100 protein-coding genes and 1 riboswitch (1 of these 101 only partly in view) are annotated in these 115,343 nt (G+C 47.8%); of the genes, 72 read left to right on the top strand and 28 right to left on the bottom strand.

Translation table 11 applies throughout. The features are described 5' to 3' along the window. On the bottom strand, nucleotides 1–951 hold the start of the coding sequence (gene thrS, locus ABCW47_RS05370) for a threonine--tRNA ligase (RefSeq protein ID WP_343208825.1). The gene continues 951 nt to the left of window position 1, outside the view; the window shows 951 of its 1,902 coding nt (coding positions 1–951); it begins with the start codon at nucleotides 949–951; the stop codon falls past the left edge of the window. Nucleotides 952–1,640: 689 nt separating this feature from the next. Here thrS and ABCW47_RS05375 point away from each other — a divergent pair. The 7 genes from ABCW47_RS05375 (at nucleotide 1,641) to ABCW47_RS05405 (ending at nucleotide 5,777) form a co-directional block, all read left to right on the top strand. Then, a complete protein-coding gene (locus ABCW47_RS05375) occupies nucleotides 1,641–1,814 on the top strand; it encodes a hypothetical protein (RefSeq protein ID WP_343208826.1) in 174 nt (57 codons plus the stop codon). After that, complete coding sequence (locus ABCW47_RS05380) at nucleotides 1,811–2,398, top strand: P-loop nucleotide/nucleoside kinase family protein (RefSeq protein WP_343208827.1); 588 nt, start codon at nucleotides 1,811–1,813, stop codon at nucleotides 2,396–2,398. The genes ABCW47_RS05375 and ABCW47_RS05380 overlap by 4 nt, the downstream gene beginning before the upstream one ends. 55 nt (nucleotides 2,399–2,453) lie before the next feature. After that, complete coding sequence (locus tag ABCW47_RS05385; protein WP_343208828.1) at nucleotides 2,454–2,831, top strand: hypothetical protein; 378 nt, start codon at nucleotides 2,454–2,456, stop codon at nucleotides 2,829–2,831. 444 nt (nucleotides 2,832–3,275) lie between these two features. Next, complete coding sequence (locus tag ABCW47_RS05390; RefSeq protein ID WP_343208829.1) at nucleotides 3,276–3,539, top strand: helix-turn-helix transcriptional regulator; 264 nt, start codon at nucleotides 3,276–3,278, stop codon at nucleotides 3,537–3,539. After that, nucleotides 3,514–3,969, top strand: coding sequence for a peptide deformylase (gene def, locus ABCW47_RS05395; RefSeq protein WP_343208830.1), 456 nt, complete (start codon nucleotides 3,514–3,516; stop codon nucleotides 3,967–3,969). The genes ABCW47_RS05390 and def overlap by 26 nt, the downstream gene beginning before the upstream one ends. A gap of 141 nt (nucleotides 3,970–4,110) precedes the next feature. Then, complete coding sequence (locus ABCW47_RS05400; RefSeq protein WP_343208831.1) at nucleotides 4,111–4,857, top strand: ATP-binding cassette domain-containing protein; 747 nt, start codon at nucleotides 4,111–4,113, stop codon at nucleotides 4,855–4,857. Then, complete coding sequence (locus ABCW47_RS05405) at nucleotides 4,854–5,777, top strand: SufB/SufD family protein (RefSeq protein WP_343208832.1); 924 nt, start codon at nucleotides 4,854–4,856, stop codon at nucleotides 5,775–5,777. The genes ABCW47_RS05400 and ABCW47_RS05405 overlap by 4 nt, the downstream gene beginning before the upstream one ends. Before the next feature lie 116 nt (nucleotides 5,778–5,893). Here the strand turns inward: ABCW47_RS05405 and ABCW47_RS05410 are convergent, their stop codons facing one another. Beyond that, the gene (locus tag ABCW47_RS05410; protein WP_343208833.1) at nucleotides 5,894–6,586 is read right to left on the bottom strand and encodes a coenzyme F420-0:L-glutamate ligase; all 693 of its coding nucleotides are present in this window, start codon (nucleotides 6,584–6,586) and stop codon (nucleotides 5,894–5,896) included. A gap of 207 nt (nucleotides 6,587–6,793) precedes the next feature. On the opposite strand from ABCW47_RS05410, the gene ABCW47_RS05415 reads away from it, so the two are divergent. After that, entirely contained in the window at nucleotides 6,794–7,444 is a 651-nt protein-coding gene (locus ABCW47_RS05415) for a class I SAM-dependent methyltransferase (protein WP_343208834.1), read from the top strand. A gap of 53 nt (nucleotides 7,445–7,497) precedes the next feature. On the opposite strand, the gene ABCW47_RS05420 is transcribed toward ABCW47_RS05415, so the two are convergent. The 6 genes from ABCW47_RS05420 to ABCW47_RS05445 all read right to left on the bottom strand — a co-directional run bounded on the left by ABCW47_RS05420 (nucleotide 7,498) and on the right by ABCW47_RS05445 (nucleotide 15,662). Next, nucleotides 7,498–10,260 carry an ATP-binding protein gene (locus ABCW47_RS05420; RefSeq protein ID WP_343208835.1) on the bottom strand — a complete coding sequence of 921 codons (2,763 nt, stop codon included), beginning with the start codon at nucleotides 10,258–10,260 and terminating at the stop codon, nucleotides 7,498–7,500. Between the two features lie 385 nt (nucleotides 10,261–10,645). Beyond that, entirely contained in the window at nucleotides 10,646–11,068 is a 423-nt protein-coding gene (locus ABCW47_RS05425) for a DUF2000 domain-containing protein (protein WP_425516066.1), read from the bottom strand. An 8-nt stretch (nucleotides 11,069–11,076) separates the two neighbouring features. Beyond that, nucleotides 11,077–12,012, bottom strand: coding sequence for a DMT family transporter (locus ABCW47_RS05430; RefSeq protein ID WP_343208837.1), 936 nt, complete (start codon nucleotides 12,010–12,012; stop codon nucleotides 11,077–11,079). Nucleotides 12,013–12,054: 42 nt separating this feature from the next. Next, a complete protein-coding gene (locus ABCW47_RS05435) occupies nucleotides 12,055–12,882 on the bottom strand; it encodes a helix-turn-helix domain-containing protein (protein WP_343208838.1) in 828 nt (275 codons plus the stop codon). A gap of 351 nt (nucleotides 12,883–13,233) precedes the next feature. Further along, nucleotides 13,234–15,399: a ferrous iron transport protein B gene (feoB, locus tag ABCW47_RS05440; RefSeq protein ID WP_425516058.1), complete on the bottom strand. Its 2,166-nt coding sequence runs from the start codon at nucleotides 15,397–15,399 to the stop codon at nucleotides 13,234–13,236. After that, nucleotides 15,396–15,662 (bottom strand): FeoA family protein, encoded by a 267-nt coding sequence (locus tag ABCW47_RS05445; protein WP_343208839.1) that lies wholly within the window; start codon nucleotides 15,660–15,662, stop codon nucleotides 15,396–15,398. Before ABCW47_RS05445 ends, feoB begins: the two co-directional genes overlap by 4 nt. Before the next feature lie 98 nt (nucleotides 15,663–15,760). Here ABCW47_RS05445 and ABCW47_RS05450 point away from each other — a divergent pair, with 98 nt between their 5' ends. Continuing rightward, nucleotides 15,761–16,204: a metal-dependent transcriptional regulator gene (locus tag ABCW47_RS05450; protein WP_343208840.1), complete on the top strand. Its 444-nt coding sequence runs from the start codon at nucleotides 15,761–15,763 to the stop codon at nucleotides 16,202–16,204. 65 nt (nucleotides 16,205–16,269) lie between these two features. On the opposite strand, the gene ABCW47_RS05455 is transcribed toward ABCW47_RS05450, so the two are convergent. Both ABCW47_RS05455 and ABCW47_RS05460 read right to left on the bottom strand, forming a co-directional pair. Beyond that, complete coding sequence (locus ABCW47_RS05455) at nucleotides 16,270–16,638, bottom strand: metal-dependent transcriptional regulator (RefSeq protein ID WP_343208841.1); 369 nt, start codon at nucleotides 16,636–16,638, stop codon at nucleotides 16,270–16,272. Between the two features lie 164 nt (nucleotides 16,639–16,802). Then, nucleotides 16,803–17,474, bottom strand: a complete 672-nt coding sequence (locus ABCW47_RS05460) for a methyltransferase family protein (protein WP_343208842.1) — start codon at nucleotides 17,472–17,474, stop codon at nucleotides 16,803–16,805. Between the two features lie 256 nt (nucleotides 17,475–17,730). Between ABCW47_RS05460 and ABCW47_RS05465 the strand changes: the two genes are divergently transcribed. Further along, on the top strand, nucleotides 17,731–17,922 hold the full coding sequence (locus ABCW47_RS05465) for a FeoB-associated Cys-rich membrane protein (RefSeq protein ID WP_343208843.1): 192 nt from the start codon (nucleotides 17,731–17,733) through the stop codon (nucleotides 17,920–17,922). A 59-nt stretch (nucleotides 17,923–17,981) separates the two neighbouring features. On the opposite strand, the gene ABCW47_RS05470 is transcribed toward ABCW47_RS05465, so the two are convergent. After that, entirely contained in the window at nucleotides 17,982–18,260 is a 279-nt protein-coding gene (locus tag ABCW47_RS05470) for a hypothetical protein (protein WP_343208844.1), read from the bottom strand. Nucleotides 18,261–18,450: 190 nt separating this feature from the next. Then, nucleotides 18,451–19,578 (bottom strand): tyrosine-type recombinase/integrase, encoded by a 1,128-nt coding sequence (locus ABCW47_RS05475; RefSeq protein ID WP_343208845.1) that lies wholly within the window; start codon nucleotides 19,576–19,578, stop codon nucleotides 18,451–18,453. Between the two features lie 448 nt (nucleotides 19,579–20,026). Between ABCW47_RS05475 and yaaA the strand changes: the two genes are divergently transcribed. The 3 genes from yaaA (at nucleotide 20,027) to ABCW47_RS05490 (ending at nucleotide 25,478) form a co-directional block, all read left to right on the top strand. After that, entirely contained in the window at nucleotides 20,027–20,794 is a 768-nt protein-coding gene (gene yaaA, locus ABCW47_RS05480) for a peroxide stress protein YaaA (protein WP_343208847.1), read from the top strand. A 272-nt stretch (nucleotides 20,795–21,066) separates the two neighbouring features. Further along, on the top strand, nucleotides 21,067–22,500 hold the full coding sequence (locus tag ABCW47_RS05485) for an extracellular solute-binding protein (RefSeq protein WP_343208848.1): 1,434 nt from the start codon (nucleotides 21,067–21,069) through the stop codon (nucleotides 22,498–22,500). 29 nt (nucleotides 22,501–22,529) lie between these two features. Then, nucleotides 22,530–25,478 carry an EAL domain-containing protein gene (locus tag ABCW47_RS05490; protein ID WP_343208849.1) on the top strand — a complete coding sequence of 983 codons (2,949 nt, stop codon included), beginning with the start codon at nucleotides 22,530–22,532 and terminating at the stop codon, nucleotides 25,476–25,478. An 87-nt stretch (nucleotides 25,479–25,565) separates the two neighbouring features. Here ABCW47_RS05490 and nagZ read toward each other — a convergent pair whose 3' ends face one another. Both nagZ and ABCW47_RS05500 read right to left on the bottom strand, forming a co-directional pair. Continuing rightward, nucleotides 25,566–26,873 carry a beta-N-acetylhexosaminidase gene (gene nagZ / locus ABCW47_RS05495; protein ID WP_343208850.1) on the bottom strand — a complete coding sequence of 436 codons (1,308 nt, stop codon included), beginning with the start codon at nucleotides 26,871–26,873 and terminating at the stop codon, nucleotides 25,566–25,568. Then, a complete protein-coding gene (locus tag ABCW47_RS05500) occupies nucleotides 26,870–27,247 on the bottom strand; it encodes a MerR family transcriptional regulator (RefSeq protein ID WP_343208851.1) in 378 nt (125 codons plus the stop codon). Before ABCW47_RS05500 ends, nagZ begins: the two co-directional genes overlap by 4 nt. A gap of 339 nt (nucleotides 27,248–27,586) precedes the next feature. Between ABCW47_RS05500 and ABCW47_RS05505 the strand changes: the two genes are divergently transcribed. Both ABCW47_RS05505 and ABCW47_RS05510 read left to right on the top strand, forming a co-directional pair. After that, a complete protein-coding gene (locus ABCW47_RS05505) occupies nucleotides 27,587–27,997 on the top strand; it encodes a zinc ribbon domain-containing protein (protein WP_343208852.1) in 411 nt (136 codons plus the stop codon). 285 nt (nucleotides 27,998–28,282) lie between these two features. Beyond that, on the top strand, nucleotides 28,283–29,785 hold the full coding sequence (locus tag ABCW47_RS05510) for a catalase (RefSeq protein ID WP_343208853.1): 1,503 nt from the start codon (nucleotides 28,283–28,285) through the stop codon (nucleotides 29,783–29,785). A 62-nt stretch (nucleotides 29,786–29,847) separates the two neighbouring features. On the opposite strand, the gene ABCW47_RS05515 is transcribed toward ABCW47_RS05510, so the two are convergent. Together ABCW47_RS05515 and ABCW47_RS05520 are read right to left on the bottom strand one after the other, a co-directional pair. Continuing rightward, nucleotides 29,848–30,372, bottom strand: a complete 525-nt coding sequence (locus ABCW47_RS05515; RefSeq protein ID WP_343208854.1) for a DsbA family oxidoreductase — start codon at nucleotides 30,370–30,372, stop codon at nucleotides 29,848–29,850. 143 nt (nucleotides 30,373–30,515) lie between these two features. Continuing rightward, nucleotides 30,516–31,274, bottom strand: a complete 759-nt coding sequence (locus ABCW47_RS05520; protein WP_343208855.1) for a MerR family transcriptional regulator — start codon at nucleotides 31,272–31,274, stop codon at nucleotides 30,516–30,518. Between the two features lie 171 nt (nucleotides 31,275–31,445). Between ABCW47_RS05520 and ABCW47_RS05525 the strand changes: the two genes are divergently transcribed. The 8 genes from ABCW47_RS05525 (at nucleotide 31,446) to ABCW47_RS05560 (ending at nucleotide 39,229) form a co-directional block, all read left to right on the top strand. Further along, nucleotides 31,446–31,862, top strand: a complete 417-nt coding sequence (locus ABCW47_RS05525; protein WP_343208856.1) for an EamA family transporter — start codon at nucleotides 31,446–31,448, stop codon at nucleotides 31,860–31,862. An 18-nt stretch (nucleotides 31,863–31,880) separates the two neighbouring features. After that, nucleotides 31,881–32,483: an MBL fold metallo-hydrolase gene (locus ABCW47_RS05530; RefSeq protein ID WP_343208857.1), complete on the top strand. Its 603-nt coding sequence runs from the start codon at nucleotides 31,881–31,883 to the stop codon at nucleotides 32,481–32,483. Between the two features lie 54 nt (nucleotides 32,484–32,537). Then, nucleotides 32,538–32,645, top strand: a riboswitch (TPP riboswitch). Between the two features lie 118 nt (nucleotides 32,646–32,763). Continuing rightward, nucleotides 32,764–33,276 carry an energy coupling factor transporter S component ThiW gene (gene thiW / locus ABCW47_RS05535; RefSeq protein ID WP_343208858.1) on the top strand — a complete coding sequence of 171 codons (513 nt, stop codon included), beginning with the start codon at nucleotides 32,764–32,766 and terminating at the stop codon, nucleotides 33,274–33,276. A 255-nt stretch (nucleotides 33,277–33,531) separates the two neighbouring features. Beyond that, entirely contained in the window at nucleotides 33,532–34,785 is a 1,254-nt protein-coding gene (locus ABCW47_RS05540) for an aminopeptidase (protein ID WP_343208859.1), read from the top strand. Further along, nucleotides 34,785–35,285: a hypothetical protein gene (locus ABCW47_RS05545; protein WP_343208860.1), complete on the top strand. Its 501-nt coding sequence runs from the start codon at nucleotides 34,785–34,787 to the stop codon at nucleotides 35,283–35,285. Before ABCW47_RS05540 ends, ABCW47_RS05545 begins: the two co-directional genes overlap by 1 nt. A gap of 189 nt (nucleotides 35,286–35,474) precedes the next feature. Then, nucleotides 35,475–36,515 (top strand): polysaccharide deacetylase family protein, encoded by a 1,041-nt coding sequence (locus tag ABCW47_RS05550; RefSeq protein ID WP_343208861.1) that lies wholly within the window; start codon nucleotides 35,475–35,477, stop codon nucleotides 36,513–36,515. Nucleotides 36,516–36,744: 229 nt separating this feature from the next. Continuing rightward, on the top strand, nucleotides 36,745–37,695 hold the full coding sequence (locus ABCW47_RS05555) for a calcium/sodium antiporter (protein WP_343208862.1): 951 nt from the start codon (nucleotides 36,745–36,747) through the stop codon (nucleotides 37,693–37,695). Between the two features lie 244 nt (nucleotides 37,696–37,939). Next, nucleotides 37,940–39,229 (top strand): FAD-dependent oxidoreductase, encoded by a 1,290-nt coding sequence (locus ABCW47_RS05560; protein WP_343208863.1) that lies wholly within the window; start codon nucleotides 37,940–37,942, stop codon nucleotides 39,227–39,229. Between the two features lie 84 nt (nucleotides 39,230–39,313). On the opposite strand, the gene ABCW47_RS05565 is transcribed toward ABCW47_RS05560, so the two are convergent. After that, entirely contained in the window at nucleotides 39,314–42,943 is a 3,630-nt protein-coding gene (locus ABCW47_RS05565) for a DUF7402 domain-containing protein (RefSeq protein WP_343208864.1), read from the bottom strand. Nucleotides 42,944–43,267: 324 nt separating this feature from the next. Between ABCW47_RS05565 and rbr the strand changes: the two genes are divergently transcribed. The 11 genes from rbr to ABCW47_RS05620 all read left to right on the top strand — a co-directional run bounded on the left by rbr (nucleotide 43,268) and on the right by ABCW47_RS05620 (nucleotide 55,527). Further along, nucleotides 43,268–43,864 carry a rubrerythrin gene (gene rbr / locus ABCW47_RS05570; RefSeq protein ID WP_343208865.1) on the top strand — a complete coding sequence of 199 codons (597 nt, stop codon included), beginning with the start codon at nucleotides 43,268–43,270 and terminating at the stop codon, nucleotides 43,862–43,864. A 12-nt stretch (nucleotides 43,865–43,876) separates the two neighbouring features. Then, entirely contained in the window at nucleotides 43,877–44,566 is a 690-nt protein-coding gene (locus ABCW47_RS05575; RefSeq protein WP_343208866.1) for a ClpP family protease, read from the top strand. Nucleotides 44,567–44,729: 163 nt separating this feature from the next. Then, nucleotides 44,730–45,605 carry an undecaprenyl-diphosphate phosphatase gene (locus ABCW47_RS05580; RefSeq protein WP_343208867.1) on the top strand — a complete coding sequence of 292 codons (876 nt, stop codon included), beginning with the start codon at nucleotides 44,730–44,732 and terminating at the stop codon, nucleotides 45,603–45,605. An 11-nt stretch (nucleotides 45,606–45,616) separates the two neighbouring features. Continuing rightward, on the top strand, nucleotides 45,617–48,217 hold the full coding sequence (locus tag ABCW47_RS05585; RefSeq protein WP_343208868.1) for an FtsK/SpoIIIE family DNA translocase: 2,601 nt from the start codon (nucleotides 45,617–45,619) through the stop codon (nucleotides 48,215–48,217). Next, nucleotides 48,210–49,103, top strand: a complete 894-nt coding sequence (locus ABCW47_RS05590) for an ATP-grasp domain-containing protein (RefSeq protein WP_343208869.1) — start codon at nucleotides 48,210–48,212, stop codon at nucleotides 49,101–49,103. The genes ABCW47_RS05585 and ABCW47_RS05590 overlap by 8 nt, the downstream gene beginning before the upstream one ends. Next, the gene (locus ABCW47_RS05595) at nucleotides 49,100–49,963 is read left to right on the top strand and encodes an ATP-grasp domain-containing protein (protein ID WP_343208870.1); all 864 of its coding nucleotides are present in this window, start codon (nucleotides 49,100–49,102) and stop codon (nucleotides 49,961–49,963) included. The genes ABCW47_RS05590 and ABCW47_RS05595 overlap by 4 nt, the downstream gene beginning before the upstream one ends. Nucleotides 49,964–50,104: 141 nt before the next feature. Beyond that, on the top strand, nucleotides 50,105–51,772 hold the full coding sequence (locus tag ABCW47_RS05600) for a formate--tetrahydrofolate ligase (protein ID WP_343208871.1): 1,668 nt from the start codon (nucleotides 50,105–50,107) through the stop codon (nucleotides 51,770–51,772). A 284-nt stretch (nucleotides 51,773–52,056) separates the two neighbouring features. Continuing rightward, on the top strand, nucleotides 52,057–52,845 hold the full coding sequence (locus ABCW47_RS05605) for an SDR family NAD(P)-dependent oxidoreductase (RefSeq protein ID WP_343208872.1): 789 nt from the start codon (nucleotides 52,057–52,059) through the stop codon (nucleotides 52,843–52,845). A 129-nt stretch (nucleotides 52,846–52,974) separates the two neighbouring features. After that, entirely contained in the window at nucleotides 52,975–54,162 is a 1,188-nt protein-coding gene (locus ABCW47_RS05610; RefSeq protein ID WP_343208873.1) for an ABC transporter substrate-binding protein, read from the top strand. Nucleotides 54,163–54,348: 186 nt separating this feature from the next. Continuing rightward, on the top strand, nucleotides 54,349–54,612 hold the full coding sequence (locus ABCW47_RS05615; protein ID WP_343208874.1) for a CD3324 family protein: 264 nt from the start codon (nucleotides 54,349–54,351) through the stop codon (nucleotides 54,610–54,612). A gap of 162 nt (nucleotides 54,613–54,774) precedes the next feature. Continuing rightward, nucleotides 54,775–55,527: an alpha/beta fold hydrolase gene (locus ABCW47_RS05620; RefSeq protein WP_343208875.1), complete on the top strand. Its 753-nt coding sequence runs from the start codon at nucleotides 54,775–54,777 to the stop codon at nucleotides 55,525–55,527. A 13-nt stretch (nucleotides 55,528–55,540) separates the two neighbouring features. Here ABCW47_RS05620 and ABCW47_RS05625 read toward each other — a convergent pair whose 3' ends face one another. The 3 genes from ABCW47_RS05625 to ABCW47_RS05635 all read right to left on the bottom strand — a co-directional run bounded on the left by ABCW47_RS05625 (nucleotide 55,541) and on the right by ABCW47_RS05635 (nucleotide 57,474). Further along, nucleotides 55,541–55,768, bottom strand: coding sequence for a hypothetical protein (locus ABCW47_RS05625; RefSeq protein WP_343208876.1), 228 nt, complete (start codon nucleotides 55,766–55,768; stop codon nucleotides 55,541–55,543). Nucleotides 55,769–55,858: 90 nt separating this feature from the next. Beyond that, a complete protein-coding gene (locus ABCW47_RS05630; protein WP_343208877.1) occupies nucleotides 55,859–56,518 on the bottom strand; it encodes a hypothetical protein in 660 nt (219 codons plus the stop codon). A 23-nt stretch (nucleotides 56,519–56,541) separates the two neighbouring features. Next, the gene (locus tag ABCW47_RS05635; protein WP_343208878.1) at nucleotides 56,542–57,474 is read right to left on the bottom strand and encodes a helix-turn-helix transcriptional regulator; all 933 of its coding nucleotides are present in this window, start codon (nucleotides 57,472–57,474) and stop codon (nucleotides 56,542–56,544) included. A 142-nt stretch (nucleotides 57,475–57,616) separates the two neighbouring features. On the opposite strand from ABCW47_RS05635, the gene ABCW47_RS05640 reads away from it, so the two are divergent. The 8 genes from ABCW47_RS05640 (at nucleotide 57,617) to ABCW47_RS05675 (ending at nucleotide 64,493) form a co-directional block, all read left to right on the top strand. Beyond that, nucleotides 57,617–58,264, top strand: coding sequence for a type 1 glutamine amidotransferase family protein (locus ABCW47_RS05640; RefSeq protein ID WP_343208879.1), 648 nt, complete (start codon nucleotides 57,617–57,619; stop codon nucleotides 58,262–58,264). Nucleotides 58,265–58,536: 272 nt separating this feature from the next. Beyond that, nucleotides 58,537–59,196: a response regulator transcription factor gene (locus tag ABCW47_RS05645; RefSeq protein ID WP_343208880.1), complete on the top strand. Its 660-nt coding sequence runs from the start codon at nucleotides 58,537–58,539 to the stop codon at nucleotides 59,194–59,196. After that, nucleotides 59,193–60,614 (top strand): sensor histidine kinase, encoded by a 1,422-nt coding sequence (locus ABCW47_RS05650; RefSeq protein ID WP_343208881.1) that lies wholly within the window; start codon nucleotides 59,193–59,195, stop codon nucleotides 60,612–60,614. The genes ABCW47_RS05645 and ABCW47_RS05650 overlap by 4 nt, the downstream gene beginning before the upstream one ends. Beyond that, on the top strand, nucleotides 60,608–61,453 hold the full coding sequence (locus tag ABCW47_RS05655; RefSeq protein ID WP_343208882.1) for a hypothetical protein: 846 nt from the start codon (nucleotides 60,608–60,610) through the stop codon (nucleotides 61,451–61,453). The genes ABCW47_RS05650 and ABCW47_RS05655 overlap by 7 nt, the downstream gene beginning before the upstream one ends. A gap of 112 nt (nucleotides 61,454–61,565) precedes the next feature. Continuing rightward, complete coding sequence (locus tag ABCW47_RS05660; RefSeq protein WP_343208883.1) at nucleotides 61,566–62,297, top strand: class I SAM-dependent methyltransferase; 732 nt, start codon at nucleotides 61,566–61,568, stop codon at nucleotides 62,295–62,297. Nucleotides 62,298–62,394: 97 nt separating this feature from the next. After that, nucleotides 62,395–63,117 (top strand): peptidoglycan recognition protein family protein, encoded by a 723-nt coding sequence (locus ABCW47_RS05665; protein WP_343208884.1) that lies wholly within the window; start codon nucleotides 62,395–62,397, stop codon nucleotides 63,115–63,117. A gap of 79 nt (nucleotides 63,118–63,196) precedes the next feature. Then, nucleotides 63,197–63,655: a hypothetical protein gene (locus ABCW47_RS05670; RefSeq protein ID WP_343208885.1), complete on the top strand. Its 459-nt coding sequence runs from the start codon at nucleotides 63,197–63,199 to the stop codon at nucleotides 63,653–63,655. Then, complete coding sequence (locus tag ABCW47_RS05675) at nucleotides 63,648–64,493, top strand: class I SAM-dependent methyltransferase (protein ID WP_343208886.1); 846 nt, start codon at nucleotides 63,648–63,650, stop codon at nucleotides 64,491–64,493. The genes ABCW47_RS05670 and ABCW47_RS05675 overlap by 8 nt, the downstream gene beginning before the upstream one ends. 106 nt (nucleotides 64,494–64,599) lie before the next feature. On the opposite strand, the gene ABCW47_RS05680 is transcribed toward ABCW47_RS05675, so the two are convergent. After that, complete coding sequence (locus ABCW47_RS05680) at nucleotides 64,600–65,031, bottom strand: aspartate carbamoyltransferase regulatory subunit (protein ID WP_343208887.1); 432 nt, start codon at nucleotides 65,029–65,031, stop codon at nucleotides 64,600–64,602. Nucleotides 65,032–65,161: 130 nt separating this feature from the next. Further along, nucleotides 65,162–66,091 (bottom strand): aspartate carbamoyltransferase, encoded by a 930-nt coding sequence (pyrB, locus tag ABCW47_RS05685; protein WP_343208888.1) that lies wholly within the window; start codon nucleotides 66,089–66,091, stop codon nucleotides 65,162–65,164. 482 nt (nucleotides 66,092–66,573) lie between these two features. Here pyrB and ABCW47_RS05690 point away from each other — a divergent pair, with 482 nt between their 5' ends. The 4 genes from ABCW47_RS05690 (at nucleotide 66,574) to folD (ending at nucleotide 72,177) form a co-directional block, all read left to right on the top strand. After that, entirely contained in the window at nucleotides 66,574–68,865 is a 2,292-nt protein-coding gene (locus ABCW47_RS05690) for a hydratase (protein ID WP_343208889.1), read from the top strand. 238 nt (nucleotides 68,866–69,103) lie between these two features. Beyond that, nucleotides 69,104–70,366 carry a sn-glycerol-1-phosphate dehydrogenase gene (locus tag ABCW47_RS05695; protein WP_343208890.1) on the top strand — a complete coding sequence of 421 codons (1,263 nt, stop codon included), beginning with the start codon at nucleotides 69,104–69,106 and terminating at the stop codon, nucleotides 70,364–70,366. Between the two features lie 85 nt (nucleotides 70,367–70,451). Then, entirely contained in the window at nucleotides 70,452–71,210 is a 759-nt protein-coding gene (locus tag ABCW47_RS05700; protein ID WP_343208891.1) for an N-acetylmuramoyl-L-alanine amidase, read from the top strand. Between the two features lie 118 nt (nucleotides 71,211–71,328). After that, nucleotides 71,329–72,177, top strand: a complete 849-nt coding sequence (folD, locus tag ABCW47_RS05705; RefSeq protein WP_343208892.1) for a bifunctional methylenetetrahydrofolate dehydrogenase/methenyltetrahydrofolate cyclohydrolase FolD — start codon at nucleotides 71,329–71,331, stop codon at nucleotides 72,175–72,177. A gap of 45 nt (nucleotides 72,178–72,222) precedes the next feature. Here the strand turns inward: folD and ABCW47_RS05710 are convergent, their stop codons facing one another. After that, on the bottom strand, nucleotides 72,223–73,872 hold the full coding sequence (locus ABCW47_RS05710) for a CvpA family protein (RefSeq protein WP_343208894.1): 1,650 nt from the start codon (nucleotides 73,870–73,872) through the stop codon (nucleotides 72,223–72,225). Between the two features lie 273 nt (nucleotides 73,873–74,145). On the opposite strand from ABCW47_RS05710, the gene rimO reads away from it, so the two are divergent. The 13 genes from rimO to ilvA all read left to right on the top strand — a co-directional run bounded on the left by rimO (nucleotide 74,146) and on the right by ilvA (nucleotide 91,167). Then, the gene (gene rimO, locus ABCW47_RS05715) at nucleotides 74,146–75,468 is read left to right on the top strand and encodes a 30S ribosomal protein S12 methylthiotransferase RimO (RefSeq protein ID WP_343208895.1); all 1,323 of its coding nucleotides are present in this window, start codon (nucleotides 74,146–74,148) and stop codon (nucleotides 75,466–75,468) included. 45 nt (nucleotides 75,469–75,513) lie between these two features. Continuing rightward, entirely contained in the window at nucleotides 75,514–76,056 is a 543-nt protein-coding gene (pgsA, locus tag ABCW47_RS05720; RefSeq protein WP_343208896.1) for a CDP-diacylglycerol--glycerol-3-phosphate 3-phosphatidyltransferase, read from the top strand. A gap of 3 nt (nucleotides 76,057–76,059) precedes the next feature. Beyond that, nucleotides 76,060–77,322, top strand: a complete 1,263-nt coding sequence (locus ABCW47_RS05725) for a competence/damage-inducible protein A (protein WP_343208897.1) — start codon at nucleotides 76,060–76,062, stop codon at nucleotides 77,320–77,322. Between the two features lie 215 nt (nucleotides 77,323–77,537). Beyond that, nucleotides 77,538–78,194, top strand: coding sequence for a hypothetical protein (locus ABCW47_RS05730; RefSeq protein WP_484771509.1), 657 nt, complete (start codon nucleotides 77,538–77,540; stop codon nucleotides 78,192–78,194). 151 nt (nucleotides 78,195–78,345) lie between these two features. Then, nucleotides 78,346–79,581 carry a BaiN/RdsA family NAD(P)/FAD-dependent oxidoreductase gene (locus ABCW47_RS05735; protein WP_343208898.1) on the top strand — a complete coding sequence of 412 codons (1,236 nt, stop codon included), beginning with the start codon at nucleotides 78,346–78,348 and terminating at the stop codon, nucleotides 79,579–79,581. A gap of 93 nt (nucleotides 79,582–79,674) precedes the next feature. After that, entirely contained in the window at nucleotides 79,675–80,346 is a 672-nt protein-coding gene (gene cmk / locus ABCW47_RS05740; protein ID WP_343209601.1) for a (d)CMP kinase, read from the top strand. Then, a complete protein-coding gene (locus tag ABCW47_RS05745) occupies nucleotides 80,343–82,280 on the top strand; it encodes a bifunctional 4-hydroxy-3-methylbut-2-enyl diphosphate reductase/30S ribosomal protein S1 (protein WP_343208899.1) in 1,938 nt (645 codons plus the stop codon). The genes cmk and ABCW47_RS05745 overlap by 4 nt, the downstream gene beginning before the upstream one ends. Before the next feature lie 519 nt (nucleotides 82,281–82,799). Next, the gene (gene plsX, locus ABCW47_RS05750; protein WP_343208900.1) at nucleotides 82,800–83,825 is read left to right on the top strand and encodes a phosphate acyltransferase PlsX; all 1,026 of its coding nucleotides are present in this window, start codon (nucleotides 82,800–82,802) and stop codon (nucleotides 83,823–83,825) included. A gap of 18 nt (nucleotides 83,826–83,843) precedes the next feature. Continuing rightward, on the top strand, nucleotides 83,844–84,077 hold the full coding sequence (gene acpP / locus ABCW47_RS05755; RefSeq protein ID WP_343208901.1) for an acyl carrier protein: 234 nt from the start codon (nucleotides 83,844–83,846) through the stop codon (nucleotides 84,075–84,077). Nucleotides 84,078–84,318: 241 nt separating this feature from the next. Continuing rightward, nucleotides 84,319–85,020, top strand: coding sequence for a ribonuclease III (rnc, locus tag ABCW47_RS05760; protein WP_343208902.1), 702 nt, complete (start codon nucleotides 84,319–84,321; stop codon nucleotides 85,018–85,020). Next, complete coding sequence (gene smc, locus ABCW47_RS05765) at nucleotides 85,011–88,571, top strand: chromosome segregation protein SMC (protein ID WP_343208903.1); 3,561 nt, start codon at nucleotides 85,011–85,013, stop codon at nucleotides 88,569–88,571. Before rnc ends, smc begins: the two co-directional genes overlap by 10 nt. 338 nt (nucleotides 88,572–88,909) lie before the next feature. Next, a complete protein-coding gene (gene ftsY / locus ABCW47_RS05770) occupies nucleotides 88,910–89,848 on the top strand; it encodes a signal recognition particle-docking protein FtsY (protein WP_343208904.1) in 939 nt (312 codons plus the stop codon). Between the two features lie 101 nt (nucleotides 89,849–89,949). Further along, nucleotides 89,950–91,167 (top strand): threonine ammonia-lyase, encoded by a 1,218-nt coding sequence (gene ilvA / locus ABCW47_RS05775; RefSeq protein WP_343208905.1) that lies wholly within the window; start codon nucleotides 89,950–89,952, stop codon nucleotides 91,165–91,167. Between the two features lie 201 nt (nucleotides 91,168–91,368). On the opposite strand, the gene ABCW47_RS05780 is transcribed toward ilvA, so the two are convergent. Beyond that, complete coding sequence (locus ABCW47_RS05780) at nucleotides 91,369–91,656, bottom strand: helix-turn-helix domain-containing protein (protein WP_343208906.1); 288 nt, start codon at nucleotides 91,654–91,656, stop codon at nucleotides 91,369–91,371. Between the two features lie 289 nt (nucleotides 91,657–91,945). Here ABCW47_RS05780 and ABCW47_RS05785 point away from each other — a divergent pair, with 289 nt between their 5' ends. Then, the gene (locus ABCW47_RS05785) at nucleotides 91,946–94,867 is read left to right on the top strand and encodes an Ig-like domain-containing protein (RefSeq protein ID WP_343208907.1); all 2,922 of its coding nucleotides are present in this window, start codon (nucleotides 91,946–91,948) and stop codon (nucleotides 94,865–94,867) included. 116 nt (nucleotides 94,868–94,983) lie between these two features. Here ABCW47_RS05785 and ABCW47_RS05790 read toward each other — a convergent pair whose 3' ends face one another. Further along, a complete protein-coding gene (locus ABCW47_RS05790) occupies nucleotides 94,984–95,919 on the bottom strand; it encodes a zinc dependent phospholipase C family protein (RefSeq protein WP_343208908.1) in 936 nt (311 codons plus the stop codon). A gap of 362 nt (nucleotides 95,920–96,281) precedes the next feature. On the opposite strand from ABCW47_RS05790, the gene ABCW47_RS05795 reads away from it, so the two are divergent. Beyond that, nucleotides 96,282–98,858, top strand: coding sequence for an Ig-like domain-containing protein (locus tag ABCW47_RS05795; protein ID WP_343208909.1), 2,577 nt, complete (start codon nucleotides 96,282–96,284; stop codon nucleotides 98,856–98,858). A gap of 45 nt (nucleotides 98,859–98,903) precedes the next feature. Here the strand turns inward: ABCW47_RS05795 and ABCW47_RS05800 are convergent, their stop codons facing one another. Then, a complete protein-coding gene (locus ABCW47_RS05800; protein WP_343208910.1) occupies nucleotides 98,904–100,121 on the bottom strand; it encodes an argininosuccinate synthase in 1,218 nt (405 codons plus the stop codon). 288 nt (nucleotides 100,122–100,409) lie between these two features. Between ABCW47_RS05800 and argC the strand changes: the two genes are divergently transcribed. Genes argC through ABCW47_RS05820 form a run of 4 tightly spaced genes read left to right on the top strand, consistent with a single transcriptional unit; the run spans nucleotide 100,410 to nucleotide 104,800 of the window. Further along, on the top strand, nucleotides 100,410–101,453 hold the full coding sequence (gene argC / locus ABCW47_RS05805) for an N-acetyl-gamma-glutamyl-phosphate reductase (protein ID WP_343208911.1): 1,044 nt from the start codon (nucleotides 100,410–100,412) through the stop codon (nucleotides 101,451–101,453). Nucleotides 101,454–101,483: 30 nt separating this feature from the next. Then, nucleotides 101,484–102,707: a bifunctional glutamate N-acetyltransferase/amino-acid acetyltransferase ArgJ gene (argJ, locus tag ABCW47_RS05810; RefSeq protein WP_343209602.1), complete on the top strand. Its 1,224-nt coding sequence runs from the start codon at nucleotides 101,484–101,486 to the stop codon at nucleotides 102,705–102,707. A gap of 20 nt (nucleotides 102,708–102,727) precedes the next feature. Next, a complete protein-coding gene (argB, locus tag ABCW47_RS05815) occupies nucleotides 102,728–103,597 on the top strand; it encodes an acetylglutamate kinase (protein WP_343208912.1) in 870 nt (289 codons plus the stop codon). Nucleotides 103,598–103,612: 15 nt separating this feature from the next. Then, nucleotides 103,613–104,800, top strand: coding sequence for an aspartate aminotransferase family protein (locus ABCW47_RS05820; protein WP_343208913.1), 1,188 nt, complete (start codon nucleotides 103,613–103,615; stop codon nucleotides 104,798–104,800). 96 nt (nucleotides 104,801–104,896) lie between these two features. Here ABCW47_RS05820 and ABCW47_RS05825 read toward each other — a convergent pair whose 3' ends face one another. Both ABCW47_RS05825 and ABCW47_RS05830 read right to left on the bottom strand, forming a co-directional pair. Further along, on the bottom strand, nucleotides 104,897–106,609 hold the full coding sequence (locus tag ABCW47_RS05825; protein ID WP_343208914.1) for a M56 family metallopeptidase: 1,713 nt from the start codon (nucleotides 106,607–106,609) through the stop codon (nucleotides 104,897–104,899). Further along, nucleotides 106,602–106,985 (bottom strand): BlaI/MecI/CopY family transcriptional regulator, encoded by a 384-nt coding sequence (locus ABCW47_RS05830; RefSeq protein WP_343208915.1) that lies wholly within the window; start codon nucleotides 106,983–106,985, stop codon nucleotides 106,602–106,604. The genes ABCW47_RS05825 and ABCW47_RS05830 overlap by 8 nt, the downstream gene beginning before the upstream one ends. A gap of 176 nt (nucleotides 106,986–107,161) precedes the next feature. Here ABCW47_RS05830 and ABCW47_RS05835 point away from each other — a divergent pair, with 176 nt between their 5' ends. The 7 genes from ABCW47_RS05835 to udp all read left to right on the top strand — a co-directional run bounded on the left by ABCW47_RS05835 (nucleotide 107,162) and on the right by udp (nucleotide 114,907). Then, entirely contained in the window at nucleotides 107,162–107,596 is a 435-nt protein-coding gene (locus ABCW47_RS05835; protein ID WP_343208916.1) for a DMT family transporter, read from the top strand. 136 nt (nucleotides 107,597–107,732) lie between these two features. Further along, nucleotides 107,733–108,359 (top strand): helix-hairpin-helix domain-containing protein, encoded by a 627-nt coding sequence (locus ABCW47_RS05840; protein WP_343208917.1) that lies wholly within the window; start codon nucleotides 107,733–107,735, stop codon nucleotides 108,357–108,359. A gap of 11 nt (nucleotides 108,360–108,370) precedes the next feature. Then, nucleotides 108,371–109,060, top strand: coding sequence for a response regulator transcription factor (locus ABCW47_RS05845; RefSeq protein ID WP_343208918.1), 690 nt, complete (start codon nucleotides 108,371–108,373; stop codon nucleotides 109,058–109,060). 22 nt (nucleotides 109,061–109,082) lie between these two features. After that, nucleotides 109,083–110,486: a sensor histidine kinase gene (locus tag ABCW47_RS05850; RefSeq protein ID WP_343208919.1), complete on the top strand. Its 1,404-nt coding sequence runs from the start codon at nucleotides 109,083–109,085 to the stop codon at nucleotides 110,484–110,486. Between the two features lie 12 nt (nucleotides 110,487–110,498). Further along, nucleotides 110,499–111,470: a GerMN domain-containing protein gene (locus tag ABCW47_RS05855; protein WP_343208920.1), complete on the top strand. Its 972-nt coding sequence runs from the start codon at nucleotides 110,499–110,501 to the stop codon at nucleotides 111,468–111,470. 3 nt (nucleotides 111,471–111,473) lie between these two features. Then, nucleotides 111,474–113,903 carry a DNA internalization-related competence protein ComEC/Rec2 gene (locus ABCW47_RS05860; RefSeq protein WP_343208921.1) on the top strand — a complete coding sequence of 810 codons (2,430 nt, stop codon included), beginning with the start codon at nucleotides 111,474–111,476 and terminating at the stop codon, nucleotides 113,901–113,903. A 236-nt stretch (nucleotides 113,904–114,139) separates the two neighbouring features. Continuing rightward, the gene (gene udp / locus ABCW47_RS05865) at nucleotides 114,140–114,907 is read left to right on the top strand and encodes a uridine phosphorylase (RefSeq protein ID WP_343208922.1); all 768 of its coding nucleotides are present in this window, start codon (nucleotides 114,140–114,142) and stop codon (nucleotides 114,905–114,907) included. The last annotated feature ends 436 nt before the right edge of the window (nucleotides 114,908–115,343 follow it).

The following is a 115,343-nucleotide window of genomic DNA, read 5'->3' on the forward strand; positions in this document are numbered from 1 at the left end:
GGTGTACATATTTTCTTTATAGTGATCCCAGTGGCCGGACGTTTCCCAGAGGGAGCGGTTTAACATCATGGGGGTGGATATCTCCACATAGCCCTCTCTGGTATGAATCTGCCGCCAGTAATCAATCAGTGTATTTTTCAGCACCATCCCTTTTGGGAGAAAGAAGGGAAATCCGGGGCCTTCCTCCATCAGAGCGAAGAGCCCCAGCTCTTTGCCCAGTTTCCGGTGATCCCGTTTTTTGGCCTCCTCCATTCTGGCAAGATATTCTTCCAGCTCGGATGCCTTGGGGAATGCAGTTCCATAAATCCGGGTCAGCATTTTATTCTTTTCATCCCCGCGCCAGTACGCGCCGGCAATCGAGGTGAGCTTAAAGGCCTTTACCGGCTTGGTGCTCATGAGATGGGGACCGGCGCACAGGTCGGTGAATTCCCCCTGGCGGTAAAAGCTGATGACCGCATCCTCCGGCAGATCCTCAATGAGTTCTACCTTATAGGGCTCCCCCTGTTCCTTCATCAACTGTATGGCTTCGGTCCGGGGAAGCGTAAAGCGTTCCAGCGCCAGATTTTCTTTCACAATGCGGTTCATCTCGGCTTCCAGGGCAGAGAGATCTTCCGGTATGAAGGGCTGCGGCCGGTCAAAATCATAATAGAAACCTTCGGCAATGGATGGGCCGATGGCCAGCTTGGTATCCGGGTACAGCCGTTTTACAGCCTGGGCCAGTATATGGGAGGCGGTATGCCGCAGGGCAGCCAGACCCTCTTCATCCTCCCAGGTTAACAGTGCGAGATCCACATCTTTGTCAATGGTTGTGCGCAGATCCATCACCTCACCGTCCACTCTGGCGGCACAGGTTTTCTCAGCCAGAGAACGGCCGAGGCCCTGTGCTATTTCCAGTACGGTAAGAGGCTGATCGAAATGTTTTACCTCGCCATTTTTCAATGTTACATTCATGTTATCATTTCCTTTCTTTTGGGCAGAACGGCTGGCCGTGCAGGGAACGGCGGCTTTTTATTACAATAAGGCGGTTCGCGAAGCGTGCCACCGTTTGTTACTCAGGTAAGTTTAGAAAACTTTTTAAAATAGAATAAAAAAGCACCCTCAGAGTAACGATTTTACGTTCTCCAAGGGTGCATATCCATGCACGGTTCCACCTTGATTTTTCACTTCGGGCTCCAGCAAACCCTATTCCTTAACGCGGACAACGGCGGTATTTCAATACCGCAGCTTGAGAGTGGTGTTCACCAAAGCGGAAAGGAAAGAAACTTCCAGCACATTCTGTTTCTTCTCTCTGGTCTTCCCGGTCTGAGGTTACTGTCTCTGTCACAGCTTTTTTATTTGATGATACATACCATACACTTATTTTCATTGATTGTCAAATGTCTGATGGGATGAAGATTTTGGAAATAGAGAGTGTAACGGCTGTATCTTTCCTGCTGCCCGGTTACAGCAGGAACGTAGCAAAGATTTATCTGCTGTGTTATGATAAATAAAAGTGACTGGGAACGGATGGCGGGTGACAGAGTATGATAAGAGAGACAGCATTGCTCAATTTCAGAGATCGTAATAAATATTTAAAACGGGTTATATTAATAGGGCAGGAAAAATTGCGGCTCGCAGCAAGTACGCCGAGGCATACTTGAATGAAGTGGGGAAAAGATGCCGGATACTGGGAGCGGATGTGTGCGGAGAGTATGCGGCAGGATATCAAAATAGACGGGGAGGCATATCCCATATCCCATATTAAAAAACAGCCGGATGAATCGTATACTTCCGGAGCTGTTGCGCGGTTAACTGCGGGAAAGGAATACTTATGAAAGAATTGATACTGGTAACTTCGCCGCCGGCATCCGGCAAGACCTACATTTCCAAACAGATTTCCAGAAATTTAAATCATGTTGTTTATCTGGATAAGGACAGCCTGATTGTGCTCTCCAAGCAAATATTTGCCGTGGCGGGGGAGCCATATGACAGAAGTTCCGATTTCTTTGAAAAAAATATCCGGAACTATGAGTATGACGCGATTCTGGAAATCGGTATGGAGGCACTGGAGTATGATGATATTGTGCTGATTAATGCGCCGTTCAGCCGGGAAATACGAAATAAAGCCTATATTGACGGGCTGCGGCAGAAGCTGGCCGAAAGAAACGCCAAGCTGGTGATTATCTGGATTATAACCAGTGTTGAAGTTTGCCGCCAGCGGATGATTGCAAGGAATTCCGACCGGGATAAATGGAAGCTGGAAAACTGGGACGAATATATTAAGGGTGTTAATTTCAGTATTCCTGAAGAGCTGGATGATCCGGAATGTCGGGATGACCTGCTGCTTTTTTATAACTCTACGGAGGAAGAATATCAGGAATCCATGAAACGTGTGCTGAGTATCTTGGAGTCCGAGTGACAAAAACGTATAAATTCTTTGTATCTGAATAGCTTTCTTTTTTGGGCGGCCGCCTTTGGGCCGCCCATTGTTATACATCGCTGATATTCAAGGACAGTCCCCGATGAAAAGCATCGGGCTGCAGTATATCCGATTTGGAGCAAAAGAAAAGCAGCTATTTCGGTTTCTGTTTCAAACGAATGAATTTTCGGGAAAAAGTGTTTCAGACTTGACAAGTGCCGAAGAAGCCGAATCCATTTTTACTGTCATAGCAAAGACAAGAAATATTCCCCTGGATCAAGCGCGGATTATGTTCAAATCCTTATTTTTGTTTGCTCATGGATATGCCAGTATGTTCGCAAATAACGATATGGAATACGATGAAGAAACCATTTTATCGGATTTGGATTTGATATTTGAAGGTACGCTATATGCGCTAAAAGGAGGAATGTAGAGTGTATCGTTTATATAAGAAAAATGTTTTGAACTTTTCTCTGGTGTGGATGATTGCCTATGTTGTTTTGCTTAGTTTTGCTGAAAACCTTTCAGCTTCGCTTGGCTTAAAAAAGATAATCACCGCCCCGGTGTGTATCGTCTTTGTTTTGCTTATTTTCACTATCTGTCTTTGCTGTTCAAAGCACCCAAAGGACCAGTATCATCATCTCCATTCTGTTATGTGTTATTTCTCTCGGATATGCATTATGGATATGGAAAAAGGCTGAAAAATCTGAATAGAAGAATACTCCAAAAGCTGTGCTTAAGGGTTAAACCAGGTAACATCCTTGTTGTTTGCTGCAATAAGTCTTTCAGGGCGTTAGTTGACAGGCAGGATCAGTTGGATTATTATAAAGTAAGGTTAACATTACATGCCGATAAAGTAGTTTTGAGAGGACTGGAGATGAAAAACAGAATTCGGGAATTAAGGGAAGCGGTGGGTATGACCCAGTCCCGGCTCGGCGAGCTGGTCGGTGCTTCGAGGCAGGCAATCTGTGCCATTGAAACCGAAAAGTTTGAGCCGTCCATCTGGCTTGCCTATGATATAGCGCGGGCATTTGGATGCAGCATTGAGGAAGTGTTTCAATTTGAAGAGAGCCGGAGAAAATCACGGGCAGAATGCAGCAGGGGGGATGCAGGCGATGGCGGTACGAAAAATAAGATGTAATGATGATGAGATTTTGAGGAAGCCGTGTAAAGAAGTACGGGAGGTAAACGACCATATATGCATGCTTTTGGCTGATATGGAAGATACCCTTCACGCCACGGAAAACGGAGCCGCAATTGCGGCCTGCCAGGTGGGGATTTTGAAAAGACTGGTTGTAATTGACATGGGGGAAGGCGTTATACGGCTGATAAATCCCAGGATCGTCGGTACAGAAGGCACCCAGGAATGTGTGGAGGGATGTCTCAGCTTTCCGGGGAAGTTCGGCAGAACGGTCCGTCCGGAGCGGGTGACGGTACAGGCGCTGAATGAACAGGGAGAGGAAATACTGATGACTGGAGAAGGGGCTATGGCCAAATGCTTCTGTCATGAGATTGATCACCTGGACGGGATCGTATTTACCGATAAAGTCATTGAATGGCTGGAGCTGTAACCCATTTCTATGCGTTTCTTTCTCAGAAACAACAGTTGAAACCAGGGAAGGTTTCAAGTATACTCCAGTTGTAGGCAGCCAATGGTTTTGCGGGCTGTGTCCTGCTGTACAAAAGAATTTGCGGAAAGAAGAGGATAGATAATGCTTCAGGTTGAACATCTGTTTTATGAGGTTATAGAGGAAGGACGGAAACGGACAATCGTAAATGATGTCAGTTTTCAGGTACAGGACGGGGAAATGCTGGTGGTTACCGGACCAAACGGCGGCGGAAAAACCACGATCGGCAGGCTGCTGATCGGCATTGAAAAGGCGTCTTCCGGCCGAATCCATATGGACGGCGCCGACCTGACCGATTTGGATATCGAGGATAGAGCCAAAGCCGGAATAGGCTTTGCTTTCCAGCAGCCTCCCCGTTTTAAGGGGATGACGGTGGAGCGCCTGCTTGCACTGGCGGCCGGAAGAGAGCTGCCGGAGGAGGAATGCTGTCATCTGCTCAGCGGCGTGGGACTGTGCGCCCGGGAGTATTTAAAGAGAGAAGTGGACGCCACACTTTCCGGCGGGGAGATGAAACGGATCGAGATTGCGACAGTGCTGGCAAAGCCGCATAAGATCTGTATCTTCGATGAGCCGGAGGCTGGGATTGATCTGTGGAGCTTTTCTATGCTGATAAAGCAGTTTGAACAGATTCACCGGGAGAAGCAGGAAAGCCTGATCCTGATTTCCCATCAGGAAAGGATTATCCGTATGGCGGACCGTATCATGGTAGTGCAGGACGGACGGATCAGGGAGCTGGGGACGCAGCAGGAGATTGCTCCGGTCCTGTTCGGCGCCGAGGGAGAATATCAGGAGGAATTTGCCTGCATGAGCGGGAATGGAGGTTTCATATGATCTTAGATAAAGTTACGGATCAGATTTTGAAAATAATCGACTCACTGGGCTTTAAGCAGGAGGGCGCTTATAATCTCCGGTACAACGGGGAAGGAGTCTGCCATGGTGACAGCGAGAATATTCAGATTAAGAAGAAGGAAGACAATCCGGGTATTGACGTATTTATCAGCGGTCAGACAAAAAACGAGCAGGTACATATTCCTGTTGTGCTGTCCGAATCGGGAATGAGAGATATTGTCTATAATGACTTTTATATAGAAGCAGGAGCGGACGTTACGATTGTGGCGGGCTGCGGTATACACAATGACGGCCATGAGGAAAGCCGCCACGACGGGATTCATACCTTTCATGTAGGTCCCGGCGCAGTGGTACGCTATGAAGAAAACCACTACGGAGAGGGTGCCGGAGCCGGCGGCAGGGTCTTAAATCCGGTTACCAGGATAGAGATGGAGGAGGGTTCCTCTTTTACCCTTGAAACCTCCCAGATTAAGGGCGTGGATTCCACGGTGCGGGAAACAGACATTGTTATGGGGCCGGATACCAGGCTGTCGGTAATTGAAAAGCTCATGACGCACGGCAGGCAGACCGCGGTTTCCAATATGGAGATCCAGATGAACGGGGACGGCAGCTCTGCTCAGATCATTTCCCGGTCTGTGGCCAAGGAGGATTCCATCCAGACCTTCCACCCAAAGGCTGTGGGCAACGCTCTCTGTCACGCTCATGTCCAGTGTGATTCCATCATCATGGACCATGCGCAGGTTGCTTCTATACCGGAGATCAATGCGAAACATGTAGATGCACAGATTGTGCACGAAGCGGCAATCGGAAGGATCAACAGTGAGCAGCTGACGAAGCTGCGGACATTTGGCATGACGCAGGAGGAGGCAGAAGGGGTTATTATCGAGGCCTTTTTAAAGTAGGTTTATTATCATAGACCAAATGAACTGCCATAGAGAAAACAGAGCGAATGATAAAATGACATGAATTAAGAGATGCCGGTGACCGTAAAGGAAGAGGCTGCCGGCATCTCTTAAGTTTATTTAACAGGCCGCAGAATACCCATGGGGGTCTGCTGGTTTTCCTGACCCAGAGGATTCTGACGCAGCAGCTGTTCATATTTTTTATTGCTGTGCCTGGGTTCAGAACTGCCCAGAATCGCTCCGCCCAGGTCGTTAATATCGACGATGAGCACGGCCGTCTGATTTAAGCTGCGGGCAAGGTCAGCAGCCACCTTCCCCGGTTTGTCCGGGGCGGGAACAACATAGTGATTATAGGGCGGAAGCGTATAAGAACAGGGCCCGTCCATTCCGGCGGCCTTGTAACCGGCAACCCGATAAAACCACCCCTTTTGCCCGAAAAATTTTCCAATCAGGCTAACCGCGGAGGAAAACAGAATCCGCATCGTACCGCACTCATTCAGAGCGCACTGCATCGTCTCCGGCATGGAGAGCCCGATTCCATGAGAAGATCTTGTTACATGGCGGCTGAGAAAACAGGCCAGACGGGACGGACGGATATCGGACATAGGGATTGCTTTGCCCTGTGTACAGGCAGCCATCTTTTCGCTGATGAACAGGATATCGCCCGGCTGGAGATAGGGCAGCGCATACTCCTGCACAATATCTTCCAGACGGTCCTGATTTGTCACAACCTTCGTGCGAAGGGCGTAACAGGCGTATTTTTCATTTTTATATTCTACAAATTCAGACTTTCCCTGATTGACTATCATAGAAACAACTTCCTTTCTCTTTTCCTGCTGCCTCTGTCAATGGCAGTACATAAGTTTCTGTATACCATTAAAAGACTCAATTGCATCAGGTTGTCCAAATAGTTGTAACAAAGTAGAATATAATAGGGAATTATAAGTTTATATCGCAGAATCGGTATATTATGATAGAATAAAAGGTAATAATTACCAAAAAGGAGTTATAGGTGTATGAATGAAAGGCAGCCGGCAGCAGTACGGCAGAATCCCTGGGAAATCGTGCCGCTCAGTGATTACGAGGAACACATGAAAGACAGCATGGTAGGGCAGCTGACTGTATTAAATTATATTATGAAAATGCAGATGAATGTTCATTGTATTCGCAGTATGGCAATTCTGGGTGTTGCGGGAGGAAACGGCCTGGAACATATACCGGACAGTGTGGAGACCGTATACGGAATTGACGTGAATGTGAATTATCTGACTATGTGCAGGGAGCGTTACAGAAGGCTGGGGGAAAAATTAGTGACACTGCGGATGGATCTGACAAATGAAGATACGGTGCTCCCTCATGTTGATCTGGTCATTGCAAACCTGCTGATCGAATATGTAGGTGTACATAGATTTGCAGAACAGATCAGGGCGGCCGGGCCCGGATATTTGTCTTGTGTGATTCAGAGGGAGGAAGGAAGCTCTTTTGTCTCAGACTCACCATATCGCCGCTCTCTGATGGTCCTGGACCCGCTTCATCGCAGCGTAGATAGAACAGAATTGGTGAAGTGTATGGAGAATGCAGGGTACAGGCTGGAATTAGAGGAGGAGTACGGGCTTCCCGGCAGTAAAATGTTTATTCGTCTTGACTTTCAGGCGGCAGTAGAATAGGGATGCAAAAAGGAGATGCTGCAATAACAGCATCTCCTTTTTATTTCTAAGAGTTACTCGCTCTGATGGTCTTTCAATAATTGATCCAGCAGCCGGTACAGATACTTCACATCCAGAGGCTTACTGGCAAATCCGTTCATTCCGGCTTCCATTGCGGCATCGGCATCTTCCTTAAATGCATTTGCTGTCATAGCCACGATAGGGATGGCGGCGGCATCGGGCCTCTCCATTGCCCGGATGGCCCGGGCCGCATCCAGCCCGTTTAGTTCCGGCATCTGGATATCCATGATGATCAGCTGATAGTCACCCGGCCTGCTCTGTGCGAAAGCTTCCACCGCTAATCTGCCGTTTTCACACCGTGTTACATCAGCTCCCTGACACTCCAGAAGCTGAACGGCTATTTCCGCATTCAGATCGTTGTCTTCCGCGAGCAGAATCCGTACCTGATTCAGAAATCCGTCCTCTGTGAGGATGTCCTGTCCGTCTGATACCGGCTCTCCGTATGGCAGAGTAAGCGTGAAATAAAATTCACTGCCCCGGCCCGGTTCGCTCCTTACACTCAGCCTGCCGCCCATCAGCTGAACAATATTACTGCTGATGGGCAGGCCAAGGCCGGTCCCCTGGCTTTTGGAATAATTAGTTCCCACCTGCTCAAAACTGTCGAAAATCCGTTCCTGATCCGACGGCCGAATCCCAGCTCCGGTATCAATGACCTGAAACAGATAAGTTGCATTATCTTTACTGTTTTCGGTCTCTTTGATCCGGAGAAGCACCGTGCCTCCCGGGGGAGTGAATTTAAACGCATTGGAGAGCAGGTTTGTCAGCACCTGCCGCAGGCGGATCGCATCTCCCGTCACTCCGCTGTGGGTAATATCCTGCTCCACCTTATAGGTAAGAGCCCTCCGTCCGGCATCCACCTCCATCATACTCTGCAGTTCGATTATCATCTGCTCCAGGGAAAATGGTTCACTGGCGATGGTAAGCATACCGCCGTCTATCCGGCTCATATCCAGAATGTCATTGATCAGATCCAACAGATAATGAGATGACTCCCGCAGCTTGTCAAGATTTTCTCTGACACTATCCGGCAACCCCTCGGCCATTACGGTCAGATCAGCAAGACCGATTACCGCATTCATGGGAGTGCGCAGCTCATGGCTCATGCGGGAGAGAAATTCTCCCTTCGCCCGGCTTTCGGCCTCAGCCTTCTCCAGATTGTTGTGCATAACCGCGGCCTTTACCCTGGTGCGGTTAATCCAGAGCACCGCTGTCACCAGAACCAGAAGAAAGAGGGAGAGGATAACAATAAAAAGCACCGGGTTGGCATAAATAAATTCCTTTATTGAAAACTGATTTGTCCCAAGAGAAACCATATTCTGATCCAGCAGCTCCGCCTTTCTCTCACTGGACATGCGGTTGACAGCTTTATTTATAATACTCAAAAGGCTGGAATCAGCGGGCCTTGACAGTGCAAAACTGATTTCATTCCGGTCTGTGACAAGAGTCACAGGCACCACATTGGTGAAGTGGTTCCGCTGTATTTCATGCTCCAGATAGGAGGCTTCTCCGTAGACAAAATCGGCATCACCCCGATTTACCGCCGCAAGTGCATCACTGGTATGGGAATAGCTCTTTAATTCTTCTGCATGGATGTCAGAGGGGAGCTTCCTTCCCTCCAGTACGGCGGCAGCAAGCCCGCTGTCGGGATAGCTGACTGCCTTATTCCTAACGACAATGCTGTTGATGGTTGTAAACGGAGCAGTAAGAGCCAGTCCCAGCTCAATGGAATCTTCTTCACTGCCCAGATAAAAGCCCAGCAGATCCGCATTGCCCTGCTGTACCTGCCGCAAAGCTTCAACATAGGAATCTGTGTAGACATAGCTGAATTCCAGTCCGGTAAATTCGGAAACTTCCTGCAGAATATCAAAAGTGATACCGTTATGCATGTCATCTGAATTCAGACAGGAGAAAGGATGGTAGGTTTTCGGCACGGCGACGGATACTGTTTTTTTATGCTGAATATAACTTAGTTCTTCCTCATTCAGGTAGATGTCGATGATAAGTTCATCTGTAAAATTGGCAGTATAGCGTTCGGAAGCAAAGTTTGGATTCGAATCCAGAATCTTTTCCATGGCCATATTCAGACCGTCCAGTATCTCCTGGTTTCCTACATTTGTGACAATATAATAGGGCTGGGAGTCAAAAGAAAATACAGCCTGAAAGGGACCGTCCCGGTCGGACATATTGCCCAGCAGCAGATCCACCTCACCGTTTTCCAGATGGGGATAAAGATTGCCGTCATCAGACAGTTCTTCATACTTGTAGTAGCGCAGCGTACAGTCCAGATTGTTCATGGACAGAAATTCTTTCAGCCGCCGGACATTTTCCACGGCACGGTCATAGACACCAATAGTCTTTCCATTCAGCGATCGTATGTCATAGCTGCGGATACGGGTATCCCCGGGCCGGGCAAGGAGAACCGATTTGTTGCTCCCGATGTTGTAGTCAGGATAAGCATAATACTTTTCCAAGCCCGGTATGTAATAATTTCCGCCCATGAGATCATAGTCTCCGGCCGCAAATTCGTCCAAAACCGTTTCTCCCGTGGTATCTATGTACTGATAGTGCCAACCGGTATATTTTGAAATTTCGTTGAGATAATCAACAATCAGGCCGTGGCGGGTGCCGTCAGCATCTTTTTCCATCAACCCATCCAGTTCGGTAAAGGCAACCCGAAGTGTTTTGGGCTGCTGCTCTGCCGCCAGCAGGGTACTGCGGCCCGGCAAAAACAACAAAATAAGAAAGATACCAGCCATTAAAAATAGAACGGCCCCAAGCCCGGACCGCTTTGGGAAAAATGATTGTCTCCTGTCCCTCATAGTTATAAATACCAACTTTCTGCTGTCATGATGAAATGATTGATCGTTTTGTCTCTTTTGTAACAAAGCGGGCAAGCCCGCATAAATTCACCTAACCCCTCAATCTTTGAGGGGCTTGTACGCTTTGCGCGCCAAGCGTAGTTAAGCTTCGCTGGCTTTCTCCTTTTACGTGGGTGCGCATATGAGAGTGTACATAGGATGCAATAAATAAAATCAGGATGTCAGGCCAGCGGAAAACACTGTTTTGACATCCTAATCAGTATAACAAATTTCTGTTGAAATAACAATGCAGGGGATGATTTAATATACCCGCCCCGCACGGTTAGCGCAGCAGGGGCATATTTCCAGTCAGCCGGCTGACTTTTTTGCGGTTGCCGCAGATTGCGATGCCCAGATAGCGCATTTCATGCTCCGCGGTCCCGGCTGTTTTTCTGGTGTACTCTGAATAATCCCTGCAGCTTCTGGCCACGTCGGTAAAATCAACGACTGTAAGATCAGAATACGCTTCTTCATACAAACGGGAGCGGATATGCTTTAAGGTATCCCGGTCGCATTTCAGAACGGGAACCGGTACGGTGACAATCCCCGGATGACAGCATCCGGTGGAATCCACCACATCTTCCCCGACGGCTTCCGGAAGGCATTTGCCCAGTGTCATTCCCATAATCGCGGCGGTATTTGTCAGCACTCCGGCCGGGAGCGCTTCATCCAGTACGATCACACATTTTGTTTCAGCGGTATCTATTTTTCTATTCATATTAATTCAGCCTCTCCTTTTCTATCTGTTTCTGAACGGTGTTTTTTCCGGGAGGATGTCTGTTCAGACAAAACCAGACCCAGAAGTGTGAGAACAGTGCCGCACCCGGCCATCAGGGTTATTTTCTCATGGAGCACCAGAGCGGAAGTGACAACCGTTATCACGGGGACCAGATAGATATATACGCTGGTTTTCACAGCGCCTAACAGCTTCACGGCAAAGTTCCATGTAACAAAGCAAAGAGCGGAGGCGCCCAGCCCCAGATACAGAATCCCCAGCAGATTGCCCGGCTGTAAGATCTTTTCCGCAGATGGATGGAAATCAAAGAAAAACAGAGCAGGGATCATAAATAAAAGCCCGTAGAAGAAGATATGCCTTGTGGTCTGGACCGTGGAGTATCCGAATGCGCTTATTTTTCTGGTCAGGATAGAGTAGACAGCCCAGAGAAAAGCGGCGATGACGGCCAGAAGATCTCCCAGCGGGTTCAGCTTGAATACACTGCTGCCGTTAAAACTGATCAGGATAATTCCCAGAATGGCGGCGCCAAATCCCAGGTAGAACCGTTTCCCCGGTTTTTCCCCATGTTCAAAAAAACGGACTAAAATAGCGGTAAAAAACGGAGCGGCTGAGATAATTACTCCTACATTGGAGGCCATGGAATAGGTCAGCGCAATATTCTCAAGCAAGAAATAAAGGGTTACACCGGATAAACCGGCGGCGGCAAACAGAAATTCCTGTTTTTTGTCTGTCAGCTTCAGACGGCGCGGATTGATTAAAAACAGTACCAGAAAACCGATGGCAAAGCGGTACAGCAGAATTTCAACCGGCTCAAATGAACGGAGCAGAACCTTGGTGGAGATAAACGTTGTACCCCAGATAAGTATAGTGATGAAAGCGGCCACATGCCCGGCAGCTGTTGATTTGTTTTTCATGATTTTTCTCCCTCATTTCAGTAGCGTCACATTCCTTGTTATTTAAGATTCCGGTTCAGCCAGAAAGATACTCTGATACTGTCCGGGCGTGAGGCCGATAAACTCCTTAAAGAAGTTGGAAAAATGGCTTTGATCTACAAAACCCGTCTGAAAGGCGGCATCAATAGGTGTGACACCTTTTTCCAAAAGTTTTTTGGCCTCGTTGATCCGCACGGTTTCCAGATAGCGGTACGGAGTAATTCCGTAGTGTCTGGTAAAGGAGCGGAGCAGAGTATATTTATTCAGTCCGGACAGGGAGCACAGATCGTCCAGTGTGATGCGTCCGGCAAAATGTTCTTCCAGATAGCGGCATACTTGCAAAAGCCGGTCATTTACCTCCGTCTGGGCAGGGTCCATAGAAGACACAGTGTATTGTTCAATGAGCTGCTCCATAAGGAACAGAAATAATTCTTCCTTCTGAAAATCTTTCTGCTCCTGCATCAGCATCTGATGGACTTCCCGGAGCAGAGGCACCAGTTCACACTGGGGAATCACATTTGGCTCAAATTGGGGCAGATAGGATTTCCCTGTTATTTCCCACGCGACCTTCTCCATAATGTCCGGGTTGACATTCAGGCAGCGGTAGTCCAGGGGACGGTCATCCACCTGCTCGCAGGTGTGATTATCATAAGGATTAAAAATAATCAGATCATTGGTATGAATGATATATTCTTTATTTTTGCAGGACAGCTTCCGTTTGCCTTTTTCGATGAAGCCGATGACATAACACTCATGAAAATGGTTTGGAAACTTCTGCATGATACCGTTAAAACGGTATGCTTCTATTTTTAAATCAGTGTCAAATCGGATTTCCCGCTGTTCTTTCATCATGTTTTACTGCCCCTTCCGTTTTCTATCAATAGTTGACGCATAGCTATATAGTATTACGGTGCCAAAAGCACCTGGCGCCTCACTCTGCAGCATATATTTGAGTTGTAAATAAACTAACAATCAAACATAAGGCACTGGCTTGACACCTTGATTTACATAAGATCGTAACATAATTAATAGCAGTATTCTTGTATAATATTGACATGGACAGGGGAAAACGGCAAATGGTATTTCTTTACACACAGTGCAAAATGACCTGGACACAGAAAAAGAGCCGCATTTTATGCAGCTCTTTTTCTGATTACAATAAGGCGGCCCGCGAAATGTGCCGTCGTTTGTCTCCCATCCGTACTAGAACAGAAGGGCGGCAAGATGTGAAAAGGCAAAACAGAGAATAAGGCCGGTGACAGTGGGCACCAGGAAGGAAATAACCGTCCATTTTACGCTCTGTGTCTCTTTTTTGATTGTGATACAGGTTGTAGAGCAGGGCCAGTGCATCAGGGAAAACAGCATGGTGCTGATCGCCGTGATCCAGGTCCAGCCGTTCTGAACCAGCAGGTCTTTCAGGAGGTTCAGATTATCCAGCTCTATAAGGCTGCCCTGTGCCAGATAAGCCATGATAATAATTGGAAATACGATTTCATTTGCCGGAAGTCCCAGTATAAAAGCCAGCAATATGACGCCGTCCATACCGAACAGGCGGGCAAAGGGGTCCAGAAAACCGGCGCAGTGGGCCAGCAGGGTCATATCTCCGATTGTGACATTGGCCATCAGCCAGATGAGAAGGCCGGCGGGAGCCGCAACGGCCACAGCTCTGCCCAAAACAAACAGCGTTCGGTCAAAGATGGAACGGACAATCACCTTGCCGACCTGCGGCTTCCGATAAGGGGGCAGCTCCAGAGTAAAGGAAGAAGGTACCCCTTTCAGGATTGTGTGGGACAAAACTTTGGACACCAGCAGGGTCATCACGATTCCCAGTACGATAAATCCGGCCAGAAAAACGGCGGAGAGAAAGGATTGGCCGAATCCGGTGGCCGTCCCCAGAAAGAACATGGAGATAATCGCAATCAGTGTGGGAAATCTGCCGTTGCAGGGAACAAAGTTATTTGTGATCATGGCGATCAGCCGTTCTCTGGGGGAATCAATTATACGGCAGCCTACAATTCCGGCAGCGTTGCAGCCGAATCCCATACACATGGTGAGCGCCTGTTTCCCGCAGGCACAGCATTTTTTGAAGCATTTATCAAGGTTAAAGGCCACTCTGGGCAGGTATCCCAGATCTTCCAGGAGGGTAAATAATGGAAAGAAAATGGCCATCGGCGGAAGCATGACAGAGACAACCCAGGCCAGAACCCGGTAGACGCCCAGGACCAGCATATTATATAAAAGGGGCGGGGCTCCGATACTGATGAAAAATTCAATCAGCTTATCCTGGATGCCGAAGAGAAAATTGCTCAGCAGCTGGGACGGGTAGTTGGCGCCCGTAATAGTCAGCCAGAAGATCAGCAGCAGAGTGGCAAACATAATGGGGAATCCCGTCCATTTACTGGTAAGAATACGGTCAATTTTCCGGTCCCTGGAGGCATAGGCTTCGTTGTCAAAATGCACCGTATCCAGACAGAGATCGGAGGCGGTATGCACGATCGCTGAAACCAGATCATCCTTTAATCTCTGGTTCGAGATACCCTCCCCGGTAAGCTTCAGTGTCAAATCCGCCAGGGCCGGCGCAACGCCTGGAAGAGTAAGCAGATCGGCGCCCAGAAAGCTGCCGGCTGTCTTCATCAGGTCTTTATCCTGATCCAGCAGCCGCAGCGCCAGCCACCGTGTGTTGAGCTGATTGGCGCAGGCAGGCTCCAAAACAGGTATCAATGACTGGACTGCTTCTTCAATGTAAGCGGGATAGGAGATGGACAGTGCCTCCCGCCGGTATCCGTCCCCTTCCCAGTTGTCATTGTCCGGAGCCTGGGTCATTTCTTCGATCAGCTGCTGGAGTTTATCAAGCCCCTTCCTGCTGCGTGCGCTGGTGCCCACAACCGGAATTCTCAGCTTCTCCGACAGCTTCTGGAGGTCAATCCGGATGTGTTTTTTCTTTGCTTCGTCCATAAGGTTGATACAAAGGATCACATTGGGAGTAATCTCCATAGCCTGAAGGACCAGATTCAGATTTCTCTCCAGGCAGGTGGCGTCACATACCACCACAATCGCATCCGGTTCCCCGAAGCAGATAAAGTCCCTCGCCACTTCTTCTTCCGCCGAATGTGCCATCAGAGAGTAGCAGCCCGGAAGATCCACAATGATATATTTTCTGTCTTTATAAATACAGGTGCCCTGGGCGTTGGTTACGGTTTTGCCCGGCCAGTTGCCGGTATGCTGTTTTAAACCGGTCAGTTCATTGAATACTGTGCTTTTTCCAACATTTGGGTTGCCGGCCAGGGCTATGACCCGGTCGGAATCGTCCGTTTTCCGGACAGTAAATTCTGTTTGTACAGAACGGATGTCGATGGATGCCGCATTCACTTGATTTCATCCTCCCATACGACAGAATCGTTTGGATAGAGGATGATGCCGGAGGCATCTTCCGAGCGGAGAGCGATAACTGCACCCCGGATGAGAAAAGCGGTGGGATCTCCCAGCGGGCTTTTCTGAATACATTCTACTTTGGTCCCTTCGATCAGACCGATGTCCTGGAGCCTGCGGCGCATACTGCCGGATGCCGTCAGTTCACGGACGACGGCGGACTGCCCCTGGTGTAAGCTGGTTAAATATCTTATATCTCGCATAGACGTTAACACTCCTGAATAAAGTTAGGATAAGGAAAAACAATTCCATACACTAATTTATGGACCTGGGATGAGTTTGGTTACAGGAGGTGACAGGCATGGAGAAAGAAAATGAGCCGGGCTTCTACACGATGAAGGGCTATGCACGTCTGGAAAGCAACCAGATCACGGCCTCGATGGAAGATTATCTGGAAATGATTTACAGAATTTGTAGGGAAGAAAAGAAAATCAGACTTGGAAAAATCGCGGATATGCTGCATGTAAAGCCCTCATCTGCATCGAAAATGGTGGCGAATCTGAAAAAGGCAGGTCTTGTGCAGTGTGAAAAATATGGGGTCATAACGCTCACGGAGGCAGGAGTGAAAGCCGGAGATTATCTGATACTGCGCCATGGAGTATTAAATCAGCTGCTCTGTATGATTAATGAAACCGACAATGAACTGGAACAGGTGGAAAAAATAGAACATTTTATTGATATGAGAACAATTGAAAACATGCGCCGTTTTTTAGAAAAAGAAAATGCCGGTAAGACGGAATCATAAGATTCGTTTACCGGCATTAAGCGTATACATATAGTTCTTACACAGGAAAGATTTACAATCCCGCATTACCGGGACTTCCCGGCAAATTCCCGAAGCTTGTCAAAGGTCTCGGAACTGATCACATGTTCAATCCGGCAGGCGTCCTCTCTGGCCGTTTCCGGTGAGACGCCAAGTTCAATAAGCCAGGCCGACAGAAACTGATGCCGTTCATAAACTTTATCCGCAATCGCACGTCCCGCATCGGTGAGTGAAATGTTTCCGGCGCCATCCATCAGAATAAAGCCGTTTTCACGAAGCCTCTTCATCGCAACACTGATGCTTGGCTTTGAAAAATTTAATTCATTTACTATATCAATCGAACGGACAGAACCGTTTCGTGTCTGTAAAATCAGAATTGTCTCTAAATAATTTTCTGCTGATTCTTGTATCTTCAACCAATTTCACCACCTGTTCATCATTCTTGTCTCTATCCCCTGCTGTACTGCAGAGGCCAGTCATTTGAAATGCACGTTTCAACCTATCCCTCATAAAAATATATAGTTATGTTAGCATAATCAAAAAAGTTTATCAACCAAGAGCATACAGCTTTTATAAAGATTTACCATATAAACGGCAGAAGGCGGTACTTCACTTTCGCCTTATATTCCTGATATCCCTGAAGTCCGTTCTCCAGAATTATTTCCTCATTTTTAATACGCTTCACCAGCACTGCAGGAAAGAACAGGAACGGAACAATCGCCGCCGCGCAGCCCAGGACAAAAGGAATTGACAGAAAGAGAAGAGCTGCAGCCATATACATCGGATGACGTACAAGACTATATAGCCCGGTATCGACAACCTTTTGATTTTTCTGTATTTCTACGGTTCGCGACAAATATGCGTTCTCTCGCATGACCTCCAGATATAATCCATATGCCAAAAGAAACAGGATGGCTCCAAAGATTACCGCCGGAACCGGCAGCTGTGTCCATTGAAAGCGGAAGTCTAAACCTGCAAGAATGAAACCGGAAATAAAGATCAGGGAGGAAAACAAAATCACAGACTTTTGTTCCGGTTCTTTTTCTTTGCTGTTCATACGCTTTTTCAATAGCATCGGTGCTTTCATGAATAATACAATGCCTGCAGCCAGCATAGGAATAAACAGCAGGGCCAGAAGCAGCCATGCGCGCTGAAAGTGTATGGTACCCGCAGGGACAAATAGCAGCAGCCCCATGAGCACGATACCCAATATAATTTTAGTCAGTCCGGTCAGAAGAAGTTTGATATCCATAGCAGTACCTCCTTAAACATAGTATCATATAACCTCGTTCCCCACAATGAAAGAACAGAATTACCATAAAGCTGTCCATGCTTATTTTTGAAAAAAGAAAGTTATGGATACTTGACTTTGACTTACAGGAGTGGTACTCTGAGTACAAAGAGTTAGCAAAAGCTAACTGATGATTTTAGACATTACGTCTGGGATATACTGACAGGTGGTTTTGTGAAAGCTGCTTAGGGCTGTTTTAGGAAGGTAAGGTGACAGTATGATAGAATTTTTTGCACAATACGGAGCTACTATTATAATAAGTCTGATCCTGCTGGGGCTGGTGATCCTGGCTGTCGCTAAAATCAGAAGAGATAAGAAAAACGGCAGATGCTGCGGAGGCTGTTCGGGCTGTTCAGGAAGCTGCCATGTGTATGAAGAGAAGCAGAAAACGCCGTCTGCCGGACAATAAAAAGTACACAAATAAAACAAAGGGCTGTTTTTATTGACAGCCCTTTGTTTTATATTAAATTAAAGATAGTGGTCAAAATCCCGCAGAACCTGATCCAGTACATATTGAATCAGATAATTTTTTGCCGAGGCTTCCTCCTGAAAAGACTGCCTGCCGCGGGTAATGTATTCGACAGCCTCACACCAGTCTGCCAGAGAAAACGCGGTGGGAGGAATGTCAGGCAGAACACTGCTCAGGCACCTCAGCTTAAACGGTGCTGAAAGGTCGGAAAGATACATACATTCTGTCTGTTCTGCAAGATAATCTAAAAGACTTTCTTTCCTGTTTGAATCCCCCATGTCTCTACCTCTTCGCTTAAATCAATATTTATGTATTAGATACCTCTGGAATAAAATCACTGGTACAAGGACATACTAGCAATTAGAATAAGTCCATCTTTCGCAGAGTAAATTGCTCTGCGGTATAGCCTGGCTTATTCCTTTTTTTTCGGCTGTCTTATGCCGGAATTGACTAAAAAAGTGACTGTTATTAGAAGAGACAGAGCCGGTCCATATTCATCCGTTTTAATTCCAGCGAAGAATGCATGTAACGATTTAGTGTAATATTTACGGTAGCGTGTCCCAGGATCTCACTTAAACTTTTGATTTCAAATCCGGATTCCACGCAGCGTGTGGCAAAGGTATGGCGCAGCGTATGGAAATGAACATCATTTAAGCCGCAGTCTTTTACATATTTGGAGAACCGGTATTGTACGGCGCGTGGCTCCATATATCGAACCGGATCGTTCGTAAGAAAAAAGGAAGAACGGATATAAGGACTTGACCGTCTGATAAAGGGAAGGATACAGGAAGGAATCGGTATGTCCCGGCTGGAATTCGCGCTTTTGGGGCTTCCGATCAGAATACGGGTTCTGGTTTCCGGGTTGTTTTCCAGATTTTGTATTCTCTGCATTGTTCTGCGTATTTTCAGCACACTGTCCTGCAGTGATATGTCCTCCCAGCGGAGGGCGCAGAGTTCACCAAGCCTCAGACCGGTATACAAACACAGGAGTACACCCAATTTTACCTGATCCATATCCTGCTTTAGATACTGTTCCAGAATCTGCTGCTCAGATTGAGTCAGAATACGTATTGTTTTGGGATGGGTTTTCAGACGTATCCGGTTAATATCACAGTCCGGCATATGGCCCTGCCTGGCCGCAGCTGTCAGGATAGATCGCAGTATAGAAAGGATATCCTGTATGGATTTTTCGGAAAGGCCGCCGCTTTTGTCTTTTCTGCCGCAGGCCAGCAGCGTATCAATAAACTCATCAATCAGTACATGGCTGATCTGTTCTGCCGGATATTTTCCCAGAAACGGTTTAATATGATTGTTAATCAAGGTATGATATTTCACATAGGAAGTTTCCTTTACCCTGGAACGTATCTTTTCAAGCCAGACATCGGAAATATCAGCCAGAGTCACTGAGGCGGTCTTTTTTTTAACAGCCGGCTGGCCGGGATTGGTCATATAGAGCTTCTTGCGTTTGACCTCCTGATATGTTTTTCCATAGATGAATCCATACTTGGCTTTGCCGACGGCATCATAGTATTTAATATAACGGCCCTCCCAGCGTCCGTCCTTACGTCTGAAAATATTTTCTCCTTTTCTTGGCATAGATTAACCTCCTTTATTGACTGCGTATCTGACTGGTAATAGAAGAAAATGATCGGAAATATACTGGTTTATCCGTATTGCGGTCCGGCTCCGCTCCATCCTTATGGAGCAATCCGGCCATATCTGACAAAATATTCCGTTTTCTTTCCCTATTTGACAAGAATGAGGATTCTTATGTATAATAAAAAATATCGGGAAAGGCCGTCAACTTATTATTTATCGGGGGCAGGCCGCCGCAGAGCAATTTACTCTGCGAAAGAACAGGTTTATGCAAGTGTAGAATATGATTCTGCACTTTTTTTATTGCACAGGAAAGTTCTCCAAACAAATTGAAATAACAAAAAGCCATCCAGGGAAAGCGCTTTAGCAAACGGTATTTTTTCCCAGTCCGGCCCATTGTGGTATTTTATAGCAGGCTATGCTAAAATCTGTTTATGGAGGGAAACGAATGATAGCTTTTATTTCACCGGCAAAACAGATGCAGATCGGGAATAAAATGGATTATCCGATGGAGATTCCGCTCTATCAGAAAGAAGCGGATTATCTGAGCGGATGTCTGAAAAATTATTCGGTTGCTGAGCTGGCCGGAATGATGAAGATAAACGATAATCTGGCCATGCAGGCTTTTGCAGATTATCAAAACAGGGGAAGTATGCCTAAAACCCCTGCGGTGCTGGCCTACCGCGGACTGCAGTTTAAATACATGGAACCGGAACGGTTTTCCGAACGGGAGTTGGCCTATGTACATAATCAGGTCAGGATAATAAGCGGGCTGTACGGTATTCTGAGGGGCTGCGACGGAATTGAACCTTACCGGCTTCAGATGCAGTGCAGGATTAAAATAGACGGACAGAATCTATATCAGTTCTGGGGCGACAGGATTTACCGGGCGCTGTTCCAGAAGGGGGAGACGGTAGTGAATCTCGCTTCTGAGGAATACGCGAAAGCGGTGAAGCCGTTTTTGACCGGCCATGACGGGATGATTACCTGTGAGTTTTATGTCAGGCGCCGGGACAGGCTGCGGATGCTGGCCACAGAGGCCAAGATGGCCAGAGGGAGGATGGTGCGTTTTCTGGCGGAACATAAACCGGAGTCGCCGGACAAACTGAAAGATTTTTGCTGGAACGGCTATGAATTCAGACCGGAATATTCCGATGGATGCAGGCTGGTATATGTGAAAGATGAAGGGCGTAAGGCAGAGGAAATATTCTGGTAAAAGGGAATTTACACTTTTTTATAACTAATACACACAAAAAAGAAAAAAAGGCTGGAAAAAATAGGAAGATTTTCTGATTTCATTGTGGTAGAATAAATACAATCTGAAGTAATCGCTTACGGCAGCGGCGGGTCAGAAAGAAAGGAAGTCCTGCCGGCAACAGGGGTTGAAATAAATTATAGAGAAGGAGAACCATGTGCTCATCTGCCATTCAACCAATTTAGGGAGCTTTGAGCAGTATTGCGCTACGCAGTAAATACATGGATGGAAAAATGAAAAAAATTGTAGTGGGTATTATGATGTTGCTTTTATGCTTTTCTGTAACAGGATGTGCAAAAAAGAATGAACATGGTCTGAGTGCAAAGGAGCCCCAGACTATCACAATCTGGCACTATTATAATGGTGTGCAGGCAATTGCCTTCGACGAACTTGTGATGAATTTTAATAATACGGTAGGTATGGAGAAGGGGATCGTTGTTAATTCGGTAGGCCAGGGAAGCATAGATGATCTGGTTTCCGCCCTGAGAGACTCTTCAAATAAAGTGATCGGCGCGGCGGATATGCCTAATATATTTCAAAGTTATTCGGATGTGGCGTCGGAATTTGACGAAATGGGTGTGCTGGCCAATATGGAACCATATATGACCCAGGAGGAGAAAGACAAGTATATCACTTCCTATCTGCAGGAAGGTTATATTAAAAATGATCAGGAACTGAAACTCTTTCCGGTTGCCAAAAGCAGTGAGGTCCTGATTGTAAATAAAACAATGTGGGACAAGTTCGCGGCTGATACCGGGGCGGGTACAGATGATCTTGCCACCTGGGAGGGCCTGGCCCGTACTGCGGAAAAATATTATGAGTGGAGCGACGGCAAGGCATTTTTCGGCAGGGATGCATTCGCCAACTATATGCTGATCGGAAGTAAGCAGCAGGGCAAAGAAATCTTTCAGGTCACAGACGGTGCGGTAACTCTGGATTTCGACCGGGATGCGATACAGAGGCTGTGGGACAATTACTATGTACCCTATATTAACGGCTATTATAAACATGTGGGAAGATACCGCTCCGATGATATCAAGACAGGCGAGATTATAGCCCATGTGGCTGCCTCCACCGGTTCAGGGTACCTGCCCAACGAAATAACCGTGGGAGACGACGATTCTTATCCGGTGGAATACATGGTACTGCCAGTACCCAATTTTGAGGGGACGGAGAAATGTGTTGTGCAGCAGGGCGCCAGCATGGCGATTACGAAGACGGACGAGACGAAGGAATATGCCAGCATGGTATTTCTGCAGTGGCTTGCCGAGCCGGAGCAGAATATCGGTTTTTGTGTAAATTCCGGTTATCTTCCGGTTCAAAAGGCGGCAAACGACAAAGAAGCCGTACAGAAATACATTGAGGAGCACGGTCTGGAGATCGGCGGTGTTGCCCTGGACTGCCTGATGACGTCCATTGATCAGGTGAATTCTTATGAACTGTACACGTCAAAAGGATTTGAGAATGGTTATGAGGCGAGAGAGGTTCTGAATACCTCGATGATTAATCTGGCCATGGAAGACAGAAAGAGCTTAGATGAAATGAAAAACGGGACGGATAAAGAGGCCGCGAAAGAAACTTACCTGACCGGGGAATATTTCAATCAATGGTATGAACTTACCCTGACCGAGCTGGAGAAGCTTTGCACGCCGGGAGAAAGCAAGTAACGTACAACGGAAGGAATTATGCGGAAACGATGATGCGGAAAAAGAAAGGTACGTCAATTAAAACGAAGGTATTTCTTCCTATCCTGGGTATGATGATTCTCCAGGTAGTGGCTATCGTATGCGCATTCCTGTTCAGCGGCACTTTGACACAGCTGGAGCGAAGTGCATTTAAGATATTTGACAATGCAGTTTCCGCCAAACAAAAGACCTTGGAGACACAGATGCTTCAATGGATGGATTTTGGAGAATACGGACTGACCATCGATGAGCAGATCAAGAGAATGAGTACAAAAAACAATCAATCTGTTCAAGAATTTCTGGGGGATACAGATGTCAGGCATGAGGCTCTTGAAGAAGTATCCGATGATATCTTAAAATTGCTGCGTCACTGCGAAACAACGGGGGCATTTATTATTCTGGACGGAGACAGCGGGGAAAAGGACAGCTTCTATATCCGAAATCTGAATCCCAGAAGTGTCTCAAAGAATAATTACGATATTCTGGCGGAAGCAGGGCCGGGCACTCTTCTGAAAGAAATGGGACTGACGATGGACAGCCACTGGAAAGTCAGGCTTAATATCACAGAGCAGGATGATTTTTATCAGAAGCCCTTTCAGGCCGGAAATGAATATACCAATATAAGCAGCAAGAATCTGGGTTATTGGTCGCCCAGTTTCCGGCTGCGGGAGAAGGACATTGAAATCATAACGTATGCAGTACCCCTGCTGGACGAAAATCATAAGGCATACGGGGTGCTGGGAGTGGAGATTTCATTGGATTATCTGAAAACATTTCTGCCCAGCGAGGAGATCAGCATTGATCCGAATGCGTCTTACTACATGGGCGTAACGACGGACGGGGAGCGTTATCGTTCCGTGCTCACGGAAGGAAGCTTTTTCCGGGCACAGAACAACGGGCGGGAGATGCTGCGCCTGAAAGAAGACCGGAAGTATAAGGGCTTCTATAATGTGAATGAAGCAGATTATCCAGAGAGTTATGTATCTGTACGCCCTCTGAAACTATACAACAGCAACACGCCGTTTGAGCAAGAAAGCTGGGTTCTGGGAGGCTTTGTCCAGGATAATGCCATTCACCAATATTCCGACCGTCTCATACGTTCCGTACTGTTTGTACTGGCGGTCACCTTTATCGTAAGCCTGGGAATTACTACTTTTATCGTTGCGGTTACGGTCCGCCCTATTAACCGGCTGATGGGCCAGCTGAAAAACCGGAAAATGTCCAATCTGGATTTGTCCAGGACCGGGATAAGAGAGATCGACAATCTTTCCGAAACAATCGAAAAGTTCGGCCGGAATATCGAGCAGTCGGCTTATAAAATGTCCACAATTATGGATATGACGGAGATGCCTCTGGGTGTATTTGAGTACGATCCGGATTCCAATGAGGTATTTTGTACCAAAGAGGTATTGAAGCTGATGGACAGCGAGTACCCTTCACCGGATTCCTACTATGTGGACCGGAAAATATTTGAGCAGGAGATGGCACGGTTTCAGGAGCAGATTATCAAAGAACCCTTTGAAGAGGGGATTTACCAGATGGTTACCAGGGAAGGGCATAACCGGTGGCTTCATATCCGCTGGATTAATGTGTCCTCCCGCCGTCTGTGTGTGATGATGGATATGACCAAGGAGGTAAGGGAAAAGCAGAAGATCAAGTACGAGCGGGATTATGACGTACTGACCAATCTGCTGAACCGGAGAGCAATTGTAGATAAAGTAAAACAGCTTCTGCACTCCGGGCAGGTAAAACATGCGGTTTTTTCCATTTGGGATCTGGATAATCTGAAATATTTTAATGATACCTATGGTCATGATATGGGAGATAAGTATATCTGCAGGGTGGCGGATGTGCTCAATACATTAAAAGGCAACTCTTTGCTGGCCAGGATGGCGGGGGATGAATTCATTGTCTTTTTATACGGCGACCGGCCGGCAGAGGATATGTGCCGGGATCTTTACCGGCTCCACGAAAAGATTCTGGGTACAGGCATGATGCTTCCTGATCAGAAGAAGGTATTTTTAAGCGCCTCGGCCGGCATCGCGATTTATCCTCAGGATGCGCAAGACTATGAGGGGCTGCTGCGCTATGCCGACTTTGCCATGTATGAGATGAAGAGCCACTCCAAGGGGAACATCAAGCTGTTTAATAAGGACAGCTATTTGCGGGATAAGATTTTGCTGCAGGGCGGCGGTGAGCTGACCCGTGTTCTGAATGAAGGGCTGATCGACTATGTGTTCCAGCCGATTGTAGATGCAAGAACCGGGGAAATCTTTGCCTACGAGGCGCTGATGCGTCCTCAGTCTGAACTGTTGAGTACACCTGCGGATATTATCCGTCTGGCCCGTATCCAGTCCAGGATGAATCTGATTGAATACTGGACCTGGTTTAATGCGCTGAAAGCTTTTGATAACCAGCCGGAAAATGAAAAATACAGACTGTTTCTCAATTCCCTTCCGGATCAGTGCCTGGATGCAGAAAGTTTCCGGACTCTGGAGGAAAAATATGGTCCGCTGTTAAACAGAACGGTTGTGGAAGTAACCGAAAATGCCGGTCTGGATACCGCCTGCATGGAACAGAAACGGCAATGGTGCGGGAAATGGAATATGCAGTTTGCCCTGGACGATTTCGGAGTGGGATACAGCAACAATGCCGCGCTGCTCTATATTGACCCGGCTTTTGTAAAAGTGGATCAGTATATCATACGGGAGATTGACAAAGAAGGCGACAGGCAGAAGCTGGTGAAAGGGCTGATCGATTATTGCCATGAAAAAGGATCAAAGATTATTGCGGAGGGTGTGGAAACCTGGGAAGAGCTGGAAGAAAGTGTGCTATTAGGTGCAGATTATATCCAGGGCTTCTGTCTGGCGAGAGCTGACCATGACCTGAAGGATTTGTCCAAAGAAACGAAAGAACGGCTGCGCCGTCTGTATCGAAAGGTAAGGGCAGCGGAGAAGTAGCAATAAGATAAATAGAAAGTGCTGCCGGATGGCAGCACTTTTTTGCTAACAATAAGACGATTCGCGAAGCGTATCGGCGTTTGTTTATTACTGGTTGATCTGACTGATAATATCTCTGTGCGCCTTGCAGCCAAGTACATCTGCAGGCGGCAGCTCATGTTCTTCAAACAGACCATAGGCATATTTGACGCTTAAAATACGGAGAACCGACTGATCAATCTGGTCTTCGCTGATTTCTCCATCCTCGACCGCCTTCAGGATTCCCTCATAGGCCGCCTGCGGATCTTCCGGCATCAGCAGGATATCTATACCGGCCTGAACTGCCGCCACCGCGGCCTCTGCCGAGGAATAATTCTGTGTGATTGCACCCATATCCAGCGCATCCGTGATCAACAGGCCGTCATACCCCATCTTTTCCCGGAGCAGATCATGGATAATAACGGGATTCAGACTGGCCGGTATCTTATCCTTGGTCACATTGGGAAGGCTGATATGAGCCACCATAATGGCCGGGGCCCCGTTTTCAATCTGCTCTGCAAAAGGGATTAATTCAGTCTGCCACAGCTGCTCCAGAGTCTTAGCACTGGAAGCATAACCGTCATGAGAGTCCTGACTGGTATCGCCATGTCCCGGAAAATGCTTGCAGACCGGAATAACGCCATAGTCCCTCATTCCAAGGGCAAGGGCTGTGGACATATCTGCGGCGATCTGCGGGTCCTGGGAAAAAGCCCGATCCCCGATTACCGTGTTGTCCGGATTGGAATTCACATCACAATCAGGAGCATAATCCATGTTAAATCCGAATACGGATAATTCCTGGCCGATCACGTGTCCCACGTCTCTGGAAAGTGTAACATTGGTCGTCCTGCCCAGATTTGCCATGGGTGGTATATCTGTTACCGGTATTTTGTCGGAATGTTTCAGCCGCTGCACCCGGCCGCCTTCCTGATCTGTGGAAACAAAAAGCGGAATCTTTGCCGTGCTCTGTGCGTCTGCTATAAATTCCTGCACCTGCTTGACAGAATCTATATTTTCGTCAAATAAAATAATGCCGCAGGGCTGGAAGGATTCCAGCGTTTCACGCATGGAGGAGGTGATTTTGTATACGGTTTCATCCTTTTCCGATTTGCGGAAGGAGAGTAAGAAAAGCTGGCCCACCTTCTGCTCCAGAGTCATCTCCTTCAGATGTTCTTCGGCCTGGGACGATTCGTCCGCACCAGCGCCCCTGCTGTACATCTGTATCCCGTGATCGGAAGCTTTGGCAGCAGATTCTTCGCTGTCCTCCACTGTGGCAATCGATGTGCTCTGATCCGAAGCAGCCTCTTCATTTCTGGAGCAGCCCATCAGAGCACATGAAAGAAGAAGAAAAAAAATACTGATCTGTATTTTCCTCAAGCTTTTTCCCCTTTTTCCTGACAGAGACGTTTATACCATTCTATTTTGAAATTTATCTTGTCCAGATATTTATTCATTGTCTCTATCTCATTGAGCAGATATTTGCGATGATTCAGAAAAATCTCCAGCCGCTCCGGCAGAGTGGAGTCTCCCTTTTCGCATAGTTCAAAATAATGTCTGATTTCTCGAATGCACATTCCGGTATCTTTCAGACAGCAGACCATGGAAAGCGTATCCATATCTTCCTCTGTAAAATATCGGATTCCTTTATTCGTGCGTCGGACATTGGAAAGAATCCCCTCCTTCTCATAAAAACGGATCGTGGAGGGAGTCAGATTCATCTTTTCAGCAGTTTCCGAGATTGAATACGTCATGCTGTAAACTCCTTTCTGACAGTACAAACAGTCCAGTCATGTTTTGTTCATAGCCTGACTGAACCGGTAACCAATAAGGGCTATAATTTCAAGTACGCCTCGGCGTACTTGCTGCGAGCCGCCGGAGGCTTTATCTTGGAAGGAGCCTGGGCTTCCACCAAGACGAATTTGTTATTTACTCACCACCTATAGAGGGGGGAGTCTTATCTACTTCCATGAGAGAAGTTTAGAACAGATAGGGGTGAATGTCAATATTCGTATTGACTTTGAGTTAACTTTAAGTTTACTATTATGACAGTTCAGTTACAGTAAATAATGCAGAGGGAGAGTGAAGAGCGGATGAAGAGTATTAAACCGGGCCGGGGACCATCTATGATGAATGGAGTTGGCTCCGTCTTTGCCGTGATTTTCGGTATTATTTGGACGGGTGCAGCAGTTTCAATGGGAGCTCCGGTTTTTTTTACTGTTTTTGGTGTTGGATTTATCGTACTGGCTGCTGTGCAGGGCTTATACCACTGGAAAAATGCCACGGGGGAAGATCGGTTCTCGGAATATGATATAACAGACGAGACGGAGGAAAAAGATCCCCTTCAGGAGCTGTTCGGAGGGAAGAAATCAAAGGATGACGTTATCAGTCAGAAGGAAGAGCATGCAGCAGGAAGCGGCAGTTCAAAATTTTGTCCTTATTGCGGGAGCCGGGCAGAAGAAGACTTTGCCTATTGCAGTAATTGCGGGAAAAAGCTGCCTTGACTGAAAGGCAGCATCTATATATCGTGCGATTCCATGAACAAATAAAGCGCCATATTATATGGCGCTTTATTTGTTTCGACAGTAATGGAGTGAGATGTATGGAAGGATGGCATAAGCTTTACAAAGCCGCTTGACGTCAGGTTAAAACAAGCTATACTGAAATTAAAGAGAGATGTTCAGTTCGTGAAAAAAGAGTAGAGGGAACGGAAGCTGCAGGGACATCGGGCCCGCTGATTGTTCGGGATTGGATACCGGGTCTGATCATTCAGTAAAGGAGGTATCTATATGGACTTAAAGAAATTAACAAATGAAGTTGGTGCACCGGTTGCAGAGAACGAACATAGTCTGACAGCTGGACCAAGAGGGCCGGTGGCGATACAGGATGTATGGCTTCTGGAAAAACTGGCGCATTTCGACCGGGAGGTTATTCCCGAGCGCCGGATGCATGCCAAAGGCTGGGGCGCCTATGGGACCCTGACCGTTACCCAAGATATTTCACAGTGGACCCGGGCCAAAGTCCTTCAGCCGGGGGCGAAGTCAGACCTGTTCCTGCGCTTTTCTACTGTGGCGGGTGAGCGGGGAGCCGCGGATGCGGAGCGGGATATCCGGGGTGTGGCGGTCAAATTTTATACCGAGGAAGGCAACTGGGACTTGGTTGGCAATAATACGCCAACTTTCTTCCTTCGGGATGTCCATAATTTCCCGGATCTGAACCGGGCCGTCAAGAGGGACCCCCGGACCGGTATGCGTTCCGCCCAGAATAATTGGGATTTCTGGACGCTGCTGCCGGAAACCTTTCATCAGACTACAATTGTTATGTCCGACAGAGGAATCCCGGCCTCGTTCCGGCACATGCATTTCTTTGGTGAACATACCTTCAGTTTTTATAATGACAAAAATGAGCGTGTGTGGTGTAAATTCCATTTTAAGACCCAGCAGGGCATCCGGAATCTGACGGACGCGGAGGCGGAAGCTCTGATTGCCGGGGACAGGGAAAGCCATGGACGTGATCTGTTTGAGGCCATTGAGAAGGGAGAGTACCCCCGCTGGACTATGTACGTACAGATCATGACAGAAGAACAGGCCAGGAACCACTACGAGAACCCATTCGATATCACCAAAATATGGCGTCATAAAGAATTTCCGCTGCATGAAGTCGGCGTTCTGGAGCTTAACCGCAATCCGGATAATTATTTTGCCGAGGTGGAGCAGGCAGCGTTTACTCCTGCCCATGTGGTACCAGGTATTGGATTCTCACCGGATAAGTTCCTGCAGGGCAGGCTGTTCGTGTACGGAGATGCCCAGCGATACCGTCTGGGTGTGAATTATAACCAGATTCCGGTTAACAGGGCAAGATGCGAGGTACACGATTATCACAGGGACGGCTTTATGCGTACCGATGGGAACTACGGCGGGGCTCCTGCGTACAGTCCAAATAGTCTGGGAGAATGGGCGGCCCAGCCGGATGTCATGGAACCGCCGCTGGATCTGAGCGGAGCTCTGTATGCCTATGACCCGCAGGACGATCCTACGGACGACTGCTTCAGGGCCGGAGGAGACCTCTGGAGAGTAATGGAAGAAGATAAACGGGCGCTGCTGATTGAAAATACGGCCCGGAATATTGAGCCGGTTACAGAAAACATCAAGTACCGTCATGCGGTGCACTGCTACTGGGCAGATCAAGAATACGGCCGCCGTATCACGGAGGCGATGGGCCTTGATCGGGAAAAGATGGAGAAATTGGCAGAGGGAGATCATAAATCTCTGATTCAGGCCACGCTGAACTAAAAAACAAAAAGGAATCCGGCCATATTAATTCGGAAATCTCGTTTTAATATGGCCGGATTCTTTTAATATTTACCATATGCAGAATCTGCATCCTGAAACAGCTTTCTTACCTGATCTCTGGCGACAAGGATACCGCCGCGGGAACCTGCTGTTTTTCCATTCCACTCATAGCTTGGCACAGCCTCAAAACCCATAGTTCCCCAGACCAGCCTGTTGGCGGCCAGAACCTTTTCTGTGAAGCTTCCGTTTTTTAAGACGGCGAGCACCTGATCTTTCTCTGCTCCGGCTTCCGCTGCCAGATCAGCGAGAAGTTCAATGTCATCAATTCTCTGCCTCTTATCAAAATGTGCGGCATATACCAGCGCGTTGTACCGCTGAATATCAAGACCCAGTTCCATCAGATAAAACGCCGCCTGAGCCGCCAGATCTGAGTGGATGGATGCCGGCTCAGGCCGGGGATGGGATTCACATGGAACCCAGTTTAACTCCACGTCTTTATAATCCTTAATTATTTCACACAATTCTTTCCAGCCTTTGTAACAGTAAGGGCAGATATAGTCGTAATAAATATTGAGTTTCTTTGACATGACTACCTCCATTCTTTTCTTTATTTGTTTTTCCTATTTTAGCATATTTTATTAGTCATAGAAAGAACCGGCACGGGATTTACCATGCCGGTTCTGTTCTTTCAATGTACCTGGTTTTTCAGCCGGGCAGTTTTTGCGTTTGCTCAGGACAGCCAGCTTATGACAGCATCCCGGAGAAATGCGGCGCAGCCTGCTGTGTTCTCATCATAGTACGCCGTAAATCTGGGATCTTCTGTATACATCCGGACCAGCCCTGCGTGAGCCTCGGCGCTGTAGGCCGGCCAGGTAAATGTAAGCCACTCCCGGTGCATAGAGGCAATCTTCCTGCCTTTTTCACCTTCCGGAGATTCTTTGTTTACAACCGCCTCTTCCAGCTCCCGGCGTATCGCGTCGCCCAGTTCATTCATCTGGTTGTATTCCTCCTCCGTCAGACCGGCAAACTTCTGGTTGCTTGCCTCCACGGCCTGATCCCCGTATTTATCACGAATCTCTTTTCCATATGCTGCCTCATTTTTATCCAGTTCTGCTTTGATAAAACCTTTGAATTTTTCCTGATCTGTCATGGTATAGTTTCCTTCCTCTTTCCTTAATGTCTTTTTTACCGTCTGTATCAGACTGTCCAGCCGATTCCGGCGTTCGTACAGAGCCTTAAGGTGACTTTCCAGAGCGCTGTGCACATCGAAGGCCGGATCGGATAAAACATCCTGGATCTGATCCAGTTCGAACCCAAGCTCGCGGTAAAAGAGAATCTGCTGCAGAAGATCCAACTGCTTTTGTCCATAGATCCGATAACCGGACTGGCTGAGCCGCTCTGGCTTCAGCAGCCCGATTTCATCATAGTAGCGCAGCGTCCGGCTGCTGATCCCAGCCAGACGGGCCAATTTCAAAACGGTATATTCCATTCATAAATCCTTTCTGTATAATTCGTATCGATTTGTGTACACAATGTAAAAGACCGGTTCTTTACAAGGGACAGTATAAACCTTTCCGTAACGGTAAGGTCAAGGCCTATTTTATGTTTGGAACTTTTTTTCGGATATGATATAATTTTTCACAAGAAGGAGGGGGTTTTTATGTGGGCTGTATATGCATTGCTATCCGCACTGTTTGCGGCATTTACTTCCATATTTGCTAAGATGGGGATGGAACATATCAACTCGAATCTGGCTACGGCGATCCGGACAGCTGTGGTCCTGATCATGGCCTGGAGCATTGTATTTCTCACGGGCAGACAGCATGAAATCGGGAATATCGGCGCCAGAAGCTGGATATTTCTCATTGCATCAGGAATTGCCACCGGGCTGTCCTGGATGTTTTATTATAAGGCGCTTCAGATGGGAGATGCCTCCAGGGTTGTGCCTATTGATAAATTCAGCGTGGTGATAACAATGATATTGGCTTTTGTGATATTGAAGGAGGCGCTCACAGTGAAAACCGTGCTTGGCGGCATCTTTATCACGATAGGCACGTTTATCCTGATTTTAAAATAGTGAAAGGAGAGGTAACAAATGGCAGCTGAGACAAGATTATATTATCAGGGACATGGCAGCTACCGTCTGACAGGGGAGGACGGGCTTGTTCTATACGTGGACCCTTTTGCGGGGGACGGCTACGATGAGCCGGCAGACGTGATCCTGGTCACTCATCAGCATTTCGATCACAACCGGATTGATCTGCCTGCCAGAAAAGAGAACTGTCTGGTGATACAAAATGAGGATGCGCTGAAAGCAGGAATTTATCAGGAATTTCAGGTGGATGGCTGCCGGATCAGGGCGGTTCCCGCCTATAATAAAAATCACAGCCGGACAGAATGTGTCGGGTATTTTATCTACCTGGACGGGCTGCTGATCTATGCATCCGGGGACACCTCCATCACAGAAGAAATGTCTGCGTATCCGGCGCATCACATTGATTACGCCCTTTTTCCGGCAGACGGAATCTACAATATGGATGAGAACGAGGCCAGAGAGTGCGGTAAGATCGTGAAAGCGGCACACAATATTCCTATCCATATGAAGCCGGGAGAACTCTATGATGAGAAAATGGCAGCTGGCTTTCAGTCCGACGGCTGGCTGACGGTCCGGCCGGGGGAAGAGATTATACTCTCTTGACAAAGACATGCTGTTGTGGTAGATTTGCCGTAGCAGTACAGAACAGTGACTGCAGCTACATAACCGGGGAGCTTGTGCGACAGGCTGAGAGGAAGTTTGTAACTTCGACCCGTGAACCTGATTTGGATAATGCCAACGTAGGGATCATAACCGAGTGAGATGTATAGGCTATGCCGCGTTGCGGCGTAGCCTTTTTTTATTACATAGGAAAGTTCCGGAAATTCTAAGATGACAGGAACTGCATGATCCGATCGGCAAAAAGAGATGGAGGAAAAGAAAAATGAAAAAAACAGACATCAAGAAACTGGCTCTGGCGGGTATTCTGGCAGCGGTTGCGGTAGTATGTTCACCGCTCAGCATTCCTGTGGGAGCTTCCAAATGTTTTCCGGTCCAGCATTTTGTCAACGTAATGTGCGGCGTGTTTTTGGGACCCTGGTACGGCTTTGGAGCAGCCTTTGTTACCAGCCTGATCCGTAATCTTATGGGAACGGGAACCCTGCTTGCCTTTCCCGGCAGCATGTTCGGAGCGCTGCTGTGCGGGTATCTGTACCGTCTGACGAAGAAAATTCCGTTCGCATGCATCGGCGAGCTTGTGGGAACCAGTATAATCGGTGCGCTGGCAGCCTATCCGGTAGCCAGTCTTGTGATGGGAAAAGAGGCTGCGCTGTTTGCCTATGTAATTCCATTTCTGGTGAGCAGCCTGGGCGGAACCATCATTGCGGCGGCTGTCATCGTCATCCTGAGCAGGGCCGGCGTGATGAAGATGTTAAAAAAAGAAGATAATGCGGGCTGAAACCTGCATATCCATGTAATACTGCGGCCGATATGCATATTACCGCGCAGTTCTGGAAATTTTAAGGAAAAAGCATGGATGAAGCTGTTGTTGACGGGTCTGTTGTACATGGACTTGGTTTACCCTGCTTTACCCACTCTTAACTTTACTTTGCTTGACATACTATTTATAATGTAAGCAGAAAATGGTAATAAGAGACACCGGAGAAATAAACGGGAAAGGCATGGATATACGTGCTTCGGAAATGGAGATAAAATGAAAAAGAAAATGCTGAAAAAATATGCGAAACTGATTGTTCGGGTTGGAGCAAATGTACAAAAGGGTCAGGGAGTTATGATCGATGCCGCCACCGACCAGAAGGATCTGGTGGCCTGTATCACGGAGGAAGCCTACAAAGCCGGAGCAGCCTGGGTCTTAGTTGACTGGGGCTGCCAGGAAATTACTAAACTGGTTTATCAGTATGAGACGACCGAACAGCTGTCACTTGTACCGAAGTGGAGAGAAGAGAAATATAAGATGCAGGTGGAAGAACTTCCCTGCCGGATTCACATTGTCTCCGAAGATCCCGATGGCTTGAACGGACTCGATCAGGAGAAGCTTCAGAAGGCTTCTGTCAGCCGCCACAGTGTGCTGAAACCTTATATAGATGCGCTGGAAAACCGGTATCAGTGGGTGATCGCCGCAGCGCCTTCCAAGGCCTGGGCAAAGAAAGTATATCCTGGTGTGCCCACCAAAAAGGCCGTTACCCTGCTGTGGGAGGAGATTTTCAAAGCGGTTCATTTGACTCCGGACAACGATCCGGTAAAGGCATGGAAGAAGCACAATGAGAACTTTAAAGAACGGTGCGAATGGCTGAATAACATGGATTTTGAGTCTATTTCCTATAAAAGTAAAAATGGAACGGACTTTACGGTATGGATGATCCCCGGCGCCAGATGGATGGGTGGCGGAGAGAATACGATGGGCGGGCAGTATTTTAATCCCAACATGCCTACCGAAGAGATCTTTACCACGCCTATGCGGGGAAGAGCCGAGGGTAAAGTGGTCGCCACGAAGCCCCTGTCCTATCAGGGACAGTTGATTGAAGACTTTTCAATGACCTTTGAAAACGGCCGTGTTGTGAAGGCGAAAGCGAAGAAAGGAGAGGCAGCGTTAAAGACCATGCTATCTATGGACGAGGGCGCGTCCATGCTGGGGGAGGTTGCCCTGGTTCCTCACGATTCTCCGATATCCAATTCCGGCGTGATGTTCTATGAGACTCTGTTTGATGAAAATGCCAGCTGCCATCTGGCGGTAGGACGGGGCTTTTCCAATGTGCTGCCGGATTATGAGACGTTGAATAAGGAGCAGCAGGGGGAGAAGGGTATTAATGACTCCATGATCCATGTTGATTTTATGATCGGAAGCAGGGATATGGAGATCACCGGACACACGAAGGACGGGATTGATGTACCCATATTCAAGAAAGGAAACTGGGCGTTTTCACCCAGAAAAAAGGCGGCAAAGTAATGCAGCATCCGCCCGGCGCAGAGTTTTCGCTGTCTCAGGATGAATTTGAAAGAAAAAAGCCCCTCTTCGTTGACAATATACTGACCGGTATGGACAGGTATTTCTATCGGATTCTGGAGGGACTGGAACCGGAATTTGAGCAGTTTGCAGATATCCTGACAGAGTGGGAGAAGGAAGGGGCGGCATATGGAGATTTTTATTATCCCCGGCTGCCGGAAGAAATCAGGATGAGAGTAAAGAAAAGCCTGGCGGAGCCGGCGTGTCTGAGCCGTATGGAACCGTTTTTTGATCCTGAAAAGCTCTACTATATGCTCACACCGGATATCAGAAAGCTTCTCGTTACGCTCAGTTACCGGGAAATAGTATTCTCCACCTTTTATTTTCCGGAGAGCAGGCTGACTCTCTGGAGCAGCTATGCGGGAAAATGGGTCCTGTTTTCCGACGATCGTATCCGGCTTCAAAGGGCCTGCTGGCAGTTTGAAACAATTAGAAATAATTAGTAAAGTAAAAGAAGCGAAACCGCAGATACTAGGATAAGTGTCTGCGGTTTTTTGGATGCAATAATTGATACAATAATTATAGTAAGTTTGTAATGGTTTATTCATACAAAGTTAAATCCTATTTCATTGACATAAAAGTTTGAAAAGGACATAATGATACAAGAAAGAGAATGAGAAGGGAAAAGTGAAATGTACGAGGGGAGAAAAAGGAAAAATAACCTTGTCATAGTGCTTTTGATTTTTTTCTTTGTGGAGACCGCCTTTTTTATTTTTTATGCGTTTCATACACAGAAAGCGCAGAACAGGCTTACGTCAACCCTGGAAGAAACAACGGCAAGTGTGGGTTCTCTGCACGATGAGGCGGAAGATTTAAACAAGCAGAATAGCGAACTTTCCGGACAGGTTGCACAGCTGACGGACGAGCTTGACAGCATGACCCAGTCGAAAGAAGAGGTTGACGACTATGTTGTACGCCTGAAAGACCAGGTCAGTGATCTGAAAAAGAGTGTGAATAAGGGCGGAAGTAAAGTACCGGATATCGCGGCGCCGGGATATGAGAGCAAATATCCGTCTCTGTATGCCAGTGAGATGTACATGCCTAAGGTAGATCGGAGCAAGGTGGTTTATCTTACCTTTGACGACGGCCCTTCCGATCTGACACCGGAGATTCTGGATATTCTGGATGAGTATAATGTAAAGGCTACATTTTTTGTTATACAGAAGACACAGCAATCCTCTGTGGACGCCTATAATGAGATTGTAAAACGGGGACATTCGCTTGCAATTCATACGGCAAGCCATGTGTATACTCAGATTTACGCCTCGGTCAGCGCATATTTGAAGGATTTTAACACAATCTATAATTATCTGGAAGAGAAAACCGGTGTGAGATGCCGGATCTTCCGTTTCCCGGGCGGCAGCGTGAACTCCTACAATAAGAACTATTATAATGAGCTTATTGATGAGATGGAGCGCAGGGGTTTTGTTTATTTTGACTGGAATGTAGATTCCGGGGATGCAAGAGGCAAGGCCACCGCGAAAGAAATCAAGAAAAATGTGCTGGATGAAGTACACGGCAAGACCGGTGCATCCATCGTACTCATGCACGATACCAATGTAAAACAGACAACAGTGGAAGCCTTGCCTGAGATTATTAAAACCTTACAGGATGAAGGATATACGTTCCGTGTGCTGGATGAAAATGTAAAACCGATTCAGTTCAAACGATGACATCCAGAGCTGCTGTCATTTGGAAATAAGATTGACGAAACTTGTAAAATGTGGTATTCTTGTCCACAGACAAAAGGGAGTAGTTGCAAGCAGTGCGTCCAACATACCTGGCATGGCCATGGGCGCGCCCCTTTCCGAAATCGGGAGGAACGAGACTTTTGGTACGGCAGCGTACCGGAGGTTTCGTTCTTTTTTCATTTCATCTGTTCAGAAGGGAGAACATCGTACTATGTTAGATCAATTACTGTTGTACACTATTTTTATTATCGGGATCATCCTGATCATCAAAGGCGGAGATATGTTTGTGGACGGAGCCGTCTGGATAGCAGATGCGTTTCATATTCCCAAGGTAATCATCGGGGCTACGATTGTCAGCCTGGCGACAACATTGCCGGAGCTTTTTGTATCTGCGATTGCAGCCGGTCAGGGCAAAGTTGAGATGGCGATCGGAAACGCGGTCGGGTCGGTCATTGCCAATACCGGACTGATCATGGCGATCGGCATTTTCTTTTTGCCATCGGTATTTCCAACCAGGAAGATGTGGCCCAAATGTGTACTGCTTTTTGCCGCTATCGCAGGACTGCTCGCAGGCAGTATGGGCGGAGCGCTGACGCTTGGAAGCAGCCTGGCTATACTTCTGGTATTTATTCTATTTCTGTATGAGAACGTGAGAAGTGCAAAAAGGGAAAACAAAAATGCGGCGCAGGAACCGGAGGCGGTTAATAAGAGGGATAAGGCAAAGAATATTCTGGCCCTTATCATCGGGGCGATCTTTATCGTGGTGGGTTCCCAGATCCTGGTGGATAAGGGCAGCGAGATCGCCAGAAACCTGAATGTACCGGAAAACATCATCGGCCTGACCGCTATTGCAATCGGAACTTCTCTTCCCGAACTGGTGACGACGATTACGGCAATTATTAAAAAACAGCCGTCTCTGTCGGTGGGAAATATTATCGGCGCCAATATTATTGATACAACGATGATTCTCCCGATCTGTGCCCTGATCTCCGGCGGTTCCCTTCCGGTAGCGTCTCAGACTGTGACGCTGGATCTGCCGGTAGCTCTTTTGATTACGGCGATCATCCTGATACCTGCAATGATCCGTCAGAAATTTTCCAGATGGCAGGGCGTTCTGGCCCTGGCGGTTTACATCGGTTACCTGGGAATCGTATGCTTTTGATTTCAAGTACGCCTCGGCGTACTTGCTGCGAGCCGCACGTCATGTTTTGCATGACAAAATACATCTGTGCGGCTCTGTAATCCTCCGGAGGCTTTATCTTGGAAGGAGACTGGGCTCCCACCATAACGAATTTGTTATTTACTCACCACCTATGGAGGTGGGAGTCTTATCTACTTTCATGATAAAAAATGAATATTAGTGTTATAATGATAAAAAAGCGATGTATTGGACGAGAGGAGATCCTATGGGAAAATTGGTAAAATGTCTTGTTTGCGGTGAAATATTTGATGCTGACAAGAATGTATGTCCGGTATGCGGGGCCGGTCCGGAGAGCTTTGTCCCCTATGAGCCGGATGAAAAGGAAGGCATACGCAACACAGAAGAAATATTCCTGATTCTGGGAAACGGTGCGGCAGGCGTGAATGCGGCGGAGGAAATCAGAAAAAGGAATGAAACCTGCTCTATTGTCATGGTTTCCAGTGAAGAGGTTCCCGGCTACAACAGACCGATGCTTACGAAAACACTCTCCCGGCCGATTGATGTTAATCTTCTGCTGATCCATGATGCGAACTGGTATGAGAATAACAGGATTATTAATTTGCTGGGGAAGTCTGCCCAGAAAATTGATATAAAAAACCGGGAAGTACAGATGAGCGACGGAACCAGGTTCCGCTATGACAAGTGTATCTATGCGCTGGGGGCAAGCTGTTTTGTTCCTCCGTTCCCGGGAGCAGATCTGGACGGCGTTATCGCAATCCGGAATCTGAAGGATGTGAAACGTGTTCAGGATTTACTTGCTGATGTGACGGATGTGGTGGTAATCGGCGGAGGCGTTCTGGGACTGGAAGCGGCCTGGGAATTGAAGAAAGCAGGACGGAATGTAACTGTTCTGGAACAGGAACCCCATATTATGAACCGGCAGCTGGACGAGACGAGCAGCCTGATTCTGGAAGAGCTGGTAAAGAAAGCGGGCATCGGACTGATGACAAGCGCCGCTACGGAACTGATCAATGGTGACGGTAAAGTAGGCGGTGTCACGTTAAAGGGCGGACAGTATCTTCCGGCGCAGATGGTGATTGTATCCTGCGGCATCCGGGCCAATACACAGGTCGCTGCCGACGCGGGGATTGAGATTAAGAGAGCAGTGGTAGTAAATGACAAGATGGAGACCAGTGTGCCGGGCATCTATGCCTGCGGAGACTGTGCGGAGTTAGGCGGAATCAATTATGGTATCTGGCCCCAGGCGGTAAATATGGGCAAGACTGCAGGTGCCAACGCTGCGGGTGCATCCCTTCACTATCAGCCGGAGGAACCTATGCTGACTTTTCTTGGCATGGATACCAAGCTTTTTGCCATGGGTGATATCGGGAAGAATCCGGGGCTGACCTATCGGATCGAGGAAAAGAAGGACGAAGCCGGAACCTATGAAAAGTATTTTTATGTGGAAGACCAGTTGGTGGGAGCGGTTCTCATCGGAGATCTGAGCAAGATGAGAATGATAATGGATAAAATAAAGTGTTCACACAAAATTTGAAATAGTCTGCGCTGATTTATACACATTAGCAAGGGTGCCAATCTCATCTGTTTTGATGATTTCGGCACCCTTTTCCATTGCAGCCTATTTTACGGAGACTTTCGTTTTAAATAGTTTTGTTTTACCATTAATTGTTATTTTTGTAGTAATCACAGTTGTCCCCGGCTTTTTAGCGTTAATTTTTCCATTTTTGCTCACTGTCGCAACCGCCTTATTGCTTGTGGTGAATTTCTTGACCAGGTCTGCGTTTAATCCGTTCGTTACCTTAAGGCTTGCGGACTTCCCTTTTTTCAGAGTAAGTGTTTTCTTTACCGATATTTCGTCAAATAATTTAACCACATTTTTTCCGGTTGGGACATATGGAAGCAATACATAGTCGGAACAAGAATTGATCTGGATCGTTATCTCTTTCTTTTTATCAATTTTATATTTGTTTTTGTTTTGTTCCACCAGCTTATTTTTGTTTTCATCATGATAATACAGATAACCTGTCTTACCCGGTTTCCACCCATTATGATCTCCAAGATAAAGTGTTACCTTTGTATTTTCAGGCAGTTTTCCGTCATGCTGAAAAGATAATATCAGGCTCTTTCCTTTATTCTTTTTGTCAATCAGCTTTGCCATACTCTCATCCTCATTATCCGGATGAAGAGCGAGAGCGAGATTGATATCTTTTATTTTTCCTGCTTTTTTAAGGGCCTTTGCCTCAAATTTCCAGGAAAAGTATTTTTGTCCCTGTTCATTCACAAAGGTGATTTGAACATCCGTCCCATTCTTTTTAGCAGCCTCAAGCACTTCTTTCGGCAGCTCAATATTCTCAATTGACAGCGCCTCATGATTCATAATACTATCCGGAATCGTGACAGATACATCAATTAGAGTTCCCTTTCCGCTGTTCAATTGAACCATTAGTTCTTCTGCCGGCAGGAGTATGTTAAGAATGCTGGAACCATCTTCGACTGCATGCAGCAGTTCTTGTTCCGGAAGAATAATGTTAAACCTTGCCGCCTTTTTTTCTATATTCGTTGATGTTATTCCAGCGGTTACGTTTGTTATTCCTTCCGTAACATTGCCATTACTATCCGTTTTTATCACAGTCTCAATAATTGTACCAGATTCAGGCAGCGTTTGAGTAGTTGTCTCTGTTTTTCCTTTACCGGATTCCGGATCTGGAATAATCGGATTGAAATTATTACCTCCGCTGTTATTATGATCCGCTTTTTTCAGGCCATCTATAGCTGCCTGCAGTTCTTGTGCCGCCGCTCTTAAGGCTGCTGCATCACCGGAAGAATTCAAAATCATTTCCGCCTTAATAATGGCAGCCTTCAAATCCGTATAGCTTTCTGTGGTATATTCGCTATTGTCATTTTTTATTGCCTTAGCCGTGGATATCAGGTTTTTCAGATACTCTTTCTCTTGATTGCTTGATCCGAATACTTCTATTTCGGCCAGGCCAGGATTTGTGGTTCCATTGGAAACCCCGGTTATTTCAAATTTCAGGGATTGCATCTCTTTCTCTGTCTCCAGTATAAGTTCATAAGGTCTGCCATTTTCAGGGAGCGCGCCTACTTCTTTCGTAGTGCCATCGTCAAAGGTAAGCTTTCCAGATGTAATGTTCTGATCCGTGTCCGGTCTGTCATAGATCACAATTTTTTGTACCTTTTGAGGCGTACTCCACATAAGTTCCACCCAATCGCCTGGACCGTCTGCTACCCACTCCGCATCCGGAAATCCATCTCTTTTCTTAGAAGCCGAGGCTGTAAAATCCAGTTTTTCCATTGCAGGAATATATCCGGAAGCAATTCCGTCTAAAACCCGGTTGGCTTTATCCTGATTACTTGAAGCGTTAACTTGCACAGAAGCAGAATAGGTTAAGCTTGTAAAAGACTTCTCCCAGAACACCTCGTCGTATTTAGAAAAGGCAGCAAAAAACAGGTCCTGATACTGGGTGGTATAAAGGTTTAAGCTCTGGTCTTTCAAACTGTACCGAAACGGCGCCGGCTGGCGCATCTGATAAGGAACTGTAACGCTGACCCGCTTATTCCAGTCCAGGGTTGTAGCTTCTTCTAAAAGATTGGGTTTTGTAAAAGCAACAGAAGCATCAGAATTATTTTCTGGCCAGCGCTGACCTCCGTCCAGATTGCTGTCTCCTGCAACGGAATGAATAATACCCTCCCGCAGGGTTGGCGTAAAGAAATAATCCTGTTTCTGCAGCGTTAAAATAGCTTCCCTTACAAATAAGTTTAAGTAAGCATGGTCGGTATGCATATCATACAAGGAGGTGGAGTAGATATCTGTAGGTCTAAATGCTTTTATTGCATGCATTAAATCCTCAATGAAGTTTTTTCTGGTATAATCTGCATGTTCTCCTGTATATTCGAAATGGTAATCCTGCTTACCCGTATCCAGGCCATAGGTTTGTGAATTGTCTTCTCTGCTTAGTATTACCGCATTCTCATCACTGGCTGTATACATCTGATAAATGTGGCTGTCATCCGGCTCCTGTCCGTTACTTCCGATTAGACCTCCATTATCCGCATAGCCCATGAAAATAATATCACTTGTCTTTACACCAATGTTATTCAACGCAGCAATGCTTTCAGCAATACGTTTCTTTCCTTCATCCGGGCCCTTGTAATCCCCATTGCCGCTGATCACAACCTTAACTTCATCACCCTTCATTACCGCGTCTCTGATAATCCCGCCGCACATACGCATTTCATCTCCCGGATGAGGTACAATAACCATAATTTTGCGTTTTTCCCTGTGTGCCTCCGTTCCATATGCTTTAAATTCAGTAAGACTTGCCGGCGCCTGGGTAAATTCTATCTTCAAAAATCTTCCTGCTGCTGTAACTTCCTCTCTTTGCACAGCACCGGTATCACTGCCGGAGGAACGATCTACAAGTTCCGTCCAGGTATCCTTATCATCGGAAATAAATATCCGGTATTGCTTAGGATTCGTAGGATCATTGTATTCTAATAAAAACTCAGAAAATTGATATTTTTTCCCATAGTCAATGACAGCAGACTCATTTTCCCCGGGCGTCCAAGAGGTTGCGGCGTCATTATCTGTAATATAGCCGGATGAGCCGAATGATTTATCATTGCTGCCCGATACGACTCCTTTTCCATAAGAGAGATTGTAATTTACAACCTGCCCCGGTTCCTTTGCATCAGCCAGATCTTCCGGAGCAGCCGGTGCAGATGGGGTGAGCGTAATATCGTCGAACTTCGCCGATGATGCCCCGCCGGCGGAAGATATAATGATGTAAACCGCTTCACAAGGAGTTTGGAAATCCGTTTTATATTCCTCTTTCGTTTCTGATAATGTAAAACTCTTTTGGTCAACACCGGAAACAACCTGAATGTGAACATCATTATTGCCCCTGGCCTTAAAACCGGTAAAAATACTATTTTCAGGAATCGCTATCTTACATACCTGCTGGTCTTCGGAAAGATCATTTGCATAAAGTTCCTTTCCATTTTGGGCTGAATTGACGATGTTCCACATCCCCTGCCCGAAATTACAGTGTCCGTATAGACCCTCCAATGCCTTCGGCTCCATATCATTTACGGAGAGATCTTCAAATGTCAGGACAACGTCACTGCTTTCTGCGGATGCTGGCACAGATGTTCCTGATAATAAAAGGCAAATAATAAGCAGGTACGTGAGAAAAGACGTACCAAATTTTCTTGCTTCCTGGATTTTCATATTAATTCCTCCCCTTTATGTCTGTTGGCGATTAAACGGACTGCTATTAAAAGAAGCGTAGCATAGAGAGAGTAAAAATAAAATCATACAGTATGAGGTTTTTGAACTTTTTTTATTTTATGACGTAAATTCCGTAACGAATAGTTTTTCCTGTTCTGGTAAATCATAGAAGTGTAGCTTTGCGAGGATGCACAGCGATTCGGATAAAAATAATGTCTGCTTACGCAGACTCGAATTGTGCGCCAAGACCCGCGAGCGCGTCTTGAATTTTCCGCTTTCTTTTCACAGAAAGGGATTAAAAAAATCAGAAATGGAGGAATAACAATGGCAGTTGAATTTAAACATAGTGAGACGAAGAAGAATCTGATGAGGGCCTTTGCAGGCGAGAGCCAGGCCAGAAATCGTTACACCATTGCGGCGTCCCAAGCAAAAAAGGAACATTTACACGTTCTGGAAGCGATTTTTACCTTTACGGCAAACCAGGAAAAAGAGCATGCGGAGATTTTCTATGATTTACTTAGAGATGAAGCCGGTGATACCATTCACATTGACGGAGGCTATCCGGTAGACCTGTTTGAAGACATGACTAAGGTACTGGAAGCTGCGGCGCACAATGAGTACGAGGAGCATGGAGATGTATATCCGTCATTTGCGCAGACAGCCAGAGACGAGGGACTTGCGAAGGTTGCGGTTACCTTTGATATGATCGCGGCAATCGAAAAAACTCATGGAGACCGCTTCAAGAAATTCGCGGAGTATTTAAAAGACAACAAGCTGTTTGTTTCCGATGTTCAGACCGGCTGGATGTGCCTAAACTGCGGCTATATCTACACTGGAAAAGAAGTTCCGGAGAAGTGCCCGGTGTGCCAGCATGACAAAGGCTATTTCATCCGTCTGGAATTAGCGCCATATTCGAACTAAGAGGGGGACGGTATGGCAGACACGGAGAAAAAAGAAACAGAAGAGATTAAAGAGACAGGACAGCTGACACTGGACAATAATCAGGAGAACTGTAGGATTCATCTGCTGACGATCATCGGTGAGATTGAAGGACACGAATGTCTGTCGGAAAGTACAAAATCCACGAAATACGAACACGTTCTGCCCATGCTGGCAAAGGTGGAAGATGACAAGGATATTCAGGGACTTCTGATCCTGATCAATACGGTAGGCGGAGACGTGGAGGCCGGGCTTGCGATCGCGGAAATGATTGCTTCCCTGAGCAAGCCGACGGTATCCCTTGTTCTGGGCGGAAGCCATTCCATCGGTGTCCCGCTGGCGGTTTCCGCCGATTATTCCTTTATCGTACCCAGCGGAACGATGGTAGTGCATCCGGTGCGGATGAGCGGGATGGTAATCGGCGTTGTGCAGACCTATCAGCATTTTATGCAGATTCAGGACCGGATTACCGGTTTCGTGGAGGCTCACTCCCACATTGATCAGGAACGTCTGGAAGAGCTTATGCTCAACACCAAGATGATGGTGAAGGATGTAGGTACTATCCTGGTGGGAAAAGAAGCGGTGGACGAGGGTATCATAGATGAAATCGGAGGGCTGAAAGAGGCCATGAGCAAGCTTTATGAGATGATCGGGGAAAGGCAGCAGCCTGGCCGGGAATCCTGAGGAATGGAACTTGCAAAGCACCCTGATTACAGGTATAATAAATACGGGTATATGGATAGAAACTTGATTCAGCAGTGGGGCAACCTCACTGCTGAATCAGGGTAAAGAGGGAATTGAATTTTGGGGATTATACAAGAGATAAAGCAAGAGAGCGGAGGTTGTTATGACACTTTTCAAAGCAATTATTCTGGGCCTGGTGCAGGGGATTGCGGAATTCCTGCCGATCAGCAGCTCCGGCCATCTGGCCATTTTTAGAAATATTCTGAATTTTCAGACTGATACGGGCCTGCTGTTTGATGTAATGCTTCATTTTGGAACACTGGTAGCTATTTTTGTGGCCTTTCACCGGGATATCGGCCGCATGATTGTGGAAGGTCTGGGGATTATCGCAGATTTCTTTTACAACATAGGCGTGTTTTTTGCCAACACCGTTGGAAAATCGGGGAAAAGATACCGCAAGGTTTTATTTACTTCCTACCGCCGGTTTGTAATGCTGATCCTGGTATCTACGATTCCCACCGGAATCCTGGGCCTTCTGCTGAAAGATATCGTCACGGTGACCTCTACAACCCTTCTGGTTCCGGGCATCTGCCTGATTGCCACGGGGATGATGCTGCTGGTTGCCGATTACGTGGATGTGGGCATGAAGCGGGCGAACCAGGCTACATATTTAGATGCGGCGGTTGTTGGAACCGCTCAGGGCGTGGCCACCATGCCGGGTCTGTCCCGGTCCGGGACGACCATTATGGTCGGACTGCTGTGCGGATTTGAGAAGACATTTGCAGTAAAGTATTCCTTTATCATGTCGATTCCGGCCGTGCTGGGAGCTGTGGTGCTGGAACTGAAGGATTTTACAGCGATTTCCGTCCAGCCTGCGGAGATTGTCTACTACGTGGCAGGTATGGTGATTGCGGCGGTGGTTGGCTACATTTGCATCAAGACGATGCTGGTCATCGTGAGAGGAAAACGATTTATCGGATTCTCAATTTATTGTTTTGTGATTGGAATTATAGCTATTATTTGGAATTTTGTTAGATAGGAGGCAGCTTTGTGGCTCAAGCGGGGAAAAAGAAAACAACGGGTCGTGCCGGAGCAGGGGGTAAGAAGAAAAATACAGCTTCAGCAGGATACCGGGATGAGATCATACTGATTGTCACTTTGGTTATCACCATTTTGCTGGTTCTGAGCAATTTTGGGCTGAGCGGCGTGGTGGGAGAGTGGCTGAATCATTTTATGTTCGGGATCATGGGTGTTCTGGCCTATGTATTTCCCTATGCGCTGTTTCTTGCGGCGGCATTCCGTATATCCAACCGGAAGAATAAAGAAGTGACCAGAAAGCTATGTTACATAGGCGGTATTATGTTTGCCCTGACCGGGCTGTTTCAGCTGATCGCCAGCCACTATGATCCTCTGGCCAAGGTGCTGGATTATTATAAGATCTCCGCACAGAATAAGTCCGGCGGCGGAATCATCGGCGGTCTGCTGGTTATGCTGTTTGGCTATCTGGTGGGGGAAGTGGGCGCTTATCTGGTCCTGATTGCCGTAATTTTGATTCTTCTCATGTTCCTAACCGGGAAACTGTTCCTTTCTGCGATCCGCAGGAAAAGCGAGCAGCAGTTCCGGGAATATCAGGAAAAAAGAAAACAGCGCAGGATGTACGAGGAAGAGCAGGAGGCCGAAGAAGAGCCTGAGCCGGAGGGGAACAAAAAACGCCGTCTCTTTACCTTCGACGCGGATGCGCTGGAAACGGGGAAAGCGGAGCCTCAGCCTGCTGAGAAGGAAGGAAAGCCGTCTGTTAAAAAGGTTGACATGTCGGAGATTATACCGGAGGGACGGAAGAATCCCCCGGAGTTTACAATACAGAACAGCTTTGCGCCGGATAAGGCGGAGGCTGGCTTCGGTCCTGCCGGGGAGAGCAGGGAGCAGGGCGGGAGTGACAAAGCGTCATTTGGCGCCGCTATGGCTGAGATTACACCGGCTGTGACGGAAGAGGCCGGTTTTGACCCTCAGATGATGGAGGATAAACCGGAACCAGTCAGAATACATAAGATGCCGGAAGAACCCAAACCTGTTCTGCGGGAAAGAGTGGAGATACCGGAGAGCAAGAAGGAGAAGAAGGAGGAACCGCTCAATCTGGATGCGGCCATGGACGCGAAGGGGGAGCCCTATGTATTTCCTCCCACCTCTCTGCTTTCCCGCCCCAGCGGAAAAACGAAGGGAGTAAGCGACAAGGAATTAAAGGAGACCGCTATGAAGCTGCAGACGACCCTGGACAGCTTCGGTGTGCGGGTGGCAGTTACCAATGTAAGCTGCGGCCCCGCGGTTACCCGCTATGAGCTCCAGCCGGAGCAGGGGGTAAAAGTCAGCAAAATCACCAGCCTGTCCGATGACATCAAGCTGAACCTGAAGGCAACGGATATCCGGATCGAGGCGCCTATACCGGGAAAGGCCGCGGTGGGAATCGAAGTGCCAAACGCGGAGAACTCGCCGGTGCTGCTTCGGACGCTGCTGGAGAGCAGTGAGTTTAAGAACCATCCGTCGGAGATCACCTTTGCCGTGGGCCGGGATATCGGCGGCCAGATTGTTGTCACCGATATTGCCAAGATGCCTCATATGCTGATTGCGGGAGCCACCGGCTCCGGTAAATCTGTCTGCATCAATACGATTGTCATGAGCATCTTATACAAAGCCAACCCGGACGATGTGAAACTAATTATGGTCGATCCCAAGGTGGTGGAATTAAGCGTTTACAACGGGATTCCCCATCTGCTGATACCGGTGGTGACCGATCCGAAGAAAGCGTCGGCCGCCTTAAACTGGGCGGTCAACGAGATGACGGAACGGTATAATAAATTTGCGGAGCTGGGTGTCCGTGATCTGAAGGGCTATAACCGCAAGATAGCGGAACTGCCTGAGGATAATGAGGAAGGCTACCGCAGGATGCCCCAGATTGTAATCATCGTGGACGAGCTTTCCGACCTGATGATGGTGGCTCCCGGCGAGGTGGAGGATGCGATCTGCCGTCTGGCACAGATGGCGAGAGCGGCGGGGCTGCATTTGATTATTGCCACGCAGCGTCCGTCCGTCAATGTTATTACCGGGCTGATCAAGGCAAATATTCCTTCCAGAATTGCCTTTGCGGTTTCCTCCGCCATTGATTCCAGAACGATTCTGGATGGGTCCGGCGCGGAAAAACTGCTGGGCAAGGGAGATATGCTCTTCTTTCCGTCTGGCTATCCCAAGCCGGTGAGAATCCAGGGAGCATTTGTCTCCGATAAAGAAGTAAGCGCAGTGGTTGATTTCCTGTCCAAACAGAAATGCAAGCCTCAGTACAGCGCTGAAATGAATGAGAAGATTACGTCTACTTCCACGGCTGCCCAGGAAAACAGCAAGGAGGCCGAGGACGGCAGGGATGAGTATTTTGCTGACGCCGGGCGTTTTATTATCGAGAAGGACAAGGCATCCATCGGTATGCTGCAGCGGGTTTACCGCATCGGATTCAATCGGGCGGCGCGTATCATGGACCAGCTGTGTGAGGCCGGGGTAGTGGGACCGGAGGAAGGGACCAAGCCCAGGAAAGTGCTGATGGACCAGGGACAGTTTGAATGTTATCTCCGGGGAGAGCCGGCGGAGCAGACCGAGGGTGAATAGATTGAAGGAATGTTGGCTGATCGTAAATGAATTTCTCTATACAAATAAGTTTTCTGAGCTGGCACAGTGGCTTTTGGAGGCCGGAAAGAGAAGAGGGATTTCTCTGTGCATCCGGACCAACGCGGAGGTGCTGGTGGAGTTTGGCGGGCGTATATGGCCGGAGGACAGGCCGGAGTTTGTCCTGTTCTGGGATAAGGATATCCGGCTGGCCAGGGCGCTGGAGGAGGCCGGTATCCCGGTCTATAATAGTGCTGGCGCCATTGAAGCCTGTGACGACAAGTCCCTGACCCACCAGATTCTTTACAAGGCGGGAATCCCCATGCCGGAGACCATTCTGGCGCCTATGACCTATGGCAATATCGGATACAGCAATCTGGATTTTTTGCGGAAGCCGGCTGAGAGGCTTGGGTTTCCTATGGTGGTAAAGGAGTGCTTCGGTTCATTCGGACAGCAGGTTTATCTGGTACATTCCATGGAAGAGCTGGAGAGCTGCGTGCTGGGTATCGGTGCCCGTCCTATGCTGTTCCAGCGATTTATAGCCAGCAGCTTTGCACGGGACATCCGGCTGCAGGTTGTGGGAGATCAGGTCGTGGCCGCTATGTACCGGTATTCGGATACCGGGGATTTCAGGGCCAATATTTCAAACGGCGGCAAGATGAAGCCCTACACGCCGGACGAGGCGGAAAAAGAGCTGGCAGTTACAAGCTGCCGGGCTTTGGGACTGGACTTCGCCGGGGTGGATTTGCTGTTTGGCCCGGAGGGAAAGCCTCTGGTCTGTGAGGTGAATTCCAACGCTCATTTTAAAAATATCTTTACCTGTACCGGGGTAAATGTGGCTGACAATATCATGGAGCATATTCTTTTAGAAAGGAAGCGGGCGCAGTGAAGGGCTGGCTGATTTACGGCAGGAAGGAAGCAGACTGCAACAGGGGTTATATTAATCTTTATATGGAAGAGTGCAGAAAAAGGCAGATTCAGCTGGATCTGCTTTTTGTCGATTTACTGGACTTTGGCGTGAGAGACGGGCGGCCCTATATATCCTATGAAGGGAAGGAGGAACGGCCGGACTTCGCCATCTGCCGCTGTATTTATCCGCTGCTGTCCAGGCATCTGGAGGAAATGGGAGTCCCGGTTTTTAACCGTGCCGGAATTGCGGAGATCTGCAATGACAAAGCCAGGACCTATCTGTATGTATCAAGGACCGGGGTGCCCATGGTGGATTCCCGGTTCTGCAAAAGGGATTATGTGGAGGATATCGCATCCGGCTATCCGGCGGATACTGTATTAAAGAGTGTGGACGGTCACGGGGGCGGACAGGTATTCGACCTCCGGGAGGGATTTACAGACACCATGCGGGAGTGCTTTATCAAAAGCGACGGCGTACTGCAGCCCCTGACCGGAACCAGGCATCAGGACCTTCGCGTCTACGTCATCGGCCGGGATATCATAGCAGCGGTTCTTCGGACTGCCGCAGCCGGGTTTAAATCCAATTATTCTCTGGGCGGCAGGGTAGAGCTTTATGAGCTGTCGGAGAAAGAAAAAGAGCCGGTAAACAGGATTATCGGCCTCTTTGGGGGCTTTGGCCTGGTGGGCATTGACTTTATCATAGGCGATGAAGGCCAGCTGATATTTAATGAGATTGAAGATGTGGTGGGAGCCAGGATGCTCTATCAGTGTTCAGATATCAATATTGTACCCCTGTATCTGGACTGGATTCTGGGCGAGTTAAAGGAATGTGCAAAGTAAAGATCGGGGCTATCCGGGGGCGGGTGTCCTATGATATACTTTTAAACAGGAAGGAAAGGATTCCACCGGATGTATTCCGGTGTTTTACTGACGGCTTAAGGGCCGCCGGTACAGGATTACATGAAAGGAAGGTTTTGGAGAATGAAGACGGATATTGAGATTGCTCAGGAGGCGAAGCTGCTGCCGGTGAAAGAGGTGGCAAAAAAACTGGATATAGCAGAGGATCAGCTGGATTTCTATGGAAAATATAAAGCTAAGCTGACGGATGAACTGTGGGAAGCGGTCAAAGATCGGGAGAACGGCAAGCTGATCCTGGTGACCGCGATCAATCCTACTCCTGCAGGAGAGGGAAAGACGACCACAACCGTAGGACTGGGGGAGGCCTTCGGCCTGCTGGGTAAAAAGGCTGTGATTGCGCTGCGGGAGCCTTCTCTCGGACCCTGCTTTGGCATAAAGGGAGGAGCAGCCGGAGGCGGATATGCCCAGGTTGTCCCGATGGAGGATTTAAACCTTCATTTTACCGGTGATTTTCATGCCATCACGTCTGCCAACAATCTGCTGGCGGCAATGCTGGACAATCATCTGCACCAGGGAAATCTTTTAAATATTGATCCCAACCAGATTGTCTGGAAGCGCTGTGAGGATATGAACGACCGGGTGCTGCGAAATATTGTGGTGGGCCTTGGCAGAAAAGCAGACGGAGTTGTCAGAGAAGATCACTTCATTATCACGGTAGCCTCGGAAATCATGGCAATTCTCTGCCTCGCGGAGAATATGGAGGACTTAAAGGCAAGGCTTTCCCGGATTATCGTGGCTTATACCTACGGCGGAGAGCCGGTTACTGCTGGCCAGCTGAATGCGGTGGGCTCCATGGCAGCCCTGTTAAAGGATGCTATCCGTCCCAATCTGATTCAGACGCTGGAAAATACGCCTGCTCTGGTACACGGCGGACCTTTTGCCAATATCGCCCACGGCTGCAACAGCATACGTGCCACCAGAATGGCGCTGAAACTGGCGGACTATACCATCACGGAGGCAGGATTCGGCGCCGATCTGGGCGCTGAGAAATTCCTGGATATCAAATGCCGCATGGCGGGCTTAAGCCCGGATGCGATCGTGCTGGTTGCAACGGTGCGTGCACTGAAATATAACGGGGGAGTTCCGAAGACGGAGCTGTCAAAAGAAAATCTGGATGCCCTAAAAAAGGGAATTGTAAATCTGGAAAAGCATATAGAAAATCTGCAGAAATACGGAGTGCCTATTGTTGTCACTCTGAATAAATTCATCACGGACTCCGATGCGGAGCTGGCCTATGTAAAAGAGTTCTGTGAGGGCAGGGGCTGTGAATTCGCCCTCTCCGAAGTGTGGGAGAAGGGCGGCGAGGGCGGTACCGCTCTGGCGCAGAAGGTCATCCTGGCAACGGAGAAGGAGAAAAACTTCCGTTTCCTCTATGAGGACCAGCTTTCGATAAAAGAAAAGATCGAGACGATTGCAAAGGAAATCTATGGTGCGGCGGGCGTCACCTATGACGCGGCTGCCCTGAAGGCAATTGAACGGATTGAAGAAATCGGCTACCGGAATGTGCCGGTCTGTATGGCGAAGAATCAGTATTCCCTTTCCGACAATCCTGCCCTGTTAGGCCGCCCGGAGGGCTTTACGGTCAACATCAGGGAAGTGTATGTATCGGCTGGGGCCGGCTTTGTGGTGGCAATCACCGGTACGGTTATGACGATGCCGGGGCTGCCGAAGAAGCCTGCCGCGGAGGGGATTGATGTCAATGAGGAAGGCAGGATCACCGGCCTGTTCTAATGACAGGTATTTATCATGGAAGTAGATAAGACTCCCCCTCTATAGGTGGTGAGCCTCCGACGGATTGCAGCAAGTACGCCGAGGCGTACTTGAAAAAGATAAGAGAAGTGTTTCAAATTGCCGGAACAGAGCAGGAAAATGTTTCAATTATGAAGGAAATGGATCAGTTTCTGCTGTCCTCTCCTCAAGCGGTTGACAAAGAGAATCTGTTCGGGTTATGATTGCCGGCAGAAAAGCAAACTATGGGGAATGCCGCAAGCGGATGAGGCTGAAAGGAGAACAAAATGGATTTGGGGCTGAAAGATAAAGTGGCGGTTGTCTGCGGGGGTTCCACAGGAATCGGCGCGGCAGCGGCGGCCGGCTTTGCAGCGGAAGGCTGCCATGTTGCCGTGTGCGGCAGGTCAGAAGAAAAACTGGATGCTTTTCGTATGGATATGAGGAGCCGTGGCTTCCAGGATGTGATGGTGGAAGCTGTAGACGCGATGAAAGCAGCAGAAGTCAGGGCATTTGCCGACCGGGTGGTAAAAAAGTTCGGAAGGATCGACATCTGGATTAACTGTGCCGGCGGAAACCGTCACGGACCGGTGGATACTCTGTCCGAGGAGGATTACCGTTATATCCTGGATTTAAATCTCTCTACTGCATTTTTCGGGGTGCAGGCGGCCGCATTTTATATGAAGCAGCAGAAGGGCGGAGTAATCATCAATGTATCCTCCCTGTCATCCCTCACACCGGTGACTTACCGGGTGATGTACGGTGCGGCGAAGGCGGGAGTGAATGTGATGACGAAGGGGGCGGCGGCAGAGCTGGCCCCGTTTGGAATCAGGGTAAATGCAGTGGCTCCGGGTGTGACGGATACGGTTCTGATGGCAAAGGCTATCTATGAAAACACAGCTTATACCATGTCCAAGATACCGGTTCACCGGGCAGGCAAACCGGAGGAAATCGGAGATTTGATTGTCTGTCTCTCATCGGCTCGGCTCGGCTATGTGACGGGCAGCATTTTTACAGCCCACGGAGGGCAGGGAATCGTGGAAGATACAGAGACGGCATGGACGTCTCCCTGGAATTAAATAACAATACAAAACTGTTTGGCAAAGGCGCCGTGAGTGTAAAAACTTACGGCGCCTTTTCTAATAGATCAAGAAAACGATCCAGGCCGGAAGATCTGATCCGGCAGAAAGGAAAGGGGAGCTATGAAAATGAAAAAATGGTTACTATGTCTGGTATTTCTGGTACTGCTGATGAATTGCCTCACCGGCTGCAGCAAGAATGCAGCGTCGGCGCAGAACGAGGGAAAGGAACAGACGGAAAAGATTGGAGAGACATTAAGAGTAGCGCTGGTTGGACCCATGACAGGAGACTTTTCCCAGTACGGAACTTCCTTTAAGAAGGGGGTACAGCTGTTTATAGACCTTTACAATGAAAACGGGGGCTATCATGGAACACCGGTGGAAATCGAAATATTTGATGATAAAAACGACGCAAAGGAGGCGGCTACTATCGCCAACAAAATTCTGGCCGAGGGTGATTATGCCTGTGTGATCGGCCCATTCTCCTCAACCTGCGCACTGGCTATGGCCGAGGTGCTGGATCAGGAGAAGGTGCTTACCATTGCTCCGTCCTGTTCTCATCCGGATTATACAGCGCTGTATGACTATACCTTCCGCATGCCGTTGGTCAATACGGAGGAGGCGAGAGCGGCGGCGGAATATCTGGATGATAAATTGAATGCAAAGAAGGTTGGCGTAATCTATACAAATAACGACTGGGGCGCTACCGTGGACGGTGCCTTTACAGAATATGCCGCGGAACATAACCTGGAGATTGTGGCGGATGAAGGATTTATCATCGGTCAGACAAAGGATTTCACCCCGATGATAACGAAGATGAAACAGGGCGGCGCGGAGGCTGTGTATCTGATCTGTCAGTATACAGAAGGAGCACAGATGATACGCCAGATTGAGGACAATGCTCCGGATATCCGCGTGGTGCTCTCAGGTTCCGCCTATCAGGAGGAAATTCTTACTCTTGCCGGGGACGGGGCTAAGGATGCGGCGTGGATCGTATCGGCCTCTGCACAAATAACGGATAAGATGAAAGAACTGGACTCTATTCTCCGGGAAAAATACGACGGATCATCCGATGACAACTTTGTCTGCTATGCGTATAATGCAGCCATGGTAGCCCTTACCGGCCTGGAAAAAGCAGGCACCACGGATGCGGACGCATGGAAACAGGCGATACTGGATATCGGGGATTACGAGGGCTTAAACGGGAAATTTAAGATCCGGACAGAGGATAGAAATATCGATGGCGTCTATGCGGTGGCAAAAGTAAATGAGGACGGCGCAAGCTTTACAAAATACGCGTTTGCAGATATAAAATAACAGCTGAATAAGGGTACTGTTGTCCGGAAAGTGTGTTATAATAAATGTATCAATCTGAGAAAGGAGCATTATTATGGGTATGAGAATTTGTGCATAGCAGGGGCTGTTTGCACATAAAAGGTTTAAAATCAGTTGTGATTAATAGCCTCTGCCGATCCTGAATAATAAAATTTTAGGAGATGCAGAATGAGCTATCAAAATATAGTTAAGGTGCTACCGAAAGAACTTCTGGAGCAAGTGCAGGAATATGTGGAGGGCAGAGTGATTTATATCCCCAAGAAGCAGGAGCATAAAAAGAGCTGGGGAGAAAATACGGATACGAAGCAATTTCTGGCTTCCAGAAATGTTCAGATACGACAGGATTTCCAGAATGGCATGAGTGTCGGGAAGCTGTCAGAAAAATACTTCCTATCCGAAAAGAGCATACAGAGAATAGTAAAGAATAGCTGAGCAGAGTGAAGCTATTTGCTGCTTCTCAAAAAGAAAATATACCGTAAACGGGAGATGCGTCGTGAGGGAATCGCGGCGCATTTCTGTTTTAAGAACGAACATAAGGTTTGAGCGCCTTCTCCCGCCTGCTATAATGAACAGACAGGAAAGGAGAAAGTTAGGATGGCATATTTTAAGTATGGAGAAAACAATATTTACTATGAGGAAGCCGGTACCGGTTTGCCGTTAGTTTTTCTGCACGGCGATACGGCTTCTTCAAAGATGTTCGAGCTGCTGCTGCCCCTGTATCAAGATTCATATAAAGTAATCCTGGTTGATTTTCTGGGAAACGGAAAATCAGATCGAATGGAAGGATTTCCCGCAGATTTATGGTTTTCGCAAGCGCAGCAGGTGATTGCGCTTTTAGAGTACCTGGACTGCGGTAAAGCAGGACTGGTCGGCACAAGCGGCGGTGCCTGGTCGGCGGTCAATACCGCGCTGGAACGTCCGGACCTGGTTAAAAAGGTCGTTGCAGACAGCTTTGACGGAAGAACCCTGGCGGAAGATTTTTCTGCAAATTTACTGGAGGAGAGAGCCTCTGCGAAAAGGAATGATTTTTCCAGGCAGTTCTATGAGTGGTGTCAGGGAGAAGATTGGGAAACCGTTGTAGACCTGAATACAAAGGCGTTAACAGAATGTGCGGAGAATAAGCTCCCATTGTTTCACAAACCGCTGGAAACATTAAAGGTTCCCATTCTTTTTACCGGCAGTGTGGAAGATACCATGTGCAGAAAAGATATGGCAGAAGAATACAGAGCGATGAACCTGCTTGTTCCGGATGGAACAATACATCTGTTCCCCAGCGGCGGGCACCCGGCGATGCTGACCAACGCGGAAGAATTCGCGGAAACGGTAAAAGCATTTTTCAGAGAATAAAAGCATGGACGGCTCAGCTTTCAAATTCCACGTAGACGTAAAAAGCACTTTCATAGGGATCAATCCGGACGACCGTACCGTGGGTGGATAAAATCCGGTTGCTGCTGTTATAACAGCCGGACATAGCCACAGCGGGCTCAATAATATAGCTTAAGATGGTAGTGCCATGCTCGGAGATTTCCACCTCATCCCCGACATGAACCAGATCAGGCCGTTCCATTTTGAATTTCTCTGTTCTCATATCAAAAGCCTCCTTATCTTTGACGATAGTTCTATTTTATCCCTGAGAGACGAAAAAAACAAGGAGGCAGACAAGGTATGGCCTGTCGGGTCAGGAGGAAGCATCCATGAATCCTTTTCCTTCCAGCCAAGTGAGCAGTTCCTCCGGATTCAGAATCTTAAGCTTCAAGGAAAATTCAAAGGAACCCAGTTCATAGGTATACTCAATACTCCCATGGAGCGATTCCGTTAACGGGACATGCGGTTCGTTCCGATCATCCGGGTAGCGGTCCCCGTACAGAACAACAGTAACCTGATTGGGCGATCGGGAATAGGGAACACCGGATAGCGGAATCCTCATCTCAAGGTAATCCCGGTTTGCCAGGCCATCAGGAGGGTTCCAGGTATAATGCCTCCCTACAAGGGTATCGCTCAGCAGCAGGGACAGCTCATCCTGATCGGCGAAGGACAGATCGGAAAGACGGCTCTGTTCTGCTTCTGTGAGAATCGTGGAGCTTACAGAAATATTCGGGGTAGAGGTAATCGTTCCGTCCCGGCGGCAGTCAACGGAATAAGGACGATATAGTATCATCAACAGAAGAACGGCGGCAAGGAACAGAATTAGATAACGGATCGCTTTACGCCGGGCCTGTTTCTTGACCAGACACCGGATCAGCAGAAAGAGCAGCAATGCCATGGAAAGGACAAGGATGACGAAGCTGAGCCATCCGTTAAATGAAAAATGATTCAGTGAAAACGGCTGTATGAACATAGGCATCCCCCTTTCTTTTTTCTTTATTTTTCATATAAAGAAGCTATCTCTTGTATTCTGCGTTTCATTTCCGCGCGTATATGCAGCGGCTCCAAACACTCGCATTTATCTCCAAAACTCATTAAAATATTGTAGTAGTAATCGTTTTCCACGAAGGGGAAATGAACCAGATAATAGTCATCACCGTCGGTCAGGAAATCTTCATAGGAACAGAAATCAAGCACTCGATCAATCACAGATTTATGAATACGGATTTTGATCTTTGTCTGCAGCGTTTCCAGAATATCGGTAAATTCCAGCTGAGGTTTTTGGAAATCCCTCGGTATAAAACAATCCCCTTGTATTCGGAGATCCGACATGCGGGATAGTCGGAATAAGCGGAAATCGTTTCTTTGGCGGCAATAGCCCTGTAAATACCAATGGCTGCTTTTTAATACAAGCTGGTACGGCTCGACTTTCCGCGTGGTTTTATTTCCATGGTGGGCGATATATTCAAAGGACAGCAGCTTGTTTTCCTGCAAAGCTGATTGAATCATTTCGAAATAGGGCTGTATGCTGCTGTTGCCCATCCAAGGGCTTAAATCTATACATATTTGATTTACTTTTAATTCAATGTCTTTTGCTTTGCCGGCGGGAATAAAACTCCTGACTTTTGTAAGGGCGTGTACCAGTTCATCCCCGCGTACCATGCTGGAAAGGCTGGATAGACCCATCAAAAGCGCGGAAAGATCGGAAGTCGAAAATACCGTTTTGTCCATCTTGTAGTTTTGCATGATTTCAAAGCCGCCGCCCACGCCCGGCACTGAGAAAACCGGAATACCCGCCATGTTGATCGCATCAATGTCACGGTAGATGGTGCGGGGTGAAACTTCAAACATATCCGCCAACTCCTGCGCGCCTGTCCGCTCCTTTTCCAGAAGTACCATAATAATACTGACAAGCCTGTCAATTTTCATTCCGAGAGCCGCCTTTCCATTGTAATTGTGGCCACACTGGTGTCATTAATTACATGGTACAATAAAAAAGCAAACAAATCAATCAGACTGTCTGCCAGAAGAAGACATCAGGCAGACGAATTGTTACAAATGGAGGAAATTTATGTATACAATCTATGTTTATGTGCTTGATACCTTAGCCGACTGGGAACTGGGGCATGTGACCGCAGAGCTGAATTCCGGTCGTTTTTTCAAAAAGGATGCGCAGCGTGTAACGCTCAAAACGGTCAGCTGTTCCAGGGAGCCAATCCATACAATGGGCGGGCTGACAATTGTGCCCGATTGCTTAATTGAAGATATTGCAATGGATCAAACAAGTGTGCTGCTCTTACCTGGCGCAGATACATGGAATGATCCAAAGCATGCCGATGTCATTGAAAAAGCAAGTGAATTGCTCGCGTTGGGTGCTGTGGTAGGAGCAATATGCGGAGCTACCGCCGCCCTTGCCAATTTTGGACTGTTGGACCAGCGTCCCCATACCAGCAACGGGCCGGGATTTCTTGAATTGGTTTCTGCCGGTTATAAAGGGCAAAGCTTTTATATTGACAAGCCGTCGGTGGCGGATAAGAACCTTATTACTGCAAGCGGTACCGGAGCTTTGCTGTGGGCAAAACAAATGATTGGATATTTAGGTGTTTTTGAATCAAATACCCTGGATGCGTGGTATGATTATTTTAGAACAGGAGAACCTGAATATTTCTATGCTCTCATGCAGACCTTGCCGGAACGGAATAAAGTTGATGGGCTCTAAAGCACTGGAGTGAGGCACACAGAGACGTACCCCAAATAGCGGCAAGCAGTCAAATTTAACGGTGCGGGTCTTGGCTGGCAAAGCATATCCCCTAGAAAATTTGGCATCCTCTTAAAGAAAAACCTGCTGCACTACAGAATAAATTCAGCTTCTGCCCCAGAGTATTAAGAAACCTTTCATAAAAAAGTGAGATTTTTTAGATCTGGACGTGATACAATTCTGATGCAAGGTAAAAATAAGATAGTAGTAAATAAAATGAGGGATGGCGGGGTATGAAACGAATACTGATTGCTGAAGACGAAGAACCGATTATGAATTTGATCCGCATGAATTTGACCAGAGCCGGCTATCACTGTACCTGCTGCATGGATGGGGAAGAAGCCGCTAATTATATTGAAGAAGAAGCCTATGATTTAATTCTTCTGGATATTATGCTTCCAGGTGTCGATGGCTATGAACTGCTGGAATACAGCAAGCCGACTAACACGCCGGTTATATTCATTACGGCAAAAAGCGGGACCAGGGATAAAGTGAAGGGCCTTCGGGCAGGGGCGGATGATTATATCACAAAGCCGTTTGAAATTATTGAATTGCTGGCCAGAGTGGAAAGTGTCCTGCGCCGGTACAATAAGAGTGATCCTATGCTCAGGCTGGAAAACGTAGAGATTGATACCACTTCCAGGATTGTCAGACAGAACGGAAGGGAGATTAATCTGACCATGAAGGAGTATGACCTGCTGCTGCTTTTCGTGCAGAATAAAAATATTGCTCTGTACCGGGAGACGATTTACCAGCAGGTATGGGGAGGAACTTACCTGGGAGACAGCAGGACGATTGACCTGCATGTACAGAGGCTCAGAAAAAAGCTGAACTGGGAGGACAAGATTAAAGCGATTTATAAAATCGGATACCGGCTGGAGGTGCCGAAGTGAAATTTCAATGGAAGATTTTCTTCTGGATACTGTCATTGGTGGCTGTCACCTTCGGTGTGGGAGGATATTACCTGCTTTCCTCCGTCTTCCAGTCTACCCTGCACCGGGAGATTGATATGGGTATGGCGGAAAACCAGACTCTGCAGTTTTCCATGGAGATGGCTGTGGCAGCGCTGCCGGAGGACTATTTCTTTGCCTCGGATGAGGTTCGGTCCCAGATCGTGAGGGCACTAAAGCAAACCTCCGGAAGTGACCATTTCATTCATATGGAAGAAAAGGACGGAGATATCTTGTACACGGACCCTCTGCCGCTGCGCTCGGAGGAACTGGTGGAATCCCTGGGGTCGGGAGAGCGGGGATACCGGATACTGCAGACGGAGGACGGAGCCTATTTTCTGGAGACGGCGCTGAGTATGCCTCTCTATAACAGAGAGATTATACTGGAAAATGTGATGGACATTTCACATGTTTTTTCAGAACGGGATAATCTTTTTCGCACGTATCAGAAGATTATTCTCTGTATCCTGGGCATCACCGGGGTCCTTACTTTGCTGCTGGCGCGGCTGCTCACCAGACCGATCCGGGGCCTTTCGCGGATTACCAAACGGTTCGCAAGAGGCGATTACGAAACCAGAGGCAGGATAAAGAGCAACGATGAAATCGGCATGCTGACCAGGGACTTTAACAGCATGGCGGATAAGCTGGCGGATAAAATTTACAGCCTGGAAGAACAGGCAAGGCGGCAGGAGGACTTTGCCGATTCCTTTGCCCATGAACTGAAAACTCCTTTGACCTCCATCATCGGATATGCGGACATGCTCCGTTCCATGGAGTTAAGCCAGGAGGATACCATCTATGCCGCAAATTATATTTATTCGGAGGGAAAGAGGCTGGAAGCCCTTTCCCTTAAAATGATGGAAATGATTGTACTGAAAAAACAGGACTTTGATATAAAGCCGGTGGAAATGCAGCGGCTGTTTCAGGAGATTGGACAGATGATTGAACCTGCGCTGAAACAAGATGGTATCCAGCTTGTAATACATGCAGAAAAACAGCAGATTTTTGGCGAGCCGGATCTGCTAAAATCTTTGTTTATCAACCTGATTGACAATGCCAGAAAGGCATCGGCCAGGGGAACGGCAATCTCAGTCACCGGCCAGAAACAGGAAGAAAACTACGTCGTTACAGTGAGGGACCAGGGGCGTGGAATTCCAGCTGACAAGCTGGACAAGATCACAGAGGCATTTTATATGGTTGATAAATCCCGGGCCCGAAAGCAGGGCGGCGCGGGTCTTGGCCTTTCTATCTGCGCGAATATCGTAGGGCTTCATCAGGGGGAAATGCGATTTGAGAGCAGTCCCGGCGAGGGCACTTCGGTTGTTGTCAGTCTGCCTAGAGAGAGGGTGGAGTTATGGTAAAGCGAATCATATCTTATTTTGCGGCGTGGCTTCTGACCCTGGGGATCTGCGTGGGTTCTATTCTGCTTCCCAACCGTATTCTGCAGCGGGAGGATGCGAAGCTGCTCAACCAGAATCACAATGAAAAGATGGAAAAGGTGGAGACAGGGCTGGACTTTCAGAATGTCCTTACTACAGGAGAAAAGCTCTCCATGCTGGTAAGCTGGAACGCGGAAGCAATGTATGCTGCCGAGCAAAGTATTGACGTAACCGGTGTCGAGATTGAGAATAAAGAGCTGATGCTGGAAAATTATCCGGACTTTTTTAAGAAGAGCTACCGGGAGCTGAAAAAATTTATAGATGCCGGATTTGTGATGGAACTATCCGAGCCCGAGTGGGAGCAAAGTTTTTATTCCGTCTTTCTGCAGACCTACAGTGAGAAGGAGAATAAGAAAATACGGTTTTCCATATGGCAGATCAGATTTACCGATGCAATGGGAAGCCAGTGTATGCTGACAATGGACACGGAAACCTGGAAAATTTATCAGATCTACTGTTTTGCTGATTCTATGTCTGAAATGAATGAAAAGGAAAGAGCGGAATATTGTGAGCGTTTTACTGCTTTTTTCTATGATTACATCGGAGCCAGCAGTATGAGTACAGACTCAATGCCGATATCGGACGATAGTACGATTTATTCTGTGCGGACGATCTATGAAATGGGCAATAAGGACCAGTGGATCTTTTACAATTTAAGACTGGAAAATCTACAGGTGTACGATTCGCTGGCGGACAAGCAGGTGATAAAGAAGAGTACATCCAAAGTATTTTTCAGTTGGCAGATTTACCCGGCATATTAGTTGTATTTGACAGGATGGAAGGCCATTTGTATACTAAATTGATCAGGGTGTCAAAAGCACTGTTTTGACACCCTATTTTAAATTATAATTTACCGGAAAGGGGAATCACGATATGGGTCAAAATAAATATGATGATCCGGTATTCTTTGAAAAGTACGGCCGGATGAACCGATCCCAAGAGGGCCTTGAGGGAGCTGGGGAGTGGGAAACCCTGAAAGGGCTGCTGCCGGATTTTCAGGGCAAAGCTGTGCTTGATCTGGGATGCGGGTATGGATGGCACTGCATTTATGCGGCGGAAAAAGGAGCAGACAAGGTGGTCGGCGTTGACATATCCCGCCGGATGCTTTCTGTCGCGGAAGAGAAAACAACATCTCCCAGGGTGAGTTATCTCTGTGAGTCAATTGAAGATATTAATTTCGATTCGGAGAGCTTTGATGTGGTGCTTAGTTCACTTGCGTTTCACTATATCCCTTCTTTTGAAAAGATTGCGGAGAAGGTGAACCACGTTCTGAAAAAGGACGGCTGCTTTGTTTTCTCCGCGGAGCACCCGATCTTTACCGCCGCCGGAAGCCAGGACTGGTATTACGATAAGGATGGGAAAATTCTGCACTTTCCAGTGGACAATTATTTTTATGAGGGAGAGAGAAAAGCTAATTTCCTGGGCGAAGAGGTTACAAAATATCACAAGACACTGACGACTTATTTGAACGGACTTCTGACGCACGGGTTTGAACTGGTCAACATTGTGGAACCGCAGCCGCCTGCCCATATGATGGGGATAGAAGGCATGAAGGATGAAATGCGCCGGCCCATGATGCTGATTGTCAAAGCAAGAAAAAAATAAGAATTCAGATGCAATTCGGATACAATTTGTAGATTTTTATGATACAACCTTTTTCTATACTTTTAAGCAGTACAAAGGATAGAAAGAGGGACGAAAGATGAGAGATTATGAACCGAGGGGGAGAAAGCGCAGAAGAATACGCCACAATCTGAAATGTGTGGCGGTGTTGTGCTGCGGTCTGCTCATACTGGTTCTCTGCGGAAAAATACTGATGAAACTAAACGACCATCTGGAAGCCCGCCTGGCTTCTGCCGATGAGACGAAAAAAGATGATGTTCTTCCTGAAACCGCGCCTTTCGATACGGAGAAGGAGGATGAAATTGAAATTCCGGACTGGATTACCCAGGATATCCTTCCTTTGAATGAGTATTCCAGGCCCGGTGACAAGCTGGAAGCGGTGAATGGGGTAGTCGTTCACTATACCGGGAATCCGGGTACGACGGCGGAACAGAACAGAAGTTATTTCGCCTATTTGGCACAGACGCATGAAACCAGCGCCAGCAGTCACTTTGTGATCGGAATAGACGGGACGATTATTCAATGTGTCCCGCTGGATGAGATTTCGTATTGCTCCAACAGCAGAAATATAGATACGATAGCAATTGAGTGCTGTCATGGGGATGAATCGGGAAGCTTTACCCAGGCTACCTATGATTCGCTGGTACGGCTCACCTCCTGGCTCTGTGAAACCTTTGATCTGAGTACAGAGGAAGTGATCCGGCATTATGATGTGACGGGTAAAAAATGTCCGAAATACTATGTGGACAATGAGGATGCATGGCTGCGTTTTCTGGATGAACTGGAGGAATACACGGGGTAATTGCTGGAATTTTAAAAGTTCTTGTGGTAAAGTAGAGAAGATAGAGTTGACAGGCATAAGGACGAAAGAGGACCACAAGATGGATCGGAAGGGTTTCTGTAAGTGGATAGCTGCATTTGCAACGATACTGTGTACGTTTTTTAATCTGCACGGTTATATGTTTTCAACTGATATATTTAATTTATTGTCGTCGGTACTATTTCTGGGGGCATGGCTTGCCTATTTTATTACGGGATACCGGTATAAGCGGAGGATGTGCGTCGCTGCGGTATACTGGGGCTGTACCACAGGGGCGGTATTTGTTATTTTAATAGAAGCTACCCAGGGGATAAGTATGGGTATTCTGGACTGGATCGGCATTTTGCTTTTGGCTCCGATGTCAGGCTTTTATTTGATTATCCGGCATGATGTGATTTTGATATTGCTCTGTCTCGTGACATCTTTTTTGCTGGGCGCCTTTGCTCTGTTTCAGTGCTGGAGCCGGTTTGGTGAAAAAACAGGCGGTGGTGAAATTCATGGAGAGGGTAGAGATGAGTGAACGAAACAATAAAATACTGGGCTATATGCGGCGAATGCCGGAGCTCTATGAAGCCAGTTCTTCCCCATTCTGGGATGATAGCCATATTTCCGGACAGATGCTGAAGGCTCACCTGGACCCGGAGTTTGACGGCGCTTCAAGAAATTATCATTTTATCCGCCGGTCTGTGGACTGGATTGCGGAGTATTGCGGCGGAAAGAAAAAGAAATTACTGGATCTGGGCTGCGGGCCGGGACTCTATGCGGAACTTCTTTCGGAGAAGGGCTTTACGGTAACGGGGATTGACTTTTCCAGGCGTTCTATTGACTATGCCAGCAAGCATGCGGCGGCGGAAGAAAAAGAGATACAGTATCATTGCCGGAATTATCTGGATCTGGAATATAAAGAAGAATTTGATATCATCCTTTTAATCTACTGTGATTTTGGTGTACTGCCCCCGTCAGACAGAGCTGTGCTGCTGCGCAGGATAGAAAGAGCGCTGACAAAGGGCGGTATCTTTATTCTGGATGGATTTACGGAACAATGGCTGAAAAACTTTGAGGAAAAGAATAAGGCTGAGTATCAGGAAAATGGTTTCTGGTCTGAAAAACCTTGTGTTGTCATACAGAGAAATGAATATTACCGGGAAACGGAAAATACACTGGAGCAGTATATTGTTATGACGGATGAGGAGTGTAATTGCTTTAATTTATGGAATCAGATATATTCCAAAGAAACTTTTACGGCTGAACTGAGGAAAGCCGGTTTTCAGGACATAGAAGTATTTGGTGATGTGGCCGGAACGGCGTATACGGGTGAGGGGGATACCCTGTGCCTGGCGGCTAGAAAACGCTCATAGAAGAAGAGCGGGATATTGTATTTTTCTAAATCCCGCAAAAAACAAGGGAAAGCGCACTTTATTTACGCTTTCCCTTGTTTTGGTTCAGCCTTGCGGCAGTCCCGTTTTATTTTTTGAAGTCTTTGAATTCCTGTTCACAGTAGATGCAGCGGTAACTTCCCTTTTCCGGATTGGTGAGATGGAAGGTATGGGGCAGCTCCTGCTCAATGGAAGTGATGCACCGGGGATTTTTGCACCGGATAATGCCGGTTACCTCCTGGGGCAGTGTCAGTTTTCTCTTTTCCACAATCTTGTTGTCCTTTATGATATTTATGGTCATATTATGATCCAGGACCCCCAGGATGCCAAGATCAATATTGATCGGGCCTTCTATTTTAATGATATCTTTCTTGCCCATCTTGTTGCTGGAAGCATTCTTTATAATTGCTACCGTGCAATCCAGAGATTCCAGATTCAGATAGTCATATATTTTCATTGCACCGCCTGCGGGGATATGATCGATAACAACACCCTGATTTAAACCGCCGATATTTAACATATTTTATTCCTCCATTCCGAAGCGTATTTTGCTGAGGAACGCGCTGAGAATGTCAAATTCTCAGCTGCGATAGATGCTGTTTTGTGACACTTCAGCACAAAACAGCCGTTTGAAAAATGAGCGATCAGGCTTATTTTTTAAACTCGGCCTCTATTCCCAGTAATGTCATGATTAACGCCATCCGGACAAATACGCCGTACTGTGCCTGCTTAAAGTACACGGCCCGCGGATCATTGTCCACCTCAGTGGAAATTTCATTTACCCTGGGCAGAGGATGCAGTACCAGCATGTCCTCCTTAGCCAGACGCATCTTCTTCATATCCAGTATGAAAGAATCCTTTAAACGGATGTAATCTTCTTCATTGAAGAAACGTTCCTTCTGCACTCTGGTCATATAGAGGATGTCCAGTTCCGGCATAACATCCTCCAGCACGGACACTTCCTCATAGGGGACCCCATTTCCTTCCAGAACCTCATGGCGGATATAGCTGGGAATACGAAGCTCTTCCGGGGAGATCAGGACAAATTTGATTCCGGTGTAGCGAACCAGCGCATTGATCAGAGAGTGAACGGTACGGCCAAACTTCAGATCCCCGCACAGCCCAATCGTCAGATTGTCAAAATGCCCCTTTAAATTTTTGATTGTGAGCAAATCGGTAAGGGTCTGGGTAGGATGATTGTGGCCGCCGTCGCCGGCGTTAATTACCGGGATAGAAGAGTGCATGGACGCGACCAGAGGCGCGCCTTCCTTCGGATGACGCATCGCACAGATATCCGCATAATAGGAAACAACGCGAATGGTATCCGCTACGCTTTCCCCTTTGGCGGCTGAGCTGGAATCGGCAGAAGAAAAGCCAAGAACACTACCGCCTAAATTTAACATGGCTGCCTCAAAACTGAGTCTGGTACGTGTGCTTGGTTCATAAAAAAGAGTTGCTATTTTTTTGCCTTCGCAAACTTTAGAATATTTTTTCGGGTCCTGAATAATGTCTTCTGCCAGATCAAGGATATGATCCAGTTCTTCTACAGACAGATCCAGCGGACTGATCAGATGTTTCATAAGCACCTCCATAAATGTGACAATATGGCTGCCTTACAAGCAGCTTTTTTCGATGAGTAACTATTCCAAAGCCGGTTCTGATAACATGAGTAAAAGTGCGTTCCGGCTTTCCACTGTGCATTATTTTAATACAACTGCTGCCGGATTACAAGATGAATATAGAGGATTTCTCTGCTGCGGTATGAACGGCCGGATTCCAGGATATAAAAACTATGAAAAGCAGGGTTAGAAAATCCTGCGATTGCATTAGTCAGAAATAAATATTATAATGAAGAAAGCTGAGCGCAGCGAAGCTTTCGCTACTTCTCAAGAAGCGAAGCGCTTGAGAAGGAACCCGTTAAACGAAGTGCGAAGCACGAAGATGCTGAGCGCAGCGAAGCTTTCGCTACTTCTCAAGAAGCGCAGCGCTTGTTTTCAAAATATAGTATTAATTTATTAAACCAGGGGATAAAGCCCCTTTGACACATGAAGGAGGATAAAGAATGATTCAATTATACGAAGGCGGGGCCTATCTGCTGGGTGGCACCGAACTAGTGGAGGATAATGCACAAGCTGAACAGGCTATTATGGCAAAAACCGGCCGCGCAGTAACAAAAAAGGAAGCCGCAGAGAATACGATGGCCTACCGCATTCTGAAAGATCATAATACATCCGGGGATATGGAGAAACTGAAAATCCGGTTTGACAGCCTGACCTCCCACGACATTACATTTGTCGGGATTATTCAGACGGCCCGGGCTTCCGGATTGGAGAAATTCCCCATGCCGTATGTACTTACCAACTGTCATAACAGCCTCTGTGCCGTGGGCGGTACGATTAATGAGGATGACCATATGTTTGGCCTGTCCTGCGCAAAGCGGTACGGCGGAATCTATGTGCCGCCTCATCAGGCAGTTATTCACCAGTATGCCCGTGAGATGCTCTCCGGGGGCGGAAAGATGATCCTGGGATCTGACAGCCATACCCGCTACGGCGCCCTTGGAACCATGGCAGTGGGCGAAGGAGGACCGGAGCTGGTAAAGCAGCTGCTAAATAAAACCTACGACATTACTATGCCCGGCGTTGTGGGCGTTTACCTGACCGGTAAACCGGAAAAGGGAGTGGGCCCGCAGGATGTGGCGCTGGCGATCATCGGAGCGGTGTTCGGCAACGGCTATGTGAAGAATAAAGTGATGGAGTTTGTGGGGCCCGGAGTTGGAAACTTAAGTGCGGATTTCAGAATCGGCATTGACGTTATGACAACGGAGACCACCTGTCTGTCCTCCATCTGGACCACCGATGAGAAGATAAAGGAATACTATGAGATTCATGGAAGAGAGGCCGATTATAAAGAAGTAAAGCCGGGTGAAGTGGCCTATTATGACGGCATGATCTATGTGGACTTAAGCAAAGTAAAACCGATGATTGCAATGCCGTTTCATCCAAGCAACGCCTATGCAATCGAGGATGTAAAGGCAAATCTGACGGACATTCTGGCAGAATGTGAAGAGAGAGCGAAAGTCAGCCTGGGAGATAAGGTGGATTTTAACCTCCGGGATAAAGTGAGAAACGATCAGCTTTATGTGGACCAGGGAATTATCGCAGGCTGCGCAGGCGGCGGTTTCGAAAATATCTGCGAAGCGGCAGCTATTCTTAAGGGTAAGAGCATCGGTGCGGATGAATTTACATTGAGCGTCTATCCGGCCAGCCAGCCGATCTATATGGAACTGGTGAAGAACGGGGCTGCTGCGTCTCTGATGGAGACAGGTGCTATTATGAAGACTGCATTCTGCGGACCATGCTTTGGAGCCGGCGACACGCCGTCCAATAACGGATTCAGTATCCGCCATTCTACCAGAAACTTCCCGAACCGGGAGGGGTCTAAGGTTCAGAACGGACAGATTGCGTCGGTAGCTCTGATGGATGCCAGATCCATTGCCGCAACAGCTGCGAACAAGGGTTATTTAACCGCAGCTACTGAAATTGATACTGAATTTACGATGCCGAAATACTTCTTTGACAAAGCGATCTATGCGAACCGTGTCTTTGACAGCAAGGGGAAGGCAGATCCGTCCGTAGAGGTGAAATTCGGCCCCAATATTAAAGATTGGCCAAAGATGCCGGCGCTGACGGATCATCTTCTGCTGAAAGTGGTTTCTGAAATCCACGATCCGGTAACAACAACCGATGAACTGATCCCATCCGGTGAAACATCTTCTTATCGTTCCAATCCTCTGGGACTGGCTGAATTTACCCTGTCCAGAAAAGATCCGGAATACGTAGGGAGAGCAAAAGAAGTACAGAAAGCAGAAAAGGCAAGAGAAGAAGGCCGGAGCCCGGTTACCGCATTGCCGGAACTTAACGATGTCATGGCGTCAATACGCCAGGCTTATCCGGAGGCTGACGATGGAAACACAGGTATCGGCAGCACCATCTTTGCAGTGAAACCGGGAGATGGTTCCGCCAGAGAGCAGGCTGCTTCCTGCCAGAAAGTTCTGGGGGGCTGGGCCAACGTGGCAAACGAATATGCGACAAAGCGTTACCGTTCCAACCTGATTAACTGGGGCATGCTGCCGTTCCTCATTCCGGCGGGAGATCTGCCCTTTGAAAACGGAGACTATATTTTTGTTCCGGATATCCGTAAAGCGGTGGAGAACAAGGAAAACCAGATCAAAGCTTATGCTGTTAAAGATGGTTTGAAGGAATTTACCTTAAGTCTGGGCGATCTGACGGATGATGAGCGTACGATTATTCTGAAGGGATGCCTGATTAATTACTACAGAGATACGAAATAATGATCATGGAAGTAGATAAGACTCCCACCTCAATAGGTGGTGAGTAAATAACAAATTCGTCTTGGTGGGAGCCCAGTCTCCTTCCAAGATAAAGCCTCCGGCGGATTGCAGAACCGCACAGATGTATTATGTCATGCAAAGCATGACGTGCGGTTCGCAGCAAGTACGCCGAGGCGTACTTGAATGAAATGGCCCGGTTTACCGGGTCATTTCATTGTTAGCAGGGAGGAGCAGGACAATGAAATCACCTTTGGAACAATTTACAGGGCCGTGCAGCTGCGGAAAGATTCATGAGATGGATACAAAAGAAGTCTGGATCGAGCAGGATGGAGCGGCAAAGTTAAAGGAACTGCTGGAGGAAGGGATGTTGAAGTCCTTTCGGAAACCGGTGATTTTAAGTGATACCAATACGAATACAGCGGCAGGAGATAGAATTGGCCGTATATGCAAAATACCCTCTGCCGTACTGCCGGCCGTCGGCCTTCACGCGGATAATCACGGAGTGGCGCTGGCGCAGGAGAAGCTGCCGTCAGATGCCGGCCTCATCCTGGCGGTGGGTTCCGGCACCATTCATGATATAGCCCGGTATGTGGCTCATGCCAGAGGTATTTCCTTTGTCTCGGTGCCCACAGCGGCCAGCGTGGACGGCTTTGTATCATCGGTTGCGGCTATGACCTGGGATGGGTTTAAGACGACGCTTCCGGCTGTATCGCCGGTCTGTGTCGTGGCGGATGTGACAGTCATTTCCAGGGCACCTTACCGTCTTACCGCGTCCGGTGTCTCCGATCTGCTGGGCAAGTATACTGCGCTCACAGACTGGAAGATCTCCCATCTGCTGACGGGAGAGTATATCTGTGAAAATATATGCCGTTATGAGATGGAAGCGGTGAACGAGGTAAGAGATGCGGCGCATGGACTGCGGGAGGGCTGCGAGGATGCCTATGAGAAGCTAATCTATGCCCTGATTCTTTCTGGTATCGCCATGCAGCTGTGTGGTAATTCCAGGCCTGCCTCCGGTGCGGAGCACCATATGTCACATTTGTGGGAGATGGAAATCTTGAACCCCGCTCTGGATGCCTACCATGGAGAGAAAGTGTCCCTGGGGCTTTTGCAGGTAATCCGGGAATATGAAAAGCTGCGTCTTGCTATTGAAAGCAAATCCTGTACCGTTCATGCCTATGAGGGGCTGCCTATGGATTTTCTCCGGGAGACTTTCGGAATAAAAGACAGGATGGAAGGGATACTTAGAGAAAATACGCCGGACCCGTGTCTGCTGGTGCCGGAGCAGCGGCTGCGAGAAAAACTGCCGGAGATTGCAGCTGTCTTGGCAGAACTGCCTGACGCTAACATGCTCACCGGCTTAATGAAGAGGGCGGGCTGCGTCCATTCCCCGGAGGAGATCGGCTTAGACCCGGAGCTTATCCCTGTGTCTCTGCGGCTTTCTCCTTTTGTCAGGAACCGTCTTACCCTGATGCGGATTATAAATGGATTCTTCAGATAGAAATATCCTGCCGTAATTTTGAGGTCAAATCTGACATCCACACGCATATCCTGTAGAAAAGAAATGGAATGATTGGGGATAAGATATGCCCAGACAGGTAATTATTGACGCCGGACACGGCGGTTATGACAATGGTGCGGTCTATAATGACCGAAAGGAAAAGGACGACAACCTGGCGCTTGCACTGGCGGTAGGAGAGATTCTGGCGAAGAACGGCGTGGAGGTGGCTTACACCAGAACCTCGGATATTTACCAGAGCCCTACGGAAAAGGCACGGATTGCCAACAGCCTGGGAGGAGATCTGTTTGTTTCTCTGCACCGGAATTCCAGCCAGGTGCCCAATACTTATTCAGGAGTACAGAGCCTGATTTACAGCAAGGGAGGACTGAAGGAAGAGGCGGCAGATGAAATAAATGATGAACTGGAGGATCTGGGTTTTCAGAATCTGGGGATTGCTCTGCGCCCGGACCTGATCGTGCTGCGCCGCACTCAGATGCCTGCGGTGCTGGTAGAGGCCGGCTTTATTAACACGGACGAAGATAACCGCATTTTTGACACCAGGTTCGGGAAGGTGGCGGAAGCGATAGCAGACGGAATTATGGAGGCGCTTAAGGACGCACCGGCAGACCGTCATTATTTCGTACAGGTTGGTTTGTTCCGGCAGTATAACAATGCCCTGAATCTGCAGAATCAACTTTTGCAGGATGGCTTTGAATCTGTTATAATAAAAGCCGGTGAATATTATACCGTGCTGGTGGGCGGCTTCCAGTCTTACGAACAGGCGGCTGCGATTGAGCGCGCGCTGTCCGCACGGGGATATGAAACATTGATCGTGATGCGGTAATGCGGAACGCACAGAGGACAAAATTTGAACCCCAATCGGCTTCAAGTTTATGCATGAACGCAGTATCGCAGGCGGACCTGCGATGTGCAGGGGTTAACAGATAAAGGAGACGAAGGAAATGGCACAATTAATTGACGGTAAGAAAATTTCTTCTGAAATAAAGGAGGAAATAAAAGAAAAGGTTGCAGAACTGAAAGAACAGGGCGTGGAGGTTACACTGGCTGTCATTCAGGTAGGAGCGGACCCTGCCTCTACCGTATATGTAAGAAATAAAAAGAACGCCTGCGCCTATGTAGGCATCCGGTCTCTGGCCTATGAGCTCCCGGAGGAAACTACCCAGGAAGAACTGATCAAATTAGTGAAAGAATTGAACGAAAAAGAGGATGTGGACGGTATTCTGGTTCAGCTTCCGCTGCCGGGGCATATTGATGAAGATACTATTATCCGGACGATCCGCCCGGATAAAGATGTAGATGGATTCCACCCGGAGAGTGTAGGCAAGCTTTCCATTGGCCAGCCCGGTTTTGTATCCTGTACGCCTGCCGGGATTATTCAGCTGTTAAAGCGTTCTGGTATCCCGATAGAGGGAAAAGAATGTGTGATTGTGGGCCGGAGCAACATTGTGGGCAAGCCGATGGCTCTGCTGCTTCTGCGGGAAAATGGAACCGTAACCGTATGCCATTCCAGAACGAAAGATTTAAAGGAAGTTGCCAGAAGGGCAGATATTCTTGTAGTTGCAATCGGGAGAGCTAAATTTATTACTTCCGATTATGTAAAAGAAGGCGCCGCGGTCATAGATGTGGGTATGGACCGAGACGAGAACGGCAAGCTCTGCGGAGATGTGGATTTCGCATCTGTAGAGCCGGTGGCAGGAGCGATTACGCCTGTGCCGGGCGGAGTCGGACCTATGACCATCGCCATGCTGATGAATAACTGTGTGGAAGCTGCACTTGCGAAACGGAAATAATAAAAAGCAAAAAAATGGCCGGCGAATTGTTCGCCGGCCGTTTTTTTATTTTACAGTCAGTACCGTATTTGATTTTTCACCTGGATTATAAGTCAGATTTATATAATCCCCTTCGGAGAAACGTATAATCTCCAGATTGGAGGCTACGACTACATCAAAGATTTCATCGCTTCCCTCCAGCATCAGATAGTAGTGGGAGTTCCCTTCTATTACTGCCGGGGCAATTTTGGCTATAACCCCGGAAGCTGTCTTGGACGTTACGCTATCCTCTGATATCTGAATGTTGTTATTCTTTAAGAGCTGTATATAAGACTTTTCACATTCGATGACGGAGTCACCGATTGCAACAATACTGTATTTTGATATATTAACCATCGCATATTTCTTAACCAGACCTGCCTCATCTTTCAGGGAAATGAAATAAGTGGGTTCATCAGAAATATTTAACAGCAGCGGGAAGGTGGCGACATAACCCAGATTCTGTACCTGGCCCTGGGCAGAATTCATCGCCGAGAATTCCTCTGCTCCGGGAATCTCGTAATATCTCGTCTCCGCAGTCCTGGAATTCATCAACACGAAACCGACGTTGGACTGATCACCGCCTACACTGGTGACACCGGTATAAACCCAGACATCATCATTGAGCGCGATATAATTATAGCCCGCCGTTGTTTTCAGACAGTCTTTCATACTGAACAAGGTATTAAAATATCCATGCTTGAGGGACCCGTAGTAATCGTAGTAGGAAATCAGTAATTCAGCCGAATAAACCCGGTCCACCCAGGTGGGAACATCTTCCACGTTATAATTTTCTATTTCTCCGGTTACGGCATTAACCATTACGACATTTTTAATCTTAACTCCGCCGAACAGGCCGATCGTATAATCCTTCACCGGACAGATCCAGTACGGAGTTCCGTTTTCATCTATTTCAAAATTGATGGTGTCAAATATATAGGTAGGGAAATGAAAACGGAGGTAGCGGTAAATATTTCTGTTAAGAGGTTCAGATTCAGAATATTTGATACCCTCTGTAAGCTTCACACATTCTGCTGTCTGCGTAGCCATATCAATGCGCATATATGCAGGAATCCCGTTTTTACGGTTACCAAGCCACTTAAAGATATTACCGTACTCTAACGGTGCGATTCGGTAAGGAGTTTCCTGATAATTGATCTGTGTGTAATTTTTACTGACCTCGAACTGAGAGACATACTCTACCATGCTTCCCATCTTCCGGGAACCGACTAAAGCAGCGGAATCGCTGTCCAGAAGAGGAATTTCGTTATAGGAAATCTCCTTGATATCTTCCGTAAAATTGCGCTGTTCCACGGATATCAATTTCTGATACTTGGATGCATTCACAATTTGTGAGGAAAGAATGCTTCCTATTATATAGACCAGAACCAGAGCCAGGGTAACCAGAAAAGAAATTTTGAATTTCTTGTTCTTAAAGATCGGCCCATGGAATGAAAAATGAATTCCATCCCCGGAAGAATCTGTATGGAGCCGGTTAGCTGTCCGGATTCCGATCAGAAAAGTGATAACTGCCGCGACAAAGATCAAAAAGCCCCAGAGGCCCGGCGAATGGATGTTGATAGCCGGAAGTGCTATATAATAGTAGAGAAATATAAGCAGAAGGGCTGCAATTACAGTGAGAATAATCGTTTTTGTCTTTTTTTTCAAGTTGTTCATTCCTCCAGATTTATGGTTGTCTGTTGCCGGGACCGCCGGTAGAACCGGATAAACACATGTAAAACCCGCCCGTAAGTAATAGTGTAATTATAGCGTACCGGTTGAAAAAGTCAACGAAAACTGCTAGAATGGGAAGAAGTTGGTTAGTGCAATGAAGAGTTAAGAGGGAAGAATGAAGAACGTGGCAAGCTGCAAGTGAACAATGTCCCTGCGGGACAGTGAAAAACTTATTTACTGATGAAAATTTGATAAGGTGGAAGGATTCTATTCTATATGAAGATTTTGTTTGTATCGCTGGGCTGTGATAAGAACCTGGTGGATAGTGAAGTGATGCTGGGGCTGCTCAGAGCGGACGGCTTTGAACTGACGGATGATGAGACCGAGGCGGATGTGATTGTTGTGAATACCTGTGGTTTTATCAGGGATGCCAAGGAGGAGAGTATTAATACCCTGCTTGAGATGGCCAGGTATAAGACGGAGGGTAAGTGTAAGGCGCTGATTGCGGCCGGATGTCTTGCCCAGCGCTATGCGGATGAGATGAAGGAAGAACTTCCCGAAGTAGATGCTATCGTGGGTACAACGGCCTATGATAAGATAGGAGAGGTGATTCGCGGAGTTCTGGAGGGGCAGAAGGTTACCTGCCTGAAGGATATCAATGAGCTTGTTCTTACGGAGGCAAAGCGGGTCAATACGACAGGCGGCTACACTTCCTATTTAAAGATTGCGGAGGGGTGCGATAAGCACTGTACGTACTGTATTATCCCCAAGATGCGCGGCAGCTACCGCAGTGTACCGATGGACCGGCTGGTTGCTGAGGCAGAAGAGCTGGCGGCAGCCGGGGTAAAGGAACTGATTCTGGTTGCCCAGGAGACTACCCTGTATGGAATTGATCTGTATGGTATGAAAAAATTGCCGGAGCTGCTTCGGAGGCTGTGCCGGATAGAAGGTCTTGAATGGATACGGATTCTTTACTGCTATCCGGAGGAAATTACAGATGAGCTGATTGAAGTGATTAAGACAGAGGAGAAGATCTGTCATTATCTGGATATGCCGATTCAGCACGCTTCCGATGGGATATTAAAGCGGATGGGCCGTAAGACGAACCGGGCGCAGCTGGAAGAGACGATTGCAAAGCTGAGAAAAGAGATCCCGGATATTGCTCTTCGGACTACTCTGATCACCGGATTTCCGGGTGAGACGAAAGAGGATCAGAAGGAGTTATATTTATTTGTAAATGAGATGAATTTTGACCGGCTGGGAGTTTTTACTTATTCTGCGGAAGAGAATACGCCGGCGGCCGAGATGGCGGATCAGATACCGGAGAATCTGAAAGAGGAACGCCGGGATGAGATCATGGAGCTGCAGCAGGAGATTGCATTTGAGAAGGCGGAGGAAATGCCGGGCCGAACGTTAAAGGTTCTGATTGAAGGGAAAATACCGGAGGATGAGGTCTATCTGGGCCGGACTTACCGGGATGCTCCTAATGTGGATGGATATATTTTTGTATCCAGCCCCTATGAACTGATTTCCGGCGACTTTGTTGAAGTAAAGGTGATAGAAGCGAAGGACTATGATTTGATTGGAATTGTGCAGTAAGCTTGATATGGGGCTGTTTTATGCCCGGAAGGGGAAGAATAGAAGATGAATCTGCCAAACAAAATAACAATAGCCAGAATGTGCATGATTCCGGTTTTTCTGGTTTTCATGCTGACGGATCTGGTGCCCGGTTCCCGCTATGTAGCGGCTGCAATTTTTATTATTGCATGTCTTACCGACGCACTGGATGGGCACCTGGCCAGAAAAAACCATCTGGTCACAAATTTCGGGAAGTTTATGGACCCCCTGGCGGACAAATTATTAGTTTGTTCCGCGCTGATCTGTTTTGCGGCGCAGAATCTGGTTCCGGCCTGGATTATTATTGTGATTATCAGCCGGGAATTTATTATCAGCGGTTTTCGGCTTGTAGCCTCCGATTCGGGCATTGTTATCGCTGCCAGCTATTGGGGGAAATTTAAGACGACGGCCCAGATGATTATGGCGATTTTATTAATCGTGCATTTCGAGAATCCGATATTTGCTGTACTGGAGCAGATTTTTATCTGGCTGTCGCTGCTGTTAACTGTTATTTCCCTGGTGGATTATATTTACAAGAACCGTCAGGTCATTTTGGAAGGGAGCATGTAATACATGGTTGTAGAACTTGTCACAGTAGGAACAGAAATTTTAATGGGCAATATTGTAAATACCAATGCCAGCTATCTGTCTGAGCAGTGTGTATCCCTGGGGCTTTCCGTTTATCATGAGATAACGGTTGGAGATAATGAGGAGAGGCTGACGGAGACGATCCGGACGGCTCTGTCCCGGGCGGACATCGTCATTCTTACCGGAGGCCTGGGGCCGACGGAGGATGATCTGACCAAGGAGGTTACGGCTAAAGTCCTGGGCAGAAAGCTTATTATGGATGAGAAGTGCAAAGAGAAAATCAAAGAATATTTCCAAAAGGCGCATAACCGGAGCGTAACCAACAATAACTGGAAACAGGCAGAGATTATAGATGGAGCACAGGTTCTGGCAAATGATAACGGGACGGCGCCGGGGCTTTATGTAGAGACGGAGGACGGCAAGCGGGTAGTATTGCTTCCCGGACCGCCGGACGAGCTGATCCCCATGTTTGAAGAACAGGTGAAACCAAGGCTTGCGGTACTGCAGCCGTACAAGCTGTATTCCAGGATGGTGAAAATCTGCGGACTGGGAGAAAGCCTGGTAGCCACGAAAATGGGAGATGTCATTGCAGATCAGACGAATCCTACGATTGCAACCTATGCAAAGGTTGGTGAAGTACATCTGCGCGTGACGGCGAGAGCAGAGTCGGAGGAGGAAGGGAAAAAACTTCTGAATCCTGTAATGAAAAAGATCAATGCCAGATTTGGAAACGCGATTTATACAACTAAGGAAGAAGTGACTCTGGAAGACTGCGTTGTTCATCTTCTGAACAAGAAGGGGTTAACGCTGGCGCTGGCGGAGTCCTGTACCGGAGGGCTGCTGGCAGGACGTATTGTAAATGTATCCGGGGCTTCGGAAGTATTTGGCACCGGCGTCGTTTCCTATTCAAATAAGACAAAACACAAGGTGCTGGGCGTAAAGAAGCAGACCTTAAAGGAATTCGGCGCGGTGAGTGAAGAAACAGCCAGGGAAATGGCAAAGGGAATTGTGAAGTTATCCAAGGCTGAGATCGGTGTGGCTGTCACCGGCATTGCCGGACCGGAAGGCGGCACGAAAAAGAAACCGGTTGGCCTGGTCTATATTGCCTGTTCCTATAAGGACAAAGTGACGGTGGAAAAATATCATTTTGCGGGGAACCGGACGAAAATAAGAGAACGTTCTGTGGTGACTGCTCTGGATCTGATCCGGAGACGGTTAAGCGAAGAGCAGGAAGATAAGAAAGAATAAAGCACCAGCCGATAAGGACGGTTCTGTATCTCGTATATACGGGAGATCCCTCCGAAAATCTTGATAAAATGTCAAAGCTTTTAACATAAAAATGACATACTTAGTGACTATGATGAAACCGTAAAATAGGATTGAACTATAGTATCCTATGGGTGGATGAGAGAGTTAAGAAGAGCATGTCAATAGAAAAGCGAAGGCAGAAGGAGTTGTTGAGTTTGAGGAGAATGAACAGAGAAGAAAATCACAAAAGCTGCCGCTTTGGCCGCAGCCTGTCCGTCGGAATGATTTTTCTGCTGGTACTGGTATTTGCCCTGACCGGATGCAGGAAAAAAGAGGATGACGGTCATGTATCAGATCCGGATCAGCAGGGAACAGAGGATAATCAGACACCAGGTGCAGACGGAACAGAAGATGGTCAGACCGGGGATGATGCGCAGGATGGAAATTCTCAGACCGGCGATGATAAAAAGGATGATCCGGAAAAGGAACTGGGCTCCACGAAAGATGTGCCGATTTATTCCATTGATACGGAAAAGCTGGAAGTAAAGGCAGCTGTTAAGGTTGTGCCGGAAACAGACGAGCTTACGGCGGAATATGTTGTTGCACTGGTTGTGGAGGAATTAAAGGCAGAATCGGTGGATGTAGGCATACTGGATGTAAAGCAGGAGGGCGACAGCGTAACAGTCAACTTTGATAAGACGAAAGCTCCCGTAGCAAATGTGGGGGCCGGTCTGGAAGCTTCTATCCTGGATTGTATTTCTCACAGTCTGCTGGATAATGTGAAGGGCTGTAAGAAAGTCTATTTAAGAGTTGACGGCGGTATGTATGAAACCGGCCATATGCGTTACGAATTGGATGAACCATACGAATAGACTAAACCGGACAAGGGAGTGTGCAGCCCCCTTGTCTTTTGTTGCAATAAGGCGGCCTGCAAAGTGTACCGGCGTTTGCAGCAGTAACACGGCCGCAGGGAGAGCACTGCTTGCCGGCCGGTAAATACAGGCGGAAAGGCTGGAATAAAGGATGAATCGGGTTATGGTTATAGGCGGAGGCGCGGCCGGTATGATGGCGGCAGTCGCTGCGGCGGAAGAAGGGAGCCAGGTAACATTACTGGAAAAGAATGAAAAGCTCGGCAAAAAACTCTTTATTACGGGCAAGGGCCGATGCAACCTTACCAACGCATGTGATCTGGACGAAATAGTTCAGAGCATTGTTTCCAACCCGAAATTTATGTACAGCTCTCTTTATGGCTTTGACAATCAGATGACGATAGATTTCTTCGAAAAGCTGGGCTGTAAGACAAAAGTGGAGCGGGGACAGAGAGTGTTCCCTCAGTCCGATAAATCTTCGGATGTCATCGGCGCTATGGTGCGCGTACTCCGGCGGCTGAAGGTTACGATCCTTCTTGACACGGAAGTCAGCCGGATCGTTAAGATGGAAGAGGGAGAAGAGTTGGGCGTATATCTGGCCGACGGACGGCTTCTGACCGCGGACCGGGTTATTGTTGCCACCGGCGGAGTGTCCTATCCGTCTACCGGATCTACAGGGGATGGGTACCGTATAGCCGAGAATCTGGGCCATACAGTAACAAAACGGCTTCCTTCCCTGGTCCCTCTGGAGACAAAAGAAGACTTTGCCCGGGAATTGCAGGGGCTTTCCCTGAAAAATGTGGGCCTTACTGTTAAGGCGGGGAAAAGAGAACTATACCGGGAGCAGGGAGAAATGCTGTTTACCCACTTTGGTATCAGCGGCCCGCTGGTGTTAAGCGCGAGCAGCTATGCGGCGGCCTGGATCGGCAGGGAACCGGTTACGGCACAGATTGATTTAAAGCCGGCCCTCACTCTGGACCAGTTGGATGCGCGGATTCTGCGGGATTTTGAACAGGCAGGCACAAAACAGTTAAAAAATGCCCTTGACCACCTCTTGCCGAAGCGGATGATTCCGGTTATGATTCAACTGTGCGGTATTTCGCCGGAGGCAAAGGTTAATACTATTACAAGAGAAGAACGAAGAACGCTGGCCGGACTGCTGAAAGCGCTTACGCTTCATGTGTCCGGGACGAGAAGCTTTGCCGAAGCGATTATTACAAAAGGCGGGATACGGGTAGGAGAAATCAATCCTGCCACAATGGAATCCAAAAAAGTGCCTGGCCTGTACTTTGCGGGAGAGGTGCTGGATCTGGATGCCCTCACGGGCGGATTTAATCTGCAGATAGCCTGGTCAACGGGCTATGCGGCGGGCAAGGCAGCCGCTGTCTGACAGATTATCAGGCTGAAAGAAAATACGGGAGAAGGAGTCCATGCATAAACGGCTTCTTTCAGCTTAATGACAGGAATGTGCATGGGTATGAAATTGAACTATTTCAGTATTGCGATTGATGGGCCTGCAGGAGCGGGGAAAAGCACAATTGCCAGGAAGATTGCGGCAAGGCTTGGTTTTATTTATGTGGATACGGGAGCTATGTACCGGGCGATTGCACTGTATCTGATCCGAAATGGTATAAAAGCCGGAGAGGAAGAGCGGATCAGCGGAGCTTGCCGGGAAGCGGATGTAACCATCCGCTATGAAAATGGCGAGCAGGTAGTTCTTTTAAACGGAGAAAATGTCAATGGACTGATCCGTACGGAGGAAGCAGGCAAGATGGCTTCCGCAGCAGCTGTGAATCATGACGTACGGCTGAAACTGGTTGAACTGCAGAGAAAACTGGCCGGAGAGGCGGACGTTATCATGGATGGCAGGGATATCGGCACCTTTGTACTGCCGGATGCCGGGCTGAAAATATATCTGACGGCTTCCAGCAAAGAAAGAGCCAGAAGGCGCTGCGAAGAACTTGCTGGAAAAGGAATTTCCTGCAGCCCGGAGGAAGTGGAGAGAGATATCATAGCCAGGGATGAACAGGATATGAACCGTGACTTTGCACCGCTGAAGCAGGCGGAGGATGCCATTGTGGTTGATTCCTCTCATATGTCAATCGAGGAAGTGGTGGATACGATTATCGGATACTATAAAGGAGCAAAGCGGTGAAGGTGACGGTAGCACAGACTGCCGGGTTCTGCTTCGGCGTGAAGCGGGCGGTGGATATGGTGTACGCAGAGGCGGCCGGAGGGCGCAAGGTCTATACGCTGGGGCCCATCATACACAATGAAGCAGTCGTTGAGGAGATGGAACACAAGGGTGTTGTTGTCGCAGAGAATCTGGATCTGATTCCCGCAGACGAGGATGCCTGTGTGATCATCCGCTCCCATGGTGTCGGACCCGAAGTATATGAGGCTCTGGGAAAAAAAGGCGTCAGGATAGCAGATGCCACCTGCCCGTTTGTAAAGAAGATCCACAAAACCGTCAGAGAAGCGGAAGAACGGGGCGAAAAAGTAATCATCGCCGGCAGCCGCCGACATCCGGAAGTAGAGGGGATCAGGAGCTGGTGCCAGGGGGATGCGGTAATCCTTGAGTCTCCTGAAGAGGCTGAAAAGTTTGCCGGTGAAAAAGTGATCCGGTATTGTCTGGTGGCGCAGACGACATTTAATTACAAGAAATTTAAAGAATTAGTTGAAATTCTGGCCCGGAAGGGTTATGATATAATTGCTGTGAATTCAATTTGCCATGCTACCAATGAGCGTCAAATTGAAGCAAAGCAGCTCGCAAGTGTATCAGATGCTATGGTTGTTATCGGTGGAAAAAATAGTTCGAACACGCAGAAGCTTTTTGAGATTTGTAAAAAAGAGTGTGACGAAACTTATTATATACAGACACTCAGTGACCTGGATTTAAAGAAATTTAAATCTGATAGTAGCGTTGGTATTACCGCTGGGGCCTCGACCCCGAAGAATATTATTAAGGAGGTTCATTCTATCATGTCAGAAATGAGTTTTGAACAATTATTGGAGGAATCATTAGTTACGATTCATAATGGGGAGGTCGTTGAAGGTAGCGTTATCGACGTTAAAGAAGATGAGATTATCTTAAATATAGGTTATAAAGCTGACGGTATCATCACCAGAAATGAATATACAAATGTACCTAATCTGGATCTGAGAACAGCAGTGCAGGCGGGAGACACCATGCAGGCAAAGGTTCTCAAAGTAAATGACGGCGAGGGTCAGGTGCTTTTGACTTATAAGAGACTTGCCGCAGAGAAGGGCAACAAGAGATTAGAAGAAGCTTATAATAACAAAGAGATCCTGAAAGCAAAAGTATCTGCTGTATTAGACGGCGGCTTAAGCGTAGTCATTGACGAAGCAAGAGTTTTCATTCCTGCCAGCCTGGTTTCAGATACATACGAGAAGAATCTGGACAAGTATGCGGATCAGGAAATTGAATTTGTAATCAGCGAGTTTAATCCGAAGAGAAGAAGAATCATCGGTGACAGAAAGCAGCTTCTCGTTGCCAGAAAGAAAGAAATGCAGAAGGAACTCTTCGAGAGAATCAGCATTGGCATGACCGTGGAAGGTACTGTGAAGAATGTGACCGATTTCGGCGCGTTCATCGACCTGGGCGGCGCAGACGGCCTGCTTCATATCTCCGAGATGTCCTGGGGCAGAGTAGAGAATCCGAAGAAGGTATTTAAAGTTGGAGATAAAGTATCCGTACTGATCAAGGATATTCAGGGAGAGAAGATTGCCCTGAGTATGAAATTTGAGGATCAGAATCCCTGGCTGCATGCAGCAGAGAATTATGCTGTAGGCAATGTGGTAGAAGGTAAGGTTGCACGTATGACAGATTTCGGTGCATTCGTGGAGCTGGAAGTGGGCGTTGACGCTCTGCTTCATGTATCTCAGATTTCCAGAGAGCATGTGGAGAAACCTTCTGATGTATTAAGCATTGGCCAGATTATCACCGCTAAGGTTGTTGATTTCAACGGCGAGGATAAGAAGATCAGCCTGAGCATGAAGGCTCTCGAGACACAGGCAGCTCCGGCAGAGACTGTCCTGGAAGAAGAGGATGCTCCGGAAGAAGAGTAATTTATTAAGATGACGATAGGATGGCGGGAACCCTGAATGGGGTTCCCGTTTTTTTTGCGGGAGCAGGGGTGAAGAGGTGGGCCATGTCACTATTCGGCTTCGCATGAATGATGGAGGGTATGGTCGTAGAGGTACGCCATGTAAAGCTCGCAAAATGAATTTTGCTCGCTATACGGCTTCGCATGAATGATAGGGAGATGGCTTTTGCAGAGACACGCCATGTTACGCTCACAAAAGTGAGACTTTTGTTCGCTATACGGCTTCGCCGTATAAAAGCCAGAAAACAGAAGCCCCAAAAGGAGAGCGAGCTCTTCTTTTGGGGCTTCTGTTTCTGTCTTTACATGGCTCTGAAAAATATATTGATTTCTAGTTTGTTATCTAGTATATTAGGAATAGACAAGATCCGGGAGATGAATATCAGGTGTTGTTCTGGACGAATTATTAGTACGGACGGACTTTTTACAGCTGATACATCTTCCATTTTACAGATAAAAGATCTGTAAAACCCAGGAGGCATATATGGATAAAAAAATAACGGTTGCTCTGGATGCTATGGGTGGTGACAATGCTCCGGGAGAGATTATTAAAGGGGCAATGGAGGCCATCGGTGAGCAGAAGGAGATCGGTGTAATTCTGGTTGGCAAAGAGGATGTAATCAATCGTGAGCTTAGTCAGTATACTTATGATAAAAGCCAGGTTGAAATTGTGAATGCCAGCGAGGAAATTTCCAATGAGGAAGCACCGGTCATGGCAATCAGAACGAAAAAGGATTCTTCTATTGTTGTCGGTCTTGGACTGGTTAAAAAGGGTGAGGCAGACGCGTTCGTTTCGGCAGGCTGTACCGGCGCTGTATTAGTTGGCGGCCAATTGATTGTAGGCCGGATACGGGGCGTGGAGCGGCCGCCGCTGGCACCGCTTATCCCTACCTCAAAGGGAGTTTCTCTGCTCATTGACTGCGGCGCTAATGTGGATGCCAGGCCTTCTCATTTGGTGCAGTTTGCCAGGATGGGTTCTATTTATATGGAACATGTCATGGGTGTCAGGAAGCCGAGGGTGGCGATAGTCAACATCGGCGCGGAGGCGGAGAAGGGCAATGCCCTGGTCAAGGAGACCTATCCATTACTGGAACAATGTGAGGATATTAATTTCATCGGCAATATCGAAGCACGGGATATACCAAGCGGTGCTGCGGACGTTATTGTCTGCGAGGCTTTTGTGGGGAATGTAATCCTGAAATTGTATGAAGGCATCGGTGGTGTTCTGATCCACACCGTGAAAAAAGGGATGATGAGTACCTTTAAGAGTAAAATGGGAGCTTTGCTTTGTAAATCGGCGCTGAAGGAGTCCCTGAAAGCTTTTGATATTGACCAGTACGGGGGAGCTCCCATGCTGGGGCTGAAAGGTCTGGTGGTGAAGACTCACGGAAGTTCAAAGGCACTGGAAGTAAAAAATACAATTCTGCAGTGTGCTGTGTTCAAGGAGCAGCAGATTATTGAGAAAATAGGGGAAAATTTGACTGGCCCCAAGATGGAGAAGAATAATTAATAGAAAGGCGGACCCGTTATGGAATTCGAAAAGTTAAAATCAATTATCAGTGAAGTATTAAATGTTGAGGAAGACGAGATTACAATGTCAACTACTTTCGTGGATGATCTTGGGGCAGATTCCCTGGATATTTTCCAGATCATCATGGGCATTGAGGAGGAATTCGACATTGAGATAGCCAATGAAGAAGTGGAACATATTGCTACTGTTGCAGATGCGGTGGAGCAGATTAAAAATGCTCTGAATGCATAGGCCGGACTGGTCTGAAAGTCCGTTTGCTGACGGAATGAAATAGGGACCCGGCAGGTTCTGTGCCGCCGGGGCTTAAAAGACGTTCGGTTGTCGCCGGACGTCTTTTAATTACAAGAAGACGGTTTGCATAGCGCGGCGGTGTTTGTTGCAATAAGACGGCTCGCATAGCGGCGTTTGTTGGAAGGCAATCCGGCAGACGGCGGACCGGAGAAAAGCAGAAAGAGAGGCGTGGAGAGAGACGATGAAACAGTCATTTCATGAACTGTGCGGTACACTGAAGTACACGTTTAAAAATGAGGGATTGCTGCGCCAGGCAATGACTCACAGTACATTTTCCAATGAACACGGCATGTCCAGACTGGCGAACAATGAGCGGCTGGAATTTCTGGGGGACGCGGTGCTGGAAGTGGCAACCAGCGACTTTTTATACCGGGCATATCCGAATATGGAAGAGGGAGATCTGTCCAAACTGCGGGCCAGTATAGTCTGTGAACCAACACTGGCAGATGTGGCCAGAGAATTAAATCTGGGCGAATACCTGATGATGGGCAGGGGCGAGGATAAGACTGGCGGCAGAAAAAGAGATTCTATTTTATCTGATGCGGTGGAGGCGCTGATCGGGGCGATTTATCTGGATGGTGGTTTTACTAACGCAAAAGAATTTGTGAGCCGTTATATCTTAAATAATATGGAGCACAAAAAATTGTTTTACGATAGCAAGACGATCCTGCAGGAGATGGTTCAGGAGAACTTTACACAGCTGCTGTCATACCGCGTTATCCGGGAGGAAGGGCCGGACCATGATAAGATGTTTACGGTCCAGGCATTTATCGGGGAGGACGGCTATGCCACCGGCAGCGGGAAATCCAAGAAAGCGGCGGAACAAAAGGCAGCCTATGGTACGATACTGATGCTGAAGAAAGATGGAATGAAATGTATTTAAAGAGTATAGAGGTACAGGGATTTAAATCCTTTGTCCATAAAATGAAGTTTGAATTCTATGGCGGCATTACTGGCATTGTGGGCCCCAACGGCAGCGGCAAAAGCAATATTGGAGACGCGGTGCGATGGGTGCTTGGCGAACAGAGCGCCAGACAGCTGCGCGGATCGAAGATGGAGGATGTCATTTTTTCCGGGACCGAGACGAGAAAGCCGCTCGGGTTTGCTTATGTTGCCCTGACTCTGGATAACAGTGACCATATGATCCCCATCGAGTACGATGAGGTGACCGTTGCCAGGAGGGTGTACCGGTCCGGGGAGAGCGAGTATCTGATCAATGGCAATGGCTGCCGCCTCAGGGATGTGCAGGAACTGTTTTTTGATACCGGAATCGGCAAGGAAGGCTATTCAATTATCGGACAGGGCCAGGTTGACAAAATTTTGAGCAGCAAGCCGGAGGATCGAAGAGAGCTCTTTGACGAGGCGGCAGGTATTTCCAAATTTAAAAAGCGCAAGAATCAGGCAGAGAAAAACCTGGATGCAGAGCATCAGAATTTAAATCGTGTGAACGATATCCTGGGAGAGCTGGAAAAACAGATTGGGCCGTTAGAGCGTCAGTCCGCGGCGGCCAAAACATACCTTTCCCTGCGGGATGAGCTAAAGGTTCTGGATGTCAACCTCTTTTTGATGCAGTATGACAGCATGGAAAACGGGCGGAAGGAACTGGAAGAAAAGATTCAGATCGCATCGAAGGACCTGGAAGCGGCCAGGGAATCCTATGAGGGAATCCGGAAAGAGTATGATGAGCTGGAAGCTTCTCTGGAAGAAGAGAACAGGAAGCTGGAAGAAAAACGCAGCCTCCTGGAACAGAAGAAGATCAATCTGGAGCAGCTGGGCGGCCGGATTAACGTCATGCAGGAGCAAATTGCCGGTATGCAGCAGAGTGACCTGCATCTCCAGGACCGGAAGGAAAGCCTTCAAAAAGAGCAGGAGGACCGTCTCAGGGAACTGGAGGAAGGAAAAAAGAAATTAAAAGCTTTGGAGGAAGAGATTGAGGCCTCCAATGTGATTATACAGCAGAAAAAGCAGGCTCTGTTTGATGTGAGACAGAAGGCAGAGCAGTATTCCAGGCTGATGGAAGAAGGCTATGACAAAGTCCTGGAGCGGATGGAAAATGATTCGGACACCAAGGCGTTCCTGGAGAGAAGCCATGCCGTTTATGAGCAGACCCAGAGCAGGAAAAATGCCCTTCTGGAAGAAATGGAGCGGTCGAAAACGGAAGGCGGGCATCTGAAGGAGACGGTGCGAAAAGGACAGGAAGAATTAAATGTGTTAAACAGCCGCCTTTCCAGATATCAGGTCAGCAATGAGATGGCCCAGGAAGATTCCCAGGAACTGAAAAAAACGCTGGAAGAAAAGAGCAGAGAGCTGCAGCGCAGCAGCCAGGAAATGCAGAGGACAGCCTTAAAGCTGGAATCCCTGCAGAATATCGCGGAGCGCTATGACGGATACGGTAACAGCATCCGCAGAGTGATGGAACAGAAGGAGCGGCAGCCGGGCATTATCGGTGTAGTGGCGGATATCATCAAAGTAGAGAAAGAATATGAGACCGCAGTGGAGGTTGCTCTGGGCGGCAGTATTCAGAACATCGTGACGGAGACGGAAGAAACCGCAAAACAGCTGGTCGCCTACTTGAAAAAAAATAAATTTGGACGTGCTACTTTCCTGCCTCTGGAAAGTATGAAGCATAACCGTGGTTTTCAGCAGAAAGAAGTGCTGAATGAGCCAGGGGTTATTGGTCTGGGCTCAACATTGGTGAAGGCAGAGGCCAAATATGATAAGCTCACGGAGTATCTGCTTGGCCGCATTGTTGTGGTGGATACGATTCAGAACGCCTTGAGTCTGGCTAAGAAATACAGATATTCCCTGCGCATGGTAACAAAGGACGGGGAACTTCTTACGCCGGGAGGCGCTATAACGGGAGGAACGTATAAAAATTCCGGAAATCTTCTGGGGCGGAACCGGGAGATGGAGGAGTTGAAACACAGCCTGGGACGCCTGAAAAAGGAGAACGCGGGGCTGAAAGCCGAAGTAGAAGAGCTGCAGAAGGAGCTTCAGGAGAAGCAGGATATTTTAGCGGAAAATAGTGAGGCTTTGAAAGAGCTGGCCATCAAAAAGAGTGTGCTTTCTTTAAAATGCGAGCAGGCAGCTGAGGCACAAAAGGCTGCCGCCGGGCGGCTGGACGCGCTGGAGCAAGAGTACGCCGGGCAGGAAGAAGAACTGGAGAAGATCAGAAGCCAGATTAAAGAGCTGGAAGCCGAGCTGGCAGAGCGGGGCAAGAAGAGTCAGAGCGCCGAGGAAGCCATGGAAGAATACAGCAGGGAGCTGGAAGAATTCCAGGCCGCTGCCAAACAGCAGGATGAAGAACTCGCTAAGCTGCGCCTGGACTTTGCCGCGGCGGAGCAGAGCCGTATTTTCCAGCTGCAGACGATTGGCAGGCTGGAAGAAGAAATCAGCCATTTTAATCAGGAGGAAGAGTCCCTTGACCGTACCATTGATCAGAATAAGGTACAGATAGCGGAAAAAGAGCAGGAAATCGGAACACTCCGTGAGCAAATGGAGAATGAACGGAAGCTGGTGGACGAGCTGGAGGGTGAGACTGCAGAGCTGGCGGTTAAAAAGAATGACATCGCCCTCCGGCAGAAATCCTTCTTTGAGAAACGCGAAACCATGTCCGAGCAGATGAATGCTCTTGACAAGGAGGTCTTTCGTCTGAACGGCCAGAAAGAAAAGATGGAGGCAGCGCTGCAGTCACAGATGGATTATATGTGGGAACAGTATGAGCTCACTTATAACCGCGCGCTCCTGCTGAAAACTGATTCCAGCCAGAGCCAGAATCAGATGAAGAAGTCCATCGGGGAACTGAAGGAAAAGATCAGAGCCCTGGGGGATATTAATATTAATGCCATAGAGGACTATAAAAACTTATCCGAGCGGTACGAACTGCTTTCTTCTCAGAGAAATGACATTGTATCTGCGGAGGAATCGCTCCGGCGGATTATTGAAGAACTGGACACGGAAATGCGAAGACAGTTCCGGGAAAAGTTTGACGCGATTAACCAGGAATTTAATAAGGTGTTTAAGGAACTCTTCGGCGGCGGACATGGAAGGCTGGAACTGGTGGAGGATGAGGATATTTTGGAAGCGGGAATCCGCATCATCGCCCAGCCGCCCGGGAAAAAGCTGCAGAATATGATGATGCTTTCAGGAGGTGAGAAGGCACTGACAGCAATTTCCTTGCTGTTTGGCATCCTGAATCTTAAGCCTTCTCCTTTCTGTCTGCTGGATGAGATTGAAGCGGCCCTGGATGACAGCAATGTAGGACGGTTTGCGGATTATTTAAAGAAACTGTCAAAGAAAACCCAGTTTATTGTCATCACGCACCGGCGCGGCACAATGACGGCCGCGGATATCCTATATGGCATTACTATGCAGGAGAAGGGAGTATCCACCATGGTATCCGTCAATCTGCTGGATGATCAGTTGGACAAATAGCGGAAATTGTACTATGATAGAGAGGTTGGGCATACGCTTTTTGTGATATAGGAAACTGTGTTTCCCGCATCATAAAACCCCGGTCTTTGTTCTGGTATGGAACGGGCAGGGTGCCTGGCGGTTTAAGATTTGAGAATAAGATTTATCATGGAAGTAGATAAGACTCCCCCCTGAATAGGTGGTGAGTAAATAACAAATTCGTCTTGGTGGGAGCCTAGTCTCCTTCCAAAATAAAGCCTCCGGCGGATTGCAGAGCCGCGCAGATGTATTATGTCATGCAAAGCATGACGTGCGGCTCGCAGCAAGTACGCCGAGGCGTACTTGAATGAGGTAGGAATATGGGAGAGAAGAAAGGTTTTTTCAGCCGCCTTGTGGCGGGGCTTACAAAGACAAGAGACAGCATTATGTCGGGAATTGATTCCATTTTCAGCGGATTTTCCAGTATAGATGACGATTTTTACGAAGAGCTGGAAGAAGTGCTGATCATGGCCGATCTGGGAATTAACGCCACGACTGGGATTCTGAATAACCTGAAAGAAAAGGTAAAAGAACAGCACATCAAGGACCCCAGTGCCTGCAAGGAGCTGCTGATCGAGAGCATCGAGGAGCAGATGCAGGTGACCGATGCTGATTATGAGTTTGAAAATAAAAAGGCGGTTGTGCTGGTTGTGGGAGTCAATGGCGTGGGCAAGACCACATCGGTAGGAAAACTGGCCGGACAGCTGCGGGAGATGGGCAAGAAGGTGATGGTTGCGGCGGCCGATACGTTCCGGGCTGCGGCAATCGAGCAGCTTACGGAATGGGCGCACCGGGCTCATGTGGATATTATCGCCCAGCAGGAGGGTTCTGACCCGGCTGCGGTTGTATTTGACGCCATCACGGCGGCCAAGTCCAGAGGTGTGGACGTACTGATCTGTGATACGGCAGGACGGCTTCACAATAAGAAAAACCTGATGGAGGAGCTGCGGAAAATCAACCGTGTGATTGACCGGGAGTATCCGGAGGCACACCGGGAGACGCTGGTGGTTCTGGACGGTACTACCGGGCAGAATGCCCTGGAGCAGGCGAAGCAGTTTAAGGAGGTGGCGGATATTTCCGGTATTATCCTTACCAAACTGGACGGGACGGCAAAGGGGGGAATCGCCATTGCCGTACAGTCGGAGCTTGGCATCCCGGTAAAATATGTCGGCGTGGGAGAGACGATTGACGATCTGCAGAAGTTTGACGCCGAGGCCTTTGTGAAAGCCCTGTTCCAGAATGACTCCGCAAAGGAGTAGGCAGGGAATAATAATATACATGATAATAAACAGCCTGGTATTGGTCCGGGGCTGTAAGGATGCGCACCGTTTGATGCGGAAAGATGAGGAGCGATGGTATTATGATGACTTTAGAGAAATTTGAGGAAGCGACAGAACTTGTTAAAAATGTGATCAACCCCACTAATCTTGTGTTCAGTGAATATTTCAGCGATGCATGCGGAAACAAGGTATACCTGAAACCGGAAAATATGCAGTATACCGGCGCTTATAAGGTCAGGGGGGCATACTATAAAATCAGTACGCTTTCTCAGGAGGAAAGAGAGAAGGGGCTGGTTACAGCTTCCGCGGGCAACCATGCCCAGGGCGTTGCCTATGCCGCTAAGCTCTATGGAGTGAAAGCGACGATCGTCATGCCTACCACCACTCCTTTAATCAAAGTAAACCGGACGAAAAGCTATGGGGCGGAGGTCGTCCTGTACGGAAATGTATACGATGAGGCCTGCCAGAGGGCTCTGGAAATAGCAGAGGAGGAAGGATGCACATTTGTTCATCCTTTCGATGATGAGGTTGTGGCCACCGGCCAGGGAACGATTGCCATGGAGATTATAAAGGATCTCCCGACCGTGGATATCATTCTTGTCCCCATCGGCGGCGGCGGCCTTGCGGCCGGAGTTTCCACCCTTGCCAAGATGCTCAATCCCAATATTAAAATAATTGGGGTAGAGCCGGCAGGAGCCAACTGTATGCAGGAATCTTTAAAGGCAGGCAAGGTAGTCTCCCTGCCGGGTGTGGATACCATCGCGGACGGTACGGCGGTGAAGACACCGGGGCCGAATATCTTTCCGTACATACAGCAGAATGTAGACGAGATTATCACGGTTGAGGATAAAGAGCTGATTGTTAACTTCCTGGATATGATGGAAAATCATAAAATGATTGTGGAAAATTCCGGCCTGCTGACTGTAGCTGCCCTCAAGCATCTGGACTGCAAAAATAAGAGGGTTGTGTGTGTGCTGAGCGGCGGAAACATGGACGTGATTACCATGGCCAGTGTGGTACAGCACGGCCTGATTCAGAGGGACCGAATCTTTACTGTCTCCGTGCTGCTTCCGGACCGTCCGGGTGAACTGCTCCATGTGGCGGAGGTAATCGCCAAGATGCAGGGTAATGTCATCCGTCTGGATCACAATCAGTTTGTCAGCATCAACAGGAATGCGGCGGTGGAGCTTACCATTACGATGGAAGCATTTGGCACCGAGCATAAAAAGGCGATTATACAGGCGCTGAAGGACAACGGGTTTAACCCAAAGGCTGAACAGACACAGGCCACATATTAATTGAAAAAGCAAAAGCCCCTGCAGGGATGGAAATCTCTGCAGGGGCTTTATTGTATTATAGGAAACCACATTGCCTATGATACAAAATCCTCCGGGGATGTGGCTCCAGCATAAGTTTAAGCTGTTACAGACGACGGCCGGAGACGCGGGTATATGACTGCGGCACATTCCTTATTCGGCTGTAAGGATGTCCGACGAAATCTAGCTTTTTATTTTCATTATTTCAATCAATTCAGATAGAACCGAAACCTCCTTATTCGAAAGACCATTCGTATTTAAAGCCGGCTTTCGAGTGACCCCCAGTAGATAGTCCGTACTGACCCCATAAAGTGCAGCTAATTTGATCAGGTTTTCATATGATGGCTGCCGAAGTGAATTTTCATAAGCTGAAATAATACTGCCGGTAACACCTAACAGCTTTGCAACCTGGGATTGTGTCAGTTTCTTTTCCAGTCGTAGTCGTTTTAATTTATTTCCCAATTCAACCATTAGTTTACCTCCTTTTCCCAGTTTACACAAAGAACCAAAACAGTTGGTAGAAAATGGTATTTAAATTACAACTATTAGTTGAATTTGATCTAAATTTGACGTATAATATTCACAAATAGTAAAATGTTTTATTTATTTCTGCCAGTGGGAAAATGGGGGAATAGGATAGTAATGCCGTTCCAGAATACAGTTAAGATGTACATAGGGGAGTTAGACAGCGTTTTGGGACAGGATTCTATAAAATAATGTGCGAAAGCACAATTTAAAAGGAAGGGAGAGGAGTGCTCTAATGAAAAAGAGAATGAAACAACTCCTGGCTGTTGTTCTGACATTTGCCATGGTTCTGGGAAGCGCTGTAATGTTTTCCACAGAATCCGAGGCGGCAAGCTATTCCTTAAACAAAAAGGATAAGATCTTGTATCTGAACGAAGATAATGTTACGAAGACAGCAGACAGCTATCAGCTGAAAGTAAAAAATGCCAGCAGCGCCTGGTCTTTAAAATGGAAATCCGATGACACGAAGGTGGCAACGGTTTCTTCTAAAGGCCTTGTAAAAGCGGTGAAGGCAGGAAGCGCGACGATTACCTGTACAGTTACAAAGAAGAGCAGCGGTGCTAAGCTTGCTACACTGAAATGTAACATTAAGGTAAAAGAGAACGCTGCATCTGTGAAGATCAGCAACGCACCGGAAGATAATATGATGGCCATCGGTTCATCCTATGATTTTAACCGGACAATGAAAACTGCTTCCGGCGGCAAAGCTACCGACAAAACCCAGTGGGTTCTGAGTAAGAACACCGCAGGCGCCAAAGTAGCTTCCGACGGTACTGTAACCGTGAGCAAAGCCGGTTCCTTTACATTAGCTGCCCAGACCTATCAGAGCAAGGCTGCTAAAAAAGAATACGGTTCCAAAGCGATTACTGCTAAGAGTAAAGCGATTACGATCACCGTACCGGAAGATCTGACGATTGCATCAGCAGATCTGAAAGATGGCTCTATCAATGTGAAGGACGGCGTTTACGGCAATGTAACCGTGAAAGCATCCGCAGGAGCCAATAATGTTGTGCTGGAAAACATGAAGATTTACGGAAACCTTCAGATTGAAGAGGGCGTTCAGAACGTTACCCTGAAAAACTGTAAGGTTATGAAAGCAGAGACCGTTGATACTGTAAAAGCGGCTGCATTTTCTTATCTTCCGTTAAATCTGACGGTACAGAACAATACTACTATCTTTAATGCATTAGCTGCTAAGAATATCAATGTATCCCAGGATGCTACTTCTAAAATCAGGACGGTCACTGTATCACCTCAGATTGCAACTTCTAAAGTTGTACTGAATGGATTTGATGGAGATATCATTGTTAATTCTTTACTTGAAAATGGGAAAATAGAAATTCAGGGATCTTCTACGAGGGCAAACTCAGTTTTGATTAACACCGACGCAGAGGTGCATCTTACAATCCCGGCAAATAATGTAAAAATCTCTGCTATAGCAACTGACTCAAAAATTGTTCTGAACCAGTCAGTGGAAACTCTGAACAGCGAAGCAGATAATGTAAATCTGGTTATCAATGGTCAGGTGAAAATTGCTGTTATCAAAGGCGGAGAAACTGTTCTTAGCGGAAACGGCAGGATCGAGAAGGCAGAAATCTCCGGCAATAACACACAAGTTGGTGTAGCAGTCAACGAGGTAAATGTTGCCGATAATGCTACCGGCGTAACCGATGGAAACGGCAAACCTGTTACCGACGGCGGATCGACTGGAAATACTGGCGGCGGCGGAGCTATCGTAGGACCGATCGGACCGACGACAAATGATTCTGATGTAGAATTTACAGTAATGGATGCTGCTGTATATGCGAAAGGTTATCCTGATGATCCTTGGGCGGGCAAACCAAACAGTTTGTCTGATATGCAGGACATTACGCTTTCTTCTGGAAAGCAGATTACAGTTTCTGGTAAACTCTACTTTAACGATGACTTTACTGGGTTTAATACAACAAAGACAGATGAGCAAAGCGGATATTATGCAGGAATCCAGTTTAAGATTCCAACAGGATATGAAGATACAATCTCTATTAAATCTACAAACAAGACCTTTACTAAAGAGGGATTTGATATTGTAGATGATGTGACATATTTCAGTCTTCTGTATCTGGCTGCAAAAGAAGGAGAGACGACAGGCAAGGTTCTCGAGCTTACCGTTGACCTGGATGGAGAAGGAACAAAATATGATGAAACCGTTTACCGTCTGGACTTCTCTGGTGTAGAATTATGTGCGAAAGCATCTGTTGTAGAGCCGGAAGTTATGAGTACAACTGTTTATACAGAATATAATTCAATCGTTGGCGATTTAGATTATAGCCGGGTTAAACTGGATTACAGTAAGAATGGAAATAATGTTAAAGCTACCGGTAAACTTTACAAAGTAAACGGGCTTACAGGCTTCAGCAGCGATGTTGACCAACAGAGCGGTTATTATGCGGGAATTCAATTTGAAATCCCGACTGACGCTACAGAGGACATTACTGTTCGAGTTAACGATGGTACGATTGATAAAACATTTGGTAAAGATGCTTTTGATAATGTTGGAGGCAAGGCTTACTTCAGTACTATTAAATGGTTAGGTAATGATGCTGCAGAAGCTCGTTCGTTTGACATTACGGTAGACTATGATGGCGCTGGGGAAGCCTATGCTCCGGCTACATATCATTTCGACATGAGTGAGGTTGAATTGATTGATACTGATCAGGCAGTACCTCAGGTTATGTCGGAAGCAGTTTACAATGAATATGTTAAAGCTAAATGGGAGGGACTTCCTGCTCTGGCTGATATGTCTTTAACCTACGTACCAGACGAAAATGACGGAACGAAATACATTGCATCTGGCGAATTGAATAAGGTAGAAGGGTTTGTTGAGTTTAATCGTTCAGATGTAGGTGAGCAGAGTGGTCATTATGCGGCTATACAGATTCCTCTTCCAAAGGGGTTGGAAAATTCTACTATTATTAAAATGAATAAAGAATTTAACCATGAAGCTTTTGACGAGGTTGACGGTGTAACATACTTTAATGTTATTGTTAGATTAAAGACTGAAAATGATCTTAGCATTGAAGTCGATTTTGACGGCACAGGAGATGCTTTCAAACCGATTACTTATACGATTGATATGAGTAGTATAACTAAAAAAGATCCAGCTCCTGAGGCGTAAATTTGTATTGAAATTAGGCGCTTGCCATAATGAGAATAGGGCTATCAGCTTATGCTGATAGCCCTATTCTATTGTGTCCAATTGATAGACAATCGAATTTATAGACGCAATTATTCTTACAATCCACTATGATACGACCGATTTCCCATTTCCTTTACCGCTTTTCTCCAACTCTGTTCCCCCGGCTGTTCCACGAAATCTGCCATCGCCATAAAGATTCTGTTATAATCCTTCCCGGCCTTTTCGTACAAGTCCGTGAAGGAGGCAGAACTCCATTCTCCCTTTTTCCAGGGATGTTCCCAGTACTCATAACACAGATTTAATACATTGTGTTCGTCCGATTCCCGGTCCGCTGCGATCTGGGGAGAGACAAATTCAAATCCCAGCAGCTTTTTCTCCACAGCGGAAAAGGCTTTTCTTTTTCTACTGGAGGGATCATGGAGCACATGGACGCCCAGGGGCAGAAAGGTCAGTGCAAGATACATAAGCGGGTAGGAGATTCGGCGGTGATAGGCACATGCAATGCTGTAACTCAGCATCTGGGCCACAATCTGCTTTTCCCGATGGGTCATGCGGATGGTGCCCGCCTGACGGAACCGGGAGGAGAGCCGGCCTTTTTTCATTTTCAGAAGAAGGGTTCCGATATCCGTCTCCATGTCCACATGTTTCCCCAGATATCCTTTTTCTTTCACTCCGTCCGGATCATAGCCTGTGCGGCTGTAGATATAAGGGTGGCAGGCGCAGTCCAGGCAGTAGTGCCCCAGGAAGCCAGCCAGATAGGAGTAAGCGATGGCCTGATCTTCCCGGTCCGGCAGACTTTCTGCAAAGCGGAGCATAGACCGAAAAAACCGTCCTGCATTTTCTTCATGCATCAAGGTGCCGATGGGAGCTCTGCTCAGATGGGAGGGAAGATAAAAGAAAAAGAAATCTGGTCCCTGCTCTCCAAAGCTGTAGACATGCTTGTGGCGGGCAATCTGGGATTTCAGGGTGCTTTCCGGCATCCGGGCGAAGCAGGATGTGCCGAAGAGATAATGTGTAGTAAAACCGGGCATGACGGGAACCTCCATTCTAATCGAAAACCGGAATTGATTTTTCCGGTTAGTTTACCTTTAGTATACCATAACTACAAAACGTTATGATACCCTCCAGGGGGAAAACGGCCTTCGGCCGTTAGCACTCCGAGCACTGGAAAAGGCCTGCGGCCTTTTGCGCTCCGGCACCGGTATAATGTCTTACGACATTATACCATAAATGATCTGAAAAATTTATTCCGTCTATTCTGACGATGTAAAACGATCAAAGTTATTGGTTAATAGCTGCAGAAGTGATAGAATAGAAACAAGTAAGCGAGAAGGGGAGCAGCGTGAAAAGTCATATAGACTGCCCCGCAAACGCTTCGGAATGGGGGATAGTTATGAAGGGAAGAAAAATCAGGTTATTGGCTGTCTGCCTGGCGGCAGTGCTCACTCTGGGAACCGTGCTGTTCGGGAATGCTCCGGAAGCAGAGGCGGCGTCCTACAGTCTGAACAAGAAAGAGAAGGTTCTCTATCTTAATCAGGACAATGTTACGGGTACAAAACGTACATACCAGCTAAAGGTGAGAAACGCGCCTGCAAACGCGGGAAGTATCTGGGATGTCAAGTGGAAATCCGGCGATTCTAAGGTTGCAAAGGTGACAGGAAAAGGACTTGTAAAGGCGGTTAAAGCCGGAGCAACCGATGTCGTCTGCACAATCAGCAGCAAAAAGAGCGGGGCGGTGGTAGCAAACTTAAGCTGCCGTATCCAGGTGAAAGAGAATGCGGAGGCGGTTAAGATCAACAACGCTCCTGACGGAAATCTGCTGGCGGTGGGGGATGAATTTGATTTTAACCGGACGATAGAGACCAAATCGGGCGGCAGGGCAACCGATAAGACCAGATGGGTTTTGTCGAATAATACGGCAAAAGCGAAGGTGAATCCGGATGGAACGGTGTGCCCCACTCAGGCAGGAGCCTTTACTTTGACTGCGGAGACCTATCAGAGCAAATCCGCTCTTAAAAAATATAAGAAGGAAGCGATAACGGCCAAGAGCAAACCGGTTACGATTACGGTGCCGGAGGATCTTATCATAAGCGGCGAAGATAGTAGGGATGGAACTATATATCGTAAAGACGGTCTTTATGGCAATGTGACGGTGCGCGCCTCAGCTGGAAAGACAGGTGTGACACTGGAGAATATGAAGGTATGCGGCAGCCTGCGCCTGGAGGAAGGCGTAGAGTCGGTTACTCTGGTAAACTGTGAGGTCAACCGTGTGGAAACAGCAGATACGTGGAAAGAGGCGGCGGAGGCCGCTGTCCTGACCAATCTGCATCTGACAGAGAATACCGGAGTGCAGGAGCTCATCGTAACACGTTCCCTGAACTCTGTGCAGGATGCTTCTTCTGCCCTGAATCTGGTCTTTATTTCGCCAAATACGGCATCTGCTTCGGTAAACCTAAATGGCTATAGGGGAGACTTAAAGGTAGGACCGGGCAATTCGTCCAGAGAAGTGAAAATAGGAGGAGAAGGCGCTAAATTAAATACGGCAAATATAGAGTCCGGCAATGTTACTTTAAATATACCGGCGGAGCGGGTGCGCCTTGTGGATGATACAACGCCGATGCGCGTGGTTTTAAATGGGGACGTCCGTGAGCTGGAAAGCCTGGCAGGGTCTGCGCAGATTGAAGTCAATGGAACGGTGGATAAGGCGCAGATCAAAGGCGATAATACACAATTGACAGGAAAAGGACAGATAAACCAGGCGGATATCAGCGGAAACAATGCGAAGCTTGACGTGGATGTGAAAGATCTGAATGTGGCGGAAGGAACCACAGGGGTGGAGGATCAGGACAAGACAGAAGAAGGAAGTACCGGCGGCACAATCAGCGGCGGCGGTGGAGGTGGCGGCGGATTTGTACCCTCACCCGATCCGGGGCCGAAGCCTGAGGTACATAATTCTGAGATTAATATAACGGCGGCAGAATCTGCTGTCTACGAAACGGCATTTCCTTTTAAGACGACGGATGAGGATAAATCGACGGAGTGGGAACATAAACCCAAATTAGCTCATTCTACACTGCATTATACTCAGGCAGGGCAAAACGTGACAGCACAGGGGACGCTGTGGAGAACGACGGGATTCAAAAGCTATAATCCGGGTTCTAAACCAAGTGATTTTGACTGGGGTATGTGGGGAGAATGGGGAGGCTATTATGCGGCTCTGCAATTTGAGATACCAAGGGAATTCGCTGCCTCAGAGGACTTGTTAATCAAAGCGAAGGCGGCACTTACCGAAAGTAATACGGTACTCTCAAGAAAAGTGACGTTAACCGGGAGTGACAATGCAGAACATACTTACTACGTATTGATTATGCTCGTGGGACCGGATACGCATCCGGCTACCTATGCCCGGGATTTTAGTATTACAGTGGATTTTGACGGAGATAAAGCGTATTACAGTCCTACGACCTATCAGATATCAATGGGGCAAGTAAAGTTAAGGGATGAGCTGGTAAAGAAGGTGGATGCTGCCGTTTATGAAGGTTACAAGACGGATGCAGTAAATCGTCAGGATTTTGGGTATTTTTCTCTGGAATATACTTACAATGAAAGTGACGATAAGGATGACAGAATAGCTCACATTGATGTAACCGGAACGATGAATCCGTTTACAGCTCAAAAATACTATGCTGCATTCCAGATTGCGGTTCCCGATGATTATAAAGATACGGCATGGTTTGAAATGATAGATCCAACGTCACAAGTAAATAAGGTTTATACATTTGCCAGTACGCCTGATCACTTTGTGACAGTAGACAATGTGCTGTACTTCTGTATGGTCAGGGAAATTAGCATAGCGGAGGGGAAGGCTGAGAACTTTACCATTGTGCAGGACATGGATGGAGCGGGCGGCACCGATCCTCTAACGATAGAGTTTAATCTACTAAATGTTGTTCTTGGGCAGGCAGAATAGAAAGAACGGGAGGCTTTTGCCTCCCGTTTTCATATCCCGGTATAATTATTTATTTTTCTCGGCTTCCGCCATCTTCATAGCCCGAACCTTGGTGGAAAGGCCGTACAGATTGATGAAGCCCTCTGCGTCGTGATGATCATAGAGATCACCGGTTGTAAAGGAAGCGATGCTCTCGTTGTAGATCGAATATGGAGAAGTAGTACCCTGTTTGATGATATTTCCTTTGTACAGTTTCATCTTAACTTCGCCGGTTACATATTTCTGGGTAGACTCTACGAAAGCCTGCAGAGCCTCACGCAGCGGTGAGAACCATTTTGCGGAGTAAACCACATCGGCGTATTTCGCTGCAACCTCTTTCTTCATCAGCATGGTTTCCTTATCCAGGATCAGCTCTTCCAGCTGCATATGTGCTTCCATCAGGATGGTTCCGCCGGGAGTCTCATAGACGCCGCGGGATTTCATGCCGACCATACGGTTTTCCACGATATCCACGATGCCCACACCATGCTTACCGCCCAGCTCATTCAGCTTTGTGATGATCTCGGAGACCTTCATTTTCTCGCCGTTTAAAGCTACCGGAACACCTTTTTCGAAGGTGAGAGAGAGGGATTCCGGTTCATCCGGCGCTTTCTCCGGGCTGACGCCTAATACCAGCATATGGTCGTAGTTGGGAGCAGCGGCAGGGTCTTCCAGTTCCAGTCCCTCGTGGCTGATATGCCATAAGTTCCGGTCACGGCTGTAGCTGTTATCCGCGGAGAAGGGAAGATTGATATTCCGCTCTGCACAATATGCAAGTTCTTCTTCACGGGACTTGATATCCCAGATTCTCCAGGGAGCGATGATCTTTAATTCAGGAGCCAGTGCCTTGATGCCCAGCTCAAAACGGACCTGGTCGTTGCCCTTGCCGGTAGCGCCGTGGCAGATGGCAACCGCACCTTCTTTTTTGGCAATGTCAACTAATACTTTTGCGATCAGAGGACGTGCCATCGCGGTGCCCAGGAGGTATTTGTTTTCATAGACGGCGTCGGCCTGCACACAGGGAACCACGTATTCGTCGCAGAATTCATCTACCACGTTGACAATGTATAATTTATCGGCTCCGGTGTATTTTGCTCTTTCTTCCAGGCCGTCCAGCTCAGTGCCCTGGCCTACGTCAATGCAGGCACAGATAACTTCATAATCATAGTTTTCTTTTAACCATGGAATTAATACAGTAGTGTCCAGTCCGCCGGAATAGGCGAGTACAACTTTTTCCTTTTTCATACTAACAGTCCTCCAATCATATTCATACGAAAGCAATGCTATTTTACTTACGTGACTCGTTTTATGTATGTCTGTTTCAAAATGACATTATAAATATACATCAATTGCAAATAATATGCAATAGCTAATTTTTATTTTCTGAAAAAATAATTCCGCTTATTTTAAGGGAAAAAAGTTATAATTCACTCTTGCAATCTTATAAACAAGAATGTATAATTATGAGAAAATATTCATATTACATTGCAAATGAACAGGAAACTGCCTGAAAGAAGAAAGAGGGTATCTGACATGGTAAAAGTAGGAATTATCGGCTCTACCGGCTATGCGGGACAGGAACTGGTGCGATTGCTCCTGGGGCATCCGGAGGCGGAGATTGTATGGTATGGTTCGAAAAGCTATACGGATAAGAAATACAGTGAGGTTTTCCAGAATATGTTTCAGCTGGTGGACGATGTGTGCCGGGAGGATAACCTGGAGGAGCTGTCAGATTGCGTGGATGTGATCTTTACCGCTACGCCTCAGGGGCTCTGTGCTTCTCTGGTGAACGAGAAGGTTCTCTCAAAAGTCAAAATAATTGATTTGAGTGCTGACTTCCGTTTAAAGGATGTGGCAATCTATGAAGAATGGTACAAACTGAACCATGCCAGTCCTTCTTATATAGAAGAAGCGGTATACGGGCTGTGTGAGATCAACCGGGAGGATGTGGCAAAGGCACGGCTGGTAGCCAATCCCGGCTGTTATACCACCTGTTCCATCCTGACAGCTTATCCGCTCGTAAAGGAAGGAATCATTGATCCCAATACTTTGATTATTGACGCCAAGTCCGGGACCTCCGGTGCCGGCAGAGGGGCCAAACTGCCCAACCTCTACTGTGAGGTGAATGAAAGCATTAAGCCTTATGGGGTGGCAAATCACCGCCATACCCCGGAGATAGAGGAGCAGCTTTCCTACGCTGCGGGGAAACCGGTATTGTTGAATTTTACGCCTCACCTGGTACCGATGAACCGGGGTATTCTTGCAACGGAGTATGCAAGTCTGACGAACCCGGATATTACATATGAAGAAGTCATGGCAGTTTATAAGAAATATTACGGCGGAGAATATTTTATCCGCCTGCTGCAGGAGAATGTGTATCCGGAGACCCGCTGGGTGGAAGGCAGCAATTTCGTTGATATTAATGTGAAGCTGGATAAGCGGACCGGACGAATAATTATGATGGGCGCCCTGGACAATCTGGTGAAGGGGGCTGCCGGTCAGGCAATACAGAATATGAATCTGATGTTTGGATTGGAAGAGAACACGGGACTGAAAGTTGTTCCCATGTTCCCGTAAGGAAAGGCGGAGAGAAGAATGGAGAATAAAATTACGGTATTAGAAGGCGGCGTAACCGCGGCGAAGGGATTTCAGGCGGCCGGTGTGGCGGCAGGGCTCAGAAAATCCGGCAAAAAGGATATGGCAATGGTCTATTCTGAGGTTCCGGCGGTGACAGCAGGGACGTTTACCACCAATGTGGTGAAAGCGGCCCCTGTCAAATGGGATCAGAAGCTGGTGAAAGAACAAGCCAGTGCCCGCGCCGTTATATTAAACAGCGGGATCGCCAATGCCTGTACGGGAGCGGAAGGAGTTTTATTCAATGAGAAGATGGCCCAGGCCGCTGCCAAAGTCCTGAACACGGAGAAAGAGATGGTTTTAACCGCCTCTACCGGTGTGATCGGGATGCAGCTGCCTGCTGATAAGATTGAGCACGGAGCGGGATTATTAAAGGCTGCCTTACAGGATACAAGGGAGGCAGGCCACGATGCGGCCCTGGCGATTATGACCACCGATACCATCCCGAAAGAGTGTGCGGTAAGCTTTCCGATTCAGGGAAAGACGGTAACGCTTGGAGGAATGTCCAAGGGTTCCGGTATGATCCACCCCAACATGGCAACGATGCTGAGTGTGATCACCACAGACGCAGCCATCAGTAAGGAACTGCTTCAGGAGGCATTAAGCGCTGATATCAAAACCTCCTTTAATATGATATCCGTGGACAGGGATACATCCACTAATGATACGCTTTTAATCCTGGCGAATGGCCTGGCGGGCAATGAGCAGATCACGAAGAAAGACGCGGATTATGAACTATTTTGCCAGGCACTGAATTATGTTACCACTACCTTAGCCAAGATGATGGCGGGAGACGGCGAGGGAGCTACAAAATTATTTGAGGTAATGGTCGTTGGAGCTGAGAGCAAGGAGCAGGCGGCGGTGTTAAGTAAATCGGTCATCACCTCCAACCTGGTGAAGACGGCGATCTATGGCAGCGATGCCAACTGGGGCCGGATTCTCTGCGCCATGGGCTATTCCGGGGCGGACTTTGATCCGGACGCGGTGGATGTGACGATTCAGAGCAGCGCGGGAACCCTTCTGATTGTGAAAAACGGCATGGCAGCGGACTACAGCGAGGAATTTGCCACAGAGATCTTGTCAAAGGAGCAGGTCACTGCCCTGATTGACGTGAAGATGGGAGCGGAGACCGCCACAGCCTGGGGCTGCGATTTGACCTACGACTATGTCAAGATAAACGGAGATTACCGTTCTTAAGAAAGGGATGGGATAAAGAGATGGAAGCAAGTATGAATAAATATATCACGCGGGCGGAAACCCTGATCGAGGCCCTGCCCTACATACAGAAATTCACCAACAAGATCGTTGTGGTGAAATACGGCGGCAGCGCTATGATAGACGAGGATTTGCAGAAAAATGTCATTAAGGATGTGGCCCTTTTAAAACTGGTGGGTATGAAACCGATCGTGGTGCACGGAGGCGGCAAGGAAATCAGCCGGTGGATTTCTAAAGTGGGGAAGGAACCTCATTTTGTACAGGGGCTGCGTGTGACTGATGCGGAGACCATGGAGATCGCGGAGATGGTTCTGAGCAAGGTAAACAAGGGCCTGGTCCAGATGCTGGAACAGCTGGGCGTGAAGGCCGCGGGTATCAGCGGCAAGGACGGAGCTACCCTGAAAGTAGAAAAGCGCTATGCGAATGGAGAAGATATCGGCTTCGTGGGAAATATTACAGGGGTGGATTTGGGACTGATAAAGACTCTGCTGGACAATGACTTTATCCCGGTAGTGGCTCCCATCGGTATTGACGATGATTTCCAGACCTATAATATCAACGCCGATGACGCGGCCTGTGCGGTGGCTATGGCAATCGGTGCGGAAAAGCTGGCGTTTCTCACCGATATCGAGGGGGTTTACAAAGATCCCAAGGACAGCTCTACATTAATTTCCGTGCTGCCTCTTGACGAGGCCAGGGAGCTGATCGCGGGGGGCTACATTGGCGGCGGCATGCTGCCTAAGTTAACCAATTGTATTGATGCGGTGGAAAATGGCGTTGAGAGGGTCCATATTCTGGATGGACGGCAGCAGCACTGCCTGCTCCTGGAATTCTTCACCAACAGTGGTGTAGGCACCGTATTTACGAAATAGAAAGGATGGGTAGAAATGAATCCATACATAGAAAAGGCGGACAGCGCCCTGATGCATACCTATAACCGGTTCCCGGTAGTTCTGGAAAAGGGGGAGGGCGTTTATCTGTACGATACAGACGGAAAGAAATATCTGGATTTTGGGGCAGGGATTGCTGTATTTGCCCTGGGTTATGGAAACCAGGCCTTTAACAGCGCGGTGAAAGCGCAGGTAGATAAATTAATTCATACCTCTAATTTATATTACAGTGTTCCCATGGCGGAGGCAGCAGTTCTCGTACAGAAAGCCACCGGCATGGATCAGGTATTCTTTACCAACAGCGGGACTGAGGCCATAGAGGGGGCTATCAAGCTGGCAAGAAAATATGCCTGGAAGAAGAACCCGGAGGCGGGCCATGAGATTATTTCCATGGGCCATTCCTTCCACGGACGGAGTATGGGTGCTTTAACCGTGACCGGCCAGCCCAAGTATCAGGAGGCGTTTAAGCCCCTGATTGGCGGTGTGGTCTATGCGCAATTCAATAATCTGGACAGTGTAAAAGCACTGGTGAACGAAAATACCTGCGCCATTATTCTGGAACCGGTGCAGGGGGAAGGCGGAATTTATCCGGCGGAGAAAGAGTTTTTACAGGGGGTGCGTGCCCTCTGTGATGATAAAGATATCGTACTGATCTTTGATGAGATCCAGTGTGGTATGGGGCGCACCGGCACTATGTATGCCTATGAACAGTATGGGGTGAAGCCGGATATACTGGCGACAGCAAAGGCCCTTGGCTGCGGTGTACCGGTGGGCGCTTTCGCGGCTGTGAAGAAGGTGGGGGACGCCTTTGAACCGGGGGACCACGGCACCACATACGGCGGAAATCCGCTGGCAGCAGCAGCGGCCTGCGCCGTCTTCGATCAGTTCGACAAGCTGCATGTCCTGGACAACGTAAACCGGGTAGCTCCCTATCTGGAAGAAAAACTGGATGAATTGGTAAAAAATTATTCTGATATCAAGGAGCGCCGGGGCAAGGGGCTGATGCAGGGCCTGGAATTTACCCATCCGGTGGGCGATATTGTGAAAAAGGCTCTGGAGGCAGGTTTGATCGTCATGAGCGCCGGGCCGAATGTGATCCGGTTTGTGCCGCCTCTTATCATTACGGAAGCAGATGTGGATACAATGATTGGGATATTGAAGAGAGTAATGAAGAATGAAGAGTGAATAATGAAGAAAAACGAAAAGTAAGTGAAAATGATCAGGCAGGAAAATATACCTGCCTGATTGGTGAAAACCGCAGCTTAAGCTGCGGTTTTTCAATTAATCTTCTTCCATCAATACTGCATAGAATGACGTCCGTTTCTCTTTCTTGCTTTTGTTTATCCAGTATTGTCTGGTTTTTTTCGTCATATAGGGAACAGTGACGGAGAAGAAAGAGATACTCTTTTCTTTATAAGCTTTTTTCGTAAAGTAATTGATGAGAGTGGAATCCATATCGTCGAGAGAGGCGGCAAAGAATGCTATCTTATCATCCTTGAACATTTTATTGCCATACTGTTTCTGGGTTTTGCTGTTCAGAAGGGGAAAGACTGCCGTAAAGTAGGATAACTGGCCCTTTTTGTAATAGGTTTTAGCCAGAGTTTTAGGGCTTTTATCCCCTACGTATTCCATATTGACTAAATAAGGATGGTCAAAGGGCAGCGAGGTGTCTGCATAACGTTCTTTCAGCGTGTCGGACAATTTCGTAAGGGCGGTGACTGCTTCCGAATCGTCCAGTGCATGCTTCAGAGTAGGATGGAGAAAAAAGGTCAGCTCGGACCGATCGGACAGGATCAGGGTTTTCTCCGTATAATCGGGACCGAATTCGTTGCCCCTGGCGCCTCTGCCGATTTCAAAGATATAGGGCTTTTGGTAATAGGCAGACTGAGAATACGTATAGGTATATGTTTTTCCTGATTTGGACATGGAATAATCAGACGCAGCGGTGTAAGCTTCTGTGTCCGGCACCGTATAGGCTCCGGCGGCGACAGATCCCGCGCCCAGCGTTAACGTGAGGATAACGGCCATAACAACTGCAAATTTCGAACTCTTCTTATATTTCATAATGGATTCCAGCCTTTCTTTTAATTGTTCCGCACCTTTACTCAGAGAGATACAGGCCAGGGCGTCTTTGTCTCCGGCCGCCCGGCCGGCGGCGTGTATCAGGGTATCCCCATAGGTGTGCTGTTCCTGGGGAGAAAGCTTTCGTATTACAGCCTCGTCGCAGGAAAGCTCACAGTCCCGGTTTACCTCACGTGACATCAGGTGAACCAGGGGATTGAACCAGTGCAGGCAGACCGTTATTTGAACCAACCATTTATAGATCATATCCAGCCGTTTATAATGGGTTAATTCATGCAGAATGGTATATTGAAATTCAGTGCCGGTGAGCGGTTCGCCAGGCAGCACAATGGAGGGGCGCATCAGGCCAACTATCAGGGGAGATGCCGCGAGGGGACTGGTGTAAAGGCCGATTGACGCACCATGTGTCAATTCCTGAAATTGTTTTCTGGACGAATCATCTGAAACTTCGTTCCATCCAGATCTTAAGCGCTTGCCGAAACGCAGGTAGGGAATCAGCCTTTGTATAAACAGAAGAAGGGCTCCTGCAAGCCATACGATCCAGATATATTCTGTCATAGGATAGAGTAATTCCTTCCATCCGGAAGCGGAGTCCGGCTGCTCCGGTACTACAGGATTGCCTGTAGTTTGACCAGAGGGCAGAGTTTCTGATTCCAGCGGAGCAGAAGCTTCTTTTTCGAATTGAAGTCCGGCACCGGCAGCTGGAATATCCCTGACCTGAAACAGGTTCCCCATCAAGCCAGGATGGGGAGAGAAGGGCAGAAGGAGCCTGGCGATGACCAGCAGCCAGATATAATACTGCCACTGTTTGCTGAGCTTGTGCCGGATCATTGGCCTGCCTAACAGAAGGACCAGGATCAGCAGGGACCCGGACAGGGACATGGATAAAACAATTTTCATCAGATCATTCATTTTGCTTACGGTTCCCTTCCCAGAAATTTTTTAATTCCTGATAGTCTTCCGGAGATATGCGCTCATCGTGTATCAATGTGGTAATCAGTTCTCTTACATTTCCCTCATAAATTTTATCCAGAAACGTCTCCGTCTGCGCCGACTGGTATTCGGATGCCGATACCAGGGCAGTATACTGATTGCGCCGCCCGATTTTATTGACTTTCAGAAATCCCTTGTCCACCAGACGGGACAGCAGAGATATAATTGTGTTTTTGCCCGCGGGGATATGCTTCGCGTGCAGTGCTGCGGTGATCTCTGAATAAAGAGCCATGTCTCCGTTACTCCAGATCACTTTCATCAATTCTAATTCAAAATCCGATACCTGCTGCAACAAATAAATTCCTCCTTTAAGATTGCAAAATGCACTCTAATTGTAAGATAGCATGGTGCACTCTTAATGTCAACGGATAAATTTCCTGCAGGGTCGATTAAGGAAGAGAAAAAAGTGCATAATAAGGAAAAGTATGAGCTTTATGAAATTTAGAATATGTTGGAAGGAGAGTATGGACTATGTGGGGTATTCTTTTAGCACTTTTATCCGGAGCACTGATGAGTATTCAGGGTGTATTTAATACGGAGGTAACAAAACAGTCGGGGATCTGGTTTGCGGCCGGATTTGTACAGCTGACGGCATTTATCGTCTGCGCCATTGCATGGTTTGTGACCGGCCGAGAAGGTAATGTTGGAAATCTGATTCAGATGGACAAAAAATATGCCCTTCTGGGCGGCGTTATAGGCGCCTTTATCACATTTACGGTTATCCGGGCAATCAGCGGCCTGGGACCTGCAAAAGCGGCTGTGCTGATTGTAAGCGCACAGATTATTATCGCCTATGTCATTGAGCTGCTGGGATTATTTGGACAGGAGAAATCGCCGTTTGAATTCCGTTCCGTGATCGGGCTGGCGCTGGTCATTGCGGGCATCGCATTTTTCCGGTGGAAATAGAGACAGATTACGCAAAAAGAAAATGAATAGGGTACTTGTAATCGGGGTTTGAAACAGGTAAAATAAAATTAGTCCTAATCATCGAATCGGTATGGAGTATAGCCTTTGCGGGAGAACTGTGCAAAGGATGGATGCGATGAGAGAAAAAAGGTTTTGGCTGGTTGCCGGCTTTTTTCTTTTTGTGGCTGTTTCCGGGCTGGTCTGTTCACTGACGGGCAGAGACAGCAGGAAGGAAGCGCAGGAAGAAGCGTTCCTATTGACGGAGAATCTGACATCTGGTGAAGAGCCGGAAGTACAGAAGAGCCAGGAGGAAGAAAGCCGCGGGAAAGAAGAACAGAAAGCGGTAGCCTTTATCTGCGGGGCGGTTTTAAGGCCCGGCGTCTATGAACTGGAGGAAGGGGCCAGACTCTTTGATCTGCTTGAGCAGGCCGGAGGGTTTGCCGAAGAGGCAGCGGAAGACGCGCTGAATCTGGCGGCCTGTGTGACAGACGGCAGCCGCTATTATATCCCAACCAGGGAGGAAGCGGCGGCGGGACTGTTTCCGGAGGAAGGACAGCCTGCTTCTGACGGCAGGGTGGCGGTTAATACGGCAACAAAGGAACAGCTGATGACTCTGCCGGGGATCGGCGAGTCGAAGGCGGACAAGATTATTGCCGACCGGGAGAAGAACGGTCCCTTTCGTTCGGTGGATGACCTGACCAGAATTGATGGTATTAAAGAAGGAATATTAAACTCGATAAGAGATAAGATAACGACAGATTGACGAGGTGTGATATGGGAAAGAGAGTGTTAGTGGTTGATGATGAGAAACTGATAGTTAAGGGTATCCGTTTCAGCCTGGAGCAGGACGGGATGGAGGTTGACTGTGCCTATGACGGCGAGGAAGCGCTGGAGATGGCCAAGAGCAGCACTTATGATGTTGTCCTGCTGGATGTGATGCTGCCGAAGCTGAATGGATTTGAGGTATGTCAGCAGATCAGAGAATTTTCTGATATGCCGATTATTATGCTGACAGCCAAGGGTGACGATATGGACAAGATTCTGGGCCTGGAATACGGCGCGGATGACTATATAACGAAACCGTTCAATATCCTGGAGGTAAAAGCCAGGATTAAGGCGATCATGCGCCGCAGCAGCAAGGCTGTGGAGAAGGAGAGCCCGAAGGTAGTGGTATATGACGGGCTGAAACTGGACTGTGAGAGCCGCAGGGTTTATGTGGATGAGAAGGAAGTGAATCTGACCGCGAAGGAGTTTGATGTACTGGAACTGCTTGTGTTCAACCCGAACAAGGTATACAGCCGGGAAGCTCTCCTGAATACGGTCTGGGGTTATGACTATCCTGGGGACGTGAGAACCGTTGATGTGCATATTCGGAGGCTGAGAGAGAAGATAGAGGGAAATCCGAGCGAACCGAAATATATACATACAAAATGGGGTGTTGGCTATTTCTTCCAGAATCAGTAAAGTTAAAGATGTGATGCGGAGTATGAGGCTGCAGATTTTTCTGCTTCTCATACTCTTTGGTATTCTTTCCAATCTTATATCTTCTGCCGTCGTGACCGGCACGTACTTCAACCGGGCTCTGGAACAGAGATTGTCTGACCTGAACAACTACGGCATTATGGTGACGAACAGTGTGGTGACTTCCGGCTATTTCAGCGGTGCCGGCGGAGCGGAGGCCGATAAAATCAACACGCTGATTACCATGATTACCGATATGTACGAGGGCAGAATTGTTATTGTAGACAATTCCCTGCGTATTGTAAAGGACACCTACGGGCTGGAGCAGAACAAGACGATTATCTCGGAGGAGGCGATCAACGGACTCCGGGGCAAGAGCAATACGCTGGTCAATGAAAAACGGCAGTACGTGGAACTGATTATTCCGATGACTACGTCCACCACAGAGAAAGAAGTGGTAGGCGTTATTATTATGAGTTTTTCTATCAAGGATATTTACAGCCTCCAGGACGCCATGAGACAGCGCGTTCAGATCTTTATGGTAATATTGTGTGTCATCATCCTTTTGCTGGCTGTATTTATTTCATCTAAGATGACCAGGCCTTTTAAGCAGATTACCCGGTCCCTGGATCATTTGACAGAAGGGTACATGGAGGAAGTGAAGTTTTCCGGCGGCTTTACGGAGATGAAGTCGATTTCAGCGGCTTTTAATAAAATGGTGGCAAGACTTAAGACGCTGGAAGATTCCAGACAGCAGTTTGTATCCAATGTCTCCCATGAACTAAAGACCCCCATCACTTCCATGAAGGTGCTTGCGGATTCTCTGCTGCTGCAGGAGGATATTCCGGCGGAGACGTACCGGGAATTCATGGTGGATATCACGAAGGAGATCGACCGGGAAAATAAAATTATCAACGATCTGCTTTCCCTTGTGAAGCTGGACCGGAAGGCGGGCAGCCTGAACATTGCCGAAGTAAATATTAATGAGCTGGTGGAGCAGATATTAAAACGGCTGAAACCCATTGCCGGCGAACGGAATATCGAGCTGGTCTATGAGAGCTTTCGGCAGGTAACCGCTGAAATAGACGAGGTGAAATTGTCGCTGGCAATCAGCAATCTGATTGAAAATGCGGTGAAGTATAATTTTGATGACGGCTGGGTGAGAGTATCCCTGAATGCAGACCATAAGTTCTTCTATATTAAGGTGGAGGACAACGGCGTCGGCATTCCGGAGGATGAACAGGCCAATATATTTGAACGTTTTTACCGTGTGGACAAGGCCAGGTCCAGAGATACCGGCGGGACCGGACTTGGGCTGTCGATCACAAAGAATGTTATATTGATGCACAGAGGCACGCTGAAGGTATACAGCATGCCGGGTGAAGGCACCACCTTTACCATGCGTGTGCCTTTGAATTTTGTGGCATAAGGAGGAAGGCAGATGACGAGATTACGTATTGACAAGAAAATCCTTCTTTCCTCCGGACTTTTGCTGTTGCTGCTGTTTGCACTGACCGGCTGCAGGAAGGAAGAGGCTAAGCCGATGGCGGATGCCGGAACCTATGTGTACTATCTGAGTCCGGAGGAGACCAAGCTGGTTGCGGTTCCCTATGAGCCGGAGAGTACGAATGTGGATGATCAGATCCAGGAATTACTGGATCGAATCGACCAGGTTCCCGAAGGAGAAAAGTGCAAGGTAATCCGCCCCGAATCAATGAATCCGTATTACAAATATGTGCGCACGGATGAGGGGCAGCTGACGCTGTACTATGACAGGACATATCAGCTGATGAACACTATAACCGAAGTCCTGTACCGGGCAGCGGTGGTGAAAACGCTGGTGCAGGTGGAGGGCGTGGATTATGTGGAGTTCTATGTAAATGATTTTCCTCTCACCGACAAGAACCAGAAGCAGATCGGTTTTATGAATGCTGATAACTTTATTGACAATACCGGCGGGGAAACGAACTATTATCAGAATACAACCTTTTCTCTGTATTTTGCCAATAATAAGGGCAAGAAGCTGGTGGAAACCAAGATAAATGTGGTTTATGACGGAACGATATCACTGGAAAAACTGATAGTAGAGCAGCTGATCAAGGGACCGGAAGCGGTGGAGGGACTGGAAGAGGACAAAGCCTATCCTACCATACCGGACAATACGAAGCTGCTGAAGGTTACTACTAGTGACGGAATCTGTTATGTGGATTTTAGTAAAGAGTTTTTAACCAAGCTGGAAAGTGTAACGGATGAAGTTGCGCTTTATTCTGTGGTTAATTCGCTGGTGAATCTGGCCTCTGTCAACAAGGTGCAGTTTATGGTGGAGGGAGAGACCAAAGTGATGTTCCATGGAAATATTTCCTTTGAACAGCTCTTTGAACGTAATTTGGAGATTGTAGAGGGAGAGCAATAATATATGATAAGACGGCCTATGCTGTGGGCGGCGGCCGCCTTTGCTTCTGGCTGCGCGGCCGGATATTTCAGAACTGTGTGGATGCTGCCGGCGGCTGTTTTTGTCCTGTCGGCGTTGCTTCTTCGCTGGGGGAAACGGGTGCCCTGGGCCAGGAATGGAAGGAGACAGCTTGTCTGGTTCCTTATTCTGCTCGGCGGGTTATCCTTGCTTGGGACTGTGCGGATTCGCACGGTACAAAAGCCCTGTCTGCTGGAAGAGAAACTGGAGAAGAGCAATCTCCTGGTCGTTGGAGCTGGCACGATCGATGGAATCGAGCGGACCAGCTACGGGACGGTCTATTATCTGAGAGACTGCGCACTGCAGCCGGAAAAGACGGCTGACCGCTATTCATGTAAAAAAGTGTTTTTGTATGGCCCTCCGGGTGAGGACCGTGCTTCTATGGCCATCGGAAATAAGGTCTTTATTTCCGGAAAGGCATCTGTATTTTCTAAGCCCGTGAATCCTGGGCAATTCAATGAATGGATCTATTATAAAAGCAGGGGATTTGACCTGAAAATAGAGGCGGAGGAATGTCGGATTCTGGATGACGGCATAAATTATTACCGCATGGGTCTGGAGCAGGGAAAACAGCTCTTTTCCAGTGTATTTGAACAGGTTTTGGAGCCTGAAAGCACCGGCCTTGCAAAGGCTATGCTGCTGGGTGATAAATCCTCCCTTGATAAAGAAGTGAAGGAACTGTATGAGGAAAATGGGATTTCTCATATACTGGCGATTTCTGGATTTCATGTTTCCATGCTGGGTTTGGCTCTCTATCGGCTGCTGAACAAAATTATAAGGCATCCGCTGACCAGAACCGTACTTACCTGCTTTGTTATTCTTTCCTATGGTTATATGACGAATTTCAGCGTGTCAACGAGCCGGGCGGTTGTCATGTTTCTGATTATGCTTTTTGGAACGCTGATCGGAAGAAGTTATGATCTGCTTTCTGCCGCGGCTCTCAGCGCGCTGCTGATTTTAATTAGAAGCCCGCTGCAGCTGTTCCAAAGCGGCTTTTTATTATCCTTTGGGGCAATCCTGGCGATCGGCGGGGTATACCCAGGATGGAAGGCGGCGTGGATCTATCAGAAACCACAGACCGGTGAATTAAAGAGAAACGATATCTTACAGGCGGCAGGAGCTAGGCTGAAAGAGGGAATGATCTTAAGTCTCAGTATTCAGCTGGTCACCCTTCCTGTCATGCTCTGGTTCTACTCAGCTCTGCCGCTGTACGGGCCATTTCTCAATCTGTTTATCCTGCCGGCAGCCGGGGTTCTGATTACTTGCCTGCTGCTGGCCTGCGGTACCGGAATAATACTGCTTCCTTTGGGCAGGGTATTTGCCTGGGGCGCGGAAGCTATCTTTGTGATCTTTAAGCTGGTTTGCAGACTGTGCAGAAGACTGCCGTTTCACTATATTGTAACGGGCAGGCCTTCCTTTTTTCGTATTCTTCTGTATACAGGGTTCTGCCTTATCGGTTTGGCTCTTATGGGAAAGAAGCTGTCTCTATTAAACCGGTACAGGAAAAAGAAGATTCCGGTCAGGCTCATTCCAGTGCTGTTTCTCTGCTGCACAGTCATACTGGTTCTGCCGAAGTATACCCAGCAGGCTGAAATACTGATGATGGATGTATCTCAGGGCGATTGTTTTTTACTTAAATTGCCGGGCGGAACCTGCGGATTGATTGACGGGGGCAGCTCCGATATTAAAAATGTGGCGGAAAACAGAATAAAGCCTTGTCTGAAAGCGGAGGGAATAAGAAAATTGGACTGGATCTTTGTAAGCCATACGGATCAGGACCATATAAACGGAATCCTGGGGCTGCTTGAACAGCCGGAGGACTGGCTTAAGATCCGGTATCTGGTCCTGCCTGCCTGTGCCGAAGAGCCGGAGCAGTATGAGACGCTTAAGAGCGCAGCCAAAGAAAACGGTGTACAAGTGGGTTATCTGCTCCAGGGGGCTGCGCTTTCACTGAGTGAAGAGTGCAGACTTATTTGCCTGCATCCGGAGAAGGATTGTCTGGGTACAAAACCCAATGAAATGTCGATGGTACTGAGACTGGAGTATAAAGATTTCTCTATGCTGTTTACCGGAGATCTGGAAGGAAAAGGGGAGAGAGAGCTGCTGGAGAGCGGGCTGCTTACTCCCTGCACCGTACTGAAGACCGCTCATCATGGTTCTGCCCGTTCGTCCCCGGCCGAATTCCTGGAATTAACCAGGCCGGAAGCCGTGCTGATCTCCTGCGGCAGGCATAACCGTTATGGACATCCCCATGCAAAACTGCTGGAACGGCTCAGAGACATATCCTGCTCCTATGCGGTCACGGCTGAGTGCGGCGCGGTATCCGTGCGAACGAATGGCAGGAGCGCTCAGTTTCATTGCTTTTTGCAGGATTAAACCGTATAATAAATTCAAGTACGCTTCGGCGTACTTGCTGCGAGCCGCACGTCATGCTTTGCATGACATAATACATCTGTGCGGCTCTGCAATCCGCCGGAGGCTTTATCTTGGAAGGAGACTGGGCTCCCACCATGACGGATTTGTTATTTACTCACCACCTATAGAGGGGGAGTCTTATCTACTTCCATGATAAAAATAACGTAATTGGGCTGTAACAGGAAGGAGTGAAGTGTATGAATGAAAATTTGCAGTTTCATATCCAGTGTAAGAAAGGAGATGTGGGGCGCTACTGTATTCTGCCCGGTGATCCGGGACGGTGCGAGTTTATCGCTTCGTATTTTGACAATCCGGTGAAGGTCAGTCAAAACAGGGAATTTGTCACTTATACAGGTACGCTGTGCGGTGAAAAGGTATCGGTCACCTCCACCGGAATCGGAGGGCCTTCCGCCTCCATTGCGATGGAAGAACTTCACGCGATCGGAGCGGATACATTTGTCCGTGTGGGCACATGCGGCGGTATTCATCTGGATGTGAAAAGCGACGATGTAGTAATTGCTACCGGTGCCGTTCGTATGGAGGGGACTTCCAGGGAATATGCTCCAATTGAGTATCCTGCCGTGGCCGATTTTGACGTGATGGGGGCCCTGGTGCAGGGAGCGAAAAATCTGGGCAAACCCTGGCACGCGGGCGTAGTGCAGTGTAAGGACTCTTTTTATGGACAGCATTCGCCGGACCGTATGCCGGTATCCTATGAACTGCAGAATAAATGGGAGGCGTGGAAAAGGCTGGGTGTTCTCGCCAGCGAGATGGAGTCGGCAGCTCTCTATGTAGTGGCAGCTTCACTGGGGGTGCGGTGCGGTTCCTGTTTTCATGTGATATGGAATCAGGAGCGAAAGCTGAAAGGAATTATGGACCCGGATTCCCATGATGTGACAGCGGCAGTGGAGGTTGGGATCGAGGCCTTGCGGATTTTAATCGAAGAGGACCGAAAGAAGAAATAGAAAAGATGGATTTTAATCGAAAAAAAGGCCCCGGACAGAGTGAAAATTCTGTCCGGGGTCTTTTTGCAGCGGCGCATTTGTTTGTTCAAATATGAACAAAATATGACGAAAATACAGCGGTTTACATGAAAGGGGTGGGGCTTAACCGGATAAATTCAGCAAAAAGCACAAATATATATGCCAAAAAAGTCCACATGATTTCAGATAACTTAAATAATGACAGAATAAAATCTATTTTATCGGTTATAATCAGGAATATTACCGAAATATTATTCGGAAGCAAAATTAAGAATTATTTCTATTGATAAATTATATTAATTCGAGTAGAATGGCTCGTGGTGATATAAATGTAAGATCTGTGGGAGAGATTTATACCTGGAAAATAGCGGTAATTCTTAAGAATTTATAAATATCGAACAGGTGATAAATTAGTCGA

Origin of the sequence: Anaerolentibacter hominis, from assembly GCF_032380675.1 — a bacterium.
Taxonomy (GTDB): domain Bacteria; phylum Bacillota; class Clostridia; order Lachnospirales; family Lachnospiraceae; genus Anaerolentibacter; species Anaerolentibacter hominis.

Bases quoted from the DNA above. Each gene is read 5' to 3' on its own strand.
- ABCW47_RS05375 (WP_343208826.1), top strand. From the start codon at position 1,641: ATGAAGTGGGGAAAAGATGCCGGATACTGGGAGCGGATGTGTGCGGAG.
- ABCW47_RS05380 (WP_343208827.1), top strand. From the start codon at position 1,811: ATGAAAGAATTGATACTGGTAACTTCGCCGCCGGCATCCGGCAAGACC.
- ABCW47_RS05390 (WP_343208829.1), top strand. From the start codon at position 3,276: ATGAAAAACAGAATTCGGGAATTAAGGGAAGCGGTGGGTATGACCCAG.
- def (WP_343208830.1), top strand. From the start codon at position 3,514: ATGGCGGTACGAAAAATAAGATGTAATGATGATGAGATTTTGAGGAAG.
- ABCW47_RS05400 (WP_343208831.1), top strand. From the start codon at position 4,111: ATGCTTCAGGTTGAACATCTGTTTTATGAGGTTATAGAGGAAGGACGG.
- ABCW47_RS05405 (WP_343208832.1), top strand. From the start codon at position 4,854: ATGATCTTAGATAAAGTTACGGATCAGATTTTGAAAATAATCGACTCA.
- ABCW47_RS05410 (WP_343208833.1), bottom strand. From the start codon at position 6,586: ATGATAGTCAATCAGGGAAAGTCTGAATTTGTAGAATATAAAAATGAA.
- ABCW47_RS05415 (WP_343208834.1), top strand. From the start codon at position 6,794: ATGAATGAAAGGCAGCCGGCAGCAGTACGGCAGAATCCCTGGGAAATC.
- ABCW47_RS05420 (WP_343208835.1), bottom strand. From the start codon at position 10,260: ATGGCTGGTATCTTTCTTATTTTGTTGTTTTTGCCGGGCCGCAGTACC.
- ABCW47_RS05430 (WP_343208837.1), bottom strand. From the start codon at position 12,012: ATGAAAAACAAATCAACAGCTGCCGGGCATGTGGCCGCTTTCATCACT.
- ABCW47_RS05435 (WP_343208838.1), bottom strand. From the start codon at position 12,882: ATGATGAAAGAACAGCGGGAAATCCGATTTGACACTGATTTAAAAATA.
- ABCW47_RS05445 (WP_343208839.1), bottom strand. From the start codon at position 15,662: ATGCGAGATATAAGATATTTAACCAGCTTACACCAGGGGCAGTCCGCC.
- ABCW47_RS05450 (WP_343208840.1), top strand. From the start codon at position 15,761: ATGGAGAAAGAAAATGAGCCGGGCTTCTACACGATGAAGGGCTATGCA.
- ABCW47_RS05460 (WP_343208842.1), bottom strand. From the start codon at position 17,474: ATGGATATCAAACTTCTTCTGACCGGACTGACTAAAATTATATTGGGT.
- ABCW47_RS05465 (WP_343208843.1), top strand. From the start codon at position 17,731: ATGATAGAATTTTTTGCACAATACGGAGCTACTATTATAATAAGTCTG.
- ABCW47_RS05470 (WP_343208844.1), bottom strand. From the start codon at position 18,260: ATGGGGGATTCAAACAGGAAAGAAAGTCTTTTAGATTATCTTGCAGAA.
- ABCW47_RS05475 (WP_343208845.1), bottom strand. From the start codon at position 19,578: ATGCCAAGAAAAGGAGAAAATATTTTCAGACGTAAGGACGGACGCTGG.
- yaaA (WP_343208847.1), top strand. From the start codon at position 20,027: ATGATAGCTTTTATTTCACCGGCAAAACAGATGCAGATCGGGAATAAA.
- ABCW47_RS05485 (WP_343208848.1), top strand. From the start codon at position 21,067: ATGAAAAAAATTGTAGTGGGTATTATGATGTTGCTTTTATGCTTTTCT.
- ABCW47_RS05490 (WP_343208849.1), top strand. From the start codon at position 22,530: ATGATGCGGAAAAAGAAAGGTACGTCAATTAAAACGAAGGTATTTCTT.
- ABCW47_RS05500 (WP_343208851.1), bottom strand. From the start codon at position 27,247: ATGACGTATTCAATCTCGGAAACTGCTGAAAAGATGAATCTGACTCCC.
- ABCW47_RS05505 (WP_343208852.1), top strand. From the start codon at position 27,587: ATGAAGAGTATTAAACCGGGCCGGGGACCATCTATGATGAATGGAGTT.
- ABCW47_RS05510 (WP_343208853.1), top strand. From the start codon at position 28,283: ATGGACTTAAAGAAATTAACAAATGAAGTTGGTGCACCGGTTGCAGAG.
- ABCW47_RS05515 (WP_343208854.1), bottom strand. From the start codon at position 30,372: ATGTCAAAGAAACTCAATATTTATTACGACTATATCTGCCCTTACTGT.
- ABCW47_RS05520 (WP_343208855.1), bottom strand. From the start codon at position 31,274: ATGGAATATACCGTTTTGAAATTGGCCCGTCTGGCTGGGATCAGCAGC.
- ABCW47_RS05525 (WP_343208856.1), top strand. From the start codon at position 31,446: ATGTGGGCTGTATATGCATTGCTATCCGCACTGTTTGCGGCATTTACT.
- ABCW47_RS05530 (WP_343208857.1), top strand. From the start codon at position 31,881: ATGGCAGCTGAGACAAGATTATATTATCAGGGACATGGCAGCTACCGT.
- thiW (WP_343208858.1), top strand. From the start codon at position 32,764: ATGAAAAAAACAGACATCAAGAAACTGGCTCTGGCGGGTATTCTGGCA.
- ABCW47_RS05540 (WP_343208859.1), top strand. From the start codon at position 33,532: ATGAAAAAGAAAATGCTGAAAAAATATGCGAAACTGATTGTTCGGGTT.
- ABCW47_RS05545 (WP_343208860.1), top strand. From the start codon at position 34,785: ATGCAGCATCCGCCCGGCGCAGAGTTTTCGCTGTCTCAGGATGAATTT.
- ABCW47_RS05550 (WP_343208861.1), top strand. From the start codon at position 35,475: ATGTACGAGGGGAGAAAAAGGAAAAATAACCTTGTCATAGTGCTTTTG.
- ABCW47_RS05555 (WP_343208862.1), top strand. From the start codon at position 36,745: ATGTTAGATCAATTACTGTTGTACACTATTTTTATTATCGGGATCATC.
- ABCW47_RS05560 (WP_343208863.1), top strand. From the start codon at position 37,940: ATGGGAAAATTGGTAAAATGTCTTGTTTGCGGTGAAATATTTGATGCT.
- ABCW47_RS05565 (WP_343208864.1), bottom strand. From the start codon at position 42,943: ATGAAAATCCAGGAAGCAAGAAAATTTGGTACGTCTTTTCTCACGTAC.
- rbr (WP_343208865.1), top strand. From the start codon at position 43,268: ATGGCAGTTGAATTTAAACATAGTGAGACGAAGAAGAATCTGATGAGG.
- ABCW47_RS05575 (WP_343208866.1), top strand. From the start codon at position 43,877: ATGGCAGACACGGAGAAAAAAGAAACAGAAGAGATTAAAGAGACAGGA.
- ABCW47_RS05580 (WP_343208867.1), top strand. From the start codon at position 44,730: ATGACACTTTTCAAAGCAATTATTCTGGGCCTGGTGCAGGGGATTGCG.
- ABCW47_RS05600 (WP_343208871.1), top strand. From the start codon at position 50,105: ATGAAGACGGATATTGAGATTGCTCAGGAGGCGAAGCTGCTGCCGGTG.
- ABCW47_RS05605 (WP_343208872.1), top strand. From the start codon at position 52,057: ATGGATTTGGGGCTGAAAGATAAAGTGGCGGTTGTCTGCGGGGGTTCC.
- ABCW47_RS05610 (WP_343208873.1), top strand. From the start codon at position 52,975: ATGAAAAAATGGTTACTATGTCTGGTATTTCTGGTACTGCTGATGAAT.
- ABCW47_RS05615 (WP_343208874.1), top strand. From the start codon at position 54,349: ATGAGCTATCAAAATATAGTTAAGGTGCTACCGAAAGAACTTCTGGAG.
- ABCW47_RS05620 (WP_343208875.1), top strand. From the start codon at position 54,775: ATGGCATATTTTAAGTATGGAGAAAACAATATTTACTATGAGGAAGCC.
- ABCW47_RS05625 (WP_343208876.1), bottom strand. From the start codon at position 55,768: ATGAGAACAGAGAAATTCAAAATGGAACGGCCTGATCTGGTTCATGTC.
- ABCW47_RS05630 (WP_343208877.1), bottom strand. From the start codon at position 56,518: ATGTTCATACAGCCGTTTTCACTGAATCATTTTTCATTTAACGGATGG.
- ABCW47_RS05635 (WP_343208878.1), bottom strand. From the start codon at position 57,474: ATGAAAATTGACAGGCTTGTCAGTATTATTATGGTACTTCTGGAAAAG.
- ABCW47_RS05640 (WP_343208879.1), top strand. From the start codon at position 57,617: ATGTATACAATCTATGTTTATGTGCTTGATACCTTAGCCGACTGGGAA.
- ABCW47_RS05645 (WP_343208880.1), top strand. From the start codon at position 58,537: ATGAAACGAATACTGATTGCTGAAGACGAAGAACCGATTATGAATTTG.
- ABCW47_RS05655 (WP_343208882.1), top strand. From the start codon at position 60,608: ATGGTAAAGCGAATCATATCTTATTTTGCGGCGTGGCTTCTGACCCTG.
- ABCW47_RS05660 (WP_343208883.1), top strand. From the start codon at position 61,566: ATGGGTCAAAATAAATATGATGATCCGGTATTCTTTGAAAAGTACGGC.
- ABCW47_RS05665 (WP_343208884.1), top strand. From the start codon at position 62,395: ATGAGAGATTATGAACCGAGGGGGAGAAAGCGCAGAAGAATACGCCAC.
- ABCW47_RS05670 (WP_343208885.1), top strand. From the start codon at position 63,197: ATGGATCGGAAGGGTTTCTGTAAGTGGATAGCTGCATTTGCAACGATA.
- ABCW47_RS05675 (WP_343208886.1), top strand. From the start codon at position 63,648: ATGAGTGAACGAAACAATAAAATACTGGGCTATATGCGGCGAATGCCG.
- ABCW47_RS05680 (WP_343208887.1), bottom strand. From the start codon at position 65,031: ATGTTAAATATCGGCGGTTTAAATCAGGGTGTTGTTATCGATCATATC.
- pyrB (WP_343208888.1), bottom strand. From the start codon at position 66,091: ATGAAACATCTGATCAGTCCGCTGGATCTGTCTGTAGAAGAACTGGAT.
- ABCW47_RS05690 (WP_343208889.1), top strand. From the start codon at position 66,574: ATGATTCAATTATACGAAGGCGGGGCCTATCTGCTGGGTGGCACCGAA.
- ABCW47_RS05695 (WP_343208890.1), top strand. From the start codon at position 69,104: ATGAAATCACCTTTGGAACAATTTACAGGGCCGTGCAGCTGCGGAAAG.
- ABCW47_RS05700 (WP_343208891.1), top strand. From the start codon at position 70,452: ATGCCCAGACAGGTAATTATTGACGCCGGACACGGCGGTTATGACAAT.
- folD (WP_343208892.1), top strand. From the start codon at position 71,329: ATGGCACAATTAATTGACGGTAAGAAAATTTCTTCTGAAATAAAGGAG.
- ABCW47_RS05710 (WP_343208894.1), bottom strand. From the start codon at position 73,872: ATGAACAACTTGAAAAAAAAGACAAAAACGATTATTCTCACTGTAATT.
- rimO (WP_343208895.1), top strand. From the start codon at position 74,146: ATGAAGATTTTGTTTGTATCGCTGGGCTGTGATAAGAACCTGGTGGAT.
- pgsA (WP_343208896.1), top strand. From the start codon at position 75,514: ATGAATCTGCCAAACAAAATAACAATAGCCAGAATGTGCATGATTCCG.
- ABCW47_RS05725 (WP_343208897.1), top strand. From the start codon at position 76,060: ATGGTTGTAGAACTTGTCACAGTAGGAACAGAAATTTTAATGGGCAAT.
- ABCW47_RS05735 (WP_343208898.1), top strand. From the start codon at position 78,346: ATGAATCGGGTTATGGTTATAGGCGGAGGCGCGGCCGGTATGATGGCG.
- plsX (WP_343208900.1), top strand. From the start codon at position 82,800: ATGGATAAAAAAATAACGGTTGCTCTGGATGCTATGGGTGGTGACAAT.
- acpP (WP_343208901.1), top strand. From the start codon at position 83,844: ATGGAATTCGAAAAGTTAAAATCAATTATCAGTGAAGTATTAAATGTT.
- rnc (WP_343208902.1), top strand. From the start codon at position 84,319: ATGAAACAGTCATTTCATGAACTGTGCGGTACACTGAAGTACACGTTT.
- smc (WP_343208903.1), top strand. From the start codon at position 85,011: ATGTATTTAAAGAGTATAGAGGTACAGGGATTTAAATCCTTTGTCCAT.
- ftsY (WP_343208904.1), top strand. From the start codon at position 88,910: ATGGGAGAGAAGAAAGGTTTTTTCAGCCGCCTTGTGGCGGGGCTTACA.
- ilvA (WP_343208905.1), top strand. From the start codon at position 89,950: ATGATGACTTTAGAGAAATTTGAGGAAGCGACAGAACTTGTTAAAAAT.
- ABCW47_RS05780 (WP_343208906.1), bottom strand. From the start codon at position 91,656: ATGGTTGAATTGGGAAATAAATTAAAACGACTACGACTGGAAAAGAAA.
- ABCW47_RS05785 (WP_343208907.1), top strand. From the start codon at position 91,946: ATGAAAAAGAGAATGAAACAACTCCTGGCTGTTGTTCTGACATTTGCC.
- ABCW47_RS05790 (WP_343208908.1), bottom strand. From the start codon at position 95,919: ATGCCCGGTTTTACTACACATTATCTCTTCGGCACATCCTGCTTCGCC.
- ABCW47_RS05795 (WP_343208909.1), top strand. From the start codon at position 96,282: ATGAAGGGAAGAAAAATCAGGTTATTGGCTGTCTGCCTGGCGGCAGTG.
- ABCW47_RS05800 (WP_343208910.1), bottom strand. From the start codon at position 100,121: ATGAAAAAGGAAAAAGTTGTACTCGCCTATTCCGGCGGACTGGACACT.
- argC (WP_343208911.1), top strand. From the start codon at position 100,410: ATGGTAAAAGTAGGAATTATCGGCTCTACCGGCTATGCGGGACAGGAA.
- argB (WP_343208912.1), top strand. From the start codon at position 102,728: ATGGAAGCAAGTATGAATAAATATATCACGCGGGCGGAAACCCTGATC.
- ABCW47_RS05820 (WP_343208913.1), top strand. From the start codon at position 103,613: ATGAATCCATACATAGAAAAGGCGGACAGCGCCCTGATGCATACCTAT.
- ABCW47_RS05825 (WP_343208914.1), bottom strand. From the start codon at position 106,609: ATGAATGATCTGATGAAAATTGTTTTATCCATGTCCCTGTCCGGGTCC.
- ABCW47_RS05835 (WP_343208916.1), top strand. From the start codon at position 107,162: ATGTGGGGTATTCTTTTAGCACTTTTATCCGGAGCACTGATGAGTATT.
- ABCW47_RS05840 (WP_343208917.1), top strand. From the start codon at position 107,733: ATGAGAGAAAAAAGGTTTTGGCTGGTTGCCGGCTTTTTTCTTTTTGTG.
- ABCW47_RS05845 (WP_343208918.1), top strand. From the start codon at position 108,371: ATGGGAAAGAGAGTGTTAGTGGTTGATGATGAGAAACTGATAGTTAAG.
- ABCW47_RS05850 (WP_343208919.1), top strand. From the start codon at position 109,083: ATGAGGCTGCAGATTTTTCTGCTTCTCATACTCTTTGGTATTCTTTCC.
- ABCW47_RS05855 (WP_343208920.1), top strand. From the start codon at position 110,499: ATGACGAGATTACGTATTGACAAGAAAATCCTTCTTTCCTCCGGACTT.
- ABCW47_RS05860 (WP_343208921.1), top strand. From the start codon at position 111,474: ATGATAAGACGGCCTATGCTGTGGGCGGCGGCCGCCTTTGCTTCTGGC.
- udp (WP_343208922.1), top strand. From the start codon at position 114,140: ATGAATGAAAATTTGCAGTTTCATATCCAGTGTAAGAAAGGAGATGTG.